Raw genomic sequence first — 111,109 nt, 5'->3', positions numbered from 1 at the left:
ACGCTGGTCGTCACCCTGGAGCCGTGCACGATGTGCGCGGGCGCCATCGTCCTCTCCCGCCTGGAGCGGGTCGTCTACGGCGCGGCCGACGAGAAGGCCGGCGCGGCCGGTTCCCTGTGGGACGTGATCCGCGACCGCCGGCTCAACCACCGCCCCGAGGTGATCGAGGGCGTGCTGGCCGAGGAGTGCGCGGACCTGCTCACACGCTTCTTCCGGGACACCGATTTCGGAGCACGGCCGACCATCCGCTAAGCTTCCTCTCGGTAGCGTGTCCGAGCGGCCGAAGGAGCTCGCCTCGAAAGCGAGTGTGGCGCAAGTCACCGAGGGTTCAAATCCCTCCGCTACCGCAGATAGATGAGGCGCCCAGTCCACTGGACTGGGCGCCTCATCTGCTTCCGTCTCAGTTTCCGTCTCAGTTGACCGGTACGAGGGCCCCCGCGGGCCCATCGTCGTCCTCCGGCCCTCCGTCCGGCTTCCAGATGAGTCCGTCGACCTGCCGGGCGACATCGGCCCGCACGGAGTCCACCATGTGCTGGTACCTGGCAGCCATGGCCGTGGTGGACCAGCCCATGAGCCCCATCACAGCCCGTTCGGGGACTCCGAGGATCAGCAGGACCGTGGCGGCAGTGTGCCGGGCGTCGTGAAGCCGGCCGTCTCGCACCTTCGCGTCATCCAGAAGTTCCTTCCAGTCGTCGTAGTCCGTGCGGGGCGATGTGCCCTGACCGGTCGGCGTCGCGAAGAGCCAGCCCTGTTCCGTCCAGTTGTCCCCGGCCGCCGCCCGTTCGGCTTCCTGCTTGGTCCGGTGCGTCCGCAGCAGGTCCACCAGCTGTGAGGGCAGTCCGACCGCGCGCCGTCCCGCACGGGACTTCGTGTCAGCCGTCTCCGGGTTGGTCCGCTGACGCTGCGGGCAGTAGCCAGCCTTCCTGCCGCAGGTGTCGCTACAGCCATGGGCGTAACGCGGCCGGCGACGGCTCCGGCGGACCATGAGCACGCCGCGTTCAAGGTCCACGTCCGACCACTTGAGCCCGAGCGCTTCGCCCTGCCGGAGCCCGAGCGCAAGCGCTACGGCCCAACGTGCGGAGTTCCGGCGGGCATCCGCCGCGCGCAATAGCCGCTGCACCTCCTCAACGGTGTAGGGCTCCACCTCCTCCTCGCGGACACGGGGGGCCTTGGCAAGCTGGACGGGATTCCGGGCAAGGTGGCCGCGCCGTACCGCCTCGTTCAGCGCGGTGCGGAAGGTCCGGTGAATCTGGTGAATCGTCCCAGCCTTACGACCGCCGGCCTGCATCCGCCCGTAGAAGTGCTCAATGTGCTCCGGCTTGAGCTTGTCGAGCCGGTGAGCACCGAGGGCAGGAATCAGGTGCTTCCGCACGGCGACGCCGTACCCCACCATCGTGTTCTCGTTGACGGCAAGCGGGGCGATGTTCTCAATCCAGTGGGTCAGCCACGTCTTTACCGTCCAGGGGCGCCCCGCCTTACGAATGGTCTTGGCGTCGCGCTCTCGCTCCAGTTCGCGAACTGCGGCCGTCACTTCTGCGCGGGTCTTGCGCTCGACGTGACGGCGGTCCGGATTGCCGTCGTCACGGATGCCAACGGTCACGCGACCGTGCCACTTCCCCTCCTTGCCCTGGTAGATGGATGAACGGCCGTTGGGCTGGCGGGTGCGCTTCGTGTTGTTCTTCTCTTCTGCCATGCATACTCCTAGGCAGCCGTGACGGCGGTGATGGTGGTGGGGTGCAGCCTCTTGCGGCGGCAGGCGACGTATTCGAGCACGGCGTCGGCGGGGACCCTGCGGAGGTGGCCGACAGTGATGGACTCCAGCTCTCCGGAGCGGATGAGCCGGTAACAGACGGTGCGGCCGATCTGGAGGCGGCGGGCGGCTTCTTCGACGGTCAGCAGAACGAGGGTGATGTCGATGGTTACGGCGGGTGGCACCACGTCCATGTGGGGATCTCCTCTCCGGCGTCAGCAGTTGGGGTGGGTGAGGCGGCCTGCTGTGGTCAGTTCGGGGTCCATGGGCTGTTCGCAGACCGCGCAGTGGAGTCCCGGAATAGAAGTGCGGTGCATCGCAGCGTCCGCAGCGTCCGCAGCGTCCGGAATCTTGTGGGAGTGCAGGTCAGGGCTAGTGCCGGGTGCGGACGCTAGGGCGGACGCTGGGGGGTCCGTAGCGTCCGCAGACGGGGTGACAGCGTCCGCATGATCGCCTTGCGGACGCTGTGCGGACGCTGCGACCGGGCCGGTGTCCGCGCTAGCGTCCGCAGGTTCGTGCAGGTCAGTCGGGGTTGCGGACGCTGCGGACACTGCGGACGCTGTCCCGCACCCAACTTCTGTTGGGGTGAGGCGGATGAGCCGCTGTCGGGCCCGGTCGGCGGTGCGCTCGGTGTCGTCGTAGGCGATGCCGATGGAGCGCAGCAGAGGGGCGATCCGCTTGAGCCGGCCGCTGGCCCGGGTACCGTCCTTGGGCCACTTGGGGTGATAGCCGTCCGGTGGCGGGAGCACATCGAGGAGTTGGGTTGCCGTGCCGCGCCAGGGGCCGTGGGTGTCCAGCCAGGCGACCAGGGCGGAGCCGAAGGGATCTCCTTCCAGGGCATCGGCGTTGACGCTTTCGGCGGCGTCGGTGAAGTCGGTGAAGGTGGACCAGCCTTTGACGCGGTCGACGGCGGCCAGCACGCGGGCGAAGTCCGCCATGCGCGGCTTGCTGTTCAAGGTCACGTCCGGCAGCTCCCGCAGAACGGCAGCGAGCAGGTCCAGCAGACTGCCGATGACCGCGGGACGGGCGGCGGCGTAGGCGGCGTCCATCTCCTCTTCCTCGCGGCGTTTGTCGTCGGGGATGGGCTGGAGGTCCAGCAGCATCATCCGTTCGGCCAGGTCTCCGGCCAGCGCGCCGGCGTCGATGGTGGTCATCGCCAGGACGCGGCGGAAGGTCAAGACGACGACGTCGTCGTCGCTGTAGAGGGCGCGGTCCACGATGCCGTCGCCGGTGACGCCCTTGCACAGGGTGTCGGACAGCCAGGGCGCGATATCGGAGACGTTGTCCAGGCACAGCGCCCAGGAGTTGAACGCCTGGACTGACCAGGTCTTGATGTCCTTGGGCTTGGACCGCTTGGCAGCCGGGGAGGGGTCGACCAGGTTCACCATCATCTGGGCGGTGTAGGACTTGCCGGTGCCCTGTTCGCCCTTGAAGGTGAGCACCGGGTGGGGGATGCCCGGGATCCAGGCAGCGGCCAGCCACGCGACCAGCCGGTGGAAGGACGAATCGTCCATGTTGACCAGGTCGCGCAGCAGCGCGATGCCGTCCGCGCCCTGGTCGGGGACGGGCAGGGGGACCATGGCGCCGGAGCGGCGGAAGAGGACCGGGGAGCGGTCTGCCACCGTCCAGCCGTCGGCCGAGACGATGACGGCCTTCCCGTCGGCGGTGCCCAGGTCCAGCACGATGCGCTCTTGGTCGCGGGCGACCCGGATGTGGACCTGCACGGGGTCGGTGGCATCCGCGATGCCTTCCAGGACGGTCATGGCGTCGGACAGGGCGCTGGCGGAGGGGACTTGGCCGCCGTTGTCCTCGGTGAACTGCTTTGCCAGGGCGGCACGGATGCCACCGCGGCCCCTGAAAGGGCGGACGACGTTGGGTCCGTTGCGGCGCACGCCGTAGGGGCGGCCGTCGGTGGACATCACGAACTTGTAGCCCGCTTTGGCCATGCTGACGAGCTGGGATGCCTGGCTGGGGCCCTTCTCGCTCACGGCGTGGCCTCCTTCCTGGTGCGGGCCGCGCCCTTGGCGGCGCTGGCGATGGTGCGGCGGGCCGGCGTCTCGGGGTGACCACGGTCGACGGCAGCGGCCAGCAGCTCGGCTGTGGCGGTGTCGGGGTCGATGTCGCCGGACTCGAATGCCTTGCGGGCGGCCCAATAGAGCCGATTGTTCAGGTCGTTGGGACCGCAATCCAGTACGAATCGCACCAGCGGCCCGAGATGGCCGCGTGAGCGCCTCACCCCCCCTCCCGGGCCGGTCGGTCCAGGAGGTTCCTGAACGGCCGCCTGGCGGGCTGTGAGAAGGTCGATGATCGCGGTGGGGGCTTCGGCGATGGCGGACTGGCTGAAAGTCGTTGCAAAGCGGTAGCGGCCCTTGGGCCCGAGGGATCCGGGTCCGACCAGGTAGCCGCCCGCGCCCCGGGTGTCGATGCCGGGAGCGAGCAGACCGGCCGTGTTGGGGATCTTCACGCCGCAGGGGGCCTTGAACCACAGATGCCAGCCGCCGGACTGAGTGGCCACCGTCACCGTGCGCGGGATACGGAAACCGTGCCGGGCCGCGAGCGCGCGCAGGCCGGCAACACCGTCCACACCGTTCTTGCGGTCCAGGTCCAGCCCGAAGAGGTAGTGCGGCGGGCGGCCGCAGGCGATCCCGTAGCCGGCCGCCCACGGGGCCGCGGCGAACAGCGCGCGCACCCGGGCCGGGTCGGCGCTGGCGTCATGGACCCCGTGGCCCAGGCAGCCGCACTGGCCGGTACAGGTCACGGACAGCTCCGGGTGGGCGGTGGCGATGGCGGGCAACTTGCTGCGGGAGAGAGGGAAGACGGCCAGGCCGTGCAGGGTTGCGGCGGACAGCGCGTGCGCGCGTGCGGCGGCCCACCACGGGCCGGGGCGCTGGGCACGCGGGCGCAGGTCGGGCATGCTGGAGACCTCCAGATCACTGAGGAGTGGGTTGGAGAGGGGCGCCCGCGGCTCGCCAAAGTCGCGCGGGCGCCCTCTTCCGCTCGTGCGGATGGGTCAGAACGGCGGGGTGATCGGGCCGTTGATGGGTGCGGGGTACACCACGCTGGCCACTTCGCCGGTTCCGGCGCACCGTTCGCCGCTGCTGAAGCCCGCTGCGGTCACGCCGTTGTGGCAGCCGAGCCGTCCGGCCTTCGAGATCCGGTAACTGAGGTGACAGACGGGGCATTCACCCCGCGGGTAGCGCTGCACGATTTCTCCCAGAAGTGGCGCGGTGCGGGTCAGAAAGGCGGCTTGTCGTCCCCGCCGACGGGGACCGCCCACGGGTCGGCCGTCGCGGGCTTGGCCTTGGCGCCCGCGCTGGACCCCGTGCTGTTGGTGCGGTGGACGGTGGCGGTGGCGTAGCGCAGGCTGACGGCGATGTCCTCGACGTCCAGGCCGAAGCCGGTGCGCTGGATGCCGTCGGCGGCGGTGTAGTCGTACTGGCGCAGGGCCCCGGTGACGATGACGCGGGTGCCCTTGCGGAGGCTGTCGGCGGCATTCTGGGCGAGCCAGCGCCAGGCGGTGCAGCGCAGGAACAGGGTCTTGCCTTCGCCCCATTCGGCGCGGTTCTTGTCCCAGTTCTTGCTGTTGGAGGCGACGTTGAAGGACACCCAGGGGGTGCCGTCGGTGGTGTGGCGCAGGTCGGGGTCGGCGGTGAGGTTGCCGACCAGGGTGATGACGGTTTCTCCGATGGGCATGGTGCGGGCCTCCTTCAGGCGGCGTTCAGTCGTTGAGCAGGGCATTGATGGCGGCGGACTGCGTGGCGGTCTCCTGCCGTGCGCGCAGGACAAGGGACGCGATGGCCAGGACGGTGGGGCTGTCCCACGTCGCGAGCCAGTCGAGGATCCGGCGGTCGTAGGCGCCGAGTTCCACATCGGCGAAGGCATGCTTGAGTGCTGCCCCGAACTCGGCGGTGGGCAGCTGCCACGGCGGCGATTCGATCGGTACCAGCGGGATGGACGTGCCGCCTTCGCCGTCGTGCGGCCGGGTGTTGTGGGTCATGGTTGGTTGCTCCCTTGTACGGGTGGGTCAGGGAGTCGGCCCCAGTGGGTGCCGAGGATCTCGGCGTCGGCGGCGATGGGCACGCCGCGGTAGGTAGTGGTCATGGCCGCGGACAGCTGCTCGCGCACGGTCTCGGCCCGGTCTTCGGGGACGTGGACGATGACTTCGTCGTGGACGAACAGCCACAGCGCATCCGCCAACTTGCCGTCGGTGGCGAGGTGGTAGACGGCGGCCACGAGCAGGTCACGGGCGGTGGACTGGATGGCGTAGTTGCTGTTGGCGTGTGGGCGGTCCGGGTTGGCGGGGATCCTGCGGCCGGAGCCAGTGATGACGGTGGTGGCGTGGGCGATGTCCTTGCCGAAGCGGATCACTTCGGGGTAGGTGCGCTGCCACCGCTGGATCACCCCGCGCGCCACCCGTACCGGTACTCCGGTCTGCGCAGCCAGGCCCTTGGCGCCGCCGCCGTAGATCGTGCCGAACGTGGCGCGCTTGCTGACGGTGCGCTGTTCCTTGGTGAAGCCCGGCCCGTACATCAGGGTTGCGGTCGCGTCGTGCAGGTCCACACCCGACGCGATGACCTGCATCAGCGTCGGGTCCCGGGACAGGGCTGCGGCCACGCGTACTTCGACCTGGGAGAAGTCGCAGGCCACCAGCACGTGCCCGGCATCGGCGCGGAAGCAGTGCCGCAACCTTGGGTCGTGCTTCTTCAGGGTCTGCAAGGCCGGGGCGGTGATGGACATCCGCCCCGTGCGGGCCCGCAGCGTGTTGATCTGCGGGTGCACCCGGCCGTCCGCGTCCACAGCCGCCAGGAAGGAGCGGAGGTTGGTGATCGTGTTGGAGCCGGCCGCCATGTCCCGCCGGGCGGCCACCATCTCCCGCCCCTGCTCCGTGATCAGCGCCGCGTCCTGGGAGACGGCCTGCTCCAGGGCATCCAGGCTCTCGCCGGTCACCTGGATCCGCCCGGAGTCCGTACGGGGCCAGGTGTAACCGGTGACCTGCTGCTCCAGCCAGGCCGCGAACCGCGGCGAGCGGCCCGAGAACCCCAGGACGTCACGGATCCGGGCATCGGCCGTCGTGAACCGCTGCTCGATTTGCCGCAGCAGGCCTTCGGTGTACGGGCGGTCGAGAAGGAGGCCGCGGATGGTGATGCCGGTGGACTGCGCGGCCAGCCACTGCTCCATGCGCACCAGGTGCGAGAACGGCGCGCAGCGGGCCAGCAGCAGCGGCAGCAGACGCCGCACGTAGACCGCGTCCAGCCCCGCGTACACCACATAGGACTCATCAATGGGCGGGAGGTGGTCCCAGCCCCAGTCGATGGGGTTGTTGCCGGCGCGGGAGCCGACCGGGGCCAGCTCCCGCATCCGCGCATGCAGCGCGGTCTCGGCCTGCTTCAGCCCGTCGTCCAGGTAGCGGCAGGTCAGCTCCTTCAACCCGTGACCGGCCCGCTCGTCCGGCACCAACAGCTTGGACAGCAGATGCGTGTCCACCACCCGCTGCCCGAGCGCGATCCCGAACGCCGACCACACCGCCAGCACGTCGTAGGAGGTGTGCGTGACGAAGTGCCGCCGCTCATCGGCGAGCACCTCACGGATGGCCTGCTGCTGCTCGGGGATCAGGGGGTTGAGGACCCATGCGGTGACCGGGGTGCCGAACTGCACCAGTCGGACCCCGGCGGCCGGGCCGAAGTGCCCCGGGCCGCCCTTGACGATGGCCCGGGTCTCCACATCCAGCCCCAGCACCGGATCCGACGCGACGAACGCCGCGAACGCCGCCGGGTCGAACTCAGCGGCGTTCGCGGGGGCGTTGACGGTCATGGCGTGGCCGCCGTGGGTGCGGGTGTAGGTCACCACAGCGGGTCCTCGGTGGTGTCCTTGCCGCAGTGCGGGCACTCGTCCTCACCGTCGACGTGCCACTTCGACCAGCAGCGCAGGCACACCCGCGCGGGTACCAGCTCGCCGGACTGCTCGAAGCGGTGCGTCTCCGGGGTGGCCTGGAACAGCGGGTTGCGCTGCTGCCGGCAGATCTCGCAACGTGCGTACCGACTGCCCTGCGGGTAGGTGAGCCGGGCGCCGGACGGCGGCATGGGCTGCTCATTCGTCTTCTTGCTGGTCACGTGCTGTCCCTCCCTTCGTCACGGGTGTCACACGGAGGGCACTCCCACAGCAGCGGGACCGTGCCCAGCAACATCGGACGACGGCAGCGCGGACAGACCAGCGGCATGGGCGGGGGCAGGACGCGGCCCAGCCAGCCGTAGCCGTCACCGGCCAGCACACGCCCGTACCCGCCCGTGTCAGCGGCCCGGTAGCCGATCGCCCCGGGCACCTGCTCCGGGGCGGTCGCGGCCTCGAACAGGGCCAGTTCGGCAGCCAATGCGGTCATGCCGCCACCTCCGGAGCAGGGACGGGACCTGCGGCTCCGGGTGCACCGACGGCGAGCAACGTGCCGTAGGCGAGGACGGCCTGGCGGATGACCACACCGTTGCCGAGAATCTTGAGCTGGTCCGGGCGGGACAGGCCCAGGTCCGTGCCGGTCACCCAGCCGGGATCGGCGCCCATCATCCACTCCACGAAGGCCGGGGACAGGCGGCGGTTGCCCCTCGTGCCCGGCTCGGTCGGCACGGGCGCAGGACGCCCCAGGACGTGTTCCCAGCGTCGGATGGCGGGCCCGTAGTCGGTGCCGTTGGTGGCCACCCACTGCCCGTCCGATGCCTCGGGCGCGGGCAGCAGATTCACCACCACCTCGTTCAGCGGGCGGGAGTTGGTGCCCAGCAGGTTGGAGGCGCCGGACTTCCAGTCCCGTGCCGCCGGGGTGGGCAGCAGCGTCACGGCGGTGCGCAGGTTCATCCCCCCCTTGCGCTTGGGCGAGGTGCCGGGGCCGCCGGTTCCGTCGGCTGCGGCGGGGGTGGGCAGCAGGCTCATGCGCCGGCCGGGGGCAGCAAGAAGACCACTTCGTCCTCCAGCGTCGGCCCGTGCCCGCCCGCCTTGCGCTTGTCCGGGTGCTGGGGTCCCCCGTTGCGGCCCAGCTGTGAGGTGGGGGTCTTCAGCAGCGGGATACGCGACGGCGAACCACCGGTCTCGCCGGTGGCAGGCGCCGACTTCGGGATCTCCAGCTCGTAGGCACATCCACCGCGCGTGATACCCGCACGCGGCCAGGTCGGCGGCGACGACGCCGAGTCCCCGGCTGCGGATGGCGGCGACGTTTTCCAGGAACACGAAGCGGGGTCGAAGAACGCGAATGGCGTGGATGATGGTTTTCCACAGTCCTGATCGGTCACCGGCGATCCCTCCCCGAGGTCCGGCGTTGGAAATGTCCTGGCAGGGAAAGCCGGCGGTCAGCGATGTCGGACGCGGCAGCGAGACGGACAGGCCCGCCCAGTCCACCGCCGTGATGTCACCCAGGTTGCAGGCACCGGGCAGCCGGGCGGCCAGCAGCCGGGACGCGGCCGGGTCCTTCTCGGCAACCACGACCGTGGACAGGCCCGTGACGGCTTCCACGGCCAGGTCCAGCGCACCAGACCCGGTGCACAGGCTGACGTTGCCGCCCTCCGGCGGCACGCCGGTCGGATGGGTCATGCTGGTGACCTCCACTGTTCAGTTGGATGGATGGAGCAGGGGCGGCCCGCTTCATTGGCGTGAGAGGGGCCGCCCCTGGCATAGCTAGAAGGGCGGTTCGTTGCTGTAGCTGCCGGGCAGGATGCGCCGGTCCCTGAGGCGCCGGGGCAGGGGCAGCAGGGGCATGCACCACGCCGTCCAGCTTCATGCCGCCTGGCGGCGGCGGGTGTCGAGGTCAATGACGGCAGCCAGTTGTGCGGGTGCTGCCTGCTGCGGGGTGAGGCGTTCGCGTGCGGGCGGCGGCCCGGTGGGTGGCTGGTTGGGGCGGCCGGGGTGGTAGGTGGCCAGGACGGCGGCGGCGATGGCGTCGTGGCGGGCTTGGCGGCGGTGTCCGGCGATGCAGATGGGGCCGAGGACGGCGGCGGGTGCGGTGAGGAAGGCTGCGGCGATCAGGTCGGGGCTCATCGGGTGGCCTTTTCTACGGCGGCCAGCAACTCGGGGAAGGTGCCGCCGAGTTCGGCGAGGCGGGAGCGGATGGCGTTCCAGGAGTCGGCGTCGATGCTCATCAGGGCGGCGATGGTGGTGGGGACGTCGCCGCGGCGGTGGGCGGTGAGGGCATCGCGGAGGTTTCCGGCGGCCATGAGGGTGGGCTGCTGGGTCACGGGGTTCTCCTCAGGTGAAGCTGCGGAGGGCATGGACGAGTGCCTGGCACAGGTTCTGGATGGGGCCGTAGGCGCCGGTGCCGGCGGTGAAGAAGCCGAAGAGGAAGAGCACGGCCGCGGTGCCTGGGCCGGCGTAGCGGCCGCGCACGAGCACGACGGCGACGATGCCGAAGAGGACGACGGCGGAGACGGAGAAGGTCATGGCAGGCTCCGATCACGCGAGGCGGAAGACGCGGGCCGGCCCCGCCCGATCGGAGGCCGGGCAGGGATGCGCGGAGCCCCGGCCGGGGTGGTTCGGCCGGGGCCCTGGCGGTGACTGTGTGTGGTTGCTGTCGCGTGGGCTACTGGGTAGTGGGTAGTGGGGTCCCCAGTAGAAACACCCCGGTAGAGGCGCCTGTGAGGGTCTAGTGGGGTGTTCTACTGGGTAGTGGGGCGTTCCCCAGTACCCAGTAGCTGTGCGTGATGGTTTCAGGCGTGGTCGGGGTGGATGTAGACCGAGTGCGGTCCGTTGTCCCGGTAGATCAGTTCGCCTCGGTCGGCGGCGGCGCGCAGGCTGCCGCGGACGGTCTTGCGGTCCTTGCCGACGGCGTCGGCGATGGCGGCGGGCTTCATGCCGTCGGGTCCGGCGTCGCGGATCATCGTGAGGGCTTCCGGCAGCCATGCGGGCCCGTCGGCTGCGGTGTTGTCGCGGAGGGCGGAGAGGTTCAGCCCCGGGCCGGCCGCGTCACGCTCCGGCGGATCGGTGGGTGCGGGTTCGGCGGTGGTGCCGAACTTCTGGTCGATCTCGCTCATCAACTCGCGGGCGAGCGCATCCGCATCCCCTTCTGTTTCCGGTGTGTTCTGTGTGCGGAGGGCGGACAGGTTCAGCCCCGGCCGGGCCGGGCTCTGTGTCCCCATGGGGCTGGAGTTTTCGCCGGTGCTGCTGACGATGGCGGCCGCGCGCATCCAGGCGGTGCGGGAGGGGTCCCAGCGCTCGGTGTAGGCGTTTCCGGCGACGCTGAGGGAGATCTCGTCGAGGGCGGGGTGGCGGCCGGAGGTGGCGGTGACGATGTCGCGGATCTGGCTGGGCAGGATCCGCCACGCCTTGAACAGCACGGCAGGGGTCTCGGGGGTGCCGAAGAACCCGGCGCCCTTGTAGGGGGCTTGCTCGACGCGCAGGCCGCGGCTGCCGGGGAAGAGTTTGCCCAGGTCCATGCCCTCGGTCGATCCGCCGGTCAGGGCGACGCGGACCTTGGCTTCCCGGCGGATCATCAGGTTGCCGAGCACGGAGCCGGTGGAGCCCAGCGCGGTGAGCACCGTGCGCGCCCCCATGGCCCGCAGCTGCCGGATCACCTCCAGGATCAATGTGGCGAGCTGCTTCATCTTCTGGTCGGTGCTGGCCAGGATCTCCGCGCCCTCGTCGACCACGATCATGATCTGCGGGAGTTGCGGCGTGATCGGCAGGATGTCCGTGTCGGCTGCGGCCATGAGGTCCTGGTAGGCGACCTTGCGGTGTTTGCCGATGGCCACGGCCGTCTCCAGCATGACCTTGGCTTCCTGGAAGGTGGAGGCCAGCCAGTCCACCCCCGGCTGCATGCCCTCGACGAACGCGCCGTCGGCGTCGAGAGCGGGACGCACCCAAGGGAGGCCGACCGACCCGGCGTTGAGGTCGATGACCCAGGTCAGGATGTCGTCGGCGCGCGCGAACCCGGCCAGGACGTCATGGAGGAGGTTGGTCTTGCCCGATCCGGCCGGGCCGACGGCCAGGGCGCACTGTTCCCGCAGGAACGCCAGTGCCGGCCGGCCGTTGGTGCGTACTCCCCAGGGGATGCCGGTGTGTACGGACAGCGGGCTGTAGTCGGTGGGGTAGGGCACGTCCTCGACGAGGACGTTGACGGTGGTGACGTCGACCAGGACGCGGCCCTGGTCGATGCCGGGGCCGGCGGCCACGGTGCAGCCGTGCGGCAGGCGGGCATCGGCGGCAAGGCGCGGGCCGTTGGTGGCGATGGTGTGGTAGGTCGCACCACCTGGGGGGAGTTCGGCATCCAGGGTGAAGCCGGTGCCGGTCGTCCACATCTCCACCGCCACCACACGGGCCAGGGCGATCCCGCACACGCGCTCGATGCGCTCGGCCCACTCGACGGCCACCGCCCGCCGGTCCGCACTCAGCTCCCGGGCAAGCTGCCGCGCAGCCGCGGCGCGGGTCTCTTCCTCCACTGCTTCCTCCCACAGACCGGCGGCCCGGGTGGCCGCGCCGAAGGTGACACCGAGAGTGGCCAGCGAACCCAACGCCGCCCACGAGAGCGGGCCGTTGGCGATCGCCCATGCGGTCCATCCGGCGCCCAGCAGCCAGGCGGTGGCGCGGGTGGCGATGGTGCGGCCCAGGGCGCGGGCGTGCAGTCCGGCGGCGGTGTGGCCGATGGCTCCGGCGGTGCCGGCGGCCAGGGCCCATGCGGGCGGCATGCCGGTGGCCGCCCCGGTGGTGGCGAGGGCGAGGGCGCCGGTGGTGGCGGACAGGGCACCGGTCACAGGTCCGTGACCGGCCGCCCAGTCCAGCACCGGACCACGCTTCGCGGTCTTGGTGCTGGTGTTCATCAGACGTTCCAGCCTTTCTCGGCCTCGGGGCCGTTGCGGGGGTCCTCGTGGCGGGCAATGTCCTGCTCGTGCACGCGACGGAAGGTCGGCCCCAGGTCCTCGGCGGTGGAGACGGCCATGAGCATGGCCTCGTGGATCTGCTGGAACCCTTCGGCGACTTCCTTCTCCAGCGGGAACTCGGAGTCGGCGCGCTCGGCGAGGATGCGCATGATGTTGGCGACGGACTGCAGGGCATCCGGCAGGTTCTCGACCATGGCCAGGATCTCCATGCAGCCCTCGGGCTCGTAGGAGGCGGCGGCCTGCTCCATCTCCGCCGCGTGCTCATCGAACTGGAACCCGGACAACGTTCCTCCCTGATCAGCAGTGGGTGCGGTGGTGGGGACGGGGTGCTCGGGACGGGCGGCGGTATCGCCGATCTCCTCCTGCTCCCCCTCACGGTCGATGGCGGCCTCTTCCTCCGCCAATGCCTTGCGGATCGCCTGGTCGCGCTGGGCCCGGCGGCGTGCGGCTTCCCCGGTGATGCGCCAGTACAGGCGCCGTCCCAGGTACATCAGCCACGGCAGACCGAGCCTGCGCCCGAGCGGGGTCAACACCAGGCCCAGCAGCCCGACGGGAAAGGCCAGCAGCGCGGCCAGCAGCCGGCGGCCGTGGAAGCGGGCCGCCGAACGCCGCAGCGCGGCGCGGGCCCGGCGCCGGGCGGGGGCCTTGCGCACCGCCATGCGCTTGGCCGACACCGCCGCATCCGTACGCCGGTCCCGCACCGCACGGCCCCGCGACACCGCGGCATCCCGCAGCCGCCCCGCCCGCGCCAGCAGACCCGAGGCCAGACGACCGGCTGTGCTCTTGGACGCGGTGCGGGCCGCGGTCCGGCGTGCGGCGTTGGCGCGGCGGGTATCGGATACCGCCCGGCGGTCCGCTGCGCCCTGGAGGCGGGCCTGCTGCCGGGTGGGAGCGGCCTTCCTGGCCGCCGCCCGCGCCGCTTGGACCTGACCCACCCGCGTACCCAGCCTGCCGCCGAGACGGCCACTGCGGGGTGCCGTGCGGCCGCCGGCCGTACGAGCTGCGCCGCCAGCAGCCCTGGCAGGGGTGTTCTTGCTCAGGGAGACCCGACCGGCCCGCGACGACGCACCGGAAGCGGCTGCACGCCTGGACGAGGATGCCCCCGCAGCACTGCGGCGCGAGCTGCCAGGGCGTGCGGTGCGGGTGAGCCCGGTGGAACCGAACGCCGACTTCACCGCGGAGCGGCCACGCCCCGCCCGGCCACCACCGAGCCCCTTGCCCGAGCGCGCCGACGAGGACGAGCCAGAGGAACGGGAACGGCGCTGGGCCGGAACCGCGCCCAGCACCCCCCGCCCGGCGGCCGCGGTCGTCGTACGCCCGGAGCGTACGGCGGTGGCCTTGGACTTCTTGGCGGCGGCGCGCTGGCCGCGGGTGGCGCGGGCCGCGGCGATACCGGCGGCCGCGGCGGTACCGGTCGCCGCCACCACAGCACCCAACGGCCCCGCGGCCAGGGCGGCGCCGCCGACGAGGGCAACCGTGGTGTTGGCGGCGGACAGCGCCAGCGGCACCACGGGAATCCCGCCGGGGGTGTGCCGCAACTGCGATTCCGGCTCACCCGTCGGCTCAGACGGAGTCGGTGGGTTGGGTGGGGGTGGCGGGATCGGGACGTCCGTCACGGCCTGGACCGTGGATTCCGACATGATGGAAGAACTCCCTTCGTGGGAGAAGGGGCCCGGCCGCGTGCTGTGGAAGGCTGGGCGGCCGGGGCCCGCACGGCGAAGTCGTGCCGGGTCAGATCTGGTTGGGTTCCAGCGAGAAGGAGATGACGCTGGAGTCGGTCAGCTGCGGCTTCTGCCTCTCCAGCTCGTCCTTGAGGAAGATGAGCAGGTCCAGGCGGGTCGCTCCGGCGGGCGGGGTCACCGTGCCGTGCCAACTGGCGGAAGCGACACCGGGCCTGTCCACGGCGAGCACGAACAGGTGCGTGCCCTGCGGTCCCGCAGACGGGACCGGCGCATGCTCGGTCTGGGTGGTCATGGGGTTTCCCTTCGAGTCGCGGTTCAGGGACGGTGCTCGGTGTGCGCGGGGTGGGCGGCAGCGATCTCCTGCCAGCGGCGGGACTCGCCCGCGTCCACCTCGGTAAGTCGGACGCGGAAGGTACAGCCGGGCGCCGCGCAGCGGTGCGTCTCGGCGCACATCCGTGCCACCAGCTCGCGGACGGCGGTGTAGACGGTGGCGAACACGGCCAGGCCACACGCCGCGATGAGGGGCAACGGGACGCCGTAGCTGATCAGTCGCTGGACGTTCTCGCCCCCCGTCATCGCTCCGGTCGTGACGGCCAGCGGAGCGGCGTAGCGGCGCAGCGTGGCCCGGGTGGTGAAGGTGTGCACAGGCGGTTTCCTTCCGCTAGGTGCAGTGGTTTTCGCGTTCGGAGCAGGCACGCACACGCCGACTGCGGCCGGGGTGGCGTGTCCGGTGTCCCGTGGGGAGTGCGGTGATCAGCGGCTGGCGATGGCCAGTTCGGCGCCGCCGGCGGCGGCCGGGTCGCGGTGTTCGGCGTAGCGGGCGGAGACCCAGCCGACGGACCAGCCGCACAGTTCCGCCGCGGACCGCACCGACAGCCCCGCACCGAAAGCGGCGGCCACGACGGCGCGGGCTTCACCCTCCGGCAGTTTGACGGCGGCCGGCCCGCGCGCCAGAAGCACAGCGCGTTCACGCTCGGCCCGCTCGGCACGCTCAGCCTGTTCACGGCGTTCACGCTCGGCCCGCTCACGACGCTCTCGCTCGCGACGCTCGGCCGCTCCCTGCTCGGCCCGTTCACGCTCGCGCTCGCGCTGTTCATGCTCGAGTTCACGGCGTTCACGCTCGGCCTGCTCGGCGCGTTCGCGGGCCTCTTCCCGATCTCGTTCCTCGCGCCGGTGCCGGTCCTCCCGCTCTGCCTGTTCGCGGGCCAGGCGGGCCTCGTGCTCGCGCTGTTCACGGGCCAGCATCGCGGCGTGATCCCGCTCCTCGCGGGCCTGCCGGCGAGCGGCCTCCTCACGCTCGCAGACGGCCTGTCCGGCCCGTTCACGCGCGGCACGCTGCCGCTCTTCCAGCGCGGTCACAGCGGCGGTGATGGCGCGGCGGTAGGCCAGACCCGTCTCGGCGGTGACGATCAGCAGCAGCGGCGCCACCGCATGCACGGCCACGCCGACCAGGTCTTTCTTCAGCGCGGAATCGCCGGTGTTCAGGGCCAGCGTCATGACACCGGTCATCCACCGCAGCACGACCGGCCACCGCCCGCCGTGCCCGCCCAAGCGGGCGAGCACCGAATCCAGACGGACCACGATCACCACCGCCGCATCGACCACCAGGGGCAGAATCGGCGCCGTCCAGGCCCACTTGGCGGGGGTGTGAGCGGCCATCAGCGGCGTGACGGTCAGGATCGAGTACAGCACTGCGCCGGACACGATCAGCCACATGCCCACCGACAACGCCCGCTCCGCTGAACGGATCTGAACACCGTTCACGCTGCGCCCTCCCGGCCCCCCGGGGAGCACACCGAAGCGTCGCGGAAGCCCTTCACGGCCTCATCGAAGGTGAACAGCACGGCCCGCCAGACCACTTGCGAGGCGGGCCGGTCGCTGCACGGACCCCAGGTGTTCACGGGCACGCCTCGGGTGGCGGCGTAGGCGTAGGCGGCATCGCGACTGCGGTGGATGCTGTGCGGCTCACCCCAATGGAGCAGCAGCACCAACGGGCCGTGCTGCTCCGCGGCCTCCAACTCCTCACACAGCAGCCGGATCTCCACCTCGCGCTCCGCCGCCCGCTCCCTGGCGGCCTCCAGGGCATCCTCCAGCCGCTCGGCCTCCTCACGCAGCCCCTTCACCGCGGCCTGCGCAAGGCCCCTGTCCCAGCCGGCCGCAGAAGCAGCACACTCGGCCCGCTCGGCACGGGCGGTCAACTCCCACACCTGCTTCAGGTGACGACTCAAGGCGGCATCCGCCTGCTCCTGCACCTCCCGTGCACGGATACGAGCCTGCTCAGCCGCCTCGCTCAGCCGCCGCAGCCGCGCCGCAGTGACGATGCGCATCACGCCACCTCCCCCGAGACACCACGGTTGGCCAGCGCCGCCCGCTCGCACAGCACCCGGTGCAGCGCCTTGCGCAGCCGCCGCTTGTCCAGCTCACTCGGCGTGCGGTCCATCAGCGCGATCCGCACATCCAACAGCTCGACATCCGCCGCGATCAGCGGCATCTCGGTCTCGATCGCATCCAGCTCCGCATCCGTCGGCTCACAGTCCTGCCCGGCGCGATCGATCACATCCAGTAGATGAAGAGAGAGAATCTTCATGGGTCGTTTGCTCCTCAGACGGTGGAACGGCCCGAACAGCGGCTCCCGGGAGGCACCCCGGGAGCCGCACGCCGTTGAAGTCGGTCCATCCAGCTCCCCACACCCCGCCCGTACGAGACGGGCGGAGGAGGCAACCGGCCGCAGCGGGAGCCGCGGAGGAGTTGGGTTGAGCTGTACATGGCGCGCTTGCCGACGCGCGGAACCGCCTACTTGGTCGAGGAGAGGCGGTGTGATCCCCATACGTTGGCCGGTTGCCTCGGGTCGTCGCGCCCGTCTGCCCTTGCGGGTACGGGTGGCATCGCTCGCCCGGCCGGACTGCCCCGGAGTCACCCTGAGACAGCCACCAGCCACGTTCCCGGAGGTGTTCCGGCCCCTCCGGCCGCCTTCCTGACCTGCTCCGCTCACCCCGGCCCTGACCTAGCAGGGCCGCCGGCTCAGCCGCTGTCACCTCCCGGATCACCTCCGGGGTCGTCACCAGCGAGACGCGCAGATCTCCAGTTGTTTTTCAGCGTTCTTGCAGGTCAAAGCCGTGCCACTCCGAATTACGGGCGGCTCATTCACTAGCTTGCACTAGTCTGCTGTGATGCACAAGCTCTGCGCGGTGATGCGCTCTAGTCCGCTGTGGTAGGTAGGCTCAGAGCATGACTGCCACAGGAGGACCCAAACCCAAAGCGGTGCAGGTCGCGGACGCGCTTCGGGAGGACATCAAGCGGATGAAGCCGGGAGACAAACTCCCTTCTCAGCGCGAACTGATGGACCGATTCGGGTACGCCAGCCAGACAGTCCAGAACGGGCTAGCCGCTCTCCGGACCGAGGGACTGATCGTGTCGGCCGGGAACCTCGGCAACTTCGTCAGCGACGGGTCTGCCCCCACCAGCGACGTTCGCGACGACATCAAGGAAATCCGCTCCCAGATTCAGGCATTGGCTGAACGGCTCGAAGCACTCGAAAGCCGCTCCGTGCCGGATGGTGCGTGATCTGCAACCAGCATGCGGAGAACGGAGGGTGTGGCGTAAGTGACAGCCGGGGGACGAACAGCCCAGCCAGGGGACATGTCCGGTGACACCCCTCTGTCCCCTTCCCTGTCCCCCCTGTGCACGGGAGAGACTCGGGGTATGCACTCAAAGGAGGGCGCATGACCGACGAGAGGCCGGCGTGGGCGCGGCGCATCGCTGCGGAGCGGATGGCGCGCGACTGGTCACAGCGGGACGCAGTCAGAGCTCTGCGGGCCCACGCTCCAACGGAACTTCCCGCAGAAGACAGCATGGTTCGCCAGTGGAAGCGCTGGGAGTCGGGCAAGACACCGAACGACTTCTACCAGCCCCTCATCGCAGCCACCTTCGGCACCGTAACTCACGCGCTCTTCCCAGCACCCTCGCGCCGTGACGGAGACAAGGAGATCCTGGCCGCGAGCGGCATGGAGACACTGGAAATAGTGAGCCGTCTGAACCGGTCTGACGTCGACCGCTCCACGCTCGATGCGCTCCGAATCACTACCGACCGGCTGTGCTCGGAGTACCCGTACGTGCCAAGTGAGCAGCTCCTGATTGAGGGACGGCAATGGCTGCGTCGCGTCGTCGACCTGCACACGAAGAGCCTCACCCTGGCCCAGCACCGCGAGGTACTGGCGATGTCCGGCTGGCTCGCGCTCCTGGTCGGCTGTGTCGAGTACGACAGCGGAGACCGGCATGCGGCGGAGTCGACACGGCGGGCTGCCCTCTCACTCGCGGTGGAGGCGGACCACGCAGAGGTAGCTGGGTGGGCCCATGAGATGCGGGCATGGTTCGCCCTCACGACCGGCGACTACCGAGGCGTCATTGCTGCAGCACAGGCTGGTGCAGAAGCTGCACCGCATCACGGCGTAGCGGTACAGCTCGCGGGGCAGGAAGCCAAGGCATGGGCGCGGCTAGGAGACCGCCGACAGGTGGAAGTGGCTCTCGACAAGGGCCGACGGTTGCTCGAAGGGATGCCGCACCCCGAGAATCTTGACCACCACTTCGTGGTGGACCCCGCCAAGTTCGACTTCTACTCGATGGACTGTTACCGGTTGGTCGGCGAAGACAAGCTCGCTCGGACGCTCGCAGAGGAAGTGCTGAGGGCCGGAACGGACTTCGATGGCACAGAGCGCAAGCCCATGCGCAATGCAGAGGCTCGCGTAACGCTTGGGGTCACCGCCGCTCGCGAGGGTGACCTAGAGCAAGCCCTGACGATGGGCGAACGCGCCCTCGAAGGCGATCGCCAATCAGTGCCCTCGCTCATCATGACCAGTCGGGAGCTGGCTGCCGAGATGAAACGTCGTTACAGCTCCGACCCAGCAGCCCAGGACTACCTGGCGCATCTGCACGCGCTCGGACGCGAGAAGCCTGGATTCTTGCCGCAGTAGGCAACTCGACTCCAGCCCGACGAGTCTGGTCGCCGAGACCAAAGTGAGCGTGCGCGTCCACAGCGGAACGACGTTCTTCAAGCTGTACGTGATCAACCAGGAAGACGCGTTCTTCGGGTACTACCCCATCCGCCCCAACAAGGTGGTCGCGGAGGGAGAAGCGATCGAGATCTACGACCTTGTAGGCACCGATGCCACGCTGTTCCACTACTCCGTGAACGAGGGCGAGTCGTCGAGCGGGGCACAGCAGGTCGAGCAGGCCCACATGTGGTTCGACAGTGTTTGGAACACCATCGGAAGGGACCTTGACCCTGATGGGAAATAGCAAGCTCTCCGAGATCGTCGGAGCCACCGACGGAGTTCTGTTCGACTTCGACGGGCCGATCTGCGACGTGTTCGCGGGGCGGCCCGCCCCCGGCGTCGCTCGGGAACTGTCGGAGGTCGTGACCCGGTACGACGCGACACTCGGCGGCAAGACACGCGGCGTCGACGACCCCATGGAGATCTTGCTTCTTGCCGGACAGGGCGGCGAACCGGTCATCCGAGCAATCGAGGAATCGCTGACCAAAGCCGAAGTGTCGGCCGTCAAGGTCGCGGGCCTGCCTGTCCTAGTACTACAGGGCTAGATCTGGATCATCTGGAGCCGTAGCCGCCTTCGGAAATGGTGTCGTCGCGCCTCCGCCTGATGCGCGCGCCGCCAGATCGACCAGTGAAGTCCCTGGTCGATGGCGATGCGGGGCGAGCCGATCAGGTTGAACAGCCGCCGGACCTCGGCGACGGTCAGGGCCGCGAGCCGCCGCTTTCGCGGCCCGCGGTCACCGCCCGGGTTCGAAGAGCCCCCTTTTGCGGGGTTCGGGCTATCGCGGCCAGGAATGCCAACGCCAGCATGGCCATGGTGATATGGCGATGCCAGGCGTCGTATTTGCGTACCTGGTAGTCGTCCAGCCCGGCCTGCTGCTTGGCCGCCTCGAAACACTCCTCGACCGGCCAGCGCAATCCGATGACCGCCACCAGTTCCGGCAGTGATTCCCCGCGCGGGTTGTAGCAGTGGAAGTAGGCGATCTCCCCGTCCGTGATGGTGCGGCGGACGATGTACTGATGTCCGTTCCGGCCGGCGATTACGGCCCAGTCGTAAGTGCGGAATCCTTTCGCTCCGATCCCGCAGGCGCGCCGGGAGAAGTCCCCTGGCCGCAGGTGTGATGCCAGGTTGTCCAACCGGGCTGGGGCGTCGGGGTTGGTGGTGGTGCCCGCGGTGTTCACATCGGTGGATTTCGGGACAGCCATGCAGTAGGCAATGCCCTCTGCTTCCAGGTACCTGCGCAGGATCCTGTTCTGGCCGAACTCCTCGTCCGCGGCGAACCACGAGAACGGCACCCCGGCCGCCACGGCGCGGCCGATCATGGCCCGGGCCTGCTGCGGACGGGTGCGGAAGACAACCTCGTCCGGGATCCCGGCCTCCCGGCGGCGTTCAAAGTCGACGGCCCAGGAATCCTTGGGCAGGTAGAGCTCCCGGTCGATCAGCACACGGTCGCCACGGCGGTTGGCATGGGCCAGGAACGTCCCGATCTGACAATTGTCGACACGTCCGAGGGTGCCGGAATACTGCCGCTGGACTCCGGCGGATTTGATGCCCTTCTTCGCGAACCCGGTGGGATCGGCGATCAGCACGCCCCGGGGATCCGCGAAGCGTTCCATGGCGTAGTCGCGGACCAGGTCCCGCATCAGAGCCGCACTCCACGGGGTGAGGTTCAAGAACCGCTGGAGTGCTTTGGGCTCCTTCTCGCCGGCGAACTCAGCAATGGTCCAGCCGTTCTTGCGCTGCAATGGGGAGAGGAGCCCGCGCAGGTACTGCAGGGCGTGCTCCTGGGATTCCGGGCGGTAGAACAGCGGGGTTACCCGCTCGCCCAGCACGGCGAACTCGCGGTCCCAGACGGCTAAATCGGCCGGGCTGACGGCGTCCGACGAACAATCTGAATCATGGGGCTGTGTCGTGGCCACAACCAGAGCCTCCCATCACCCCATGATCCAGATCTAGCCCTGTAGTACTAGGCGCTGTTGCTTCCCTGGAAGCCGCGCACGCGTCCGGGCGAAAGGTTGCCGTGGTCAGTAACAATTCCACGGCCTGCGTACGGGCATTCCTGATGCTGCACGGCCTGCGCCACCTGGTGCACGAGGTCATTGGCCGTGCCACCTGCAGACCGGACCTCATGAAGCCCGACCCCCACTCGCTGTTGCTAGCCGCCGCGCAACTTCGCGTGCACCCCCATCACTGCACGCTCATCGGGGACTCAGCGACAGACGTCGAAGCCGCTCGTGCTGCTGGAGCGATGTCCATCGGCTTCGCCAACAAGCCACACAAGGATCTTCTTCTAGCTGAAGCGGGAGCCGGTGCGGTAGTCACCGACATGGCCGCAGTGGCCGACGCGCTGGCAGCGAGCCCCAGGTAGCGAACTGTTCATCGGTGTGGGAGGGGAGTTGGGTGGAGGACTTCTGGAAATCTCACCGCTGGCCCCGCGCCGAATGCCGTGTTCACTGGCATGTGCTCTTTGACGATCAGCCGGTGGTTCACGCCTTCATCCGGGCTTACATGGGCCTTCTCAGCCGTCACCGTGAACTCTCCCGAGTACCCCCGGAGTGGTTGCACGCAACGGTCCAGTCCCTCGGCCCACTCACACCAGCCGATGCCGATGCGGTCGCCACTGCCGCGAAGTCGCCACTGCAGGACATTGCACCACTTGAGGTCGAAGTTGATCCTGCGCAAGCTGTTCGCCGCGGAGTCGCCGCCGCACTGAGCCCGGAGCAGGAGCTTTCCGGGCTCTTTCAGGTGCTGCGGGAGGTCACCGCGGACGTCCTCGGTGCCGAGCGACTATCACCGGCCTCTACGCGGTTCCGCCCGCACATGAGCCTTGCGTACAGCAATGCCGAGTGGGACGACGAAGGACTTGCCAGGGCCCTGGTGGAGCTCCGCCCGCCGCGGGCTCGCTTCCGGGTCTCGAAGGTCGTTCTCGTGGACCAACGGCAGCTCTGGCGGGACAAATACATCTGGACACCGATCGCCACCGTACCGCTCGGCCAGGGAGGCTGCTCATGAAGCGTTTTGTGCCGCAGTTCCAAGGGGCGCCGTGGGTCGACGGAACCCGCGTCCTGCACGCCTACTTGCTCCCGGACCTGGACGTGGACCGGGACTTGGCGCGGCTCGTCGCAGGCTGCCACGATGCGATGCGTCCCTTTCCGATCAGCCCACTGAGCGAGCGGCTGCACGTCACGGTTGAGATGGTCGCGGACACCGCCTCGGACGACATCACCACGGATGCGCGAACCGCGCTGATCAGCGCACTGCGTGAACACCTTGCCAGCGCTGGCGCCTTCCAGGTGGTGGCCGGCTCCCCGATCGCCAACAAGGCCGGCGTGCTGCTGGACCTCTCGCCTGACGGTCCCTTGGAGGAGCTTCGGGGACGTGTGCAGGCGGCGTTCCGGGAGGCCCGCGGTCCCGGGGTGATCCAGCACGACGGCGGCCGGCACCACATGTCTCTCGGGTACAGCTGGGGTACAGGCGACAGCGACGCACTCCAGAGCGCACTCCGTCGTCTCACCCCCAGCCACGCAGCTTTCCACGTCGACAGCGTGCACCTGCTGGACGTCCAGTTTCGAGAGCAGATCCTTGGCGCAGGAACCACGGCTTGGGAGATCGCATGGGCCCGCGTAGCGACCATTCCGCTACAAGGCTGCTCCCGGAACTGACCCGATCTCCGCTGAGGCGACCCAGACAGGGTCACTGCGGCCAGTCGTAATCCTGCGGACGCGCCTCCGTCTTCGGGCCGGTGCTGAAGGTGGTGCGCTCGACACCACTCAGGCGAACCCGGTAGGACTGCCAGGCTTCGACGATATCCAGAGTCGGGGGTGGCGCAGGGAGGTCGGCGACGGTTACGTGTCGGTCGTCGATCAGCTCGTCCGCTTGCCGCTGCCACCAGCGGAACCATCCGTACAGCGCCGACGGATAGAGGTCCACCGGCCCCGGGTTCTCGGGGTCCGCCGCGGTCAGGGTCACTGCGTACCCGGACGCGCCACGCAGACCGTCAGGGCTCTTGTTCCAGTGACCATCATGCGTTCGGATCCAGGCCAGGACCGTGTACCGGTTGATGTTGACGGCTGTCACCACGGCGCTGGGCCAACGGCGGCTCAGGTCGTCCAGGGCGAGAAGCGGGGGCTGGTCGCCTGCATGTCCGATGACGACGCTGGCAGACGAAGCCACGGAAGTCTGGTGGTAGCTCTTGATAGTTACAGGCCCTTCCCTGTCCCAGTAGGCGGGGACGGCAGCATCGATCGCGTCCCGGTACCGGGGATCCAGCGCCATCAGATGCAGCACCAGGGATTCAGGCTCCTGCCAGTACGGGTCAGACGGCCCCATGGGGTAGCGGGTCATGTGGATCCGAAGGACATCGTCTTCGCCGACGACGGAGTGTGTGTCGACGTTGGCCGCCGGCACCCGGACCCCCGGATACAGCGCCACCAATGGATGTACCGACCGCCTGCGGTCGTCGTCTGTTGCCTCGGCCACGTAGGCCCCCTCCCCGCACACGATCGGCGTCCAGCACGCTAGCACCCGGCGAGTTGGCGGCTCCCGTGCTGGCTCCGCTGCCGATCCCGCCCGTCTCAGTCTCCGTCTCATTCACCGCCGTTCAATGCCGTTCACGGCGGTTCACGCCGCGGGCGGGGGTACGGGGATGAACGGAGGTGAACGGCCGCGGATTGCACCCTGACCAGCAGGAGCAGACCTCGAAAGCGAGTGTGGCGCAAGTCACCGAGGGTTCAAATCCCTCCGCTACCGCTGACAACACCCCTCCGGGAGCCGAGCTCCCGGAGGGGTGTTCTGCATGTGCGGGGTTGTCCGTGGCTTGTCGCGCAGTTCCCCCGCGCCCCTTTCGGGGCGCGGGGAACCGCTGCTACACCGGCCACATCTGCAGCTGCAGTTCTGCGGCGGCGACCTCGCCCGCCCAGGTCACCACGGCGTCCGGGCGGACGACCGCGGCCGCCTCGCCCCTCAGGCGCAGTGCCCGGCGCGCGGCGGGTGAGGTCACCCGCACCACGCCCACGCCCGCGCGCTCCGCGGCCCGGGCGGCCAGCCGGGCCGCCGTCGGGGAGGCCGCGTCGGCGAAGAGCAGCAGGGTCCACTGCGCGGGGTCGAGCAGGCCGTGCAGCCAAGTGCCGTCGGACAGGCGGACGTCGGGGAGCCGGCGGCCCGCGCGCAGGCTGCCGTGGCGCTGCCGGAAGCCCGGGTAGCCGAGGGCGAGCTGGGCCTGACGGGGCGCCACGACGCGGTCGAGCAGGCCCGCCGACTGAGCGGCGCGCAGCGCGGTGTCGCGGACGGTGCGCCGCCAGCCCTGCAGCAGCCACATGCGGGTCTGCAGGTCGGTGTCGTCCACAACGCCCCTGGCCACGTGCTGCCGTTCGCGCTCCCAGTCGTCCAGGGCGGCCGGCCCGTGCGAGCCTTTGACGACGTTCGCCAGCCGCCAGCCCAGCGAAGAGGCGTCCTCCAGGCCGGTGTTCAGGCCCTGCCCGCCCGCAGGGCTGTGGATGTGGGCCGCGTCGCCGGCGAGCAGGACCCTGCCCGTCCGGAAGCGCTCCGCCGCCCGGCGGTGCACCCGGAAGACTCCCGTGCGGGGCTCGCCCAGCATCCGGAGGGGCACCGGGCAGCGCTCGTCCGCGGCCTCCTGGACGATGCGCAGGGGGTCGTCCACCGGGACGTCCGGGGACACGCTCACGAAGGCCCGGTACAGGCCGCCCGGGAGCCCGACGACGACCAGGACGCCGGAGGGCGTCATGAAGTAGTGCGCCTCGTCGTGCGGGAGCGACGTCTCGCACTCGCCGTCGGCCAGCAGGAACTGCTGCTCGTACGAGGCCCCGGTGAAGGGGACGCCCACGGCCTTGCGGACGGTGCTGTGGGCGCCGTCGCAGCCCACCAGCCAGGCGCACGACTCCGTCCACGTCGCATCGCCGCTCGACAGCCGCAGCTCGACGCCGTCCTCGTCCTGGCGCAGCCCCTCCAGCCGCACACCGAACTCGATCTTCCCGCCCAGCTCCGTGAAGCGTTCGCGCAGGACGGCCTCGGTCTCCTCCTGCGGCAGGGACAGGGCGAAGGGGTAGCGGGTCCCGGTGATCCGGTCGAAGTGGGTGCGGGCGAGCCTGCGGCCGCCGGAATGATGGTTCTGCGCACGGATGACGTGCCCGCGCGCGACGATCTCGTCCGCGACGCCGATCCGGCCGAGGGCCTCGATGCCCCGCGGCCACATGATGATGGCCTTGGCGTGCGGGTTCGGCCGGTCCGACTGCTCGATCAGGCGGACCGGGACGCCTCGTCCGAGCAGTTCCGAGCCGAGGGTCAGACCGACCGGTCCGGCACCGACGATCACCACTCCGGATGCCGCCGCCGTGTTCGTGTCACTCATGGTCGTGTGCCTTTCTCAGACCAGCGCCGGTGCGGGCTCGGCCTGCTCCGGCTCCGCGGCGGTACCGGACGCCTCGGACGCCTTGTGCCGCGCGCCCACGACGGCCACGAGGACGGTCACCGCGGCGCAGAAGGCCGCCATGACCCACAGCACGTCGTGCAGTCCGCCGGTGTAGGCGCTGCTCGCGACGGAACGGAAGGAATCGCGCATCCCGGCCGGCACGGTGCCGGCGGGCCCGTCGAGCTGTCCCTGGTTCACCGAGGCGGCCAGGGCGCCGGGGTCGTGCGCGTACGGGCCGGAGAAGGCGTCCAGGCGCGAGCCGAGGTGGGAGCGGGTGAAGGTGACCATCAGCGTGCCCGCGATGGCGATCGCCACGGTCTCGCCGCCGAGGCGCATGGTGTTGAACATGCCCGCCGCCATGCCGGCCCGCTCGGGCTCGACGCTGGAGACGGCCGCGCCGTCCTGCACGCCGAAGGCGATGCCGACGCCGATGCCGATGACCAGGTACGGGCCCAGAGCGGCCCAGTTGCTGATGCCGGGCTCCATCACCGTCAGCCATGCCACGCCGAGGGCCGGCAGGCCGACCGAGGCGGTCACCAGGTGGTTCAGGGGGATCCAGCGCTGCAGGTATCCGGCGATCATCGGGAAGAAGATGGTGGGCACGGTGAGCATCAGCAGGTCGGTGCCGGCGTGCATGGTGGTCTCGCCGTTGACCGCCGTCAGGTAGCTGGGCAGGTAGACGAGCAGCGGGGTGAAGCCGGCGACCATGGCCACCGCGGCGGCGCACAGCGAGGCGAACCGCGGCTGCCGGAAAAGGGTCAGGTCGGCCATCGGGCGCTCCTGACGGCGCTCGGCCACGACGAACGCGACGAACAGGACCGCGGAGACGACGAAGGCGGCGACCACCAGCCCGTGGCCCCAGCCCAGTTCGGGGCCTTCGAGCAGTGCGGTGATCAGGCTCGCCAGCGCGGCGGTGAGGGTCACCGTGCCGGCCCAGTCCACCCGGGTGGCCCCGGGGTCGCGCGACTCCGGCAGCAGGAAGGAGAGCAGGACGACCACACCACCCGCGACGGCGGGCACCAGGAAGATCGCCCGCCAGCCGAACGTGGTCGACAGTGCGCCGGAGACGAAGGGCCCGAAGGCCTGGCCGATGCCGACGACCGTGCCGAAGACGCCGAAGGCCTTGGCGCGGGCGGGACCGGTGAAGATCTGGGCGAGCAGCGCGCTTCCGGAGGTGAGGACCGCGGCCGCGCCCAGACCCGCGACCGCGCGGGCCGCGTCCAGGACGAGGATGTCGCCGGACAGTGCCGAGACCAGCGACGAGAGCGCGAAGACCGCACTGCCCGTCGCGAAGACCTTCCGGCGGCCGAACCGGTCCGCGAACGCACCGCTGGCCAGCATGAAGCTGGCGAAGGCCAGGTCGTATCCGTTCACGATCCACTGGCCTGCGGCAAGGCTGTTGTGGAAGTCGTCCGCCACGCCCGGCATGGCGACGGACGCCCCCGTCAGGGATATGGGCAGGAGGAACGAGGCCAGCACGACGGTCACCAGACTGATGACCGGGCGGCGGGCGTCGCGCTGCGGTGTGTCCTTCATCGTGATCGAAATCCTTGTCGGTAGGTGCGATGCGGGAGTTCGGGAATGCGCGCCTCGCAGATCAACCTAGGCCGGGGCCGGGGCCGGGTGAATTCCCCTTATGGCGCGGGCGATATCACTTTCGGAACACGGCGCCCGCGCATACCCCTTAGGGAGAGCCGGGGTGCCGCTCTCGGCGCACCGTGGCCCGAACCCGCCGTTCCGCAGGCTACGTTCGGCCCCCTGGAGGTAGCCATGAATACGAACTGCTCACTGTCGCAGCACCGCGTGATCGTCGTGGCCGACCCCTTTCCGGTTCCCCGCGCCGCGGTGGCCTCGCTGCTGCGGCATTCCGGGGTGGCCGATGCGACGGGCGAAGCGGAGTCGCGGGAAGGCGCGCTGGAGACGGTCCGGCGGCTGGGTGCGGACCTGCTCGTCACGGATGTCGACCTCGTGGAGCCGGGCGACGGCGTGCAGTTGGCCCGCCAGGCCAAGGGGCTCGCGCGGCCGCCGACCGTGCTGGTGTTCGCCGGTGCCGACGATCCGGCCGTGGTCGCGGCCTGTCTGGCGGCCGGGGCCGACGGCTTCGTGCACCGGTCGGCCATGCCCGAGCGGCTGGTGCAGGCCGTGGAGACGCTCGCGGCCGGGCGTCCCGTCTGGCACCTGCGCGAGCACGGCGCGGGCGGCACCCGTGCGCCGTCGGCCATTTCGGGCATGACCGCGCGCGAACAGCAGGTCCTCGGGCTGCTGCTCGGCCGCTATTCCAACGACGAAATCGCCGCCGAACTGCATCTGGCCCGGCAGACCGTCAAGAACCACGTGAGCAATGTGCTGCACAAGCTCGGCGTGGCCAACCGGCGGGAACTGCTGGCGCAGACCCGTGCGGCGTCCTGACTTTCCTAGGAGATCTTCCGTGAATCGATTCCAGGGCCGTGTCGCCCTCGTCACCGGTGCCAGCCGCGGCATCGGATTCGCCGTCGCCGAGCGGCTGGTCGCCGAAGGGGCGCGGGTGTGCATCACCGCGCGCTCGGCGGAACCGCTGGCCGAGGCCGTGAAGGCATTGGGCGGGCCCGAATTCGCCTTGGCCGTGGCCGGAAAGGCGGATGATGCCGCGCATCAGGCGGAGGCGGTGGAACGGACCGTCGGGGCATTCGGCCGGCTGGACGTCCTGGTCAACAACACCGGGATCAACCCGGTGTTCGGCCCGGTCCTCGACGTCCAGGAGTCCGCGATCCGCAAGGTCTTCGAGGTCAACGTGCTGGCCGCACTGGGCTGGCTGCGGCACGCGCGACGCGTGTGGATGGGTGAGCACGGCGGCAGCGTCGTCAACATGACGGCCGTCGCGGGCCTCCGCCCCGCGGAGGGGATCGGGGCGTACGGGGCCAGCAAGGCGGCCCTGATCCACCTGACCGAGCAGCTGGGCCGCGAACTCGGCCCGCGGATACGGGTGAACGCGGTGGCGCCGGCCGTGGTCCGGACGCGGTTCGCGGAGAAGCTCTACGAGGAGCGGGAGGCGGAAGTGGCGGCCGGGTACGCACTGGGGCGGCTCGGGGTGCCGGAGGACATTGCGGCGGCGGTGGCGTATTTGGCGTCGAGTGACGCCAGTTGGGTCACCGGGCAGACGCTTGCGGTGGACGGGGGGCTGATCACCGCGGGGGGCGGCATCTGAGGAGTTGCCCCGATCCTCAAACGCCGGACGGGCCGACTGTGTCGGCCCGTCCGGCGTTTGCTCCCTCACGCCCTCACCACGCGAAACGGCTCACCACCTCCGCCGCGCACACCGGCTTCTCCCCGCCCTCGCGTTCCACCGTCACCGACGTGGTCACCTGCACCCCGCCCCCGGCCTCCCCGACATCGACGATGCGCGCCCTGGCCCGCACCCGCGAACCCGCAGGCAGCGGGGACGGGAAACGTACCTTGTTCGCACCGTAGTTGACGCCCATCGTCGCCCCGACGACATCCATCAGCCGCGGCACCAGCACCGGCAGCAGCGACAGCGTCAGATACCCGTGGGCGATCGTCGTGCCGAAGGGGCCGGCCGCCGCGCGCTGCGGGTCCGTGTGGATCCACTGGTGGTCGCCCGTGGCCTCGGCGAAGAGGTCGATGCGGGCCTGGTCCACCTCCAGCCAGTCGCTCGGGCCCATCTCCCGGCCCACGGCCGCCCGGAGTTCGTCCGCCGACGTGAAGCTCAGCACAGCGGACCCCCGGCCACGTACACGACCTGGCCCGACACAAAGCCCGCGGCCTCGCTCGCGAAGAACGCGACGGCTTCCGCCACGTCGTCCGGTGTGCCGACGCGCCGTACCGGGATCTCCGCCGCGCAGGCCGTCTTGAACTCCTCGAAGGTGACGCCCATGCGCTCCGCCGTCGCGGCGGTCATGTCGGTGGCGATGAAGCCGGGCGCCACCGCGTTCGCCGTCACGCCGAACTTGCCGAGTTCGATGGCCAGCGTCTTGGTGAAGCCCTGCAGACCGGCCTTCGCGGCAGCGTAGTTGGCCTGGCCGCGGTTGCCGAGGGCCGAGGAGCTGGAGAGGTTGACGATGCGGCCGAAGCCCTCGTCGACCATGTGCTTCTGGACCGCGCGGGACATCAGGAAGGCGCCGCGCAGGTGCACGCCGAGCACGGTGTCCCAGTCGGGGACGGTCATCTTGAACAGGAGGTTGTCCCGCAGCACGCCCGCGTTGTTGACGAGGATCGTCGGGGCCCCGAGCCGCTCGGATATCTCGGCGACGGCGGCCGCGACCTGTGTCTCGTCGGAGACGTCCGCGCCGACGGCGAGCGCGCGGCCGCCGGCCTTCCCGATGCGCGCGACGGTCTCCGCCCCCGCGGCGGCGTGGAGGTCGAGGACGGCGACGGCATGGCCGTCGGCGGCCAGCCGCTCGGCGGTGGCCGCACCGATGCCGCGGGCCGCTCCGGTCACGATCGCGACACGTGCATGCGTAAATGTGGTGGTCATGAGGCGACGGTAGGCGGCACCGGGGCGGAACAGAGGCCCGTTGACGCCAACGACACCGGCCGGTGTTTCTTCCGGGACATGCAGGGTCCACCTGGGAGGCATTTCCCTTGAATCGCCTTCCCCGCGGCCCATAACGTCCGTGGTGCACCGCAATTGCAACGCCGCAATCGCAGTGGATCAGCGAATTCATTCAGGAGGAATCATGCCGGTCGTCACCGTTCTCCAGGGCCCCCGCGACGTCGAGCTGAAGCGCGACCTGGTCGCCAGGATCACCGACGCCTTCGTGGACGCCTACCAGATCCCGGCCGAGACCGTTCAGGTCTGGGTCACCGAGGTTCCCACCGACAGCTGGGGCACCGCCGGCAAGCTCACCGCCGACAAGTAACCCGCACACCCCCCACACCGACGGTCCCGGCCCCGCACCCCCGACGGCGGCCGGGACCGTGGCGTAGGCCTCCGGAGGAGACATGAACACCGCAGCGCTGGCGGCCTGGCTGGCCGCGCACCTGCCCGGCTGCCCCCCGCCCGCCGGCGCCCGGCTGCTGGCCGGCGGACGCTCCAACCTGACGTACCGGATCGACTGCGGGGACCGCAGCCTCGTGCTCCGCAGGCCCCCGCTGGGCCATGTCCTCGCCACCGCCCACGACATGGCGCGCGAGTACCGCGTGCTCACCGCGCTCGGGCCCACCGCCGTGCCCGTGCCGCGCACGTACGGGCTGTGCGAGGACCCCGCGGTGCTGGGCGCCCCGTTCTACGTGATGGAGCTGGCCGAGGGCGTCACCTTCCGCAGCGACGCCGAACTCGCCCCGCTCGGGCCCCCGGCGGCCGGGCGCACCGCCTTCGCGCTCGTCGACACCCTCGCCGCCCTGCACGCCGTGGACCCCGCGCAGGCCGGACTGGCGGACTTCGGGCGCCCCGAAGGCTTCATGGCCCGCCAGGTGCGGCGCTGGCGCCGGCAGTGGGAGGACTCCCGCACCCGTGACGTCCCCGGGGCCGGCGCCCTCAACGACCGCCTCGCCGCGAGCTGCCCGTCCGGCGGCGCGGCCTCCCTCGTCCACGGCGACTACAAGCTCGACAACGTGCTGCTGGACCGGGACGATCCGGGCCGGATCAACGCCGTGCTCGACTGGGAGATGTCCACCCTCGGCGACCCGCTCGCCGACCTCGGCATGCTCTGCATGTACTGGGACGGCTTCGCCGGATTCCCCCACTCCCCCGTCGCCACCCCCGGCGCGCTCCCCGGCTGGCCGTCGGCCGCGCAGCTCGTGGAGCGCTACGCCACGCGCAGCGCCGTGCCGCTCGACCGGCTCGGCTGGTACGTCGCCTTCTCCTTCTACAAGCTCGCCGCCATTCTCGAGGGCATCCACTGCCGCACCGTCCAGGGCCACACCGTCGGCGACGAGCCGGCGGCGCTCGCCGAGGCCGTGCCGCTGCTCGTCGAGCGCGGGCACGCCGCACTCGACGCGGCCGCCCGCTGATCCCGCTACGGAGACAGAGACCATGGAATTCGCGTACGACGCCCGGACCGAGGAACTGCGTGCCCGGATGCGGGCCTTCCTCGACGATCATGTGCTGCCCGCCGAGCCGGTGTTCGCGGCCCAGCACGCCGCCGGGCACCCGTGGGGGCGCCCCCCGGTCCTGGAGGAGCTGAAGGCCGAGGCCCGACGCCAGGGCCTTTGGAATCTATTCTTTGCAGACCAGCACAGCCTGCCGGGCGAGGAGTTCGGCGCGGGGCTGACGAACCTGCAGTACGCCGCGCTCGCCGAGATCACCGGCCGCAGCCCGCACATCGCACCCGAGGCCGTCAACTGCGCGGCGCCGGACACCGGGAACATGGAGGTCCTCGCGCTCTTCGGCACCCCGGAGCAGCAGGACCGCTGGCTCAAGCCGCTGCTGGACGGCACGATCCGGTCGGCGTTCTGCATGACCGAGCCGGAGGTGGCCTCCTCGGACGCCGCCAACATCGCCACCCGCATCGAGCGGGACGGCGACGAGTACGTGATCAACGGACGCAAGTGGTGGTCGTCCGGGGCGATGGCCCCGGAGTGCGAACTCCTCGTCGTCATGGGCAAGACCGACCCCGACGGGCCGCGGCACCGGCAGCAGTCGATGATCCTCGTCCCCCGCGACACCCCCGGCGTGCACGTCGAGCGCGGGGTGACGGTCTTCGGCTACACCGACGGACCGCACGGCGGCCACGCGGAGGTCGTCTTCGACAACGTCCGCGTGCCGGCGGAGAACATCATCGCCGGGGAGGGCGAGGGCTTCGCCATCGCCCAGGCCCGGCTCGGGCCCGGGCGCATCCACCACTGCATGCGGCTCATCGGCATGGCGGAACGCGCCTTCGACCTCATGTGCGAGCGGGTCGGCCGGCGCACCGCCTTCGGGAAGCCGCTCGCCGAACAGGGCGTCGTGCAGGAGTGGATCGCCGAGTCGCGCGTCCGCATCGAGCAGGCGCGGCTGCTGGTCCTGAAGACCGCCTGGCTGATGGACACCGTCGGCAACAAGGGCGCGCACACGGAGATCCAGGCCATCAAGATCGCGGTGCCGGAGATGGCGGAGTGGGTGCTGGACCGGGCCATCCAGGCCCACGGTGGCGGCGGGGTGTCCCAGGACTTCCCCCTGGCGCAGTTGTGGGCCCATGCCCGGACGCTGCGCTTGGCCGACGGTCCCGACGAGGTGCACCGCGCCTCCTTGGCGCGGCGGGAGTTGAAGCGGTACCGCTGAAAAGTGCGGGTCGTTCGTGGCTTTTCGCGCAGTTCCCCGCGCCCCTTCCGGGGCGCGGGGAACTTTTTTCGTGTCCGGCAACCAGTACTCCCGGTACCGGAATTCCCCGGAATTCGGTACCACGCGGTCCATGGAATCGAATTCCGCCCGCCATATCGTTTTTCCCATGAAGAACACGGAACGCATAGTCGTCACCGGGATAGGCGTCGTCCTTCCCCATACCCTGTCCGTGGACCGGTTCTGGGCGAACATATCCGGCGGGCTCTCGCAGGTCGGCCGGCTCACCCGGTTCGACGGCGCGGAGGCCGGGCTGCCGGTGCACGTCGCCGCCGAGATCAACGGCTTCGACCACCACCCCTTCCTCCCCGAACTGAGCGACGCCCACGCGGCCAAGTACTCCCGCGAGATCCTCATCGGCATGTCGGCGGTGGCCGAGGCCCGGCGGGACGCGGGGCTGGCCCCCGGTGACGTCGAGCCGCGCCGGCTGGGCATCGTGATGTCCTCCTCGCGCGGACCGTCCGCCTGGTGGCGCGACGTGCTGACCGGCGCCGACCCGACCGCCTTCGGCGACAAGGGCGCCATGTTCCGCGGCCTGCCCGGCTGCCCGGCCACCCTCTCCGCGATCTACACCGGCGCCCAGGGCCTCGTCACCACCATCGGCAACGCCTGCGTCGGCGGCCACCAGGCGATCGGCGTGGCCCTGCGCGAGCTGCAGTCCGGCGCCGCGGACGTGATGCTCGTCGGCGGCCACGAGTTCCCGATCCTGCCCGAAGTCGCCTCCTGCTATCGGGCGATGGGCAGCGGGGTGATGTCCACCGAGCGCGACGACCCCACACGCGCCGTCCGTCCCTACAGCAACGACCGCGAGGGCTTCGCGCTCGGCGAGGGCTCGGTCGTGCTCTGCCTGGAGCGCGAGTCGGCGGCCCGCGCCCGCGGCGCCCGGATCTACTCCGAGATCCTCTCCGCAGCCTCCCTCAACGAGGCCGCCCACCCGACCACCATGGACCTCACCGGCAAGGTCACCGCCGCCCTGATCGAGGACCTGCTGGCCGACGCCGGCCGCAGCGCCGAGGACGTCGACTACTTCTGCGCCCACGGCACCGCCACCCGCTACAACGACATCGCCGAGTCCCGCGCCCTGCGCGCCCTCTACCCCGAGCGGACCGTGGGCCAGCTCCCGCCCATCAGCTCCAACAAGCCCATCTACGGGCACACGTTCGGCCTCGCGGGCATCATCAACGTCGCCGCGACCAGCCTGATGATCCACCACCGCACCATCGCCCCGACGATCAACTTCACCACGCCCGACCCCGAGTGCGACCACGACCACGTCTTCGAGGGCGCCCGCCCGGCCGAGCTGGACCTCGCCGTGTCGATGTCCTTCGCCTTCGGCAGCCAGACCTCGGTGGTCGCGGTGGGAGCGCCGTCATGACCCGGCAGCCGCTGATCGCCTCCGACGTCGACGAGCTGGTCCGCCGGCTGGTCGAGCCCGGCGACCACGTCCACCTGGCCGGGACCCCGTCCCGCCCCAACGCCCTGACGTACGCGCTGTGCCGGGTGTTCGGCGCGGAGGGCCGGCTGACCGTGAGCACCACGGCCGTGCACTCCTCGGCCCACGCGCTCGCCCTCTCCGGCGTCGCCGAGAAGGTCGTCGCCGGGTTCGTCGGCGACACCTACCCGTCCCCGCGGCCCAACCCGCTCTACGCCCGGCTGGAGCAGGGCGAGCCGTTCGCCTTCGAGGCCTGGTCGCTGCTGAGCTACGTGCAGCGGCTGATCGCCGGCGCCCAGGGCGCCCCCTACGCCGTCACCGGCTCGCTGGCCGGCACCGACCTGGCCGAGGGCAAGCCGGGGGTGCTGCACCGGGTGCCCGACCCGGCCCGGCCCGGCGAACACGTGACGCTCATGGCCCCGTTGCGCCCGGACGTCACGCTCGTCCACGGCGCGGTCGCCGACGAGGACGGCAACATCGCCCTCGTACCGCCGCTCGGCGAAGGCGCCTGGGCCGCGTACGCCGCGCAGCGCGGGGTCGTCGCATCGGTCGAACGGATCGTCTCCCGAGAGGAGTTGCGGAAGATCAACGACCGGGTGGTCATCCCGGGCCAGCGGGTGCTGGGCCTGTGCGAGGCACCGATGGGGGCCCACCCCCAGTCGCTGCGCACAGGCGGACTGGCCGGCGTCGCGGGCTACTTGGACGACTACGCCTTCCTGGAGGAGATCGTCGCCTCCTGCCACGGCCCGCAGCGCGGCGACGACTGGTACCGCACCTGGGTCACCGGACCCGGCTCCCACGCGGGCTACGTCCAGCGGCTCGGCGCCGAACGCCGGGCGGCCCTCGCCGAACCGGGCACGGTGCCCGAGGAGCCGTACGCCGAGGAGACCGAGCTGTGGCAGGAGATCGCCCGCAGCGAGGCGGCGGCCCGGGCCCGGCTCACCGCCGGGGAGCGCAGCGCCGCACCGGCTCCTCCGGTGCCGACGGGGACGGAACCGCCCAGCCGCCAGGAGCAGTTGATCGTCCTCGGCGCCCGCGCCGTGGCCGACCAGGTGCGCGAGCACGGCTACGACACCCTGCTCGCCGGCATCGGCACCTCGCACATGGCGGCGTGGCTGGCCGCCGGGCTGCTGCGCGGCGGCGGGCACGACGTCAAGGTCGTGGCGGAGCTGGGGATGTACGGGTTCACGCCCGAGCCCGGTGACGTCTACCTGTTCAGCCTGCTGCACGCCGGACGCAGCGAAATGCTCGCCGGGATCCCGGAGATCCTCGGCGGCATGGTGGCCGCCAACCCGCGCGCCCTGGGCGTGCTGGCAGCCGCGGAGATCGACGGCACCGGCACGATCAACACCAGCCGGGGCGCGGACGGCCGCTGGCTGACCGGGTCCGGCGGGGCCAACGACATCGCCTCGTCCACCGACTGCGTGGTGATCGCCCCGTCCTCCCGCCGCCGCTACGTCGGCGAGGTCGGCTACCGCACCAGCCCCGGGCACCGGGTCCGCGAAGTGGTCAGCGACTTCGGCCGGTTCCGCCGCACGGACGGCGGGGACGGCTTCCGGCTCGCCACCTGGCTGGGCCCGGAGGGCGGCGACGGTCCCGGCGCCGTCGAGGAGCGGGCTGCGGCCGCCGTGGCCGAGCGGACCTCGTGGTCCGCGGACGTCACCGGGGTCGTGCCCGAGAAGCCGGTGACGGACGAGGAGTTGGCGTTGTTGCGGTCCCTCGACCCTGACGGTCGGTACCGCTAGCCGCTTCATCTGCGGGTCCGTTGTGGCTTGTCGCGCAGTTCCCCGCGCCCCTTCGGGGCGCCATTCATCCCCAACTTCATTCCTAGGAGCACCCTCATGCACGCACGTACCGAAGGCCGTACCTGGACCGGATCCGGGCTGAAGTTCGCCGGGCTCGGCCACTACTACCCCCGTCACCTGCGCCGCCACGACGGCGAGGTGACCGTCGGCGGGCGCACCTACCCGCCCGAGGCCGCCGCCGAACTGGGCGTGCGCAGCCTGCACGTCGCCGACGAGGACGAGACGCTGGAGTTCATGGCCGTCCAGGCCGCCCGGAACGCGCTGGAGAACGCGGGTTACGGCGCCGCCGACCTGGACCTCGTCGTCCTCGCCAACTGGACCGACCGGCAGTGGATCCCGGAGATCGCCCCCGGTGTGGCCGCCGCGCTCGGCGCCCACGGCGCCCTCGCCTTCGACGTGTGCGGCGCCTGCACCGGATTCGTCCACGGCATGCAGACCGCCGCCTCCCTGCTCACCGCACACCCCGGCTGGAAGCGCGCCGTGGTGGTGGCGGCCGACCGGTTCACCCGCCGCGCCCGGCCCGGCACCCGCGGGCAGCTGGTCTTCGGCGACGCGGCCGGCGCCGTCGTCCTGGAGAAGGGCGACCCGGACGACCCGAGCGGCCTGCTCGACTCCGTGCTCGACTGCGACGCCTCCGAGGCCGACACCGTGGCCGCCCGCGCCCCCGAGGGCTTCCTGCGGCCCAAGCCCGAACTGATCGACCTGGCCGTCCGCTCCAGCCTGCAGGTCGCGGACAACGTCCTGGACCGCAACGGGCTCAAGACCTCCGACATCGACTGGCTGGTGCCCCACCCGGGCAACAACGCCATCCACGCCGGGGTACGCGACGGACTGGACCTGCCCGTCGCCAAGTTCCTCACCAACTTCGCCGACCGCGGCAACACCGGCTGCGCGTCCATCCCCATCGCGCTCTCCGAGTTCATGCAGAGCGGCGTCCTCTCGTCCGGCGACCTGGTGCTGTCCACGGCGGTCGGCTCCGGCTGGTACTACGGCGGGCTGCTCTACCGCCTGTGAGCCCCGCACCTCACCCGCAGGCTTCCCCTCCCACCCGAAGGAACCGTCATGACTGCTCCCCTGGCCATCTGGACCGACTTCGGCGGCGTGCTCACCCCGCCCGTCGACGTCACCTTCAACGACTTCAGCGACCGGGTCGGCGTGCCGACGTACGCGCTCAAGGAGGCCATGCGCCTCGTGGGCGAGGCCCACGGCACCGACTCCATGGGCGTGATCGACATCCCGCTGCTCGACGAGCACTCCTGGTCCGCGGAGCTGGAGACCGAACTCGGCCGCACCTTCGGCCTGGTCGCCGACCTGGAGAACTTCGGCGACCGCTGGTTCGACGGCCGCCCCGCCAACGCCGACTGGGTCCGGCACCTGGAAGGCTTCCGCGCCCGGGGCGCCTTCGTGGGCCTGCTGTCCAACCTGCCGCCCTCCTGGGAGCGCCACCGCCGCTACATGGTCGACGACACCCACTTCGACGACATCGTCTGCTCCTACGCCGTGGGCAGCCGCAAGCCCGAGCCCGAGATGTTCCGCATCGCCGCCCTGCGCGCCGGGCGCGCCCCGCACGAGTGCGTGCTCGTCGACGACCTGGAGAAGAACTGCGCGGGCGCCGTCGCCGCCGGCTGGCAGGCCGTGCACTTCCGCACCGCCGAGCAGGCCGCACGCCGGATCGCCGACCTCATGGACGCCGCGAAGCCGCTCGCGACCGCGAACCTCTGATCCGAACCCGCCCGATTCCCTTTCCTGGAGCCCGAGATGACCGTCATCACCCTGCCCACCGACACCATCGACACCATGGCCGCACCCCTGAGCACGCAGCGCACGCTGTCCCGACGCCTGGTGCACCGCGCCGCGCTCGCCGAGGTGTTCCTGACCGACTTCCAGTCCGTCGACGACAAGACCTTCCGGGCCTCGGCCCAGCTCCCGCCCGCGCACTTCTACTACGGCGACCACACGGGCCGCCCGGCCATGCACGACCCGCTGGTGGTCTTCGAGAGCGTCCGCCAGATGCTGCTGTGCGCGATGCACCTGCAGCACGACGCCGGCCAGGACACCAAGTCGATCACCGCGACGGCCTCGATGGAGATCTCCGACCCGGGACCGCTGCGGGTGCGCGGCCCGCTCGACCTCGACCTGCGCGGCACCGTCGAGCTGGCCAAGGAGTACCGCGGCGCGATCTCCCGGGTCGTCCACAAGGTGCAGGTCATGGTGGACGGGCGGCGGGCCGGCACGGTCATCGTCGACACCGCGCAGCGCCCGAACGACGTCTACGAGAGCCTGCGCATGTCGCACCGCGAGACCCCACCGCCGCACTCCGACACCCTCCCCGGACACACCGGCGGCCTGCCGGTGGCCCCGTGGCGGGTGGGACGGGAGCGCGCCGAGAACGTGGTGCTGGAGGACGTACGCGCCGACGGGGACGGGTCGCTGGCGCGGCTGCGCGTCCCGGTCGACCACCCGAGCATGTTCGATCACGCGCAGGACCACGTCCCGGGACCGGTCATGATGGAGGCCGCGCGGCAGTCCTCGCTGCTGCTGGCCGGGGAGCAGCAGGGCCTCTCCCCCGACGGGCTCTTCCTGCAGTACGTGAGCGCCGAGTACCTGCGCTTCGCCGAACTCGACAGCGACATCACGGTCGTCACGCGCCCGCTGCCAGAGAGCGTGGACGGGGGCCGCTGGACCGAGGTGGCCTTCGAGCAGGACGGCGCGGCCGTCGCCCGCATGCGGGTCCGGCTGGGCAGCACGGTCGGGACGGAGGTGGCGGCGCGATGAGCGACCCGACCCGGATCTTCCGCACCGACGGCAAGGTGGCCGTGATCACCGGGGCGTCCAGCGGGATCGGCGCCCACTTCGCCCGGCTGCTCACCGCGGCCGGGGCCCGGGTGGCGCTGGCCGCCCGGCGCGAGGGCCCGCTGAAGGAGCTGTCCGACCAACTGCCCGGCAGCATCGCCGTGCCCTGCGACGTGACCCTCGCCGAGGACCGCGAGCGGCTGGTGCGCACGGTCACCGAGCAGCTAGGCCCGATCGACGTCCTGGTCAACAACGCGGGCCTGTCGGAGATCGTGCCGGCCGAGCGGCAGACCGTGGAGAGCTTCGACGGCATCGTGGGGGTCAACCTCACCGCGGTCTTCGCCCTCAGCGCGGCGGTCGGCACCGGGATGCTGGAGCGCGGCACCGGCAGCATCGTCAACATCGCGTCGGTGTACGGGCTGGTGGCCAGCGGCAGCCTGCCGCAGGCCGCGTACGCCGCGAGCAAGGGCGGGGTCGTCAACCTCACCCGCGAACTCGCCGCCCAGTGGGCCGCGCGCGGGGTGCGCGTGAACGCGCTCTGCCCGGGCTGGTTCTGGTCGGAGATGACCGAGGACATGCTCGGCAACGACAAGGGCCGCACCTGGGTGGAACGCCGCACCCCGATGCGCCGGGCCGGTGAACTGCACGAGCTGGACGGGGCGTTGCTCTTCCTCACGGCGGATGCCAGCTCGTACGTGACGGGTGCGAGCATCCCGGTGGACGGGGGGTACCTCACGGTGTGACGGTGACCACGGCGCCCCGCAAGGGGCGCGAGGAACTGCGCGAGCGGCCCCCACGGCCCGCAGTCGAATCTGCAGGCGCGTCGTGGCCGGTCGCGCAGTTCCCCGCGCCCCTGACGGGGCGCATCCGTACCGCTCAACTTGCCGCTCGCATCGGCCGATCCATTTGCGGCCGAATCAGCGACAGCGCCACCGCCTTGTTGACGGCGTCCAGCCGCGACACCGCGTCCAGCTTGTCGAAGATCTTCCGCAGGTGGCGCTTGACGGTCCCCTCGGTGATGCCCAGCCGGGCCCCCACCTGGCGGTTGCTGAGTGCGCCCGCCACCAGGGCGAGGACCTCCACCTCCCGCTCGGACAGCCGCTGGGCGCCCGGGGCACCCGGCCCCGGGGCGGACATGCCGCCCGGCAGCACCGAGACCGTCACCACGCGGCGCCCGGTGTCGACGCGTTCGCGAATGGCGGCGGCCAGCGTCTCGCGGCTCGCGCTCTTGTGCAGGTACCCGCGGACACCGAGTTCCAGCAACTGCCGTACGAGAACGGGGTGGTCGTCCATGCTCACGATGATGATCCGCAGGCCGGGCTGGTGGCGCAGCATCCTGCCGACGGTGGCCACCGGGTCCTCGTTGTGCGGCATCTGGACGTCGAGCAGGGCGACGTCGGGGCGCAGCTGCCCGGCCAGCCGGACGGCGGCCTCGGCGTCACCGGCCTGGGCGACGACCTCGAAGTCGGGCTCGGCGCCGAGCAGATCGCACAGCGCCTCGCGCAGCAGGGTGTGGTCGTCGGCGACCAGAATGCGGATCCGCTCAGTCATCGATGCTGCTCCCCTTGATCGGTATCCATACGGCGACGGTGGTGCCGCGGCCCGGGACGGACGTCACCGTGGTGGTGCCGTCGAGGGCACGGGCCCGCTCCTCCATGCCGAGCAGGCCGTTGGTGCGGCCCGCGGTGCGGGGCGTGGCGGTGTCGAAGCCCACGCCGTCGTCGGTGACCTCGGCGTACACCTCGTGCGGGGCGATGACGGCGTGAACCGTCACCTCATCCGCCCCCGCGTGGGCGAGGGCGTTGCGCAACGCCTCGCGCACGACGATGAAGACCTCGCTGACGACCAACGGCGGCACCCACGAGTCCTCGCCGTCGACCCGCAGCCGCACCCGCACTCCGAGCGGCTCCATGGACTGCAGGAAGCTGCGCAGCGCACCCTCCAGCGGGGGCGCAGAGGTGATGGCACCGGCCGCGGGGCAGCGCCGCAGGGCGGAGGTGACCTCCCGGGCCACGCCCAGGGTGTCCAGCAGGGCGGCGCGGGCATCGGCCAGCCGGCCCTTCTCGGCCGGGGTCAGCCCGGTCGCGGTGAGCTCCAGGAGTTCCAGTCGCCGCAGTGCCAGGGCGAGCCCGCTGCCGATCCGGTCGTGGATCTCACGCGCGAGCCTGCTGCACACGGCCGCATCGGGGGCGGCGTCGATGTACGTCACAGCGATCCTGCCTTCCTCTCCGTAACACCAGAGAGAATACAGAACGTTCGCTTTGTTTTCCAGCCCTCAGACACCGCTTGCCGCGACGCCGTTCAGCACCAACTCCCATATCGGCTCACGTCGGTTGGCATCGCCGCCGCAGCGCCGCTGCACCTCGGCTCCGGCCAGCAGATGCGCAACTAAGGCGGCCACCGTCACCGGCGGCGCCTCCGTACGCAATTCGCCCTGTTCACCGGCACTTTCGAGTAGCTCGCGGACGGCGGGGAGCCAGGACGCAGTCCAGTCGGCACCGGCCGCGGGACGCTCGCGGGCCAGGAGCGCGGCCGAGCGCACGGCCACGTCCTCCTCCAGCAGTCGCACGAGCCCCAGCGCCAGCATCCCCACGGAACGCAGCGCGCACCGCCCGTCCGCCGCCACCTTGTCGACCAGCTCGCGCGTGACCTCGCAGCCGCGCTCCACGACCGCGTCCACCAACTCGCCCTTACTGGCGAAATGAAAGGTCAGAGCCCCCATGGAGACCTCGGCGGACTTGCAGATGCCGGACAGGGTGGCGCCCGCGTAGCCCTTGCCGTCGATCTCCGCGGCCGCCGCCCTGATGAGAGCCTCGCGCGTCCGGACCGCCCTCTCCTGCATCGCCATTGCGCTCTCCCGATCCCGTGGCGAGCTCCCCCGCGGCCCCTTGCCGGCTCCGGTCAGCACGATATCCACAGGCGGCGCCAAAATCAAAGCGGTCGTTCTGTATTTTTGGAGCCACGACTTCCGCCAGAACGCAAAGTTCCCCGCGCCCCGAAGGGGGCGCGGGGAACTGCGCGAGCAACCAGGGACGACCCGCAGCCGAAGGACTACGTAGCCGTCCACCCGCCATCGACGGGCACCGCGGCACCGGTCACGAACGAAGACCGCTCACTGCACAACCAGGCGGCGGCCTGCGCCACCTCCTCCGCATCAGCCATCCGCTTCTGCACCGGTCGGGCGAGAAATGCCCGCTCCAACTCCGGGTCGAGGTCGTGCACTTGCTCTGTCATCTCGGTCATCGTGTTACCCACGACCAGGGCGTTCACCCGGACCCCCCACGGTCCGTACTCAGCGGCAGCCGCCTTCGTCATGCCGATGACCGCGTGCTTGGCGGCCACGTACGCCGCCGATGCCCCGGTCGCCACCGCCCCAGCCACGCTGGAGGTGTTCACCACGGCCCCGGGCATGCCGGAGGCGAGCATCGCGGGGAGCTCGTGGCGCATGCAATTCCACACGCCGCCCACGTTGACGTCCATGGTCCGCGCGTAGTCTGCGTCGTCGACCTCGTGCAAGAGGGCACCGGCCGTGCCGTAACCGGCGTTGTTGAAGGCGGCGTCCAGCCGGCCGAAGGTCTCGACCGCCGCAGCCACCGCACGCTCCGCGTCCTGAGGGTCGGTCACGTCGCCGGGCACCGCCAGCGCCCGGCCGCCCGCGGCGAGAATCCCGTCCGCAAGGGCGTGCAGCCGGTCCGCGCGGCGGGCCATCACGACCACGGCCGCCCCCTCAGCGGCGAACAGCCGCGCCGCGGCCGCGCCGATCCCGCTGGACGCGCCCGTGATGAGAGCGACCCGGCCGTCGAGCATCCCCCGTGCACCGTTCGTCATCGCGCTCACACCCGGCCCAGGGTCACGACAGAGGAGAAGACGGACGTGTCGTTCTGCAGAGCGGATATCAGGACCCGCCTGCGTCCGAATCGGTCCACGGGGAGCGCGTCGGCGTGGATCCAGCAGGGCACGTCGAGTTCGGGATAGGCAGTGAAGGTGGCGTCCATGGCGACCGGAATGCTCTCCTCCGGGTACGCAGCCGCTTGCGCCGCCTGGCGCGCAGCCTCCAGCAGCAGCATGCCGGGGGCGTGGTCGACGAGGTGGTCGAAGAGCACGGGGTGGGAGAGGTCCACGCGCAGCTGCGTGAGGTGCCGGGAGCCGGTGGGGGACAGCACGACGTCGGCGAACCGCTCGCGACCCACCCGCCGCGGGGCCATCGGCGGCGCGAGCGGGACCGTCCCGGCGACGGCCCCGGCGAGATCGGCGTAACGGCCGCGCAGGCGGCGGTAGATGGCGGGCGGGTAGCTGTGGAAGGAGGTCCGCGCCGCACCCAGACGCACGTCGCCGCGGTAGATCTCCACGGTCATGTCGGCCGAGGCCAGACACCCGGCGCGCCGGACGACGTCGGTGCACGTGATGCGCAGCTCCACCTCGGCGGGCGCCGCGCCGGCCACCAGGGCCGCGGGGGCGAGGGCGTACCGGAAACCGCTCCACGACTGGTGGTGCCCGAAGGGCACGTCGAAGACCGCGTGGCTGAGCAGCAGAGCGCCCTGACGCACGGACTCGGCCAAGAGCAGCGGGTCGTGGAGACCGCGCCGCGGGCCGTAGAAGCCGTGGGCGACCGGCCACCGCGCCGCGACGGAGAAGGTGTCGGGGCCGGTGGGCCGCCAGCCGGTGAGCAACACACCGGATTCGGACGTCTTGTGGACGAAGGCGCGGGGCACCGTGCTGGTAGCGGTGGTCGACATGATCAATTCCCCCTAGCGGTGTACAGGCCCGGCGGGATGCCGGGCCGGAAGCCGCAGCCACAAACATAAAGAGTGCTCGCTTTTTTAGCTTCATGAACATCTCAAGGAATCCCCACGCTTCCGCCAAAGCCCCTCTGATACCACCGACTTGGGACCGGTTCCGGGCAGGCTGGGCGGACCTGGCGCCCCCTGCTAAAATAGAGGTCGTTCTCATTTTTCAGGAGGCAAGATGGGGCGACCCAAGCAGGAACGCTCCATACAGACCCGCGAGGCGATCCTCCGTGCGGCTGCCGAGGTGTTCGACGAGTACGGCTACTCCGGCTCGAGCATCAACCGGATCCTCGAGCGCGCGGGCACCACGGCCGGCGCCATGTACTTCCACTTCAAGTCCAAGGAAGACCTGGCCCGTGCGGTGATGAACTCACAGCCGGAGACCATCGTCCCGCTGCTGGAGTCCGAAGGGTTGCAGCGACTGGTGGACACCACCATGGTCTGGTCCTTCCAGCTCCAGCGGGACCCGCTGCTGCGTGCGGGCGTGCGGCTGGCCACGGAGCAGAACGGGATCCAGGACGCCACGTCCTACGTGGAGTGGGCGCAGATCCTGACGGACATTCTGACCGTCGCCTGCGACAAGGGGGAACTGCAGGCCGGGGTGGATCCGCATGAGTTGGCCGAGTTCATCGTCCAGGCGTGCACGGGCATGCAGCTCTACTCGGCCTTGGTGAGCGGCCGGACGGACCTCCCGCAGCGGGTGGTGCAGATGTGGCGACTACTCCTGCCGGGAATCGCGATGCCGGCGGTGGTGGCCCGCACCGAGGTGAGCCCGTCCCGGGTGCGGCTGCCGGAGGCCTGACCGCAACCGCGCCCCCAACGGGGCGCGGGCCCCCACCCGGAACCCCCCGCTCCGCAGACCGGTTCCGGTCAACTCCCAGGCAGCGCACCCGTTCCCATGATCATCTTCACCCCATGGTCAGGGCCGTAAGCCCATTCACTGGTTACCGTGTCCACCATGCGGACGGCGCGCCAGCGGCCGATTCCCTCACCCTCCGTCTTGTGATCGTCACATGCCAACCGCACGATCGGTCCGCGTCCGGACGGACGCGACACCGCTCCGAGGGAGGCCCCATGAACGATCGGCTCAGTCTCGCACCCGATGCCGCACGGCAGTTGGCGACGACTCACAAGACCACCCCGCAGATGCGCGGGATCACCCCCCGCTACCTGCTGCGCGCCCTCCCCTGGGTCGACGTCGACTCCGGCGTCTACCGGGTCAACCGGCGCCGCACGTTCATCCTCGGCGACGACAGGATCAGCACCTACCAGGAGGGCGACGCCCACCGCGTCGTCCCCGAGGACCTGCGCGAACTGCCCTACCTCCGCGAGGCCGAGGAGGGCTTACTCGCCGAGCTGGCCGGCGCGTTCACCCAGGTGACCTTCGACGCCGGGCAGGTGCTGGCCGACGAGGGCGGCGCCGCCGACCGCCTCTGGGTGATCGTCCTCGGCCGCGCCGAGAAGCGCGTCACCGGCCGGTACGGCGAGGACGCCCTGCTGGAGGTCGTCGGCGACGGCCAGTTCTTCGACCTCGACTCCTGGACGCGCTGCGCCCCGCTGCCGTTCCGGGTCAAGGCGCTCACCTCCGGCGTGGCGCTCACCGTCGAGCGCAGCGTGCTGGACTCACTGGCCGGCCGGGACGCGGCGCTGCGCGCCGCCATCGACGCCCACCTCGCCGGCGCGCCCGCCCCCGGCTCCGAGGTACCGGTCGACCTGGCCGGCGGCCACGTCGGCGAGGTCGAACTGCCGGGCACGTACGTCGAGTACGAGGACGCCCCGCGCGAGTACCACATGACCCTCGCCCAGACCGTGCTGCGCGTCCACACCCGCGTCTCCGACCTGTACAACGAGCCCCACGACCAGACCCGGGTGCAGGCGGGTCTCACCATCCAGGCGCTGCGCGAGCGCCAGGAGGCCATGATCCTCAACCACTCCGAGTACGGCCTGCTCAACAACGTCGCCCCCGGCCAGCGCGTGCAGACCCGCACCGGCGCGCCGACCCCCGACGACCTCGACGAGCTGCTGACCCGGGTGTGGAAGCAGCCCGGCTACTTCCTCGCCCACCCGCGCGCCATCGCCGCGTTCGGCCGGGAGTGTACGCGGCGGGGTGTGCCCCCGGTGACCGACTCCAGGTTCGGCAGCCCGCTGCTGACCTGGCGCGGAGTACCGCTGCTGCCCTCCGACAAGATGCCCCTCACCGGCCCCTGCGGGACGTCGCAGATCCTGCTCATGCGCACCGGCGAGGCCGAACAGGGCGTCGTCGGACTGCGCCCCTCCGGCGTGCCCGACGAGGTCGAGCCCGGCCTGTCCATGCGCAACATGGGCACGGACCGCAAGGCGATCACCTCGTACCTGCTGACGGCGTACTTCAACGCCGCGGTGCTGGTCGAGGACGCACTCGCCGTCCTCGAGAACGTCGAGGTGTCGAACTACCATGACTACTCCTGACGTTATGGACGTCACGGGCGTCACGGATGTCCCGGCCGTCCCGGACGTCACCGCCGGGACCGCCACCGCGGACCGCCCGGACGTGCGCACCGGGAGCACCCGCGGCGGCGGCTTCGACCCCGAACTCGCCCGGCGCGACGTCCCGATCCTGCACCGCACGGTCAACGGCCGCCCGCTCGTGTGGCTCGACAACGGCGCCACGACCCAGAAGCCCCGCCAGGTGATCGAGGCCCTCGCGGGCTACTACAGCACCACCAACTCCAACATCCACCGCGGTGCGCACACCCTGGCCCGCGAGGCCACGGAGGCGTACGAGGGCGGCCGGGCGGCGGTGGCGGGCTTCCTGGGGGCCGCGTCCCCCGACAGCATCGTCTTCACGCGCGGCACGACCGAGGCCGTCAACCTGGTCGCGCAGAGCTGGGGGCGGGACAACCTCGGTCCCGGGGACGAGATCCTGGTCTCCACCCTGGAGCACCACTCGGACATCGTCCCCTGGCAGTTGATCGCCAAGGAGCGCAAGGCCCGGGTCGTGCCCATCCCGCTGCTCCCGGACGGGCAGATCGACCAGGCCGCCTTCGCGGACCTGCTGTCCTACCGCACCCAGCTGGTGGCCGTCAGCCACGCGTCGAACGTGCTGGGCACGGTGCCGCCCGTCAAGGAGATGACCGCACTCGCGCACCGCTACGGGGCCCGGGTGCTGATCGACGGCGCCCAGGCAGTGGCCCACTTCCCCGTGGACGTCCAGGACCTGGACGCGGACTTCTACGTCTTCTCGGGCCACAAGCTCTACGGCCCTACGGGGATCGGTGCGCTGTACGCCAAGCCGGAGGTCCTGGAGGGCCTGCGGCCCTGGCAGGGCGGCGGCAACATGATCGACCATGTCGACTTCACGGGCAGTACGTTCGCGCCCGTCCCGCACCGCCTCGAAGCGGGCACGGGCGACCTGTCCGGCCCGGTCGGGCTGCGGGCCGCCATGGAGTGGCTGACGTCCTTCGACCACCGCGCCGTCGCCGCGTACGAGACGGCCCTGACGCAGTACGCACAGCAGGTGCTCGCCACGGTGCCGGGCCTCGAAATCCTCGGGTCGGCGCCCGAGCGGGTGGCCGTGCTGACGTTCACGATGGCCGGGCAGGACCCGACGGCCATCGCGTCCTGGCTCGACCAGGACGGCATCGCGGTGCGGGCCGGACACCACTGCGCACAGCCTGCGCTGCGGTTCTACGGCCTGGAGAGCGCGGCACGGGCCTCGCTCGCGCTGTACAACACGGCAGAGGAGGTCGACCAGTTGGTGGACTCGCTGATGCGGCTGCAGGAGCAGGGCTGACGGAGAGGGGCGGGGGCGGTTCCCTGGGTGCCTGGGTGCCTTCAGGGCGCCGCCCCCGTCAGCGCAGCGCGCTCGCGAAGTGGAAGGCCGAGACCGTCATGCCGCGCGCGTGGTAGAAGCGGTGCGCACCGCCGTTCGTCACCCCCGAGTCCAGCTCCACGCGCTCACAACCGGCGTGCGCCGCGCGGGACTCCAGCTCCTCCCACAGGCGCGCCCCGACACCCTCGGAGCGACGCCCCGGATCCGTGACGAGATCGTCCACGAACAGCACCCGGCCCCGGCTCGTCACCAGCACCCGGTACGCGGCCAGCCCCGCGCAGCGTCCCTCCGCGTCGTACGCGGCGAGGAAGACGAGCCCTTGCGCATGCGCCTCCGCCACGAACGCGGCGCACGCCTCGGGCGTCAGCGCCGGGCGCAGGGCGTGCAGCAGCGGCTGCACGTCGGCGGCCATGCGGGGGTCGCCCGGTACGACCTCCGTCATGGTCAACTGCACGGGCATCAGTGGACGTCCAGCGATCCCGTACGGGTCCGCTTGAGCTCGAAGAAGTCCTGGTAGCCCGCGAGCAGACGGACGCCGTCGAAGACCTTCAGCGCATCCTCGCCGCGCGGGATCGAGCTGAGGACGGGGCCGAAGAACGCGACACCGTCGATGTGGATCGTCGGGGTGCCGACGTACGCCTCGGCCACCGGGTCCTTGCCCGCGTCGTGGCTCGCGCGCAGGGCCTCGTCGTAGTCGGCGCCGTGCGCGGCACCGGCCAGCTCGGCGGGCAGCCCGAGTTCGGCCAGGGACTCGCGGACGACGGCGTCGAAGTCGTCGTTCTTCTGCTGGTGGATGCGGGTGCCGAAGGCCGTGTAGAGGTCGTGCAGCCGCTCCTCGCCGTGGTGCTGTGCGACGGCCGCGGCCACACGGGCGGGGCCGATGGACTTGTCGACGAGCTCGCGGTACCACTCCGGCAGTTCGTTGCCGACGTTGTGCAGGAACAGGCTCATCGCGTGGAAGCGCACCTCGATGTCGCGCTGCGCCTCGACCTCCAGGATCCAGCGGGAGGCTATCCAGGCGAAGGGGCAGGCGGAGTCGAACCAGAAGTCGACGGTGGTGGTCTTGCCGGTCTCGGTCATGCGCCGAACCTAACCGGCCACTGGACCAGAGCCGCAGGCCACTTGGCGATCGGTTCCCTGGGCCAATCGGGTCCGGTCGACTTGACAGACCTCCCGGGAAAACCCGTACGGGCGCAGACGGCCGCTCGCGCGCGGTGCCACGATCGGGCCGTGATCATGCGCGCCGCTTACACAGAAGAGCTCGGGCCGCCGGAGGTCATCCGCTACGGCGAACTGCCCGTTCCGCAGCCGGGTCCCACCGACGTGGTGGTCGAGGTGACGGCGACGGCCGTCAACCACGTGGACACCTTCGTGCGTTCGGGTGCCTGGCGCACCCCGCTCGCGTTCCCGTTCGTCGTGGGCCGAGACCTCGTCGGCACGGTGGCCGAGGCCGGCCCCGGGGCCCCCGGGTTCCGCCCCGGGGACCGCGTGTGGTGCAACAGCATGGGCCACGACGGGCGGCAGGGCGCCGCGGCCGAACGCGTGGTCGTCCCGGCCGACCGCCTCTACCGCCTGCCCGACGGCGTCGACCCCGTGGAAACCGTGGCCCTCGCCCACCCGGCCGCCACGGCCTACCTGGCCCTGTTCACCCACGGCCGCCTCCGGGCCGGCGAAACGGTGCTCGTCGCCGGGGCGGCGGGCAACGTGGGCAGCGCCCTGGTGGTGATGGCGGCCCGGGCCGGGGCCCGGGTCATCGCCACGGCGCGGGCCGAAGACGCCGAGTACTGCCGCTCGTTGGGCGCGGCCGAGGTCGTCGACTACCGGGACCCGGAGGCGTCGCCTCCCGGCGGGATCGACGTATACGTGGACACGTCGGCACGGAACGACCTGCCGACGGCCGTGGAGCTGCTGGCCAAGCGGGGGCGGATCGTGGTGATGGCCGGGTTGCGCACGCGGCCGGTGCTGCCGGTGGGGGCGCTGTACCTGAAGGACTGTTCCGTGACGGGGTTTGCGATCTCGCAGGCGACGACGAGCGAGCTCGCCGAGGCGGCGGCTGCCGTCAATCGGCTGACGCCAGCCGGGCTGTTGCGGCCGAGGGCCGTCGAGGTGATGCCGCTGAGCGCAGCGGCGGAGGCGCACCGACGGGTCGAAAGCGGTGGCCTGCGGGGCAAGTTGGTGCTGAGCGTGGGCGCCCCGTAAGGGGCGCGGGGAACTGCGCGACCAGCCCCCACCGGCCCGCAGTCGACGCACCACCCCAGGGGTCCGGGGCGAAGCCCCTGGGGGCACCCCCAGCGGTAGCTGGGGGACCTCGACTGCAGGCGCGTCGTGGCTGAGCGCGCAGTTCCCCGCGCCCCTGACGGGGCGCTGTGGGCCCCGACTTGACAATAACCCACCCGCACCTTTGACCCGCCCCCAAAGCCACCGGCAAGGTCAATGCCATGAGCGAATCCATCATCGATTCCGTCCCCCTTTTCGAGGTCCGCGCAGAAACGCGTGTAAACGCGTCCCCCCTCGAAATCTATTCCGTCGTGAGCGACCTGCGCCGCAGTTCCGAATGGAGCCCCGAGTGCCGGGGCGGCGAGTGGATCGGGGAGCCGGCCACCGTGGGCGCCGTGTTCCGGGGCGAGAACCTGCGGAGCGAGGACGTCGTCGCCTGGGCCCCGCTCGTGCGGGGCACCTGGTACACCGAGGCCCGCGTGGTGGCGGCCGAGCCGGGCACGACGTTCCGGTGGGTGATGCTCACGCACGCCCGGGAGAACCAGGAAAGCCTCTGGGGATTCGACATCGAATCCGCCGGGGACGGCACCTCCCTCCTCACCCACCATTTCCGGATGGGCCACGCCACCGAGGGAATTCACAAGATAGTCGCCGGCCTGGACGAGGACGGCCGCCGCCGTTTCGTGCACGACTGGTCCGCGAAACTCGTCGACGACCTGGACGTCACGCTCGCCCGCATAAAGGCCGTCATCGAGAAGACCGGGAAGACCGAAAAGAGCAGCCGGTGATTCTCCAGCGCATCGGCAACAAAGGAATCCGGCTCGGCACGCTCTTCGACCGCGCCGCGGCCCGGCACCCGGCCGGCCCCGTGGTCCTGGACCACACGCTCGACATCGCCCCGCAGCTCGGCACGCGGCTCACCCTCACCGAAGTCGCCGAGCTGGTCGACGACTTCGCCTCCCGGCTATGGGCCGCCAGGGTGCGGCCCGGGGAGCACGTGGTCGTCCACAAGACCGACGGCTTCGACATCTCGCTCCTCGCCTGCGCCGTGGCGCGCATCGGCGCCGTCCCGGTGCTGCTCTCGTCGAAGCTCGACGGCGCGACCGTCGCCGAGCTGATCCGCCGCGTCGACCGCCCGCACCTGGTCACCGACGGGGCGAAGCTCGAACACGACCTCCCGGACACCGTGTTCGGCCTCGCCGAGCAGGTCCTCATCACCTCGGGCGGCCACACCGGCGCCACCGGACTGGCCTCGCTCGCCGGTTCCCCCCGCGTCGCGCCCGTCACCATGTCGCCGGACCACCCCACCCTCGTCACGCACACCTCCGGCACCACGGGCACGCCCAAGCTCGCCGTGCACACGGGCCGTACGTTCCAGGCCCGTTACCGGCCCCAGGCCTCCGTCGTGGCCTTCGTCAGCAAGCGCGAACCGCTGGCCGTGCACGTGTCGTTCGTGCACTCGCGGATGTTCACGGCCATGCCCATCGCCGTCCTCCAGGGGCATCCGCTCATCGTGCTCCGCGACGACGATCCGGCCGTCGTGGGCGAGATCTTCGCCCAGGCACCGCCCGGGTTCATCGAGGCGCACCCCAACTCGTTCATGCGCTGGGAAGAGCTCGTGGACGACCCGCGGAAGCCGCTCGCGAACGTGAAGTACTTCAGCAGCACCTTCGACGCCATCCACCCCCGCACCGTGCACCGGCTGCTCGGCGCCTCGCGGCGCGAACACCCGCTGTTCGCCCAGGCGTACGGACAGAGCGAGGTCGGCCCGATCGCAGCCCGCACGTACACCAAGGGCCGCGGCGCGGAGGCCGACGGGCGCTGCGTGGGCGTGCCGTTCCCCGGGATGACGGGCGTGCGCGTCGTCAGCCGCGACGGCAACCCGCCGTCGCGGACCAACCCCGGCACCATCGAGGTCCGCAGCGACGGCCGGATCATCACCTACCTCGGCGAGCACGAGCGCTGGGAGAAGCAGACCGCCGACGGCGGCTGGTGGCGCATGGGCGACGTCGGCTACCGCACCAGGCGCGGCTGCCTGCACCTGCTCGACCGCGAGATCGACGTGATCCCCGGCATCGAGAGCACCCTGGCCGTCGAGGACACGCTCTTCGCGCGGCTCCCCGAACTCGTCGAGGTCATCATCGTGCCGGGCGAGCACGGCGCGGCCGTCCCCGTCGTCTGCACCAAGAACGACAAGCCCCTCGACCAGGTCGCCTGGCAGGCCGCCGTCCGCGGTCTCGCCCCCATGGCGGACCCGGTGCAGTGGCGCCTGGAGGACCTGCCGCACACCGCCACCACCAAGATCAAGCGCGTGGAGCTCGCCAGGCTCCTCCAGGCCGGGAAGGGCGGTACTCAGTGAGCCGCACGAACCACGTGAGCCACATGAGCAATATGGGCAATATGAGCCACATCGAGGTCTGCATCGTCGGCGTCGGGCCGCGCGGACTGTCCGTCCTGGAGCGGCTGTGCGCCAACGAGCGCGCCGCGCCCTCGCACCGCTCCGTGACCGTCCACGTGGTCGACCCCGCGGCCCCGGGCGCCGGCACGGTCTGGCGGCCCGAGCAGTCCCGCCAGCTCCTGATGAACACCGTGGCCTCGCAGATCACGGTGTTCACGGACGACAGCGCGCGGATCGAGGGCCCGGTCGAGCCCGGCCCGAGCCTCTACGAGTGGGCGCAGAGCCCGGAGGCCGGGGAGCAGGACGCCGAGACCGCGGCCGAGGCCCGCCGGCTCGGCCCCGACACCTACCCCACGCGCGCGTTCTACGGCCGCTACCTGCACGACTGCTTCCGGCAGGTCGTGGACCGGGCGCCGCAGCACGTCGAGGTCGTCGTGCACCGCTCGCACGCGGTGGCCATGGCGGACACCGAGGGCGTCCCCGGCGGCCCGCAGGGCATCCGCCTGGAGGACGGCACCCGGCTGAACCGCCTCGACGCGATCGTCATGGCCCTGGGCCACGTCCCCGCCCACCTCTCGCCCCGCGAGGCCCGCACCGCCAGCCTCGCCCGCATCCACCACCTCGGCTACATCACGCCCGCCAACCCGGCCGACGTCGACCTGACGACGATCCGCCCCGGCGAGCCCGTCCTGCTGCGCGGGCTGGGCCTCAACTTCTTCGACCACATGGCCCTGTTCACGGCCGGCCGCGGCGGCACCTTCGACCACGACGCCGAGGGACGGCTGACGTACCGCCCCTCCGGCCGGGAGCCGAAGCTGTACGCCTTCTCCCGGCGCGGCATCCCGTACCACGCACGCGGCGAGAACGAGAAGGGCGCGTACGGGCGTTACTTCCCGCGCCTCCTCACGGCCGAGCACATCGCGACGCTGCGCGACCGCGCGGCGGTCGGCATCCCCGTCCGCTTCGGCACCGACCTGTGGCCGCTGATCGCCCGCGAGGTGGAGAGCGTCTACTACGGCACCCTGCTGGAGTCGTGGGGCCGCGCCGACGAACGCGAGCCGTTCACCACCCGCTTCCTCGCCCTCGCGGAAGAGGACGAGCGCGAGGCGCTGCTCGACGAGTACGCCATCCCGGCCGCCGCCCGCTGGAGCTGGGAGCGCCTCTCCAAGCCGTACGGGGAGCGGGAGTTCGCCTCGCGCGAGGACTTCCACGCCTGGCTCCTCTCCTACCTGGCCGAGGACGTACGGGCGGCCCGCGCCGGCAACGTCAGCGGCCCGCTCAAGGCCGCACTGGACGTGATGCGCGACCTGCGCAACGAGATCCGTCTCGCCGTCGACCACGGCGGCCTGGAGGGCACTTCGCACCGCGACGACCTCGACGGCTGGTACACGCCGCTCAACGCCTTCCTCTCCATCGGCCCGCCGGCCCGGCGCATCGAGGAGATGATCGCGCTGATCGAGGCGGGGGTGCTGGTGGTGACGGGGCCGGGCACGGTGGTCCGCATCGACACGGCGGAGGCGGCGGCGTTCACGGCGAGCTCGGACGTCGTGCCCGGCGAACCGATCCGCTCCAAGGTCCTGATCGAGGCGCGGCTGCCGGAACCCGATCTGCGCCGCACCGCCGACCCGTTGCTGCGGCACCTGCTCAACACCGACCAGATCACGACCTTCCGCATCGACGCCGCCACCGGCAGCAGCTACGAGACCGGCGGCCTCGCGGTCACCGAACGCCCGTACCACGTCATCGACGGCCGCGGTCACGCCCACCCGCGCCGCTTCGCCTACGGCGTCCCGACCGAGGCCGTGCACTGGGTGACCGCCGCGGGCATCCGCCCCGGCGTCGACTCCGTGACGCTCGGCGACTCCGACGCGATGGCCCGCGCGGTACTGGCCCTGCCGCCGGTGGCCCATGTGCCGGCCGCGCTGCGCCCGGTGCGCCCGGAGTCGGAGCCGACGGGCGTGATCGTGTGAGCGACACACTCGACGCGCTCGACGCGCTCATGGACGCGGGCCTGCTCTCACCGGTCCGGGCGGGCACCCCCGCCGAGGCGGCCGTCTGCGACCGGGCATGGCTGCAGGCCATGCTCGACGCGGAGGCCGCCCTGGCCCGCACCCAGGCCCGTCTGGGCACCCTGCCGGCGCAGGCCGCGTCCGCCATCACGGCCGCGGCCCGCGCCGACCGCCTGGACGTACGGGAGTTGGCGCTGGCGTCGCGGGAGACGGCGAACCCGGTCGTGGGCCTGGTCCAGGCCCTCACCCGGGTCGTCGCGGAGACGGACCCGGCGGCTGCGGAATACGTGCACCGCGGTTCGACGAGCCAGGACATCCTGGACACGGGCGCGATGCTGGTGGCGCGCCGGACGCTGGGTCCGGTGCGGGCGGACCTGGCGCGAACGGCGGCTGCGCTGGCGGCACTTGCGGGGACGCACCGGGACACGCCGATGCCCGGCCGCACCCTGGCCCTGCACGCAGTACCCACCACCTTCGGCCTGAAGGCGGCGGGCTGGCGGCAGTTGGTGCTGGATGCGGACGCGCGGCTGGCGGAGGTGCAGGAGCGCCTCCCGGTCTCGCTCGGCGGAGCGGCGGGCACGCTGGCGGGGTACGTGGAGTACGCCCGCCTGGAGGGCGTCCTGGACGGCGCAGCCTACGCGAACCGGCTGCTGACGGCGTTCGCGGAGGAGACGGGGCTGGCGGCACCGGCCCTCCCCTGGCACGCGCTGCGCACCCCCCCGGCCGACCTGGGCGCGGCCCTGGCCTTCACGGCCGGGGCACTGGGGAAGATCGCCGTGGACGTACTGGCCCTGACCCGCACGGAGACGGGCGAGGTCACGGAGGCACCGGTCGCGGGACGGGGAAGCTCGTCGGCCATGCCGCAGAAGCAGAACCCGGTACTGGCGACGCTGGTCCGGAGCGCGGCACTGCAAGTGCCGGTGATGGCAGTCGGGTTGACTCAATCACTGCTCACCGAGGACGAACGCTCGGCGGGCGTCTGGCATGCGGAGTGGCAGCTGTTGCGCGAGTGCCTCCGCCTGACGGGCGGCGCGGCCCACACCGCAGCAGAACTGGCGGAGGGCCTGACCGTGCACCCGGACCGCATGCGGGAGAACCTCGCGCTGACCGGCGCGCAGGTGGTGACGGAACGGATCGCCGCGGTGCTGGCACCGCGACTGGGCAAGGCGGAGGCGAAACGGGTCCTGACGCAGGCGGCGGCGGAGGCACGGAGCGGTGGCCGGCCACTGCGGGAGCTGCTTGCGCAGCACTTCACTCCGGCCGAACTGGCGGACCTGTGCGACCCCGCGGGGTACACGGGGGTGGCGGGGGCGCTGACGGACCGGGCGCTGGGGTGTTCGTAGGGGTGGTGCCGGCGCAAATCCTCACTTCGGACGGCGTGTCGTGAGGATTTGCGCCGGCATGTGATCCCTCTACTGCGGAGGCCGGTCCTCGTCGCTGCCGAGCTGCTCCTTGAGCTTGTCCTGAGCGGTATCGACCTGGCTGCTGTACTTGCCCTGGGTCTTCTCGTCGACGAAGTCACCCGCCTTGTCGATGCCCTTCCCGGCCGTGTCCTCGTGCCCCTTCAGCATCTGCTTCAGCTTGTCCATCACGCTCATGGCGGTCTCCTTGCGGCGAGGCGATCGGGTGAACCCCACTCCTCCCCAGGAAAGCCGCTCGGCACCCGGCCGTCCTGGCCGGTTAGCCCAAATGAGCGAATAGAGGGAGTCGGCCTACCGTCCGGTACGTACGAGCAAGGCCCTCAACCCGTCGACGCGGGCATGGACATAGGGGTCGCCCGGTGCTTCCCGGCCGGCCGGACCGTCGTCGTGACGGCACGCCCGGCACAGCCCGCCGGGCAGGGCCTCGGGCCGCCCGGGCACACCACACCCGGTGCACTCCATGATGCGGATGCGGATGGGCTCGGGTTCCGGCTCGGGCGGCATCCTGTCGGTGAGCCGCTTGCGGGCGAAGGGGCCCGGGACATGGACGGTGGCGGGAAGCCCGCTGGTGAGGGCCTGTACGAACTGCGGCACGGACACCCCGCGGGCGAGCCACTCGGCGGCCGACAGCGTCATACGGGGGTCGGCACGGCCGAGCCCGGCGAGGGCGGCATAGGCGGCGGTGCGCTCGGGCGGGTGAACGGGCCGCGGCGCCTCGGCCGCCGCCCCTGCGGGCGAACCGCCGAGGTGCCGCGCCCACCAGGCGTCGCTGCGCGGGGTGCGGGAGAAGTACGTGCGCTGGACCCACTGCGTGCGGTCGCCGTCGAGACGCTCACGGACGCGGCGCAGGTGCCCGGCTGCCGAGATCGCCTTGAGGGCGGAGGCCACGGCCTGCTGCCCGTAGGCGGCGATCTCCTTGGCCAGGGTCTTGATGTCCATGGCGGCACCGTCGGGAAGCCGGTCGATGTGGGCGGCGACGGAGGCTTCGCGGGCCGGGAGGTGCGCGAACGCGTTGCCGCTGCGCGGGGCTTCGTCGGGTACGGAACGCTTCCCGTACCCGGGTCGGGCCATGGGCGGGGCAGGGCTAAGCTGGGCGGCAGCCATGAGATCGGGTCCTGTTCGATCTTGGTGGTCAGACCCCCGTTCCGGTGTTCCAGCACCGAGCGGGGGTTGTTTGTTGCTGCGCACGCTACACGGCGGCGGAGGGCCGAAACGCCATGCACCGGAAATGTCATCCGGACGTGTAAGCGCGGGAGTTGGGAGGGTGGGTGGGTCTTACGACCCACCATTCCTTGGACAGAGCGCTCGGGTCCCGGGACCCGAAGCTCGGGTGCTCTATGAACGCCGTCCAGGCGGCCGACGAGAGCCCTGTCTGCGGGCTGTTGCCGAGCTTCGAGTCTCGGATGCGGACGGTGGACGGGTTACGCTCCCAGCTCCTCCGTCAATCTCTCAATGAGCTCCGTCGATTCCGTGGGCCCGAGCGCCCGCCCAGCAATCGCCGCATAGCGTTGAGACAGGAGATTCACCTGTTCAGGTGCGCCGTAAAGTACTTGTACCGTCTGCCCCTCCACGTAGGCGAGGCGGTCGTGATCCGGCAAGTCCAGGAGGGCGAAAGGCCCGCTGAGTCCGGAGTGCCAGCCCCTCGTTTCCATCACCTGCACGTTCACGTTCCGCTGACTACCCACCTTCAACAAGTGACGCAGCTGTCGCCGGTGTGCCTCGGAACCCCCCGAACTGGTGGTGGAACACGGCCTCTTGGATGATGAAGCTGAACGATGTCGTCAACTTCTGCAAGAGCGGCTGTCGACCCAGCCGGGCCGCCACGAGTTCCTCGACCGATTCGTCGTCCACGGGCGGTCAGCGAGCGTCAAACATAGCGCGCATCGTCTCCTCGGTCTGGAGCAGCCCTGGAAACGACACCGGTTGATATTCGCTGACGGCGACCGTCTCGGCCTCGTATCGCCGATAGTCCCATGGCCGCACCGGAACCACGGATTCAGGCTGCAAATAATCCAGCCCCGCCAGCAACTTCCCCCGCGCCCCGAACATCCCGTCCGCGATCTGCAGCACCCGCTCGGTCGGCCGTCGCCGCCCGAGCTCCATCGACTCGATGGTCGCGTGCCCGTACCCCGCCTCCTTGGCGAGCTCGTCCCGCGTGAAGCCGGCACCCGTCCGCCACAGCTTCAACTGGTTCCCGCAGTACCGTCAGCCGAGCGGCGGCTGGCAAGCCTCGTCCGTCACCGTGCCCTGCCTCCCCGGTGCACTCACCTCGTTACCGCGGATCCTGCTCGGCAACCAGCCCGGTTTCAGCCCGAACGCCGAAACTCACCGCTCGCGGGGGAACGAAGCCGCTGGAGGGCCTCCTGAATGGTGCGGATGAAGCGTTGAGGCCGCCGGGACACGAGTCCATCGCCGGGCGGACCTCGACCGACAGGCCCTTGATCCGGGTGTCCGGAATGAGTTGGGCGAGCTCGATCGCGCGCTTCTTGCTCTCGCAGTCGACCAGGTAGAAGCCGCCCACGAACTCCTTGGCCTCGACGAACGGCCCGTCGGTGACAGCGGGCACGCCACCGGTACCGCTGACGACGGTCGAGTTCGCCGGGTGGGCGAGCGCCTGGGTGAAAACGAACTCCCCGGAGTCCTGGACGGTCTTCAGGAACGCGCCGTGGCCGTCCATCACGAGCTTCCGCTCGTCCTCCGAGAGGGCCTCCAGAACGTCCTGATTGACCTGCATGATCAGGAGGTACTTCATGTCTTTGCTCCTCGCTTCTTGTGTCCGGGTGGGTACTTCGGCAGGAAGTCGGAGCCGTGCGGCGGATCTCGACATCACGACCGCAGCAACTGCACCCCGGTCAGCCGTTCGCCCACCGCCTCGCGCACCCGGCGCCATGCCCCCCGCGCCGCCTCCGCGCTCTCCTCCTCCAGGGTCCGGCACACCGCCCCGTAGCCCACCCCCAGCCGGCCCAGCGCACCCCACACCGCTCGGCCCGCCGCCTCGCGGCCGCTCAGGGTGTCGCCCTGCAGGGACAGCGGGCACGGCCCGGAACCCAGCGGCAGCGGCAACGCCACCGCCGTGCCCCAGGCCACGAAGCGTTCCGCGCAGCGGACTTCCGACCACATCACCGTCTGGGGGCGGGCGCCGGAGGCGGCGAGGGAGGCCCAGCGGTCGCCGCCCAGCCGGTCCTCGTACGCGTCGTACACCATGCGCGCCGCCGCGCGGCCCGCCTCGCCGTGCAGGGCGCGGGCCTGCGCGGTGCCCAACAGGGCCAGTCGGCGGTTCACTTCGGCGTCGATGCGGCCCACGGGCAGCTCGGCCACCGAGGCGATGCCGGAGAGGTCATGGCCCGCGGCGCGGGCGCGCTCCAGGCCGGACGCGTAGGCGTCCGCCACCTCCCCGTAGCGGCGCAGCGAGAAGATCTCCGTGACGTGGACGCCGATCCTGCGCGCGATGCAGGTGCGGACGGTCTCCAGTGCACCGTCCGCCGTGGCCGGGATCTTCACCAGCACGTTGGGTCTGTTGACCGCGCGGATCAGGGGCTCCACGCCGGCCGGGCCGGCGTCCACCGAGACGTGGCCCTCCCGGCCCCGCGTGGCCTCGTACACCGGCAGGAGGTCGTCGCAGGCCCAGCGCGCGTCGCATGCGATCAGGGCCCGTAACGCCTCGTCGCGCGGCACGTCGCGGTGGGAGAGGAAGCGGAGTTGCTCCGCATGGCCGGCATCCACACCGCTCAGCGCCGCCGCGTTCAGCCGCGCGCCCCGCACCCCCCGGTGCCGGACGAGGTCCGCGAAGCCGCCCGTCGCGAGGAGCTCCCTGCCGACGCCGTCGAGCCACGGCGACACCCCCTCCGCCGCCAGGCGGTGCAAGTCCCGTTCTGTCATGGAATGGTCCGGCTCCCGTGGGCTGGTGGCTGACGAAGCTGAAGACTGGGGGGCGGGAATCAGGATAAAGAACGTCCAGGATTCGAACCAGGGGTTCCCGGACGGTCGTACACCGTCCGTCACCATCCGCCCGCCGACTTGATGGATCACCCGGCTTTTGACGGAGTCCGGTGAACTCACCCTGCCGGCCTGGCAGTTTCCGCTGCGTCCTTGCAGCATCGGGGGCGGAACAGATTGTTTCAGTCCGGTCCGGTTCATCCCGTCCGTCACCCGGCTAGGGGCATCACCTTCATGATCAAGCTTGCCGTCATCTACTCCTCCTCGACCGGAAATGTGCACCGGCTCGCCGAGGCCGCAGCGGAATCCGCGGAAAAGGCCGGCGCGGAGGTCCGGCTCCGCAAGGTCGCCGACCGCGTGGAGACGATCGTGCCGGGCAACGACGCCTGGAATGCTGCGTGGACCGGGCACGTGGCGGCCACCCGTGACATTCCGGAGGCCACGCTCGACGACCTCGACTGGGCCGACGCCGTGCTGTGGGGAACGCCCGGCCGCTACGGGCTTCCCTCGGGCCCGTTGAAGCAGTTCATCGACACCACGCTGCCGTTGCACAGCCGCCGCGGGCTGGTGAACAAGGTGATGTCCTCCTTCACCTCCACCGCGACCCTGCACGGCGGGCAGGAAAGCACGATTCTCGCGCTGAACAATGCGTTCTACCACTGGGGCGCCATTGTCGTTCCGCCGGGCGTGGCCGACCCGATCCAGCTGGCGCCGGCCAATGGCAACCCGTATGGCGTCAGCAGCGTTTCGCGCAACGAGCCGGGCAATGTGGACGAGGACAATCTCGCCGCCATCGCCTACCAGTCGCGCCGGGTCGTCGAGATCACGACCGCGCTCCGCCGGGGCTTCGAGGCCGCGGCCGTCTGACGCCCCACCGGATTCACCGGCTTCATCGGTTCACCGGCTTCATCGGCTTCATCGGTTCACCGGCTCTGGAGACTTCCCGTGAACAATGCACTGCTCGACGCCCGACTCAGACCCGCCCTGCAGCAGCCCGACTGGGGCGACGCCGCACCGCAGGTCCGGCAGGTGCGCGAGGAACTGGCCGCGCTGCCCGCGCTGGTGCGGCCCTCCGACATCCGGACCCTGCGCGCCCACCTGGCCCGGGTGGCCGGCGGCGAGGCGCAGGTCGTGCAGGCCGGCGACTGTGCGGAGGACCCGGCGGAGTGCACGGCCGGCTACGTGGCCCGCAAGGCCGGGCTACTGGACGTGCTGGCCGGCGTCCTGAAGATGGTCACGCACCGGCCGGTGGTCCGCGCGGGGCGCATCGCCGGCCAGTACGCCAAACCGCGGTCCAGTCCGTTCGAGGAGGTACGGGGCGCTCGACTGCCCGTATATCGCGGCCATTTGGTCAACGATCCCGAGCCGGATCCCGAGCGGCGGCGTCCCGACCCGCAACGGCTGCTCACCGGCTACCTGGCCGCCCAGGAGGCCATGACCCACCTGGGCTGGTACCGGCCCGCCCGCCGCTCGGACATCTGCCCGCCGGTGTGGACGAGCCACGAGGCGCTGCTGCTGGACTACGAACTGCCGCTCGTCCGGCGGGACGAGGAGGGGCGGGCCTGGCTGACGTCCACGCACTGGCCCTGGATCGGCGAACGGACCCGCCGCACCGACGGCGCGCACGTGGCGCTGCTGGCCGAGGTCGCCAACCCGGTGGCCTGCAAGGTCGGTCCGGCCATGCGCACGGACGAACTGCTGGAGCTGTGCGCGCTGCTCGACCCGGACCGGGAGCCGGGCCGGCTGACCCTCATCGCCCGTATGGGCGCCGACACCGTGGCCGACCGGCTGCCGCCGCTGGTGGCGGCGGTCCGGGACGCCGGGCACCCGGTCGTCTGGCTCACCGACCCGATGCACGGCAACACCGTGGCCGGGCCGGACGGGCTCAAGACCCGGCTCGTGGACACGGTCGTCCGCGAGGTCCGCGGCTTCCAGCACGCGGTGGGCACGGCGGGCGGCGTCGCGGGCGGCCTGCATCTGGAGACCACGCCGGACGACGTGACCGAGTGCGCGACGGACGCCTCGGCGCTCGGGCGCGTGGGCGACAAGTACACCAGCTTCTGCGATCCGCGGCTCAACCCGCGGCAGGCCGTCACGGTGGTCTCCGCGTGGCAGGGCTGAGGGGAGGAAGGATGCACGTGGAGGGGACGAGAACCGCCCTCGTGACCGGTGCCGCCAGTGGTATCGGGGCCGCGGTGGCGCTGGCGCTCGGCCGGGCCGGGGACGACGTGGTGATCGCGGCCGTCGACCGCGACGCGGACGCCCTGCGGGGTGCCGTGGCCCGGCTGGACGCCGCCGGGGTGCGGGCCGAGGGGTTCGTGTGCGACGTCGCCGACGCGGCGCGCGTCGCGGCGGTCGTCGACGAGGTGGAACACCGGCTCGGGCCGGTGGAGAGCCTGGTCAACGCGGCCGGCGTGCTGCGGACGGGCGCGGTCGCGGACTTCGGGGACGAGGACTGGGACGCGCTGTTCGACGTCAACGTCAAGGGCGTCTTCCACGTCTCGCAGGCCGTGGTGCGGCACATGACCGCACGGCGGCGCGGGGCGGTCGTGACGGTGGCGTCGAACGCGGCCGGCACGCCGCGCCAGGGGATGGCGGCGTACGCGGCCTCGAAGGCGGCGGCCGCGATGTTCACCAAGTCGCTGGGGCTGGAGGTGGCCCGGTACGGGATCCGGTGCAACGTGGTGGCACCGGGGTCGACCGATACACCGATGCTGAGCTCCATGTGGACGGAGCGGGTCACGGTGCAGAGCACCATTGACGGTTCTCCGGAGACGTTCAAACTCGGCATACCGCTGGGGAAGTTGGGGCGTCCCGAGGATGTCGCCGATGCCGTGGTCTTTCTGCTATCCGAGCAGGCGTCGCACATCACGCTGCACGAACTGACCGTGGACGGCGGGGCGACCCTGGGGCGCTGAGCGCAGTACGTCTGCTGCCGGCTCGTTGTGGCCGGTCGCGCCCACGCGGCGGAGCCGCTGGGGGTACCTCCCAGCGGTAGCTGGGGGAGTAGCAGCCCCGCGCCCCTGACGGGGCGCGACTACCGCATAAGGAATCGTCATGCCCGGCATCCCTCCCATCACCCCCTATCCCCTCCCCACCGCCGACCAGTTGCCCCGCAACACCGCCCGGTGGGTCCCCGATCCCTCGCGTGCCGTTCTGCTCCTGCACGACATGCAGCGGTACTTCCTCCGCCCCCTCCCCGAGGGGCTCCGCAGCGAACTGGTCCGTAATGCCACCCGGCTCCGCCGGGCCGCGCAGGCGCTCGGGATGCCCGTCGCGTACACGACGCAGCCCGGCGGCATGACGGACGAACAGCGCGGGCTGCTCAAGGACTTCTGGGGGCCCGGCATGCGTGTCGACCCCGCCGACCGGCAGGTCGTCGAGCCGCTCGCGCCCGCGCCGGGCGACTGGGTGTTCACCAAGTGGCGCTACAGCGCCTTCTTCAGGTCCGAACTGCTCGACCGCATGCGCGCCGCCGGCCGCGACCAGCTGATCATCGCCGGTGTCTATGCGCACGTCGGCGTCCTGATGACCGCCGTCGAGGCCTACACCAACGACATCCAGGCCTTCCTCGCCGCCGACGCCGTCGCCGACTTCTCCGAGGAGTACCACCGCATGGCCCTAACGTACGCCGCCGAGTGCTGCGCCGTCGTGGCCACCACGGAAACGCTGGTGACCGCACCATGAACGACGGCCTGCTCGACCGCATCCTCGGCCCCCGGCCGCCCGCCGCCTTCGCTCTTCTCCACCGGCCCGAGACCGCCGGGCCGGGCACGCTCGACGTGCTCGCCGGGCGCATCACCACCCCGGAGACCCTCGCCGATCTTCCGGTGGACGACAGCGAGGACGTGCTCGTCCTCGTTCCCTACCGCCAGATCGCCGAGCGCGGGTTCACGGGTGCCGACGACGGTTCGCCGCTGCTCGCCATGTCGGTCACCGACAAGGCGGTGCTGCCCGTCGCCGAGGTGCTCGCCCGGATACCCGACACCCCGATCGCCCTGACCGGCAAGCACTTCGACATGGACGACGACGCGTACGCGGAGACCGTCCGGCGGGTGATCGCGGAGGAGATCGGCGAGGGCGAGGGCGCCAACTTCGTCATCAAGCGGTCCTTCACCGCCGACATCACCGGCTACGGCACCGCGCACGCGCTGACCCTCTTCCGGCGGCTCATGGAGCGCGAGTCCGGCGCGTACTGGACGTTCCTCGTGCACACCGGTGAGCGCACGTTCGTCGGGGCGACGCCGGAGCGGCACATCAGCGTGCACGGCGGGCGGGCCGTGATGAACCCGATCAGCGGCACCTACCGCTACCCCGCCGCCGGGCCGAGCCTGCCCGAGGTCATGGACTTCCTCGCCGACAGGAAGGAAGCCGACGAGCTGTACATGGTCGTCGACGAAGAACTCAAGATGATGGCCCGCATCTGCGCCACGGGCGGGCGTGTGACCGGCCCGTACCTCAAGGAGATGGCGCGGCTGGCACACACCGAGTACTTCATCGAGGGCACCACCGACCGGGACGTCCGGGAGATCCTGCGCGAGACGATGTTCGCGCCCACGGTCACCGGCAGCCCGCTGGAGAGCGCCTGCCGCGTCATCGGCCGGCACGAGCCGCAGGGCCGCGGCTACTACAGCGGTGTGGCCGCCCTCATCGGCCGTGACGGGCAGGGCGAACGGACCCTGGACTCCGCGATCCTCATCCGTACCGCGGACATCGACCGCACCGGGCGGCTGCGCATCGGCGTCGGGGCCACGCTCGTCCGGCACTCGGACCCGGCGTCCGAGGTCGCCGAGACGCGGGCCAAGGCGGCGGGGCTGCTCGCGGCCCTGGAGGCCGGGCCGTCCGCCCGCTTCGGCGCGCACCCGAGCGTCCGGGAGGCGCTCGCCCGCCGCAACGACTCCATCGCCGGCTTCTGGCTGGCGCCGGACGCCGGGCGGCGGCAGACGCATCCGGCCCTGGAGGGGCGGCGGGTGCTGGTCGTCGACGCCGAGGACACGTTCACTTCGATGATCGACCACCAGCTGCGGGCCATGGGGCTGGACGTGACCGTGCGGCGGTTCGACGAGCCGTACGCCTTCGACGGGTACGACCTGGTCGTCTTGGGCCCCGGGCCCGGCGATCCGCGCGAGGCGGCCCACCCGAAGATCGCACATCTTCGGGGGGCCGTGCGGACTCTCCTCGCGGAGCGCCGGCCGTTCCTGGCCGTGTGTCTGAGCCATCAAGTGCTCGCCCTGGAGCTGGGGTTCCGGCTGCACCGGCGGGCCGTGCCCAATCAGGGGGTGCAGCGGCGCATCGACCTGTTCGGGCGCGCCGAGCGCGTCGGGTTCTACAACACGTTTGCCGCTCATTGCGGCGAGGAGCGGGCGGACTGCGCGGGCGTCGGCGTGGTCGAGGTCAGCCGGGACCCCGACACCGGGGAGGTGCACGCCCTGCGGGGGCCGCACTTCGCGTCGATGCAGTTCCACGCGGAGTCCGTCCTTACGCAGGACGGGCCGCGCATTACCGGTGCCCTCTTGGCCGGGCTCGCCGAGGGCGTGCCGGTCGCTTGACGACTGCGGGTCCGCGGTGGTTACTCGCGCCCGAAGAACAAGCTGCGCCCCCGAAGGGGCGCGGGGAACTGCGCGAGCAACCACGGACAACCCGCACCCGATACCTAAGGAGCAACCCACATGCTGCCCATCACGGCAAGTGACACCGGCATTCGGATGGGGCTCGTCGCCGAGCGTGCCGCGGCCGCATACGGCGACACCCTCATCACCCTCGACCACGACATGCCGCTTCTGCCGGGCGCCGGACGGCAATTCACCTTCGCCGCCTTCGCCGATCACATCGACGACATCGCGGCCCGCCTGTGGGCCGCGGGCGTGCGGCCCACAGAACGGGTCGCCATCCACAAGTCGCCCGGCTTCGACATCAACATCCTGTCCTGCGCAGCCGCCAGGATCGGCGCCGTCCCCGTGCAGCTCTCGCCCGGTCTGGACGGGGCGAGCGTGCTGGCGTTGCTGGACCGGCTGGAGCAGCCGTACCTGGTGACCGATCTGGCCAAGCTCGACGGGCCGCTCGGCGACCCGCAACTGCCCAACGTGGCCAAGGGCGTGATCGTCGTGGCCGGGTCCCGTCCCGGTACCGTCTCGCTCGCCGGCCTGGCCGGCGCGCCCCGCGTGGCACCCGTCGTCCAGGAGCTGGACGAGCCCGCCCTCATCACGCACACCTCGGGCACCACGGGCCTGCCCAAGCTGCTGGTGCACACGCCCCGCACGCTGCACGGCCGTTACCGGCCGCAGGCGAAGCTCTTCGACCTGGTCCGGCGCCACGAGACGGTCGCGCTGCACGTGTCCTACGTGCACTCGCGGATGCCGCTCGCGCTGGCGGTGCTGCTGCCGCGCGGCGTCCCGTTCCTGGTGATGGACGACGCCGGGCCGGACCACGTGGCCGCGTTCTTCGCCGAGCACCGCCCCGCGTTCGTGGAGTCGGCGCCCAACTCCTTCATGGAGTGGGAGGACTTGGCGGACGACCCGCGCAAGCCGTTCGCGAACGTGAAGTACTTCAGCAGCACTTTCGACGCCATCCACCCGAGCACCATGCACCGTCTGCTGCACGCCTCGGAGCGGCACCACCCGGTCTTCTACCAGATCTACGGGCAGAGCGAGACGGGCCCGCTCGTCGGCCGCGCCTTCACCCGGGAGACGGCGCTGGGCGCCGACGGGCGCTGCCAGGGGTACGCCTTCCCCGGCGACACGAAGTTCCGGCTCGTCGCCCGGGGCGGCGAGGCCCCCTCGCGTGAGCACCCCGGCTACATCGAGGTGCAGGCCGCGGGCCGGGTGCTCACCTACTACGGCGAGGGCGAGCGCTACGCGGGCCAGGTCCAGGAGGGCGGCTGGTGGCGCGGCATGGACGTCGGCTACCGGACCGAGGAGGGCTGCCTGCACCTGCTCGACCGCGAGGTGGACGTCGTCCCCACGATCCACAGCACCCTGGAGGCCGAGGACACCCTGCTGGACCGGCTGGACGAGCTGACCGAGCTGGTGGTGCTGCGCGGGCCGCAGGACGAGCCGCTCCCGGTCGTGTGCACCCGCAAGGACCTTCCGCTGGACCCGGCGCGCTGGCGCGAGGCCGTGGCGGACTTCCCGCCCATGGCCGACCCCGTCCACCTCACGCTGGACGAGCTGCCGCGCACGGCCACCATGAAGGTGCAGCGCATCGAGCTCACCCGGCGCCTGCACGAGCAGCTGCGAAGGGGCGAGGGCTCGTGAACGACGTGGACGTCCTCGTCGTCGGTGCCGGGCCGACCGGGCTGCTCGCCGCCTGCGAGCTGCTGCGGCGCGGCGTGCGCGTCCGCGTCGTCGACCGGGCCGCCGAGCCGATGCGGGTGCCCAAGGCGCTGTCGCTGTGGCCGCGGGTGCTGGACATCCTGGAGGACCTGGGCGTCGCCGACGAGATCCGCCGGGCCTCCGTGCCGATCCGGGCGTTCAGCTACTTCTCCGACCGGCGCCCGCTGGCCTCGTTCACGTTCGCCGAGGACCTGCGGGCGCGCCAGCTGCCGCAGCCGGAGACCGAGCGGATCCTCACCCGGCGGCTGCGGTCGCTGGGCGGCAAGATCGAGCGGGGTGTGCGGCTGCTGGCCCTGGACGACGTGGACTTCTCCGGCCGCATCGAGGCGACGGACGGCGTCACGGCCGTGCTGGAGCACGCCGGCGGGGTGCTGGAGCGGGTCCGGGTGCCGTTCGTGATCGGTGCGGACGGGGCGGGCAGTTCGGTGCGCGGGCAGCTGGGCATCGGCTTCCAGGGGACGACGTACGAGATGGCGTTCGCGCTCGTCGACTCGCGCATCGCGGGCCGGCTGCCGCGGGACGAGATCCTCTACTACCAGGCGCCGGCGGGCACGTTGGTGATCGTGCCGCAGCCGGACGGCGTCCACCGCTTCCTGTCCGTCATGCCCGAGGGCGGCGGCGAGGTGGGCGTGCCGATGATGCAGGCGCTGGTCGACGAGCGCGGGCCGCGCGGGGTGCGGCTGACCGAGCCGGTGTGGCAGACGGAGTTCCGGGTGCACGCGCGGCGGGCGACGGAGTTCCGGCGGGGCCGGGTCTTCCTCATGGGCGACGCGGCGCACGTGCACAGCCCGGCGGGCGGGCAGGGGATGAACAACGGCCTGCAGGACGCCCACAACCTGGGCTGGAAGCTGGCCGCCGTGATCCGCGGCGAGTCGCCGGCCGCGCTGCTCGACACCTACGGGCCGGAGCGCTCCGAGGCCACCCGGAAGATCGTCCGGGACACGGACGTCCAGACCCGGGCCTGGATGGCGGGCGGCCCGGGCCGGGTGCTGGCCCGGGACGCGGCCTTCCGGCTGCTGGACCGCACGGGTGCCGTCTCCCGCTTCTACACCCCGGTCATGGCCGGGCGGCGGCTGGCCTACGCGCCGGAGCGGGACACGCAGCTGCCCGGCGGCCGTGCGGCGTGCCGGCTGCGCGGACGGCTGTCCGGCGGGGCCCGGGTCGGCGGCACGTTTCCGCGGCAGGCCGCGCTCGCGTCCGGCATCGCGGGGCCGCAGGACGGTCCGCCGGGCTGGACGCTCGTACTCCACGCGCCTGCGGCCGACAGTGCGTGGCTGACGGAAATCGGCCATATCGCGGCACGTTGGCCGCAAACAGCCGTCGTGCGGCTTCCCGAGTCGGCGGTTGCGGCGACGGGTTGCGGCAAACAGGGCTATTACCTCGTCCGCCCGGACGGACATATCGCAGCACACGGCCACAAGAACGACCTGAACCGGCTGGAGACGGAGCTCGGCGTCGTCCTCGGGCGGTGAACTGCAGCCCGACATTTCCCACTACCTCAGGGGCCTTCCTCCCATGTGGGGGTTGCCTCTGAGGTAGAAGCATGTACAAGTATTTTGCATGACCAATTACCCGTCTATAGCATCCAGTTCATGCGAATGAGCGAGGGCGTGGAATGGGCCTTGCACACCTGCCTCAACCTGGCCTGGGTCGGCCCGGAGCGGCCGGTGACCGCGGCGCGGCTCGCCGCGTTCTACGAGCTTCCCCCGGCCTACCTCGGGAAACAGCTGCAGGCGCTGGCCCGGGCCGGGGTGGTCAGCTCCAGTCCCGGCCCGCAGGGCGGCTTCCGGCTGGCGCGCGAGCCGGGGGCGATCACGCTGATGGACATCGTGAGCGCCATCGAGGGCCCGGAGAAGGCGTTCCGCTGCTCCGAGATCCGGCACCGCGGGCCGCAGAGCCAGATCTCCCAGGCCACCGGCCACCCCTGTCACATCTCCCGGTACATGCGGGAGGCCGAACTGGCCTGGCGGCGGCAGCTCGCCGCCAGGACCCTCACCGACCTCCAGCACACCGTGATCCGCAGCTCGCCCGGCATACCGGAGCGGACGCGCGAATGGTTCATGGCCCAATGATCGCCAATTGCGTTCATTGTGGTCGCACGGGGGCGGACGCGCTGTCCTTACGGGGGCGGGGGCAGTGCCTCGCAGAGCGCTTCCAGGGCCCCCGCGAAGGCGTGTTCCGGCGGCGTGCCGTAGCCCACGACCAGCCCGTCGGAGGGGCCCGTTCCGCCCGCGTCGTGCCGGTACAGGCCGAGCCCCTCCAGGGCCAGGCCCTGCCAGGCGGCCGCCTGCACCACGGACTGCTCGGTGCCGGGCGGCAGTTCGAGCACCGCGTGCAGCCCGGCCGCGATGCCGGTGACCCGGACGTGCGGGGCGCGCTCGGCGAGGACGGCGATCAGCTGGTCGCGGCGGCGCCGGTAGTGCCGGCGCATCCGGCGCACGTGCCGGTCGTACGAGCCCGACTCGACGAAGTCCGCGAGGGTCAGCTGCTCCAGCGCGCTCGCGAACATCTCCCGTTCGCCCTTGGCCGCGACCACGTCGTCCACGAGGTGCCCGGGCAGCACCATCCAGCCCAGCCGCAGCGCGGGCGAGAGGCTCTTGCTGACGGAGCCGATGTAGACCACGCGCTCCGGGTCGAGGCCCTGCACGGCGCCCACCGGCTGGCGGTCGTAGCGGAACTCCCCGTCGTAGTCGTCCTCCAGCACCAGGCCGCCGCCCGCCCGCGCCCAGTCCACGACCGCCGCCCGCCGCTCCGGGTGCAGCGGGCCACCCGTGGGGAACTGGTGGGCCGGGGTCAGCAGCACGGTCCGGGCGCGCGTCCCGCCGAGCTTCTCCACGCAGGCGCCGTGATCGTCCACCGGCAGCGAGACGGTGCGCAGCCCGGCGTCCGCGAGCAGGGAGCGGTAGTAGCCCAGGCCGTACGCCTCCACGGCGACGGTGCCGCTGCGCACCGCGCCGAGCAGGCGCAACGCCCCGGCGAAGCCCGAGCAGACGACGATCCGGGCGGGGTCGGCGCGGACGCCGCGGGCGCGGGCGAGGTACTCGGCGACGGCGCGCCGCAGTTCGATGCGCCCGCACGGATCGCCGGGCCCGAAGGCGTCGTTGGGGGCCGCGGTCAGGGCGCGGCGCGCGGAGGCGAGCCAGGCGGTGCGCGGAAAGGCGGAGGCGTCCGGGGTGCCCTGCACCAGGTTGTGGGCGGGGCGGGACGGGCGGTTGGGGGTGGTGGGGCGGCGCGGGGTGGTGTTCTTCGGTGGCTGCGCGCGCCGGGCGACCTGCGTGCCCGATCCCTGACGCGCCGTCAGCCACCCTTCGGCGACGAGCTCGGCGTAGGCCTCGGCCACGGTGTTGCGGGCGAGGCCGAGGTCGGCGGCGAGCGAACGGTACGGCGGCAGCCGGGTGCCGGGGGCGAGCCGGCCGGTGCGTATCGCCTCGCGCAGCGCGGCCATCAGCGCACCGCGCCGGCTGCCGGGCCCTGCGGGCAGTTCCAGATGGAGGTCACTGCCCGGCGCGTCACCGGGGTCACCTTGCGGATTGACCATCGATTTCACCCCGGAATTGCACCACAGACACGATCGATTGTCGTCCTAGGGTCTTCGACATGACTGCTGCTCAGCGAATGAACTTCACCAAGGCCGCCCCGAAGGTCTTCAAGGCGATGATCGCCCTGGACGCGGCCGCCCGCGCCGACCTCGACCCCACGCTCGTCGAGCTCGTCCAGATCCGCGCCTCCCAGGTCAACCACTGTGCGTACTGCCTCGACATGCACACCAAGGACGCCCGCAAGGCGGGCGAGAGCGAGGAGCGCATCTACCAGCTGAACGCGTGGCGCGAGGCCGGGCTCTACACGGAGAAGGAGCAGGCCGCCCTCGCCCTCACCGAGGCGGTCACCGTCCTGACGGACGGCTTCGTCCCGGACGCGGTGTACGAGGAGGCGGCGCGGCACTTCGAGGAGTCGGAGCTGGCCCAGCTGATCGCGCTGATCTTCACGATCAACGCGTGGAACCGGATCGCGGTGTCGACCCGGAAGATCCCCGGCACCGAGTGACGACCACCCGGGTTTCCCCGCCCGCCCACCCGATTACCGGAAACGCACAGCGAACCGATCAGGTTCGGGGTAATCGGGTGGGAGGGCGGGCGAAGACCGGGGTCTGGGGCGGAGCCCCAGGACAGCAACCCAAGGGAGCCCGCACATGACCACCACGGATACCCCGATAACCACCGGGGAGCCCCGAAGAGCCCCGCTCAAGGGCTGGCTTGCCGTCGCCGCGGTGACGCTCGGCATCTTCAGCCTGATGACCTCCGAGCTCCTCCCCGTCGGCCTCCTCACCCCGGTCGGCGAAGCCCTGCACGTCTCGGACGGCACCGCCGGCCTCATGGTCACGGTGCCCGGCCTGGTCGCCGCGCTCTCCGCGCCGATCGTGACCGTCGCGACCGGCCGCATCGACCGCCGCATCGTCCTCGGCGTCCTCGTCGGCCTGGTCGGCGTCGCCAACCTCGCCTCCGCCTTCGCCGACGACTTCGCGATCGTCCTCGTCGCCCGTTTCCTCATCGGCATAGCCGTCGGCGGCTTCTGGGCCATCGCGGGCGGCATCGCCCTGCGGCTGGTGCCCGAGGAGCACGTCGGCCGGGCCATGGCGATCATCTTCGGCGGTGTCGAGACCGCCTCCGTCCTGGGCGTGCCGACCGGCACCCTGATCGGCGACCTCAGCGACTGGCGCACGGCCTTCGCGGCCGTCGGCGCCCTCGGCCTGACCTCGCTGTGCTGCATGGTCCTGCTGCTGCCGCCGCTGCCCGCCGACGAGTCCCTCACCTTCGCCGAACTGCCGCGCGTCTTCCGGCGGAACCGCGGCGTGCGGGTCGGGATCGCGATCACCTTCCTGCTGGTGACGGGCCACTTCGTGGCGTACACGTTCGTCCGCCCGATCCTGCAGGACGCGGGCGTGGACGGCAGCAAGGTCAGCATGATGCTGCTGATCTTCGGAGCCGCCGGCATCACGGGCAACTTCCTTGCCGGAGCGCGTGTTTCGCAGCACGTGCGGCGGATCGTGCTGGTGATCTCCGTCGTGCTGACGGCCGCGATGGTGCTGTTCGCCCTGGTAGGCGGCGGCGGCATGGCCGTGGGTATCGTCCTGCTGATCCTGTGGGGCCTCGGCTACGGGGCCGTCCCCGTGAGCCTCCAGACGTGGATCCTCCAGGCCGCCCCCGAGGCCACGGAGGCCGCCTCCTCGCTCTACGTGTCGATGTTCAACTTCTCCATCGCACTGGGGGCGTTGGCGGGCGGCCTCGCCTTCGACAACGTCGCCATGACGAGCGTGCTGTGGATCGGAGCGGTGCTCGCTGCGCTCACGCTGGCGGTTGCCGTGCCCCGCAAGACCCCCTGAACCCCGCCCCCGTGCTCACTCCCCCGGAGCGCGGGGGCGGTTGACCTGCCCGCCGTTTCCTGGGGGCTCCGCCCCCAGACCCCCGTTCCCCGCCCGCCCACCCGATTGCCCGGCAACGCGGGCGGTCGACGCCCCGAAAGGCATCCCCCATGCCCCTCATCGGACCCGCCGATCCCGGCTACGCCGCCCTCACCACCCGCGGCAACAACAAGCGGTTCACGTCCACCCCCGAGGCGTTCCACATCGCCACGTCGACGGCCGACGTCGTCGAGGCCGTCACCGAGGCCCTGCGCAGCCGCAAGCGCCTGGCCGTCCGCAGCGGCGGCCACGGGTACGAGAACTTCAGCGGTGCGCCCGGCACCCAACTGGTCGTCGACCTCGGCGAGATGACCGCCGTCGCCTTCGACGCCGAGCGCAACGCCTTCATGGTCGAGGGGGGCGCCCCCCTCGACGACGTGTACCGCACGCTGTACGAGGGCTGGGGCGTCGCCGTCCCGGCCGGCAACAGCGCCACCGTCGGCCTCGGCGGGCACGTCCAGGGCGGCGGCTACGGGTCCCTCAACCGCCGGCACGGGCTGATCGTCGACCACCTGCTCGCCGTCGAGGTGGTCGTGGCGGACGCGGCCACCGGCGGAGCCAGGGCCGTCGTCGCCACGCGTGACGCGGACGACCCCCACCACGACCTGTGGTGGGCCCACACCGGCGGGGGCGGCGGCGGCTTCGGCATCGTCACCCGGTACTGGTTCCGCAGCCCGGACGCCACCGGCACCGACCCGGAGCAGCTGCTCCCGCGCCCGTCCGCCGACATGCTCACCAGCACCGTGCTGTTCCCGCGCGCCACGCTCGACAAGCCCGCGTTCCGCACGCTCGTCGGCGCCTACGGCCGCTGGCACGAGCGCAACAGCGCACCCGACTCGCCGTACACCCACCTCTTCGCCAGCCTCGTGCTGCTCGGCCGGCAGCGGCCACGGCCGGAGGAGGGCCAGGACATGGGCGCCGTCCTCGTCACCCACGTCGAGGCCGACCGCCCGGACGCCGCGCAGCTGCTGCAGGACTTCCTGGACGAGGTGACCGGGGACGGCGCCCTCTCCCCCGTCGTCCTGCCGGCCGAGACCGTGCCGTGGCCGGCCTCCAAGAAGGCACTGTCCGACGCGCAGGACGCCGAGATCGGCCGCCAGAAGGTCAAGTCGGCCAATCTGCTGGGGGCGTTCACGGACGACCAGGCCGATGCGCTGTACGACTTCCTCGACGACGCGGACGCCGTCCACGACAGCAGCCTCGTGGCCCTGGACTCCTTCGGCGGCCGCACCGCCGCCGTCGCGCCGGACGCCACGGCCGCGGCCCAGCGCGACACCGTCCTGAAGGTCCTCTTCATGAGCACCTGGCAGGAGCCGGCGCTCGACGAGGCCGCCCTCGCGTGGATGCAGCGCTGTTACGGCGCGGTCTTCGCCAAGACCGGCGGCGTCCCCGCCGCCGTCCCGGGCGGGAACGCGGACGGCTGCTTCATCAACTTCGCCGACGTCGACACCGCCGACCCCGCCCTGAACACGTCCGGCGTGCCGTGGCACGCGCTGTACTTCAAGGACAACTACCGCCGTCTGCAGGGCGTGAAGGCGGCGTACGACCCCACGGAGGTGTTCCGCCACCCGCTCTCCGTGCGGCCGTCCTGACCCGCCACCGCGCCGACCGCGCCCGGACGGAACCACTCCGTTCCGGGCGCGGTCACCCATGCTTGCTTCCTCTGCAACTGTGCTTTACGCCAAGAGACTTGAGTGCCCGTTGACTCGGACATTACTCGATGCGTAGCTTCCGACAGGTACGCCGATCATTCTTTGCGCTGCACCACAGGGGGCCACATGGGAAGCATTGTGTCGCAGGGGACGAAGGCCGGTGCCGGTGCGCTCACCGTCCTGGAATTACTGGCCGCCGAGGCGCCGATAAGCCACTTCGAGTCACTGGTCGACGACGCCCGCCGGCAGGGCATGGGCGAAGCCGACCTCGCATTACTGGAGACGGCGAAACGGCTCGGACTCGCCGTCTACGCACAGGCGGAGCGAAGAGAGCGCAAGGAGGCCCGGCTCACCGCGTTCATCGAGGCGGGAAAGGGCATCTCCACCGTCCACGACGTGCCCTCCCTGCTTTCCGTGCTGGCCCGCAAGGCCCGCCAGCTCTTCGATCTCGACGTCGCCTGGATCACCGCCTTCGGCCGCGAGGCGGGCACCGTCGCCGTCGGCGCCTGCGACGGCCACACCACGGCGCTCCGCACCGGTCTCCGCATTCCGGACGACCCCGCGATGAGCGGCGGCAACGCCCCTTTCTGGACCCCCGATTTCGCCACCGACGAAAGGCTCGCGCACCGTCACGCACTCGATTCCCTGATGAAATCCGAGGGAATTCACGCCGTCGCCGCGATCCCCCTCGCCGACGGCACCCGCCCGTTCGGCACGCTGTACGTGGCGGGCCGCAGCGCGCGCTGGTTCACGTCCGCCGAAGTGTCGCTCATGGCCTCCCTCGCCGAACTCGCCGACGTCACCATCGAGAAGACCCGCATGCTGGAGCGCGCCGCCGACTGCCTCTCCGGCCCCGAGCGGCCATCGGACGGGGCTGCCGCCGTGCACGGCAGGCTGATGTCCATCGTGCTGGACGGGGGCGGCCTGGACGCCCTGCTGCACGAGGCGGGCGTCCACCTGCGCGGTGCCCTGCGCGTCCATGCTCCCGACGGCGAGATCCTGGCCGGCGCGGACGGGATGCCCGCCGAGTCCGAGGCCGACACCCTGCGCGCCATGGTCGACGCCCACGCGCTGCGCGAGCCGATCCTGCTGGACTGCGGTCTGTGGGCCGCGCCCCTCCTCGCGGGCGACCGGGACCTGGGCACGCTCCTGCTGCACCCCGCCCGGCCGCTCGCCGACGGGGACGACCGGCTGCTCTCCCTGACCGCCCAGACCGTCTCCGCCCTGCTGCTCATGCGGCACACCACCGCGCCGTCGGCCACCGGCCACGACCGCGACTGGCTGCTGGACGACCTGCTGACCGGCCCGCAGCGCCCGGCGGGCCGGTTCGAGGAACGCGCCGCCCGGCTGGGCATCGACCTGGCCCGGCCGCACGTGGTCGTCGTCGCCCGCCCCGAGGGCGAGGCCCAGGACAACGACAACCGGACGGCCATCTGGGCGTCCTCGTACGCACGCCGCATGAACGGCCTGAAGAGCATGCACGCCGGCTGCGCCGTCCTCCTGCTCCCCGGCACCGACGCGACGGCCGCCGCGGAACAGGTCTCGCGCGGCCTGACCCCGCTCCTGGAACGCCCGGTGACGGTCTGCGCCTCCGGCCCCGTCACCTCGCCGTCCGGCGTCTCCGCCGCCTGCCAGGAGGCGCTGCGCTGCCTGGAGGCGATGATCGCGCTGGGCGCGACGGGTGGCTTCACCTCGTCCGGCGAACACGGCTTTCTGAGCGTGCTGTTGTCCGACACGCACGACGTCGAGGGTTTCATCGGCTCGATGATCGGGCCGCTGGTCGCCTACGACACGCAGCGCTACACCGAGTTCACGCGCACGCTGGACGCGTACTTCGACGCGGGCGGCAGCATCAACCGCACGGCGGAACGCCTGCACGTCCACCCGAACACGGTGGGACGCCGCCTGGAGCGCATCGGCGACCTCCTCGGCCCGGAGTGGCAGCGGCCGGAGCGCGCCTTCGAGATCCAACTGGCGCTGCGGCTGTCACGCATCCAGCACGTCTTGCGGCAACGCCGGCCGGGCTGACACTCCACTGCCTGCGCCCCGTAAGGGGCGCGGGGAACTGCGCGAGCAACCACCGACAACCCGCACCCGAAGAACAGCCGGCGCGCCCCGAAAGGGGCGCGGGGAACTGCGCGACCAGCCACCGACAACCCGCACCCGAAGAACAGCCGCAGCCAACGGAGCGCACGAGCTCAGCCGCAGGCAACCCGCAGCCGAAGTACCGCCTCACCCCCGGAACCGGTCCGCCCCTGCGCGGCAACCGCATGGGCCGCCGACGCCAACGTCACATGCCGATGCCACCCCTTGAACGACCGCCCGGTGTAGTCCCGCATCCCCACCTGATCCGCGATCTCCGCAAAGTCCCGCTCCACCAACCGCGTCACCTTGCTCAGCTGCATCAGGGCAGCCGGATGCAGCGAGGTCATGTCCGTGAGCCACAACTCCCCCGGCGACGACTGCCCCTGTTCCCACTCACCGAGCAGCCGCAGATCACCGACCCCCGGCCTCCGGACGGGCGGCGCCGTCCGAACCCCACGCGCCGGCACCCGCACCCGGACCCCGGCCGCCAGGCTGGTCCGCAGCGTCTCGGCGCGGTCGTGGTCCGACCACAGGACGGGCCGCCGCATCCCGGCGGCCGCCGTCATGATCTGGTGCGCGGTCACCCCCTCCGTCCGGCACCCCGGCAGCGCCGGATCCGCGGCCGTGAGCCGGAACGTGCTGCCGATCCTGACCAGCCACGGCACCCCGGCCGCCCGCAGCCGCCGCACCACCGCCCACGTGTCGGCCTCCAGCGCGTCCAGCACCACGGGCCGCACCGGCACCCCCCAGCCCGCCGTCTCCAGGAAGGCCGCGGCCGCGCAGTCGCCCAGCGACTCGGGCCGGGCGCAGTCCGGGATGGCGGCCCGGGCGCGGCGCGCGTCGTCGCGCAGCCAGTCCTCCGAGAGGTGCAGCCGCCAGTTGACGGGCGCGGCCATCTCCTCGGACACGGCCCACACACCCATCGCCTGCTGGGCGTTGAGCACCTGCCCCAGTGCGGGGAAGAATTTCCGGTCCACGCCGACGGAATGCTGTCCGCCCTTGGGAATCACCATCGGCCGCACCACCCACGCCTGCGGCGGTGCGCTGCGCAGCAGTTGCCGGACGAGTGCCCGGCGCACCGGGTTCCAGTCCCAGATGGAACTGGAGATGAAATGGTGCATGCCCTGTTCGGTGGCCTGGCCACCGATGATCGCGGCGATATTGCGGATCGACTTCCGCCCGTGCCCGCCGAGCAGTCCCCGCAGATATTCCATTCCCTTCCGGCGCTGGTCGCTTCTCGGCAGGGAGGCGAACAACTCGGAACACCATTCGGCGAGTACGGCGTCGTGGGTGCCGGCGTACTTCGGTGCTATGACATCGTCGGGATACAGGGCAACACTGCTCATTGCAATTCCTGTCTCGGCTGATCGGCAAGCGGCTCGAAGCTGACCCTGTACACACTGCCCGCCATGACCGCCCGGTGACCAGGTGCACGGGCCACCTTCCCGCCGGGCCCGGTGGTGGATCTCCCACCACCGGGCCCGTTGCCCGGCAATTGGCCGGAGTCTCTTGTTCCGCGGCCGACTTGACTGACTACGGTCCGCACCGGCATTGCATCTGGAGTTCCGCGGAACCACTGCATAGCTTCCTCCCGGAAACGGCCGGAACACGGCCGCCATGTGGCCGGAAATGGCATGGACGACGGGAAAGTTGTCAGTGATCAGCAGACGTTCGATCGTCAAGGCCGGCGTCGCCGGCAGCCTGGCGGCGGGTGCCGCGGCACTCGGCGCCGCCGCCTTCGCGGGCACCCCCGCCGCGCCGTGGGCCCGGCTCCGCGAGCAGTTGGGCGGCCGCCTGGTGCTGCCGGCCGACCGCGGGTACGACGTGGCCAGACAGCTCCAACTGGCCCAGTACGACACGGTGAACCCGCAGGCCGTCGCGTACTGCACGACGAACACCGAGGTCGAGGCGTGCATCCGCTTCGCGCAGGAGCACGGCCTGGCCACCGCCGCCCGCAGCGGCGGCCACAGCTTCGCGGGCTACTCGACGACCCCGGGCCTGGTCGTCGACGTGTCCCGGCTGAACTCCGTGCGCGTGGACCGCTCCACGGTCCGGCTGGGTCCGGGCTGCCAGGGCGTGGACGTGGTGACGACGCTGGACCGGCACGGCATCCAGGTCGCGGGCGGCACCTGCCCGACCGTGGCCGCCGGGGGCTGGCTGCTGGGCGGCGGACTCGGGCCGCACGCACGGAAGTTCGGCATGGGCTGCGACCGCCTGGTCTCGGCACAGGTCGTCCTGGCGGACGGCCGCACGGTGTACGCCTCGGAGCGCGAGAACGCGGACCTGTTCTGGGCGCTGCGCGGCGGGGGCGGCGGGAACTTCGGGATCGTCACGGAGTACGAGGTGAGGCCGACCCAGCTGCCCTCGATGGTGGTCTTCAGCCTCGTCCTGCCGTGGCGGGCCGCGCCCGAGGCGGTCGAGGCGTGGCAGCAGTGGATCGCGGCGGCGCCGGCGGAGCTGGCGTCGGAGCTCACGGTCCAGCTGGACACCGGTTCCGGCGCGGAGCCGTCGGTGCAGGTGAGCGGCACGTACGCGGGCCCGCAGGCGGCGGCCGACGCCCTGCTGGACCGCCTGGTCTCCGCGATCGGCGTGCAGCCGGCGGGCCGGGAGGCGGCCGAACTCCCCTACCGCACCGGGATGATGCGGGTCTTCGGCTGTGCCGACCGGACCGCGGACCAGTGCCACCGGGTCGGCTACTCGCCCCGGGCGCAGCTGCCGCGCGACCACTTCGTCACCGGCCGGAACCTCTTCTTCACCCGCCCGTGGGCCCGGCGGGCCACCACGGAGGCGCTGGCCGCCTTCACGGCGGACGTCCGGCCGGGCCAGTTCCGCTTCCTGGGCTTCTTCGCGTACGGCGGGGAGACCGGCGCGGTGGCGCCGGAGGCGACCGCGTTCGTCCACCGGGACGTGCTCTTCGAGACGGACTTCCAGCTGGGCCTGACGGCCCCGGACGGCGCCCGGGACGCCGCGCAGGCCTGGGTGGACCGCGGCTACGGGACGATCGCCCCGTACTCGAACGGCGGCTCGTACCAGAACTACATGGACCCGGCGCTGCGCAACTGGCGGGAGGCGTACTACGGCCGGAACTACCCGCGCCTCCAGGCGGTGAAGCGGGCGTACGACCCGTACAGCTTCTTCCGCTTCGCGCAGTCCGTGGACTGACGGTAAGGTGCATTTCGGGTGATCGCGCCCCAAAGGGGCGCGGGGCTGTCACATCATGCGGCTCCGCCGCGTGGGCGCGAGCAACCGAAGCCGACCCGCACCCGACGCACCACCCCGGCACCGGACACCCCAAGGGCAAGGGCACCATGAACCCGCACGACGGCCTCCGCTTCCACGTGCTCGGCCCCGTACGCGCCGAGCACAACGGCCACCCCCTCCCCCTCGGCTCCCCCGTCCAGCGCGCCGTCCTCGTCGTGCTCCTCCTCGGCGGCCGGCCCGCGACCACCCGCGAACTCGCCGCCGCCCTCTGGGGCGACGCCCCTCCCGAGGGAGCCGGCCGGACCCTGCGCGACTGCATCTCCCGGCTCCGCGCCGCCCTCGGCACGGAGACCCTGCGCTCCGAGGGCGGCGCCTGGTCCCTGCGGGCGGGCCCGGAGACCGTCGACGCCACCGCCTTCGCCGCGCACTGCGCCGCGGCCTCCGCCGCCCGCGAGGCCGGCGACCTCGACGGCGCCCGGGACCGGCTCGGCGCCGCCCTCGCCCTGTGGGAGGGCACCACCGCCCTGGCCGGCCTCACCGGCCCGTACGCCGAGCAGGAGCGCGCCCGGCTCGACGACCTGCACGCCACCGCCCGCGAGGACCTGTTCGACTGCGCCATCGCCGCGGGCGGGCACGCCGACACCGTCGCCGACCTGCGCGCGCTGGTCGCCGTCCACCCCCTGCGCGAACGCCCGCGCGCCCTGCTCATGCTCGCCCTGCACCGCAGCGGACGGCAGGCCGAGGCCCTGACCGTCTTCGACGCGGCCCCGGAACCGGGCCCCGGCCTCACCCGCCTGCGCGACCGCATCCTCACCGGCGACGGCACGCTCGCGGCCCCGGCGCACCCGCCCGCAGGCGACGTCCCCGACGGACTCCCGCCAGACATACGGGACTTCACCGGCCGCGAGGAACTCCTCGCACGCATCACGGACGCATCGGTACACGCGCCCGTCGTCCTCACCGGCCCCGCGGGCGTCGGCAAGACCACCCTGGCCGTCCACGCCGCCCACACCCTCCGGCACGCGTACCCCGACGGCCGCCTCCACCTGGACCTGCGCGGCGCCGACCCCTCGCCCGTCGACACGGCCACCGCCCTGGCCCGACTGCTGCACGCGCTCGGCGTCGACGAACAGGCCGTACCGGAGAGCGAGGAGGACCGCACGGCCCTCTACCGCTCCCTGCTCCACGGCCGCCGCGTCCTCGTCCTCCTGGACAACGCCCGCGACGAGGACCAGCTGCGCCCCCTCCTCCCCAACTCCCCCGGCTGCACCGCCCTGATCACCAGCAGCGCCCCTTTCGACGGGTCCGTCCCCGTACCGCCGCTGACCGACGCGGAAGCCCTCCACATGCTGGAGACGATCGCGGGCCGCCCGCGCCCCGACGCCCTCGCCGTCGTGGAGTCCTGCGCAGGCCTCCCGCTGGCCGTGCGCATCGCGGCCGGCCTCGTGCCGCAGCCGGCCGGGGGCGGGGACGTCCTGCACGCCGCGTACGACGCCCTCGACCCCGAACAGGCCCGCGCCTTCCGGCTGCTGGCGCTGGCCGATGCGCCGTCCTTCGACACGGCGACGGCGGCCGCCGTCCTGGACACCGACGCCGGGGCGGCAGCCGCACTCGCGAACTCCCTTGCTTCGACAGGCCTGTTGCAGCCCCTGGGCCCGGACCGGCACCGCCACCACGACCTGGTGAAGCTCTTCGCCCGCCGGCAGAGCGAGCACACCGACAGCCCGCCCGTCCGCGACGTCGCCCTGCTGCGCCTGCTGGACCACCACCTGGCCACCGCCGCGAACGCGCTGCTGCACCACCGCCCCGACAGCCCCGTCCCCCGGCACATGCGCCGCCCCTCCGTCGCGGGGCAGCCCCTCCACGACAGGGCCGCCGCAGCCGCCTGGCTGCGCGACGCCCACCCCCACCTGCTCGCCACCGTCGACCAGGTGCTGCGCCTGGACCTTCCCGGCGGCATCCGCGCGGCGACGGACCTCCTGACGGCCTGGGGGCAGCTCCTCTCCGGCACCGGCCTCCACCCGGACCTGGAGCCCTCCGCCCGGCAGGCCCTCGAACGCGCCCGCAAGGACGGCGACGACATCAGCGCGGCCCGCGCCCTGCGGCTGCTCGGCGCACCCCGCTCCGGGCCGGACACGTACGAGCGCGCCGAGACCGAACTGCGCGAGAGCCTGCGCCTGGCGGAGACGGACCCCCTGATCCGCACCCTGGCCGCGCACGAACACGGCGCCCTGCTCCTGGCCATGGGCCGCCCCGAGGAGGCCGTGCCGCTGCTGGCCCGGGCCGAGGACGCGTTCCGCACGGAGGGCTCGCCGACGCACGCGGCCGAGGCGCTGGCCGACCGGGCGGGCGCCCTGTCGGCACTGGGCCGGACCGACGAGGCGGTGGAGGCGGTCGGCAGGGCGACGGAGGAGGCCCGTGCACTGGGCCACGTGCCGGCGCTGGTGCACGCCCTCACCGAATCCGGCCGCACCCTCCTGCGGGCCGGCCGCACGGCCACCGCCACGGACCGCCTCCGCGAGGCGCTGGCACTGCCGCTGCCCCCGCGCGAGGAGGCCCTCCTGTGGGCCCGCCTGGCCCACTGCCGCCTGGACCAGCACCTGAACCGCGACGCGGTGACGGACGCGGGGCGCGCCCTCACGCTGGAAGCGGGGCCGGGGGCGACGTACTGCCGCGCCCTCGCCCTCTGGGCGAGGGGCCGAGCACTACTGGCTCTGGGCGAGCCACGCCCGGCCCAGGGACATCTGCGCGAGGCACAGGAACTGTTCGCACGGCGGGGTGCGGCGGAAGCAGCGCTGCTGCAAGAGCTGCTGAACGAGGAGTTCGGGAACCGGGGCTAGGCGGGGGCGCGCCCCGTCAGGGGCGCGGGGAACTGCGCGATCAGCCACAACGGACCCGCAGCCGAAGAACCGGCAGACTCAAGGGGCACCCGAAATGGCGCCGCCCCCTGGGCGGGGGAAGCGGTATCGGGGGGACAAACCGCTTCCCCCGACGGGGATGCGGCCTACAAGCCCGGGCCGCAGTCGGGGGGACGCGTCCCGGACCCCGCAGTGAGGCCCGCACCCGCGTGCCGGCGAATTCCTGCCAGATCCGCACAGGCACACCCCCATCCTCCCTCCCGCCCCGCACGCAAACGGCAGGCAAAGGACCCCACCCCCCAGGGCCATAGGTCCCTAAAAGTCATGTGAGCGCCATTACGTCCCACCACGCCCGCCACGCCCACCACACCCACTCATTTCGCGCACACGTGCGGATAGACTCACCCGACCGCCCGCGCGAGCGGTACGGCAGGGGAGGCAAGTGCGTCATGGTGCAGACAAAGAAGGTGGCCCTCTGGGCCCTCGCCGTCTTCGTTGCGTACACGGTGATCCACTCCCCGGCCAGGGCCGCCGAACTGGTCCAGATAGGTTTCCAGGGGATCTCGGACGCGGCCGACAGCATCGGCCAGTTCATGACCCAGCTGATCAAGTGACCCGCACCGGCACGGAAGGCACGGTCCCACGGTGATCCGTCATCTCGTCCTGTTCAAGCTCAACGAGGGCGTCCGCCGCGACGACCCGCGCGTGATCGCCGGCGTCGAGGCCTTCGAGGAGCTGGAGAAGGCCATCCCGGAGCTGCGCTCCTGGGAGTGCGCCTGGAACATCTCGGACCGCCCGATCGCCTACGACTTCGCCATCAACAGCTCCGTCGAGGACACCGCGGCGCTGCAGCGGTACCTGGAGCACCCGGCCCACCAAGCGGGCGTCGCCCAGTGGCGGGAATTCGCCACGTGGGTGATCGCGGACTACCCGTTCTGAGGCCTCCGCAGGACCCTTTCGCGCCAAGCCCCTCACCGCCACGGTGAGGGGCTTCTCCAGTGCAACACCACGTATTGCGGTGCTTGCACACTCTGGACATGTCTTGTGATGCTATGACCGCTTTTGCCGGAGAGTTGACCGCATTGTCAAGGTTCCTGAAGGGGTGTGACCGTGCCGGCCCGTACCGCCTCCGACACAGAACCCCCTGCCTCCGCACCGGACGACGACCCGGCGCCGGACACGGACCCCGGAACCGGTCACTCCGGCGAGGCCACCGCGACCGGCCCGGCCGACCCGGAAGCCGCCCCCCGCACCCGTGAGAGCCGGGGCGCCGACGCCCGGGCGCTGACCCAGGTGCTCTTCAAGGAGTTCGCCGGCCTGGAGCCGGGCACGCCGGAGCACGCCCGCGTACGAGCCGCCCTGATCGAAGCCAACCTCCCCCTCGTGCGGTACGCCGCAGCGCGCTTTCGCAGTCGCAACGAGCCGATGGAGGACGTGATCCAGGTCGGCACCATCGGCCTCATCAACGCCATCGACCGCTTCGACCCCGACCGCGGGGTGCAGTTCCCGACCTTCGCCATGCCGACCGTCGTCGGGGAGATCAAGCGCTACTTCCGCGACAACGTCCGAACCGTGCACGTCCCGCGCCGTCTCCACGAGCTGTGGGTGCAGGTGAACGGCGCCACCGAGGACCTGACGGTGCTGCACGGGCGCTCCCCGACCACGGCCGAGATCGCCGAGCGGCTGAAGATCGGCGAGGACGAGGTGCTGGCCTGCATCGAAGCGGGCCGCTCGTACCACGCGACCTCGCTGGAGGCCGCCCAGGAGGGCGACGGCCTGCCCGGCCTGCTGGACCGGCTCGGCTACGAGGACCCGGCGCTGGCCGGGGTGGAGCATCGCGACCTCGTACGGCATCTGCTCGTACAGCTGCCGGAGCGCGAACAGCGCATCCTCCTACTGCGCTACTACAGCAATTTGACGCAGTCGCAGATCAGCGCGGAGCTGGGGGTGTCCCAGATGCATGTGTCCCGGCTGCTGTCGCGGAGCTTCGCCAGGCTGCGCTCCGCAAATCGAATCGACGCCTAACCCCCGCGGGTGACAGCATCCCCGGTGTCATGGGGAAGATAAGTCGACTTGACGCTACAGCGTGTTGCCGACATGTGACATTCTGCAGGAACTGCGTTTGCCGCAGCGCAGCCTCCGGTATTCAGGTGGAGGCTGTAACCCTCGTACGAGGGAGCTGCTGTGACCCGTCCGCGACCTCAAGGGGGTGGCATGTCCGTAGACCTGGGCAGCGCAAAGGTGCTCGCCAACGACGCACCGCCCGCAGTGCTCGACGCCTGCGAACCCATCGACACCCGCACCCTCTCCCGCTCCCTCTTCCTGCGGCTCGCGACGCTCGAGCGGGACAGTGCCGAGCGGACGTACGTCCGCGACACCCTCATCGAACTCAACCTGCCCCTCGTGCGCTACGCGGCCGCCCGCTTCCGCAGCCGCAACGAGCCGATGGAGGACATCGTCCAGGTCGGGACGATCGGCCTGATCAAGGCCATCGACCGTTTCGACTGTGAACGGGGCGTCGAGTTCCCGACGTTCGCGATGCCCACCGTGGTCGGTGAGATCAAACGCTTCTTCCGGGACACCAGCTGGTCCGTGCGCGTGCCGCGGCGCCTCCAGGAGCTGCGTCTCGCCCTCACCAAGGCCAGCGACGAACTGGCGCAGAAGCTCGACCGCTCGCCCACCGTCCCGGAGTTGGCGCTCTGCCTGGGCGTCTCCGAGGAGGACGTGGTCGACGGCCTGGCCGTGGGCAACGCCTACACGGCGAGCTCGCTGGACTCCCCCTCCCCCGAGGACGACGGCGGCGAGGGCTCCCTCGCGGACCGGCTGGGATACGAGGACACGGCCCTGGAGGGCGTGGAGTACCGCGAGTCCCTCAAGCCCCTGCTGGCCAAACTGCCCCCGCGGGAACGCCAGATCATCATGCTGCGGTTCTTCGCCAACATGACGCAGTCGCAGATCGGCGAGGAGGTCGGCATCTCGCAGATGCACGTCTCCCGCCTCCTGACCCGCACGCTGGCCCAGCTGCGGGAGGGCCTGATCGCGGACTGAGCGCCCCGTCAGGGGCGCGGGGCTGTGTCGATATGCGGCTCCGCCGCGTGGGCGCGACCAGCCACAGCCGGCCCGCAGCCGACCCCTGGCGCAACCGACGTACTGTCAGCAAAAATAGGCCGATGCGACGGAAGACGCTGGCTTCCGCTTCGGCCACAGCCTTATGCCTGGGCGCACTGATAACGGGCTGCGGCGGCAGCGACCGAGAAGGCTATGTCGCCACGGGGGCCGCCGGGCCCGACGCGTCCCAGGCCGTACCACCCACGGGCGGCGTGGAGTTCGTCCCGCTGGACCCCTCGCCCACGCCGAGTCCCGCCCCTTCCAGATCGCCCTCGCCCAAGCCCGAGCCCTCGCAGTCACCGACACCAACGCCGAAGGCGACGCCGTCACCGCCCCCCTCGCCGACGCCGACCCCCTCACCGAGGGTCGTCATCGGGGAACCGCAACGCAAACCGGGCAAGCAACCCTGGTGCGAGGACGTCACGTTGGACTTCACCAACCCCGGCAGCGCCCCGGTCACGCAGGGCACGGTCACCCTCGGCACGCACGTCGTCGACGCACTCGGCCACGACTGGGCGACGGTCGCGTCCACCCGCCCGCTCCCGGTACCGATCGCCCCGCGGCGAACGGCCCGGCAGGCGTGGACGGTGTGCGTGGACGCCTGGCGGGTCCTGCCGGGCATGCACATGGAGACGCGGGACATCACGGTGACGGACACGCCGTACCGCGCCCCGTCACCCGCCCCGGACCCGGGCCCGTCGGGGACCCGTCTCAGCTGAGGGCGAGCCAGGCGGCTCCGGCGACGACGACGATCGCCACGATCACACCGAGGATCACGCCGGCACGAGGCCCCGACGAGCTCCTCGCCGCACGGGCGGCGGCCCGGCCACCGACCGCCGGCGCGGCCGGCGCACCGGCGCTCTCGTCGACGAAGGCACGGAACATCTGAGTGCTGCCCGCAGGGTCGTGGTCACCGTGGGGGCTCTGCTGATGGGGGTTGGCCATAGGCCAGGACCCTAGCGAAGCCGGACCACCCAGCACACCCGGGCCTGCACCTTTACCGTGGCCCCAGCAATCCTTGAGGGTTCCTTTACCCGACAATCACCCTTTTTCATTTGCCTTGAGCAATCAATTGCCCATACGGTTGCCCCGAGCAACCGATATCCGGGACAGGACCTCAGGGGAGCCGACGAACCGATGGCCGCACAGGAGCACTACGAAGAGCTGGCCCGCCAGCTCGGCGCCCTCGGCGCGGTCCGGCGCGGCATCGGCCGGGTCCTCCCCGAGGGCTGCTCCCCCGCCACGGCGATCATGCTGACCCTGCTGGCGCGGTGCGGCGAGATGCGGATGAGCAGGCTGGCCGAGCTGCTCGCCATCGACATGTCGGTGACCAGCCGGCACGTCTCCTACGCCGCCGCGCACGGCTGGCTCGACCGCACGCCGGACCCGCTCGACAAGCGCTCCCGGCTGGTCCGCCTCACCCCCAGCGGGGAGGCCCTGCTGGACGAGGTCTCCCGGCGGCACGCCGCCGCGCTGGCCGGCTGCCTGAGCGACTGGTCCGACTCCGATGTCGCCGTCCTCGCCGGCCTGCTGGCGCGGCTCCGCGAAAGCTTCGGCCAGTGCCCGCCGCCCACGCGCGAGCCGGCACCGGACCGGACGTCCCCTGCACCCGCACACATCACCGTCTGGAAGCGCCCCGTCGCTTCGTAGAACCCCGATCAAGAACAGGAAGTCCATGACCACGACCACACCTTCCGGTGTGCGGGGCGGCCAGGCCGAACAGGGAGCCGCACCCGGCTCCGGCGCCCCCATGACGCACCGTCAGATAATGGAAGCGCTGTCCGGACTGCTGCTCGGCATGTTCGTGGCCATTCTGTCGTCGACGATCGTCTCCAACGCCCTGCCGGAGATCATCCACGACCTGCACGGCAGCCAGTCCTCCTACACCTGGGTCGTGACGGCCTCGCTGCTCGCGATGACCGCCTCCACCCCGCTGTGGGGCAAGCTGTCCGACCTCTTCAGCAAGAAGCTGCTCGTCCAGATATCCCTGGTGATCTACGTCGCCGGTTCGGCGGCGGCCGGTCTGTCGCAGAACACCGGCATGCTGATCGCCTGCCGGGCGATCCAGGGCATCGGTGTGGGCGGCCTGTCGGCCCTCGCCCAGATCGTCATGGCGGCGATGATCTCCCCGCGCGAGCGCGGCCGGTACAGCGGCTACCTCGGTGCGACCTTCGCCGTCGCGACCGTCGGCGGCCCGCTGCTGGGCGGCGTCATCACCGACACCTCCTGGCTCGGCTGGCGCTGGTGCTTCTACGTGGGCGTGCCCTTCGCGATCCTCGCGCTGATCGTGCTGCAGAAGACGCTCAAGCTCCCCGTGGTGAAGCGGAACGTGAAGGTCGACTGGGCCGGTGCCTTCTTCATCACCGCCGCGGTGACCCTGCTGCTGGTCTGGGTGACCCGGGCCGGATCCGACTACGCCTGGATCTCCGGGACGACCTTCGCGATGGTCGGCGGCGCGGTCGCGCTCGCCGCGCTCTTCCTGTTCGTCGAGTCCAAGGCGTCCGAACCGATCATTCCGCTGCGGCTGTTCCGCAACAAGACGATCGCCCTCGCCTCCGTCGCGAGCCTCTTCGTCGGTGTGTCGATGTTCGTCGGCACGGTCTTCTTCTCGCAGTACTTCCAGCTGGCGCGCGGCAAGACGCCGACCATGTCCGGTGTGATGACGATCCCGATGATCGGCGGCCTGTTCATCTCGTCCACCGTCTCGGGCCAGATCATCACCAAGACCGGCCGCTGGAAGGTCTGGCTGGTCTCCGGCGGTCTGCTCCTCACGGCCGGCCTCGGCCTGCTGGGCACGATGCGCTACGACACCCCGTACTGGCACCTCGCCATCTACATGGCGCTGATGGGCCTCGGCATCGGCATGATGATGCAGAACCTGGTGCTCGCCACGCAGAACCAGGTCGCGCCGAAGGACCTCGGCGCCGCCAGCTCCGTGGTGACCTTCTTCCGCTCCCTCGGCGGTGCGGTCGGCGTCTCCGCGCTCGGTGCGGTGCTCGCCACGCGGGTCACGAACTACATCAAGGACGGCCTCATGGCCCTCGGCCCCAAGGGCGCGGCCCTGGCGCAGCAGGGCTCCGGCGGGGACATCCCCAAGCCGTCCGCACTGCCCGCCCCGATCCGCACGGTGATCGAGAGCGCCTACGGGCACGGCGTCGGCGACGTGTTCCTCTACGCGGCCCCGTGCGCGCTGATCGCCTTCATCGTGACGCTCTTCATCAAGGAGGTCGCGCTGAAGAGCCGGGTCGCCACCGGCGAGACGGCCGGCGCGACGGCGAAGGCGGAGGAGCCGGCCCGGCAGGCCGGCTGATCGGACCCCGCTGCGGGGCGCGCCTTTGAGCGGAGGGCGCGTCCCGCGGCGGAGCCGGGAACAGAACGGCAAGCAACGTTCCCGGCGCACGGCCCCGGAGCGGCGGTGTGCGTTGTCGACAGGCAGGGGACGGCCTGTCGGCGCACCGCCCCCGGGGCCCTTATGCGTTCTGCTGCTCCTGCTGTTCCTGCCGGGAGAGGACGCGGTCGCGCATGACCTCGATGCCGGCGACGACCGTCTCCAGCCCGAACTCGAAGTCCCGCGTGAACATCTGCTCGACCGTGTCGGTGTCGCGGGACCGGAGCAGCGCGGCCGACTCCTTGTACGTCTCCATGAGGTCGGGGCGGTTCGTGAACCCGTCCATGACGTCCTGGTAGTACTCCTGCTCACCGAGGCCCGCCGCCCTGCAGCGCTCCCGGTAGAGGCCCCAGGCCGTGCTGTAGCCGAAGACGAACTGGAACAGCGCGGAGATCGCCCCCGACATGGACTCCGGCGGCACCCCGCAGCGGCGCATCACGGCCAGCGCGGTGTCGGCGAACTTCATCGCGTGCGGCCCGATGTTCTGGTACCGGCCCACGAGCTGGGGCATCCAGGGGTGGGCGAGCAGCATCGCGCGGTACTCGCAGGCGAGCAGGCGCAGCTGGTCGCGCCAGTCCTCGGACCCGTCGGCCGGGTCGGGGACGCGCATCTCGGCGCTGACCTCGTCCATGACGTACTCGAGGAGGTCGTCCTTGTTGTCGACGTACCAGTAGACCGACATGGCGGTCACACCGAGCTCGGAAGCGAGCTTCCGCATCGAGAACTTGGCCAGGCCCTCCGCGTCCAGCAGGCGGATGGAGGCAGCGACGATCCGGTCCCGGTCGAGCCCTTCGCCTGCGGCGCTGCTCCGGTGTTTCTGGGCGCCGGCTTTTCCGCTCAGCCAGACGCTGGTGTGCGGGGCCTTGCTCATGGAGCGCTCTTCCTCTCGATGATGGTGCGAGCCCGATGCTAGGCGCTTCGCTGGGGGGCGGTGTGTCGGCTGCGGGTCGTCCGTGGCTGGTCGCGCAGTTCCCCGCGCCCCTTCGGGGCGCCTGCCTACCGCGCCCCAGCCCGCTCCGCCCTGCGCAGCAGCACGGCCGCCACCACGCCGCCGGCGAGCACGGCCGCCGCACCCACCAGCTGGCTGGTGTGCACGCCAGTGGCGAACGCGTCCGCGATCGCCGCCCGCTGCGCAGGCGTGTGTGCCCTCTCCAGGGCGGCCGGCAACGAACCGGCCCCCGCGGCAACTGCGGGAAGCAGCGCCGCAAAGCGCGAGTTGAGCACCGCGCCCAGCACCGCCACGCCCAGCCCGTTGCCGCACTCCTGCAGCGTGCCGTTGACGCCGGCGCCGACGCCGGCCTTCTCCGGCGGTATCGCCGACATGATGGCGTTGGCCATGGCCGGCATGGACAGGGCGATGCCGGTGCCCATCAGGACCAGGCCCAGCAGCATGCCCCCGTACCCGTGCGCACCGAGCGTCGCGATGGCCGCGAGGCCGACCGCCAGCAGGCCCATGCCGCCCGCGATGGCCATCGGGGTGCCCACCTTCGGCAGCAGCCGGGCGCCCACGCCCGTCAGGTTGAGGACGACGATGACGAGGGCGAGCGGGGTCATGCGCAGGCCCGTCGCCAGCGGCCCGTAGCCCAGGACGAGTTGCAGGTGCTGGGTGAGCAGGAAGAACGAGCCGCCCATGCCGAAGGCGACGAGGATGCCGCCCGCGACCGCGCCGACGAACCGGCTGTTGCGGAAGAAGTGCATGTCCAGCATCGGGTACGGGATGCGGCGCTCCCAGAGCGCGAAGGCCGCCAGCGCGACGGCGCCGACCGCGGCCGACAGCAGCACGCGCGGGGACGTCCAGCCGTGCCCGGGGCCGGAGATGATCGCGAAGGTGACGCCGGTCATGCCGATGGTCGAGAGGAGGGCGCCCAGCAGGTCGGGCCGGTCGCCGGTCGGGTTCTTCGACTCGGGGACGAGCTTGAGCACCGCGATCAGACCGATCAGGGCCACCGGCAGGTTGATCAGGAAGATCGAGCCCCACCAGAAGTGGTCGAGCAGGGCGCCGCCGATGAGCGGCCCGGCGGCGAAGCCGAGCGAACTCACCGCGCCCCACACGCCGATGGCCTTCGGGCGCTCCTCGTCGTCGAAGGTCTGGACGACGACGGCCAGCGTGGTGGTCATCAGCAGCGCTCCGCCGACGCCCATGCCGGCGCGGGCGGCTATCAGTTCACCGGTGGTCGTGGAGAGGGACGCCAGCAGCGAACCGACGCCGAAGAGGGCGAGGCCCGTGACGAGCATCTTCTTGCGCCCGTAGCGGTCGGCGGCGTTGCCCGCGGTCAGCAGCAGTCCGGCCTGCACCAGCGAGTAGGCGTTCATCATCCACTGGACGTCGGACGTGGTGGCTCCCATCTCCTCGGTGAGGGACGGGATGGCCACGTTGAGCACGGTGTTGTCCAGCAGCACCGTGAGCTGTGCGAGGCAGATGACGCCAAGGATCATCCAGCGGGCCGGGTTGCGTGGTGGCCGCACTGCGGCCTCGGTGCCGGGTGAGCCGGCGGTCGTCGCCGTCATGCGTGTTCCCCCTTGTACGGTGTACGACTGACGTGCGTCGTACACCGTACAAGGGCCGCTCTACGCCGTACAAACGGTTTTTCATGCGGTCCGCGTCACACGCTCCGCGTCAGGTCGTAGAAGGTCGCACCCCCCACCGTGACCTTGGCGAAGTGCGCCTCCACCCACGTCGTGATCTCCGTGGCCGTACCGCGGCCACCCTTGCCGCCCTTGCCGCCCCATCCGCCCCGTTCACCGCCGGAGGCGATGAACCAGTGAATGCGTCCGTCCTTCACCAGCTGCTGGAAGTGCGCGAGCGTCGGCGAGGGGTCGCTGCCGTTGAATCCGCCGACGGGCATCACGGGCCGCTGCGTGGCGAGTTGGTAGCCCGCCGCGCTCTGCGAGCCGACGGCCGCCGCGGCCCAGGTGTACTTCCCGGCATCCTTCGCCACCGCGGCAGCGGCCGCGGGGCTCACCCGCTGCCCGCCGAGCAGTCCGGCCATGCCGCCGAACGCGCCCGGACCGCCCGGCCGTTCACCCGTGCGCGGCCCGGAGTCCCCCGTGGGGAAGCCCGCCGGGAAGCCGTGCATCCGACCGCCCCGGCCACCGGGCCCGCCGTGTCCGCCGCGGCCGAACCCGCCGAAGCCGCCCCGGACCGCCGGGCCCGCCGTCACGATCGAGCCGCCGTGCGCGGAGTTCACCGTGTTCAACGTGTACGCGAACGGCCCCGCCAGCGCACTGCCCACCGCGAGCGCCGCGGCCCAGCGCACCCCGCGGCCCTCGCCGCGGCGCACGAGGAGCAGGGCGACGCCCGCCGCCACACCTGCGGCCAGGACGGCCCACTTCAGCCACGGCAGCCAGTGCGGGGTACGGCCCAGCAGGACGTACGCCCACCCCGCCGACCCCGTCGTCACCAGCGCGAGCACCGACACCGCCCGGCGCTCCCACAGCACCGCGGCGCCCATGGCGACGAGCGCCGCCACGTACGGGGCCAGGGCCACCGTGTAGTACTGGTGGAAGATCCCCGACATGAAGCTGAAGACCACCGCGGTCATCAGCAGCGCACCGCCCCACACGAGGAACGCCGCCCGGCGGATGTCCGTACGCCCCGCGCGCCGCAGCAGCCACAGCACCGTCACCAGCAGCACCAGGGCGGCCGGCAGCAGCCAGGCGATCTGGCCGCCCGTGTCCGGCGCGAACAGCCGCCCGATGCCGGGCTGTCCCCAGCCCCCGCCGTGACCGCCGCCATGACCGCCGCCTCCGTGGCCGCCGCCGACGCTGCCGGTCTCGTCGCCGTTGATGCGGCCGAGGCCGTTGTAGCCGAAGGTCAGTTCCAGGAAGCTGTTGTGCTGCGAACCGCCGATGTACGGACGCGACGCGGCCGGCATGAGCTCGACGACCGCGACCCACCAGCCGCCGGCCACGACCAGCACCAGCCCGGCGAGGAGGAGCTGGCCCACCCGGCGCAGCGGCCGCGTCGGCGCGCACACCAGGTACACCAGGGCGAGCGCCGGGAGGATCAGCCAGGCCTGCAGGGTCTTGGCCAGGAAGCCCAGCCCGAAGCAGAACCCGGCAAGCATCAGCCACTTGGTGCTCGCGTGCTCCAGCGCCCGCAGCACGCACGCGACGGCGCACACCATGAGCAGGCACAGCAGCGCGTCGGGGTTGTCGAAGCGGAACATCAGCGCGGCGACCGGGGTGAGCGCGAGCACCCCGCCCGCCAGCAGCCCCGCGGCCGCGCCGAAGTGCCGCCGCACGGCGGCGTACAGCACGCCGACCGCGGCGACGCCGATGATCACCTCGGGCACCAGGACCGACCACGAGCTGAGCCCGAAGAGCCGGACGGACAGGCCCATGGGCCACATCGCGGCGGGCGGCTTGTCGACGGTGATGGAGTTCGCGGCGTCGGACGAGCCGAAGAAGAAGGCCTTCCAACTGGCGCTGCCCGCCTGCGCGGCGGCGGCGTAGAACTGGTTGGCGTAGCCCGAGGCGCTGAGGTCCCACAGGTAGAGCGCGGCGGTGGCCGCGAGGAGCACGAGCAGTGCGGGGTTGATGCGGGGGGTGATACGGCGCATGATCAACGGGGGCTCCCGGGAGTGTCGTTCTGCGTATGCACAGCCTGTGGAAACACCCAGGCCCGCAGCAGCAGGAAGCGCAGCGCCGTCGCCGCGAGGTTGGCCGCGATCAGGACGGAGAGCTCGGCGCCGTGCGAAGCGCTGCCGCCCGCCGCGCCGAGGGCGGCCAGGGAGCCGCTGGTGAGGGCGAGGCCGATGGCGAACACCACCAGGCCCTGGGCCTGTTGGCGCATCGCCCGCTCACGGCCCCGCACGCCGAAGGTCAGCCGCCGGTTGGCGGCGGTGTTGGCCACGGCCGAGAGCAGCAGCGCCAGCGCATTGGCGGGCTGCGGGCCCATGCCCATGCGGAACAGCGTGTACAGGCCCAGATAGGCGAGCGTGCTCAGCGCGCCGACGGTGCAGAAGCCCACCAACTGCCCGGCCAGGCCGCGCGGTACGCCCGGCACGGCACGGTCGCGCGGGTCGTCGCCGAACGGCCTGCGCAGCCGCTCCAGCGGCAGCGCCCCGGTGGCCAGCGCCCGGCCGACCCGCCAGACGCCGCGCAGGTCCTCGGTGGCGGTGCGCACGATGTGCACCGAGCTGTCCGGGTCGTCGACCCAGTCCACCGGCACCTCGTGGATGCGCATCCCCGCCCGCTCCGCCAGCACGAGCAGTTCGGTGTCGAAGAACCAGCCCGTGTCCTCGACCAGCGGCAGCAGCGCCTCGGCCGCGTCCTTGCGGATCGCCTTGAAGCCGCACTGCGCGTCGGAGAAGCGCGCCGCGAGCCCGGTGCGCAGCACGAGGTTGTAGGCGCGGGAGATGAACTCCCGCTTGGGGCCCCGCACCACGCGCGACCCACCGGCCAGCCGGGTCCCGATGGCGAGGTCGGAGTGGCCTGAGATCAGCGGGGCGACCAGCGGCAGCAGGGCGTTGAGGTCGGTCGACAGGTCGACGTCCATGTAGGCCAGGACGGGCGCGTCGGAGAGCGACCAGACGGTGCGCAACGCCCGCCCGCGGCCCTTCTGTTCCAGCCGTACGGCGCTGACCTCCTCGACCGTGTCGTCGAGCTTGGCCGCGACCTCGGGCGTGCCGTCCGTGCTGGCGTTGTCGGCGATGGTGATACGGAAGCCGTACGGGAAGGTGTCCGTCAGGTGCGCGTGGAGACGCCGGACGCAGGCTTCGAGGTCGTCCTCCTCGTTGTACACCGGGATGACGACGTCGAGCACGGTCGCCGTCGGCCGGACGCGCAGCGGTGAACGGGCCGGAAGCGTTGGGCAGTCGGTCATGCGCCGACCCTGTCGGCCGGCGCTGTCGCGAGGGTGTGATCAGCCTGTGGGTGGGCTGTGAGAGAGAGCCGTACCGCGCCCCGAAGGGGCGCGGGGCCGTGCTTGAGGTGTGGCTCCGCCGCGCGGGCGCGAGCAACTCAACCCGCAGGCAACCGCACAGCGAAAACGGTGCCCCGCCCCGGCGTACTGCTGACAGAAACGGTGCCCCCGTGCGCGTCCACAACGGCCCGAACGATGGCCAGGCCAAGGCCCGTACCACCCCCCGCACGGGAGCGGCTCGCGTCCCCCCGGGCGAACCGCTCGAAGACGTGCGGCAGCAGATCCGGCGGGATGCCAGGCCCGTCATCCTGCACCTCCAGGACGGCGCAAGCGCCGTCACCCCGCACCCGTGCGGTGACGGTGGTACCGACCGGCGTGTGCGTCCGGGCGTTGGCCAGAAGGTTGACCAACACCTGCTGCAGCCGGGCCGGGTCGCCGCGGACGCAGACGGGCGCGTCGGGCAGGTCCAGCCGCCAGGTGTGGCCGGGGCCGGCCGCCCGCGCGTCGCTCACGGCGTCGACCACGAGCGGAGAGAGGTCGACATCGTCGGACGACAAGGGACTGGGGGCACCTCCCAGCGGTAGCTGGGGGACGGCGTCGAGGCGGGCGAGCAGCAGGAGATCCTCCACCAGATCGGTCATCCGGCGGGCCTCCGACTCGATGCGCCCGAGGGCGTGCCGGGTGTCGGGGCCGGTCTCCTCGGCTCCCCTGCGGGTGAGTTCGGCGTAGCCGCGGATGGAGGCGAGGGGGGTGCGCAGCTCGTGACTGGCGTCGGCGACGAACTGCCGTACCCGTGTCTCGCTCTCCTGCCGCGCCGTCAGCGCCGAACCGACGTGCCCCAGCATACGGTTGAGCGCCGCGCCCACCTGCCCGGCCTCGGTGCGCGGGTCGGCCTCGGCGTCGGGCACCCGCTCGTGCAGGGCCACCTCTCCGCTGTGCAGGGGCAGTTGGGCGACGCGGGTGGCGGTCGCGGCGACGCGGCGCAGCGGCCGCAGGGCGAGGCGCACGGTGGCGGCGGCCGCGATCCCGGCCGCGGCGAGCGCGGCGCCGGAGACGCACAGCTCGACGACGACCAGCGTGCCCAGGGTGTCCTGGGCGGCGGTGGTCGGGATGCCGACGAGGAAGACGGTGCCGTCGGGGGCGGCGACGGACCGGGCCCGGTAGTGCCCGCGCCCGGGCAGGTCGACGCCGTGCGGCCGGCCGTCGCGGGCGACCCGGCCGAGGGCGTCGCTCTGGGCGTCGGTGAGCGGTTCGAGGGCGTCGTCACCGGGCCAGGAGGAGGAGTCCGGCGGGGTGCTCACTGCCGACTGCCGCACCCGGCCGTCGGCGCCGACGAGTGCGCCGACGGTGCCCAGCGGCTGGCCGCCGCCCCGCACGAAGCGCAGCGGGCTGCCCTCGTGCGGCTCCGGCGGCCTGCGCCCCGCGGCCCGTACGGCCACCTCGTGCAGCTGGGAGTCGAGCTGCCCGTAGAGGTAGCTGCGCAGCACGATGGTGGTGACCGTGCCGATCACCGCGCAGACGACGGCGACGAGGGCGACCGTGGAGACGACGAGCCGGGTGCGCAGGGGACGGGAGCGACGGATCACGCGGGGACGGCCGGCTTGATCAGGTAGCCGGCGCCGCGCCGGGTGTGGATCATGGGGTCGCGTCCGGCGTCGATCTTTCTGCGCAGGTAGGAGATGTAGAGCTCGACGACGTTGGCCTGGCCGCCGAAGTCGTAGGACCACACCCGGTCCAGGATCTGCGGCTTGCTGAGCACCCGGCGCGGGTTGCGCATCAGGAAGCGCAGCAGCTCGAACTCGGTGGCGGTCAGGTGGATGTCGGTGCCACCGCGGGAGACCTCGTGGCTGTCCTCGTCCAGGACCAGGTCGCCGACCTGCAGCACGGACTCGTTGCGCGGCGCCACGGCGCGGGACCTGCGCAGCAGGCCGCGCAGCCGGGCGACGACCTCCTCCAGGCTGAAGGGCTTGGTGACGTAGTCGTCGCCGCCGGCCGTGAGCCCGGCGATCCGGTCCTCCACGGAGTCCTTGGCGGTGAGGAAGAGCACCGGCACGTCCGGCAGCTCGCGCCGCAGCCGGGCGAGCACGGCCAGACCGTCCATGTCGGGCAGCATCACGTCGAGGACGACCGCGTCCGGGCGGAACTCCCGCGCGCGGCGCACCGCTTCGGCCCCGTCGGCCGCGGTGTGCACGTCCCAGCCCTCGTAGCGGAGGGCGAGCCGCAGGAGGTCGGCCAGCGAGGCTTCGTCGTCGACGACCAGGACACGTACGGGACTTCCGTCGTCGTGCAGCAGCTGGGTGCGCCCGCCGGAGTGCGGGCCGGGGCTCGGCGTCATGACATCCGATGCTGCCGGGGGCGGGTGAGAGGGTCCTTTCGGCTTTCTGTGAAACCTCTGAGAATCCGGCCGGGAAACCCCGGGAATAACCGGATGGAGCCTCCAGTTTTCCCGGTCATGGCACTGGACACAGCACTGGGAACCATCGGCATCTGGAGCGGCGGGCTCCGCGTGGACGGACCCGAGCGGCTCGGCGAAGTCCGCGAGGCGGCACGGGAGTTGGAGGAGCTCGGCTACGGCGCGCTCTGGATCGGCGGCAGCCCCGGCGTCCACCAGGCGGCACACCTCCTGGAGGCGACGGAGCGGGTGGCCGTGGGCACCAGCATCCTCAGCATCTGGAACCACGAGGCCGCCGACGTCGCCGCACAGTACGCGGCACTCGCCCCCGCCCTGCGGGAACGGTTCGTCCTCGGACTCGGCGTGAGCCACGGGAAGCTCGCGGAGCGCTACGCCCGCCCGTACTCCGCGATGAAGGCGTACCTGGACGGGCTGGACGGCGCGCCCGTGCCGCTGCCCGCCTCGCGGCGGCTGCTGGCCGCACTCGGCCCGAAGATGCTGGAGCTCGCGCGGGACCGGGCGGCGGGAGCCGTGCCGTACCTCGTCACGCCGGAGCACACGGCGCAGGCCCGGGAGCGGCTGGGTGCCTGGGCGGTGCTCGCACCGGAGCTGAAGGTCGTCCTGGACACCGACCCCGCCCGGGCCCGCGCCACGGCCCGCAACTTCCTCTCCCTGTACCTGGCGCTGCCGAACTACACCAACAACCTGCTGCGGCTCGGCTTCGAGGAGGCGGACTTCGCCGACGGCGGCAGCGACCGCCTCGTCGACGCGCTCTTCGCGCTGGGCGACGGGGACACCGTCCGCAAGCGGGTGGAGGAGTTCCTGGCGGCCGGGGCCGACCACCTCGCGGTGCAGGCCGTGGTGCCGGACCAGCGGAACGCGCCCTTGCCGCGGGCGCAGTGGCGGGAGCTGGCGGACGTGCTGCCGCTGAAGCGATAGCGGAAACGCCGCAGGCCCGGTACCTGAGTACCGGGCCTGCGGTCTTAGTAGCGGGGACAGGATTTGAACCTGCGACCTCTGGGTTATGAGCCCAGCGAGCTACCGAGCTGCTCCACCCCGCGACGGTCGAGAAGAACCGGAAACCGGCTTCTCGGCTGTGCGCTCGGCAGGATTCGAACCTGCAACCTCTTGATCCGTAGTCAAGTGCTCTATCCGTTAAGCTACGAGCGCTCGGCTTCCCGGCTTGTTTCCTTGCCGGTCGGCGTTGCGGGAACAACATTACATGAACTGCGCCGGGAGGCGAAATCCGTTCCGTCCACCCCGCCTGACCTGCGGAAACGGCAAATCGGCGGCCCAAACGGCAACGCAAAGGGCCCCGGTCGTCGTGATCGACGACCGGGGCCTTGGCTGCGGAGGCGGAGGGATTTGAACCCTCGATGGGCTTTAAGACCCAAACCGCATTAGCAGTGCGGCGCCATAGACCGGACTAGGCGACGCCTCCAGCACACCCGCGCGGGCGCGGACGTTGGTGCAGATGATGACACAGCTTCGTGCGTCATCACCAATCGCACCCTACGGTACCGGGCTTCCTGGACTCGGGGCAAAGGCGTTCCGGGTGCGCAACGCGCGGCGCACTGGCGCGTTAGACGGGCCGGGGGCGGATCCCCTCCCCCGTGCCGGAGCCCGGCACGCACCGGCCTCCGTCCCTTCCCCGTCCCTGGAGTCCCGATGTCGCTCCACCGTCTGGCCCTCGCAGCCGCCGCCCTGGCCGCACCGGCCCTGCTCGCCGCGGGCCCCACCGCCGGCGCAGCCCCGATCCCGCTGCCCGAGCAGCGGACCGCCGATCACCTCGTCGTCACGATCAGCCACAGCGGAGATCTCGAAGGCACCTTCCATCTCTACTGTCACCCGGTGACCGGGAGCACCCACCCGCGCGCCGCGGACGCCTGCAAGCAGCTCGACGGCGGGACCACCTGGGGCAAGGACCCCTTCGCGCCCGTGTCCAAGGACCGGATCTGTCCGATGATCTACGGCGGCCCGCAGCAGGCCCACGTCACCGGACGCTGGGCGGGACGACCGGTGGATGCGCAGTTCAACAGGACGAACGGGTGCGAAACAGCCCGCTGGGACCAGTTCTCCATTCTGTTCGGCGAGCCGAAAGCACGTGCCATGACCTGACACGGGAGGCATGTCCGCACGGTTCGCCACACCCGTCCACCGCCGTCGCGCCCGCCTCCGCAGCCCGTAGACTTCCCCACAGTGACCCGGCGCCGGAGCGGCCCGTTCCCCATCCGGCGCGGTCGGCAAGACGGCGGTAACAGGGAGGAAGCGTCTCGTGAGCAGCAGGCCATCCCGAGGCGCTGCTCGCCTCGCAGCCATACTCGACGCCCTCCCCGACGCCCTGCTGCTCGTCAACTGCAACGGCACCGTCGTCAACGCCAACCACATCGCGCTGGAGACCTTCGAGGTCCCCGGCACCGGTCTCGTCGGGCGCGGGCTGCTCGACCTGCTGCCGGACTTCGACTCCCGGCGCATCCCCGGCTCCATGCGGCTCCCGCAGGACGACGGCGGGCGCACCCGGCCCACCCGCATGGTCGCGCGGCGCACCGACGGCACCCGCTTCCCGGTCGAGGTGACCAGCGCCAACGTGGAGGACGGCCGCACCCCCTACGCCGACCCGCAGCCCTACACGGGCGACGAACTGCTGATGATCGTCGTCCGCGACCTCACCGGCACCCTCGACACCGAGGCCGAACTCGCCCGCCAGCAGCGCCAGACCGAGATGATCCTGCGCGCGGCCGCCGAGGGCGTCGTCGGCGTCGACACCGCGGGCAAGGTCGTCCTCGTCAACCCCTCCGCCGCGCAGATCCTCGGCTACCGCGCGAGCGACCTCGGCGGCCGCGAGCTCCACCCGCTGATCCACCACTCGCGTGCGGACGGCTCCCCGTTCCCCTATGACGAGTCGCCCATCGCCGACACGCTGCGCTCCGGGCGCAAGCACCGGGTGCGCGGACAGGTGCTGTGGGCCAAGGACGGGCGCCCGGTGGCCGTCGACCTGACGACCGCGCCCGTGCGCGACGGGGAACAGCTGGTCGGCGCCGTGATGACCTTCACCGACCGGCGCCCGTACGACGCGCTTGCCGCGCGCCACGCCCAGCTGCTCGCCGTCCTGGACGACGCGCTGCGCGGGCCCCTCGCCCGGCTCCGCGCCGAACTCGGCACGCTGGCCGACGACCCCGCGGGCCAGCTGTGGCCCGAGGCCAACCAGATCCTGCACCACCTCGCCGCCGGGTACGGGCGGATGACCGCCCTCGTCGACAACGTGCTGTCCTACCAGCAGCTGGACTCCGGCGCCGCGAAACTGGAGCGCACGAAGACCGGGCTCGACGAGGTCGTCGCCGCGGGCGTCGAGGGCGCCGTCGAGCTGATCGGCCCCGGGCGCGCACAGTTCGCGGTGCACGCCCCCGCCATCGAGGCCGAGGTCGACGCGGAACAGTTCGCCCGGGCCCTCGCGCACCTCGTCGCGGACGTGGCCGGCGTCGACGCGACCGGCAAGACGGCCGCGGGCGACTCGACGATCGTCGTGGCGGCCGCCCAGCGCGGCGAGGTCGTCCGCATCGAGGTGCGCGGCCCGCACCCCGGCGGCAGCCCGGTGCACCAGCCGATCGTGCGCGGCATCGTCCAGCAGCACGGCGGCGTGCTGCAGAAGCACGACCGGGCGTACGTGCTGGAGGTGCCGGTCGCCGTGGACGGCGCCCCCGTCACCGCCTCCGACCTGCGGCCGGACCAGGCCAACGCCAGCATCGGCAGCGGTACGACCGTGATGCCGATGCCCGCGCAGCGGGCGCGGGGGACGGCCGACGAGCCGACCGGGCGGCGGCGCGGCCCCGCCCGCGCCGAGGAGGAGGCCCCGCAGCCGGCCGGCGCGCCGACGGGCCGACGGGCGCGCCGCGAGCCGGTGCCGGCGGAGGCGCCGCGCACCGCCTTCGCCCTGCCTCCCGCGGAGGCCGACCGCCCGGCACAGCCGGCGGGCCGGCGCGCCCGCCGCGCCGCGGTCCCCGCCCCCGGCCGGCAGGCCCCGGAACCGACCGCGCCCCGCACCGCGTTCGCCCTGCCCCCCGCCGAGGCGGACCGCCCGGCGAAGCCGGCCACCCCCGCACCGCGCAAGCCGGCCGACGACGGGTTCGCCCCCGGCTCCGGCGAGGACAGGCCGATGCCGACGGCGCCGCCCGCGCCGGAGAAGCCGGCTGCGGCGCAGCCGCTCCCGCAGGGCGGTGGCACGGCCGCGTTCCTCCAGGAGCCGACGAGCGGTGGTACCGCCGCGTTCCTGCACGACCACCCGGCCGCGCCGGCCCCGTTCCCGCCTGCGGCACCCGAGAAGAGCCCCGAACCCCGGGACGGCAAGCCCGAGTCGACGCCTGCGGCGCAGAGCGACCACGGCGAGGCTGCGCAGCCGTTCCCACCTGTCGCGGGCGACAGCGGCCGCCAAGCGCACGCGCTGGGCGGCGGCACGGCGGCGTTCCTGCAGGAGCCGGCACCCGCACCGCGCGGCAGCGACCATGCGCAGGGCGGCGGCACGGCCGCATTCCTGCAGGAGCCGTCGGCAGCTGCCGGGCCGCGGAACGGCGACGCAGCGTTTCCGCCTGCGGCGGGCCGGAGCGGTGGCACGGCGGCGTTCCTCCAGGAACCGCCTGCGACTCCCGGGCCGCGGAACGGCGACCCCGCTGCAGGCGCCGGCAGCGGCGCCTCCGCAGCCGGGCCCCGCGGCACCCACGCATTCGCGCCCGGCGCAGCCGACGGCGGTGCCCCCGGGTTCCCCCAGGCGCCGGCGGCCCCTGCGCCGCAGGCCGGCGGCACGGCCGCGTTCCCGAACGCCCGGGCCGCACAGGGGCCGACGCCCGCTGCAGGCGACGGCGCACCCGTGTCTCCGGGCGGTCCCGGCGCGCTCCCGCAGGAGCAGCCGGGCCGGGTGGCCGCGCCGGAGGCGGTCGCGTCCTCGGCCCACGCGCGGCCCGAGCAGGCCGTCGCCACGCCGGACGGGCCCGCGCGGCCCGAGGGCGGGCGGCCCCGGCACGGGCAGTCCGCGGACGAACCGGACCCGGCGCCCTCCGCGCAGGAGGCCCCGCGCGACCGGGCCGAACCTCTTCCGCTCCCGGCGCCGGACGGCGAGGGCGCGCCGCAGCCCGCCGACTCCCCCGCGGCGAGCGGGGGTTCCCCCGGCACCGGGCGCCGCCGGGCCCGGCGCGCTCTCGCCGAGGAGCCGGGCGGCGGCACCCCGCAGGACGGGACCCCCGCCCCGCGGCCCATCAGCGTGCGCACCCTCGGCCAGGGCCCCGGCGCCGGGGAGACCCCGGCCGGCGGGACCGCCGTCGGTTCGGGACGGCGCCGCAAGCTCGCGAACCCCGCCGACACCCCGCGCGAGGCCGCGGCGCAGGCCGCTCCGGCCACCCCGGCCGCGCCCGCCCGCCCGCACCCGCTCTGCACCCCCGAAGGCCGCCCGGAGGGCCGCGCGTTCGCGGTCGGCGCCCCGGACGAGGGTTCCGAGGGACCCGAACCGCTGGACGGCCCCAACGGCGCCGTCGAGGTCGAGCCGGTGCGTCCGCCGGTGGACGACGAGCTGCCCCCGGAGCCGCTGGACAACCCGCGGCGGCTGCTGGTCTGGCCGGCCCCGGACGCGTCCACGGAGTCCGCGCTGACCGAGCGCGGCTACCGTCCGGTGATCGTGCACTCGCGCGAGGAGGTCGACGCCCAGAAGGCGGCGTACCCGGCGGCGCTGTTCATCGACCCGCTGACCGGCCCGATCACCCGCACCGCGCTGCAGTCGCTGCGCGAGGCGGCGGTCGCGGCCGAGGTGCCGGTGCTGGTGACGGCCGGCCTCGGGCAGGCCACGCGGGAGGCGGCGTACGGCGCCGACCCGGCCGTCCTGCTCAAGGCGCTGGCCCCGCGCGACAGCGAGATGCACCCGCCGCGGGTGCTGCTGATCGAGGAGCAGGAGCCGGTCGCCAACGCGCTCCGGGCCACGCTGGAGCGCCGCGGCATGCACGTGGTGTGCGCGGCGACGGACGCCGAGGCCGTGCAGCTCGCGCAGCAGACGCACCCGAACCTGGTGGTGATGGACCTGATGCAGGTGCGCCGCCGCCGGGCCGGCATCGTCGACTGGCTGCGCGGCAACGGCCTGCTGAACCGCACCCCGCTCGTCGTCTACACGTCCGCGGACATGGACCCCTCACAACTCCCGCGCCTGGCCTCGGGCGAGACGGTCCTGTTCCTGGCGGAACGCTCGACGAGCGCGGAGGTACAGGGCAGGATCGTGGACCTGCTGGCGAAGATCGGTACGAACTGACGCGCCCCGTGAGGGGCGGCCCGCACCCGAAGGTCAGTTGCCGGTCAGGCGCCGCGCAGCGGCCCGCACGGACGCCCGCAGCCGCGCCACGTCGTCCTCCGTCTCCCCGACGAGAACCCGCCGCATCTGCGGCTGCACCGTGGACCACGAGGCCAGCGCGATCATCATGAAGAGCAGATCCTGCGCCGGAATGGCGTCGGAGACGACCCCCTTCTCCTGGGCCTCGGCGAAAGCCGCCACCTTGCGCGCGTAGTTGTCCTTGCGCTCCTGCTCGTGCGGGATGCCGCCGGTGCCGTACTCCAGGCCCTCCCAGAAGACGAGCCGGATCAGCTCGGGGTGGGCGGCGTGGTAGTCCATGAGGCGGTCGATCCAGCCGTCGGGGTCCTCCGCGTCGACGGGGACAGCGACGGCGAGCTCCATCAGCCGCTTCTCCAGGACCTGGGAGAAGAGTTCGGCCTTGTTGCCGAAGTAGGCGTAGATCAGCTGCTTGTTGGCCTTGGCCTCGCGCGCGATCCGGTCCACGCGCGCCCCGGCGATGCCGTGCGCGGCGAACTCGGCGGTGGCCGCGGCGAAGATGCGGGCCCTGGTCGCCTCGGGGTCCCTGGTTGCTCCCATGCCGGCCAGCGTAACCAACTATTCGGTTGACAGCGCGCGGACCGCTCTGCGAAATTCGCAACCAACCAGTTGGTTACACGTACACGGGGGAACCTCCACCGCTCATGACCGTCACCACGACCTCCACCGCACCCGCACCCCGCGCAACCGCCGCCGGCAAGGCGAACGGCCTCCTGCTGGCCGTCATCGCGCTGTGCACCGCCGTCACCGCCGCCAACATCTACCTGGCCGCCCCTCTGCTCGGGCTCATCGCCCGCAGCTTCGGCGCCTCGCCCTCCTCCGCCGGCTGGATCGCCTCCGTCGCCCAACTCGGCTACGCCGTCGGCCTGCTGCTCTTCGCCCCCCTCGGGGACACGGCGGACCGCCGCCGTCTCGTCGCCGCGCTGTCCGGTCTCGCGGGCGCGGCCCTCGTCGCCGCCGGGCTCGCGCCGGGCCTGCCCGCGCTGGCGGCCGCGGTGCTGGTGGCCTGCGCCGGCACGGTCGTCCCGCAGCTGCTCGTCCCGCTCGTGGCCGAGCGCGCTCCCGCGGACCGGCGCGGCCGGCACGTCGCGGCGGTGGTGGCGGGCCTGTTCACCGGCATCGTCGCGGCCCGGGTGCTGGGCGGCCTGGCCGGCCAGGCCTTCGGCTGGCGCCCGGTGTTCTTCGGCGCCGCGGCGCTCACGGTGGCGGTCGGCCTGCTGACGGCACTGGTCCTGCCGCGGGAGACGCGCCCGCGGCGCGCGTCCAACCCGCTGAAGAACATCGCCGGCCTCCCCCGCCTGCTGCGCTCCTCGGCCGACCTCCGGGCGGCGTGCCTGCGCCAGGCCGGCCTGTTCGGCGCGTGGAGCTCGCTGTGGACGACGCTGTCGCTGCTGCTGACGGCACCGCAGCCGTTCCACCTGTCGACGGGCACGGCGGGCCTTTTCGGCCTGTTCGGCCTGACCTCGACCGCCGTCGCCCCGGTCTCGGGCACTCTGATCGACCGCTTCGGCCCGCGCCGGGTGGTGACGGCCGGCTACGTACTGGCGGCGCTCTCCCTCCCGCTGTTCTGGCTCGGCGGGCACCGGCTCTGGGCCCTGTGTGCGGCGGCGGTGCTGATCCACGCCGGTCTGATGGCCGGTCAGGTCGCCAACCAGACGCGGGCGTTGGGGGCCACCTCGATGCCGTCGACGGCGAACACGGCGTACGTGGTGTCGGCCTTCATCGGCGGCGCGGGCGCCTCGGCCCTGGCGGGTCCGGCCTTCGCCGCGTGGGGCTGGAACGGGGTGTGCGCGATCGCGGTGGCGGCCGTCGTCGCGGGGTGGCTCGGGGGCCGGGGGAACGCATCGGTCCGGAACTAGTGACTTACCGGCGGATACGGCAGCAGAATCGCCCCTGACGCAGTCACGCAAGGGCAAAGGGGAGGCTCCGGTGCTGAGCACGATGCAGGATGTACCGCTGACCGTCGCACGCATCCTGGCCCACGGCTCCAGAGTGCACGGCCGGACGCAGGTCACCACGTGGACCGGCACCGGCGAGCCGCAGCGCCGCAGCTTCGCGGACGTCGGGGCGCGCGCCGCACGGCTCGCCCACGCCCTGCACGGGCTCGGCGTCCGCGAGGGGGAGCCCACGGCGACCCTGATGTGGAACAACGCCGAGCACCTGGAGGCGTACCTGGCCGTGCCCTCCATGGGCGCGGTCCTGCACACCCTCAACCTGCGGCTGCCTCCCGAGCAGCTCGCCTGGATCGTGCGGCACGCCGGCGACCGCGTCGTGCTCGTCAACGGCTCGCTGCTGCCGCTCCTCGCGCCGCTCCTGCCCTACCTGGAGGACGTGGAGCACGTGATCGTCTCCGGGCCGGGCGACCGGTCCGCGCTGGCGGACGTGCGCCCGCAGGTGCACGACTACGAGGAGCTGCTCGCGGCGCAGCCCGCGGACGACTACCCGTGGCCCGAGCTCGACGAGCGCCAGGCCGCCGCCCTCTGCTACACCTCGGGCACCACCGGCGAGCCCAAGGGCGTGGCCTACAGCCACCGTTCGGTCTACCTGCACGCGATGGAGGTCAACGCCGCGGCCTCGTTCGGGCTGACCCCGGCGCAGATCTGCCTGCCGGTCGTGCCGATGTTCCACGTCAACGCCTGGGGCCTGCCGCACGCCGCGTTCATGGCGGGCTCGTCCCTGCTGATGCCGGACCGCTTCCTGCAGCCCGCACCGCTCGCGGAGATGATCGAGGCCGAGCGGCCGACCGTCACCGCGGGCGTGCCGACCATCTGGCAGGGCCTGCTGGCCGAGCTGGACGCCCGCCCGCGGGACGTCTCCTCGCTGCACACGGTCGTCAGCGGCGGCTCCGCCTGCCCGCCCTCGCTGATGAAGGACTTCGAGGAGCGGCACGGGCTGCGCATCGTCCAGGCCTGGGGCATGACGGAGACCTCCCCGCTGGGCTCGGTGGCCTACCCGCCGCCCGGCCTGAGCCCGGAGGAGGCCTGGCCCTACCGGATCACCCAGGGCCTGCTGCCCGCCTCGGTGGAGTTCCGGCTGGCCGGTCCGGACGGGCGGTTCCTGCCGTGGGACGGCACGTCGGCCGGCGAGCTGGAGGTGCGCGGCCCGTGGATCGCGGGCGCGTACTTCGGCGGCAGGGACGGCGAACCCTTCCGTCCCGCGGACAAGTTCAGCGAGGACGGCTGGCTGCGCACGGGCGACATCGGCACGATGTCCGCCGACGGCTACCTGACCCTCACCGACCGGGCCAAGGACGTCATCAAGTCCGGCGGCGAGTGGATCTCCTCGTGCGAGCTGGAGAACCACCTGATGGCCCACCCGGACGTCGCGGAGGCGGCCGTCATCGCCGTCCCGGACGAGAAGTGGGGCGAGCGCCCGCTGGCCACGGTCGTCCTGCGCGACGGCGCGACCACCGGCTGGCCGGAGCTGCGCAGCTTCCTCGGCGAGCGCGTGGCCCGCTGGCAGCTCCCGGAACGCTGGGCACCGGTCCCGTCCGTGCCGAAGACGTCGGTGGGCAAGTTCGACAAGAAGGTCCTGCGCAGGCAGTACGCGGAAGGGGAACTGAAGGTGACGGTGATCAGCGCCCCGTAGGGGCGCGGGGCTGTTGCATCATGCGGCTCCGCCGCGTGGGCGCGAGCAACCACAGCGCCCCGTCAGGGGCACGGGGAACTGCGCGACCGGCCCCCACCGGCCTCAAGCGGCACAGGAAAGCTCAGGGTCCTCCCGCAACTTACCGAGCGCACGCGAAACCGCACTCTTCACCGTGCCGACCGACACCCCCATGAGCTCCGCGGTCTGTACCTCGGTCAGATCCTCGTAATACCTGAGAACGACCATCGCCCGCTGCCGGTCCGGCAGCCGGTGCACGGCCCGCCACATCGCATCACGCAGAGCCACCGGCTCTGCGTGATCGCCGGCGCCCTGCGGCGCCTCCGGCAGCTCCTCGCAGGGGAACTCGTCGACCCTGCGCTTGCGCCACTGCGACGTGCGCGTGTTGACCAGCGCCCGGCGCACGTAGCCGTCGAGCGCCCGGTGGTCCTCGATGCGGTCCCACGCCAGATAGGTCTTGGTGAGCGCCGTCTGCAGCAGATCCTCGGCATCGCAGGGGTTCGAGGTCAGCGAACGGGCGGTGCGCTGCAGCACCGGGCCGCGTGCCCGTACGTACGAGGAGAACGACGGGTACACGGCCGCGGTCGAGGCACCGGCACACACGGACGTCGAGGTCACTGTCATGCTTCAACGCTAGGAGCGCACCCGTCCCCGGCGGATCGGCCGGAGGTGCCGAAGCACGCTCCCCCTCAGGTCGTACGAACCGGGGCGGCCACACCTCCTGGAGGGGGAGCCCGGAGCAGCCGCGTCAGTCGATCACCGCGACCGGGGCGTCGACGAGGTTGCGGTCGATGGTCAGCTTGCGGCCGCCGTGGGTCTCGGTCACGTTGCCCGCGTACTGGTGGATCCGGCGGTGCGGCGCCCAGGACGTAGAGGACAGCGACGGCTCCTTGGCCGTGTTCGGCGAGGACTTCCAGCGGGCGAACCAGACGGCCTCGGGGAGGTCGTCCATCCCGGCCCGGCGGGCGCGCTCCAGGTGGCGGACACCCGATTCGGCGCTGCTGTAGAAGCCGGGCAGATATCCCTTGCGGCTGACCGCAGCGCTCCAGGAGCGGATGAAGGTGAGGGTGGTGTCCGCGCAGTCGTCGTTCTTGTCGTTGTACGCCTCCATGTCGAGGTAGAGCGCGCTGCGCGGCGCGATGCCGAGCTCGCTCGCGTCGTGCACCGCGTCCATGCCCTCGTCCCAGCCCTGGTCGTAGGGGTCGTCCCCGATGGGGTAGCCCTTCTTGCTGGAGGCGCGGACGCAGGGCGACTGCGAGCCGACGAAGATCGGCAGGACCTTCCAGCCGAGGTCGCGGGCGCCGGTGAGCCAGCGTGCGCTGAGGTAGGTCTGGCGCGGGCAGGCCCGGGCGCGGCCGCTGTAGTAGACGCCCACGGCGCGGTACTCGGACGCGGCCCAGGCGCTGAGGGTGGTCAGCGGCGGGGCCTGGCAGGTGTCGAACGCCTGCCCCCGGAAAACGGAGGCGCCGCCCAGCAGGCCCAGGAGTGCCGGGGCGGCGGTGACGGGCGCTGCTGCCTGGGTGACCACCTGGGTCAGCGCCGCCAACAGGGCGACGATGTATCCGATGATCTTCCTTCGTCGGTCCATAAGGGCGAGTCAAGGGGGCCGGACGGGGCCGTCCGGCGGTGACACGCCCTCGATTCATCCGTCTGCGCCGAGAAGCAGCCCGGACGTGGGAACTCCCGTCCCGGCGGTGACGAGCACATGCGCGACGTCCGCAACTTGGTTGGCCGCGCTGCCCCGCAACTGCCGCACGGCTTCGGCGATGCCGTTCATGCCGTGCAGGTACGCCTCGCCCAGCTGGCCGCCGTGGGTGTTGAGCGGCAGCCGGTCCGCGGCGACGAACTCGCCTGCCTCGCCCGGGGCGCAGAAGCCGAACTCCTCCAACTGCATGAGGACGTGCGGGGTGAAGTGGTCGTAGAGGATGCCGACGTCGATGTCGGAGGGCCGCAGCCCGCTGTCGCGCCACAGCCGCCGCGCGACGGCTCCGGCCTCGGGGAGGCGGCCCGGTTCGCCCCGGTAGAAGTTCGTCATCTGCTCCTGGCCCGCGGCGGCGCCCTGGGCCGCCGCGGTGATCACGGCGGGCGGGTGCCGGAGCGTGCGGGCCCGGTCGGTGCTCGTGACGACGAAGGCCTGTCCGCCGTCGGTCTCCTGGCAGCAGTCGAGCAGCCGCAGCGGTTCGGCGATCCAGCGGGAGGCGGCGTGCTCGGCGAGGGTGATGGGACGGCCGCGGAAGTACGCGGCCGGGTTGGTGGCGGCGTACCGGCGGTCGGTGACGGCGACGTGGCCGAAGACCTCCGGTTCCAGGCCGTGGAGATGGAGGTAGCGGCTCGCCTGCATCGCCACCCAGGAGGCCGGGGTGAGCAGTCCGAACGGCAGTGTCCAGCCGAGGGCGACGCCCTCGGCGGAGGGTTCCCGGTGCCGTACGCCCGCGCCGAAGCGGCGGCCGGAGCGCTCGTTGAAGGCGCGGTAGCAGACGACGGCCCCGGCGACGCCGGCCGCGACGGCGAGGGCGGCCTGCAGGACGGTGGCGCAGGCGGCGCCGCCGCCGTAGTGGACGCGGGAGAAGAAGGACAGCTCCCCGATGCCGGCGGCCCGGGCCACGGCGGTCTCGGGGCTGGTGTCCATGGTGAAGGTGACCATGCCGTCGACGTCGCCGGGCACGAGCCCCGCGTCGTCCAGCGCGGCCCGTACCGCCTCGGCGGCCAGGGCGAGTTCGCTGCGGCCGGAGTTCTTGGAGAACTCGGTGGCGCCGATGCCGGCGATGGCGGCCCTGCCGCCGAACGTGCCCTTCACGGCGTGCTCCCGGGCAGGTCCAGGGTCACGGTGCCGGTGACGTGCCGGCCGAGGCTGTTGGTGCCGACGACGTCGACGACGACCGTCTCCCCGTCGACGGACCCGACCGTGCCGGTGAGGACGAGCTCGTCCCCCGGGTGGCTGGGGACGCCGAGCCGGATGGCGACCTTGCGCAGGACGGCGCCGGGGCCGAAGTGGTCGGTGAGGTAACGGCCCACGAGGCCGTTGGTGGTGAGGATGTTCATGAAGATGTCGGGGGCGCCCTTGGCCCGTGCGGCCTCGGGATCGTGGTGCACGTCCTGGTAGTCGCGGGAGGCGAGGGCGCCCGCGATGACGAGCGTGCGGGTGACGGGAAGGGTGAGCGGGGGCAGGACGTCCCCCTTCTTCGGCGTCATGCGCTCCCCTCCCGGGGCCGGAACACCGGCAACTCCCGTCCCTCACCCACCTGCAGGAACTCCAGCTCCACCGGCATGCCGATGTGCACCGCGCCCGGTTCCGCGCCGGTGATGTTGCTGACCATCCGTACTCCTTCGGCGAGTTCGACCAGCGCGACGGCGTAGGGCGGTTCGAATCCGGGGGCGGGCGGGTGGTGCACGACCACGCACGCGTGCACCGTGCCGGCTCCGGAGGCGTCCACGGCCGTCCACCGGGGGGACCCGCAGTGCGCGCAGCCGGGCAGCCAGGGGAAGCGCGGTTCCGCGCAGTCCTCGCACTGCTGGATCAGCAGGCGGTGGGCGGTGACGCCCTCCCAGAACCCGGCGTTGTCGCGGTTGACGACGGGCTGCGGGCGTTCGGCACGGTGCTCGTCGGGGCGCTCGGCAGGGCGTGAAATGCGCGATGCGGGCGCGTACTTGAAGATGCGGAAGCGCTGGGTGCCGACGAGCTCGTCGGCCACGCGGATCTCGGTGCGCCGGGTGAGGAAGTGGCCTGCGCCGAGCCTGGTCGTCTTGCGCGGCGAGACCGACTCGATCACGGAGTCGAAGGTGATCTCGTCGCCGAGGCGCAGGGGCCGCAGGTACTCCTGTTCGCAGTCGGTCGCGACGACGGCGGTGAAGCCCGCGCCGTCGAGGAGTGCCAGCACCTCGGCGAGGGCGGGTGACCGGGCGGCGGGGCCACCGAGCCCCGGCATGGTCCAGACCTGGAGCATGGTGGCCGGGGCGACGGCGTCCTCGCCGCGGTAGGCGGGGCCGGTGTCGCCCAGGGCTTCGCACCAGTGCCTGATCATAGGACGGTTGACGGGATCCGGACCGCGGCCCGCAACGGCGGCGGGGCGCCCTTCGTACAGCTTGAGGAGCCGGTGGAGGTCGCTCACGATTTCTGACTGTCCGTCAGATCTCCGGGGGCTGTCAAGGTCCCCGCAGCAACGCCGCGGGGGGGGGGGGGGGGGGGGGGG

106 protein-coding genes, 4 tRNA genes and 3 pseudogenes (1 of these 113 running past the window's edge) are annotated in these 111,109 nt (G+C 71.9%); 54 read left to right on the top strand and 59 right to left on the bottom strand.

Annotation, left to right across the window (positions count from 1 at the left end):
• Positions 1–252, top strand: the 3' portion of a protein-coding gene (gene tadA, locus ACLHRZ_RS20220) for a tRNA adenosine(34) deaminase TadA (RefSeq protein ID WP_490419881.1). It extends 264 nt beyond the left edge of the window; 252 of the gene's 516 nt are visible here — the last part of the coding sequence; the start codon falls outside the window, past its left edge; it ends in the stop codon at positions 250–252.
• 10 nt (positions 253–262) lie between these two features.
• Positions 263–347 (top strand) — tRNA-Ser (locus ACLHRZ_RS20215).
• A gap of 65 nt (positions 348–412) precedes the next feature.
• On the opposite strand, the gene ACLHRZ_RS20210 is transcribed toward ACLHRZ_RS20215, so the two are convergent.
• The 21 genes from ACLHRZ_RS20210 to ACLHRZ_RS20110 form a co-directional block, all read right to left on the bottom strand.
• A complete protein-coding gene (locus ACLHRZ_RS20210) occupies positions 413–1,693 on the bottom strand; it encodes a tyrosine-type recombinase/integrase (RefSeq protein ID WP_490419880.1) in 1,281 nt (426 codons plus the stop codon).
• Between the two features lie 8 nt (positions 1,694–1,701).
• Positions 1,702–1,944, bottom strand: a complete 243-nt coding sequence (locus ACLHRZ_RS20205) for a helix-turn-helix domain-containing protein (protein WP_490419879.1) — start codon at positions 1,942–1,944, stop codon at positions 1,702–1,704.
• A 21-nt stretch (positions 1,945–1,965) separates the two neighbouring features.
• A complete protein-coding gene (locus ACLHRZ_RS20200) occupies positions 1,966–3,738 on the bottom strand; it encodes an AICE element replication initiation protein (protein ID WP_490419878.1) in 1,773 nt (590 codons plus the stop codon).
• Positions 3,735–4,664, bottom strand: a complete 930-nt coding sequence (locus tag ACLHRZ_RS20195) for a bifunctional DNA primase/polymerase (protein ID WP_490419877.1) — start codon at positions 4,662–4,664, stop codon at positions 3,735–3,737. The genes ACLHRZ_RS20200 and ACLHRZ_RS20195 overlap by 4 nt, the downstream gene beginning before the upstream one ends.
• A gap of 96 nt (positions 4,665–4,760) precedes the next feature.
• Positions 4,761–4,955 carry a hypothetical protein gene (locus ACLHRZ_RS20190; RefSeq protein ID WP_490419876.1) on the bottom strand — a complete coding sequence of 65 codons (195 nt, stop codon included), beginning with the start codon at positions 4,953–4,955 and terminating at the stop codon, positions 4,761–4,763.
• 29 nt (positions 4,956–4,984) lie between these two features.
• Positions 4,985–5,443 (bottom strand): single-stranded DNA-binding protein, encoded by a 459-nt coding sequence (gene ssb / locus ACLHRZ_RS20185; protein ID WP_490419875.1) that lies wholly within the window; start codon positions 5,441–5,443, stop codon positions 4,985–4,987.
• 25 nt (positions 5,444–5,468) lie between these two features.
• The gene (locus ACLHRZ_RS20180) at positions 5,469–5,747 is read right to left on the bottom strand and encodes a hypothetical protein (RefSeq protein WP_490419874.1); all 279 of its coding nucleotides are present in this window, start codon (positions 5,745–5,747) and stop codon (positions 5,469–5,471) included.
• On the bottom strand, positions 5,744–7,594 hold the full coding sequence (locus ACLHRZ_RS20175) for a DNA polymerase (protein ID WP_490419873.1): 1,851 nt from the start codon (positions 7,592–7,594) through the stop codon (positions 5,744–5,746). Before ACLHRZ_RS20175 ends, ACLHRZ_RS20180 begins: the two co-directional genes overlap by 4 nt.
• Positions 7,591–7,860: a hypothetical protein gene (locus ACLHRZ_RS20170; protein WP_490419872.1), complete on the bottom strand. Its 270-nt coding sequence runs from the start codon at positions 7,858–7,860 to the stop codon at positions 7,591–7,593. Before ACLHRZ_RS20170 ends, ACLHRZ_RS20175 begins: the two co-directional genes overlap by 4 nt.
• Positions 7,857–8,126 (bottom strand): hypothetical protein, encoded by a 270-nt coding sequence (locus ACLHRZ_RS20165; RefSeq protein WP_490419871.1) that lies wholly within the window; start codon positions 8,124–8,126, stop codon positions 7,857–7,859. Before ACLHRZ_RS20165 ends, ACLHRZ_RS20170 begins: the two co-directional genes overlap by 4 nt.
• Positions 8,123–9,319, bottom strand: coding sequence for a DNA cytosine methyltransferase (locus ACLHRZ_RS20160; protein WP_490419870.1), 1,197 nt, complete (start codon positions 9,317–9,319; stop codon positions 8,123–8,125). The genes ACLHRZ_RS20165 and ACLHRZ_RS20160 overlap by 4 nt, the downstream gene beginning before the upstream one ends.
• 183 nt (positions 9,320–9,502) lie before the next feature.
• Positions 9,503–9,763, bottom strand: coding sequence for a hypothetical protein (locus ACLHRZ_RS20155; RefSeq protein WP_490419869.1), 261 nt, complete (start codon positions 9,761–9,763; stop codon positions 9,503–9,505).
• A complete protein-coding gene (locus ACLHRZ_RS20150; RefSeq protein WP_490419868.1) occupies positions 9,760–9,960 on the bottom strand; it encodes a hypothetical protein in 201 nt (66 codons plus the stop codon). The genes ACLHRZ_RS20155 and ACLHRZ_RS20150 overlap by 4 nt, the downstream gene beginning before the upstream one ends.
• Before the next feature lie 10 nt (positions 9,961–9,970).
• A complete protein-coding gene (locus tag ACLHRZ_RS20145) occupies positions 9,971–10,162 on the bottom strand; it encodes a hypothetical protein (RefSeq protein ID WP_490419867.1) in 192 nt (63 codons plus the stop codon).
• Positions 10,163–10,428: 266 nt separating this feature from the next.
• Entirely contained in the window at positions 10,429–12,534 is a 2,106-nt protein-coding gene (locus tag ACLHRZ_RS20140) for a hypothetical protein (protein ID WP_490419866.1), read from the bottom strand.
• Positions 12,534–14,234: a hypothetical protein gene (locus tag ACLHRZ_RS20135; protein ID WP_490419865.1), complete on the bottom strand. Its 1,701-nt coding sequence runs from the start codon at positions 14,232–14,234 to the stop codon at positions 12,534–12,536. Before ACLHRZ_RS20135 ends, ACLHRZ_RS20140 begins: the two co-directional genes overlap by 1 nt.
• A 91-nt stretch (positions 14,235–14,325) precedes the next feature.
• Positions 14,326–14,568, bottom strand: a complete 243-nt coding sequence (locus ACLHRZ_RS20130; RefSeq protein WP_490419864.1) for a hypothetical protein — start codon at positions 14,566–14,568, stop codon at positions 14,326–14,328.
• Between the two features lie 23 nt (positions 14,569–14,591).
• Positions 14,592–14,921: a hypothetical protein gene (locus ACLHRZ_RS20125; RefSeq protein WP_490419863.1), complete on the bottom strand. Its 330-nt coding sequence runs from the start codon at positions 14,919–14,921 to the stop codon at positions 14,592–14,594.
• Between the two features lie 108 nt (positions 14,922–15,029).
• Positions 15,030–16,040, bottom strand: coding sequence for a DUF2637 domain-containing protein (locus ACLHRZ_RS20120; RefSeq protein ID WP_490419862.1), 1,011 nt, complete (start codon positions 16,038–16,040; stop codon positions 15,030–15,032).
• Complete coding sequence (locus ACLHRZ_RS20115; protein WP_490419861.1) at positions 16,037–16,603, bottom strand: hypothetical protein; 567 nt, start codon at positions 16,601–16,603, stop codon at positions 16,037–16,039. Before ACLHRZ_RS20115 ends, ACLHRZ_RS20120 begins: the two co-directional genes overlap by 4 nt.
• The gene (locus ACLHRZ_RS20110) at positions 16,603–16,863 is read right to left on the bottom strand and encodes a DUF6284 family protein (protein ID WP_490419860.1); all 261 of its coding nucleotides are present in this window, start codon (positions 16,861–16,863) and stop codon (positions 16,603–16,605) included. The genes ACLHRZ_RS20115 and ACLHRZ_RS20110 overlap by 1 nt, the downstream gene beginning before the upstream one ends.
• Before the next feature lie 641 nt (positions 16,864–17,504).
• On the opposite strand from ACLHRZ_RS20110, the gene ACLHRZ_RS20105 reads away from it, so the two are divergent.
• The 4 genes from ACLHRZ_RS20105 to ACLHRZ_RS20090 all read left to right on the top strand — a co-directional run bounded on the left by ACLHRZ_RS20105 (position 17,505) and on the right by ACLHRZ_RS20090 (position 19,872).
• Complete coding sequence (locus tag ACLHRZ_RS20105) at positions 17,505–17,840, top strand: winged helix-turn-helix domain-containing protein (RefSeq protein WP_490419859.1); 336 nt, start codon at positions 17,505–17,507, stop codon at positions 17,838–17,840.
• Between the two features lie 158 nt (positions 17,841–17,998).
• Positions 17,999–19,246 carry an NsdA family TPR-like regulatory protein gene (locus ACLHRZ_RS20100; RefSeq protein WP_490419858.1) on the top strand — a complete coding sequence of 416 codons (1,248 nt, stop codon included), beginning with the start codon at positions 17,999–18,001 and terminating at the stop codon, positions 19,244–19,246.
• A 49-nt stretch (positions 19,247–19,295) separates the two neighbouring features.
• The gene (locus tag ACLHRZ_RS20095) at positions 19,296–19,571 is read left to right on the top strand and encodes a hypothetical protein (protein ID WP_490419857.1); all 276 of its coding nucleotides are present in this window, start codon (positions 19,296–19,298) and stop codon (positions 19,569–19,571) included.
• A complete protein-coding gene (locus ACLHRZ_RS20090) occupies positions 19,561–19,872 on the top strand; it encodes a hypothetical protein (protein WP_490419856.1) in 312 nt (103 codons plus the stop codon). The genes ACLHRZ_RS20095 and ACLHRZ_RS20090 overlap by 11 nt, the downstream gene beginning before the upstream one ends.
• A gap of 154 nt (positions 19,873–20,026) precedes the next feature.
• Here the strand turns inward: ACLHRZ_RS20090 and ACLHRZ_RS20085 are convergent, their stop codons facing one another.
• The gene (locus tag ACLHRZ_RS20085; protein WP_490419960.1) at positions 20,027–21,157 is read right to left on the bottom strand and encodes an IS701 family transposase; all 1,131 of its coding nucleotides are present in this window, start codon (positions 21,155–21,157) and stop codon (positions 20,027–20,029) included.
• A gap of 140 nt (positions 21,158–21,297) precedes the next feature.
• Here ACLHRZ_RS20085 and ACLHRZ_RS20080 point away from each other — a divergent pair.
• The 3 genes and pseudogenes from ACLHRZ_RS20080 to ACLHRZ_RS20070 form a co-directional block, all read left to right on the top strand.
• Positions 21,298–21,693 (top strand): annotated as a pseudogene (locus tag ACLHRZ_RS20080) (HAD family hydrolase); the annotation flags it as partial.
• A gap of 32 nt (positions 21,694–21,725) precedes the next feature.
• Positions 21,726–22,337: a 2'-5' RNA ligase family protein gene (locus ACLHRZ_RS20075; RefSeq protein WP_490419855.1), complete on the top strand. Its 612-nt coding sequence runs from the start codon at positions 21,726–21,728 to the stop codon at positions 22,335–22,337.
• Positions 22,334–22,987, top strand: coding sequence for a 2'-5' RNA ligase family protein (locus ACLHRZ_RS20070; protein ID WP_490419854.1), 654 nt, complete (start codon positions 22,334–22,336; stop codon positions 22,985–22,987). Before ACLHRZ_RS20075 ends, ACLHRZ_RS20070 begins: the two co-directional genes overlap by 4 nt.
• 31 nt (positions 22,988–23,018) lie before the next feature.
• On the opposite strand, the gene ACLHRZ_RS20065 is transcribed toward ACLHRZ_RS20070, so the two are convergent.
• The 3 genes from ACLHRZ_RS20065 to ACLHRZ_RS20055 form a co-directional block, all read right to left on the bottom strand.
• Positions 23,019–23,804 (bottom strand): hypothetical protein, encoded by a 786-nt coding sequence (locus tag ACLHRZ_RS20065; RefSeq protein WP_490419853.1) that lies wholly within the window; start codon positions 23,802–23,804, stop codon positions 23,019–23,021.
• A 385-nt stretch (positions 23,805–24,189) separates the two neighbouring features.
• Positions 24,190–25,692 carry an FAD-dependent monooxygenase gene (locus ACLHRZ_RS20060; protein ID WP_490419852.1) on the bottom strand — a complete coding sequence of 501 codons (1,503 nt, stop codon included), beginning with the start codon at positions 25,690–25,692 and terminating at the stop codon, positions 24,190–24,192.
• Between the two features lie 15 nt (positions 25,693–25,707).
• A complete protein-coding gene (locus ACLHRZ_RS20055; RefSeq protein ID WP_490419851.1) occupies positions 25,708–27,288 on the bottom strand; it encodes an MFS transporter in 1,581 nt (526 codons plus the stop codon).
• 234 nt (positions 27,289–27,522) lie between these two features.
• Here ACLHRZ_RS20055 and ACLHRZ_RS20050 point away from each other — a divergent pair, with 234 nt between their 5' ends.
• Positions 27,523–28,161 (top strand): LuxR C-terminal-related transcriptional regulator, encoded by a 639-nt coding sequence (locus tag ACLHRZ_RS20050; RefSeq protein WP_490419850.1) that lies wholly within the window; start codon positions 27,523–27,525, stop codon positions 28,159–28,161.
• 19 nt (positions 28,162–28,180) lie between these two features.
• The gene (locus tag ACLHRZ_RS20045; RefSeq protein WP_490419849.1) at positions 28,181–28,936 is read left to right on the top strand and encodes an SDR family oxidoreductase; all 756 of its coding nucleotides are present in this window, start codon (positions 28,181–28,183) and stop codon (positions 28,934–28,936) included.
• A 73-nt stretch (positions 28,937–29,009) separates the two neighbouring features.
• Here ACLHRZ_RS20045 and ACLHRZ_RS20040 read toward each other — a convergent pair whose 3' ends face one another.
• Positions 29,010–29,462, bottom strand: coding sequence for a MaoC family dehydratase (locus tag ACLHRZ_RS20040; RefSeq protein WP_490419848.1), 453 nt, complete (start codon positions 29,460–29,462; stop codon positions 29,010–29,012).
• Positions 29,456–30,223 (bottom strand): 3-oxoacyl-ACP reductase FabG, encoded by a 768-nt coding sequence (gene fabG / locus ACLHRZ_RS20035; protein ID WP_490419847.1) that lies wholly within the window; start codon positions 30,221–30,223, stop codon positions 29,456–29,458. The genes ACLHRZ_RS20040 and fabG overlap by 7 nt, the downstream gene beginning before the upstream one ends.
• A gap of 202 nt (positions 30,224–30,425) precedes the next feature.
• On the opposite strand from fabG, the gene dmpI reads away from it, so the two are divergent.
• From dmpI to ACLHRZ_RS19990, 9 genes are all read left to right on the top strand, one after another.
• Positions 30,426–30,608: a 4-oxalocrotonate tautomerase DmpI gene (dmpI, locus tag ACLHRZ_RS20030; RefSeq protein WP_490419846.1), complete on the top strand. Its 183-nt coding sequence runs from the start codon at positions 30,426–30,428 to the stop codon at positions 30,606–30,608.
• An 82-nt stretch (positions 30,609–30,690) separates the two neighbouring features.
• The gene (locus ACLHRZ_RS20025; RefSeq protein ID WP_490419845.1) at positions 30,691–31,701 is read left to right on the top strand and encodes a phosphotransferase family protein; all 1,011 of its coding nucleotides are present in this window, start codon (positions 30,691–30,693) and stop codon (positions 31,699–31,701) included.
• A gap of 22 nt (positions 31,702–31,723) precedes the next feature.
• Positions 31,724–32,950, top strand: coding sequence for an acyl-CoA dehydrogenase family protein (locus tag ACLHRZ_RS20020; RefSeq protein WP_490419844.1), 1,227 nt, complete (start codon positions 31,724–31,726; stop codon positions 32,948–32,950).
• Between the two features lie 166 nt (positions 32,951–33,116).
• Positions 33,117–34,382: a beta-ketoacyl-[acyl-carrier-protein] synthase family protein gene (locus tag ACLHRZ_RS20015; RefSeq protein WP_490419843.1), complete on the top strand. Its 1,266-nt coding sequence runs from the start codon at positions 33,117–33,119 to the stop codon at positions 34,380–34,382.
• A complete protein-coding gene (locus ACLHRZ_RS20010) occupies positions 34,379–36,184 on the top strand; it encodes a CoA-transferase (RefSeq protein WP_490419842.1) in 1,806 nt (601 codons plus the stop codon). The genes ACLHRZ_RS20015 and ACLHRZ_RS20010 overlap by 4 nt, the downstream gene beginning before the upstream one ends.
• 96 nt (positions 36,185–36,280) lie before the next feature.
• Positions 36,281–37,258, top strand: a complete 978-nt coding sequence (locus ACLHRZ_RS20005; RefSeq protein ID WP_490419841.1) for a ketoacyl-ACP synthase III — start codon at positions 36,281–36,283, stop codon at positions 37,256–37,258.
• Positions 37,259–37,306: 48 nt separating this feature from the next.
• Entirely contained in the window at positions 37,307–37,966 is a 660-nt protein-coding gene (locus ACLHRZ_RS20000; RefSeq protein WP_490419840.1) for an HAD-IA family hydrolase, read from the top strand.
• A 36-nt stretch (positions 37,967–38,002) separates the two neighbouring features.
• On the top strand, positions 38,003–39,019 hold the full coding sequence (locus ACLHRZ_RS19995; RefSeq protein WP_490419839.1) for an AfsA-related hotdog domain-containing protein: 1,017 nt from the start codon (positions 38,003–38,005) through the stop codon (positions 39,017–39,019).
• The gene (locus ACLHRZ_RS19990; RefSeq protein WP_490419838.1) at positions 39,016–39,780 is read left to right on the top strand and encodes an SDR family NAD(P)-dependent oxidoreductase; all 765 of its coding nucleotides are present in this window, start codon (positions 39,016–39,018) and stop codon (positions 39,778–39,780) included. Before ACLHRZ_RS19995 ends, ACLHRZ_RS19990 begins: the two co-directional genes overlap by 4 nt.
• 133 nt (positions 39,781–39,913) lie before the next feature.
• Here ACLHRZ_RS19990 and ACLHRZ_RS19985 read toward each other — a convergent pair whose 3' ends face one another.
• The 5 genes from ACLHRZ_RS19985 to ACLHRZ_RS19965 form a co-directional block, all read right to left on the bottom strand.
• Entirely contained in the window at positions 39,914–40,588 is a 675-nt protein-coding gene (locus ACLHRZ_RS19985; protein ID WP_490419837.1) for a response regulator transcription factor, read from the bottom strand.
• Complete coding sequence (locus tag ACLHRZ_RS19980; protein WP_490419836.1) at positions 40,581–41,246, bottom strand: sensor histidine kinase; 666 nt, start codon at positions 41,244–41,246, stop codon at positions 40,581–40,583. Before ACLHRZ_RS19980 ends, ACLHRZ_RS19985 begins: the two co-directional genes overlap by 8 nt.
• Before the next feature lie 66 nt (positions 41,247–41,312).
• Positions 41,313–41,885 carry a TetR family transcriptional regulator gene (locus ACLHRZ_RS19975; RefSeq protein WP_490419835.1) on the bottom strand — a complete coding sequence of 191 codons (573 nt, stop codon included), beginning with the start codon at positions 41,883–41,885 and terminating at the stop codon, positions 41,313–41,315.
• Positions 41,886–42,088: 203 nt separating this feature from the next.
• On the bottom strand, positions 42,089–42,865 hold the full coding sequence (locus ACLHRZ_RS19970; protein ID WP_490419834.1) for an SDR family NAD(P)-dependent oxidoreductase: 777 nt from the start codon (positions 42,863–42,865) through the stop codon (positions 42,089–42,091).
• 5 nt (positions 42,866–42,870) lie between these two features.
• Complete coding sequence (locus ACLHRZ_RS19965; protein WP_490419833.1) at positions 42,871–43,773, bottom strand: ScbA/BarX family gamma-butyrolactone biosynthesis protein; 903 nt, start codon at positions 43,771–43,773, stop codon at positions 42,871–42,873.
• Between the two features lie 229 nt (positions 43,774–44,002).
• Between ACLHRZ_RS19965 and ACLHRZ_RS19960 the strand changes: the two genes are divergently transcribed.
• The 3 genes from ACLHRZ_RS19960 (at position 44,003) to ACLHRZ_RS19950 (ending at position 47,596) form a co-directional block, all read left to right on the top strand.
• Positions 44,003–44,626, top strand: coding sequence for a ScbR family autoregulator-binding transcription factor (locus ACLHRZ_RS19960; RefSeq protein WP_490419832.1), 624 nt, complete (start codon positions 44,003–44,005; stop codon positions 44,624–44,626).
• Between the two features lie 272 nt (positions 44,627–44,898).
• Complete coding sequence (locus ACLHRZ_RS19955) at positions 44,899–46,272, top strand: family 2B encapsulin nanocompartment shell protein (protein WP_490419831.1); 1,374 nt, start codon at positions 44,899–44,901, stop codon at positions 46,270–46,272.
• A complete protein-coding gene (locus tag ACLHRZ_RS19950; RefSeq protein WP_490419830.1) occupies positions 46,259–47,596 on the top strand; it encodes a SufS family cysteine desulfurase in 1,338 nt (445 codons plus the stop codon). The genes ACLHRZ_RS19955 and ACLHRZ_RS19950 overlap by 14 nt, the downstream gene beginning before the upstream one ends.
• A gap of 58 nt (positions 47,597–47,654) precedes the next feature.
• On the opposite strand, the gene ACLHRZ_RS19945 is transcribed toward ACLHRZ_RS19950, so the two are convergent.
• Positions 47,655–48,095: a GNAT family N-acetyltransferase gene (locus ACLHRZ_RS19945; RefSeq protein ID WP_490419829.1), complete on the bottom strand. Its 441-nt coding sequence runs from the start codon at positions 48,093–48,095 to the stop codon at positions 47,655–47,657.
• On the bottom strand, positions 48,095–48,715 hold the full coding sequence (locus ACLHRZ_RS19940; RefSeq protein ID WP_490419828.1) for a mycothiol-dependent nitroreductase Rv2466c family protein: 621 nt from the start codon (positions 48,713–48,715) through the stop codon (positions 48,095–48,097). Before ACLHRZ_RS19940 ends, ACLHRZ_RS19945 begins: the two co-directional genes overlap by 1 nt.
• A gap of 156 nt (positions 48,716–48,871) precedes the next feature.
• Here ACLHRZ_RS19940 and ACLHRZ_RS19935 point away from each other — a divergent pair, with 156 nt between their 5' ends.
• The 5 genes from ACLHRZ_RS19935 to ACLHRZ_RS19915 all read left to right on the top strand — a co-directional run bounded on the left by ACLHRZ_RS19935 (position 48,872) and on the right by ACLHRZ_RS19915 (position 55,602).
• Positions 48,872–49,834 carry an NADPH:quinone reductase gene (locus ACLHRZ_RS19935; RefSeq protein ID WP_490419959.1) on the top strand — a complete coding sequence of 321 codons (963 nt, stop codon included), beginning with the start codon at positions 48,872–48,874 and terminating at the stop codon, positions 49,832–49,834.
• A gap of 239 nt (positions 49,835–50,073) precedes the next feature.
• Entirely contained in the window at positions 50,074–50,640 is a 567-nt protein-coding gene (locus ACLHRZ_RS19930; RefSeq protein ID WP_490419827.1) for an SRPBCC family protein, read from the top strand.
• Positions 50,637–52,211, top strand: a complete 1,575-nt coding sequence (locus ACLHRZ_RS19925; RefSeq protein ID WP_490419826.1) for a class I adenylate-forming enzyme family protein — start codon at positions 50,637–50,639, stop codon at positions 52,209–52,211. The genes ACLHRZ_RS19930 and ACLHRZ_RS19925 overlap by 4 nt, the downstream gene beginning before the upstream one ends.
• A gap of 41 nt (positions 52,212–52,252) precedes the next feature.
• Positions 52,253–54,220, top strand: coding sequence for an FAD/NAD(P)-binding protein (locus tag ACLHRZ_RS19920; RefSeq protein WP_490419825.1), 1,968 nt, complete (start codon positions 52,253–52,255; stop codon positions 54,218–54,220).
• 29 nt (positions 54,221–54,249) lie between these two features.
• The gene (locus ACLHRZ_RS19915; protein ID WP_490419958.1) at positions 54,250–55,602 is read left to right on the top strand and encodes a nitrosuccinate lyase; all 1,353 of its coding nucleotides are present in this window, start codon (positions 54,250–54,252) and stop codon (positions 55,600–55,602) included.
• A 69-nt stretch (positions 55,603–55,671) separates the two neighbouring features.
• On the opposite strand, the gene ACLHRZ_RS19910 is transcribed toward ACLHRZ_RS19915, so the two are convergent.
• From ACLHRZ_RS19910 to ACLHRZ_RS19885, 6 genes and pseudogenes are all read right to left on the bottom strand, one after another.
• Entirely contained in the window at positions 55,672–55,857 is a 186-nt protein-coding gene (locus ACLHRZ_RS19910) for an antitoxin (RefSeq protein WP_490419824.1), read from the bottom strand.
• A gap of 114 nt (positions 55,858–55,971) precedes the next feature.
• The gene (locus tag ACLHRZ_RS19905; protein WP_490419823.1) at positions 55,972–56,751 is read right to left on the bottom strand and encodes a hypothetical protein; all 780 of its coding nucleotides are present in this window, start codon (positions 56,749–56,751) and stop codon (positions 55,972–55,974) included.
• A 350-nt stretch (positions 56,752–57,101) separates the two neighbouring features.
• Positions 57,102–57,365, bottom strand: coding sequence for a Scr1 family TA system antitoxin-like transcriptional regulator (locus tag ACLHRZ_RS19900; RefSeq protein WP_490419957.1), 264 nt, complete (start codon positions 57,363–57,365; stop codon positions 57,102–57,104).
• Positions 57,358–57,867: pseudogene (locus ACLHRZ_RS19895) on the bottom strand (Scr1 family TA system antitoxin-like transcriptional regulator). The gene ACLHRZ_RS19900 and the pseudogene ACLHRZ_RS19895 overlap by 8 nt, the downstream one beginning before the upstream one ends.
• 85 nt (positions 57,868–57,952) lie before the next feature.
• Positions 57,953–58,432, bottom strand: coding sequence for a YciI family protein (locus tag ACLHRZ_RS19890; RefSeq protein ID WP_490419822.1), 480 nt, complete (start codon positions 58,430–58,432; stop codon positions 57,953–57,955).
• A gap of 74 nt (positions 58,433–58,506) precedes the next feature.
• Complete coding sequence (locus ACLHRZ_RS19885; protein ID WP_490419821.1) at positions 58,507–59,559, bottom strand: transaldolase family protein; 1,053 nt, start codon at positions 59,557–59,559, stop codon at positions 58,507–58,509.
• Positions 59,560–59,850: 291 nt separating this feature from the next.
• On the opposite strand from ACLHRZ_RS19885, the gene ACLHRZ_RS19880 reads away from it, so the two are divergent.
• The 8 genes from ACLHRZ_RS19880 to ACLHRZ_RS19845 all read left to right on the top strand — a co-directional run bounded on the left by ACLHRZ_RS19880 (position 59,851) and on the right by ACLHRZ_RS19845 (position 69,019).
• Positions 59,851–60,483, top strand: a complete 633-nt coding sequence (locus ACLHRZ_RS19880) for a flavodoxin family protein (RefSeq protein ID WP_490419820.1) — start codon at positions 59,851–59,853, stop codon at positions 60,481–60,483.
• 78 nt (positions 60,484–60,561) lie between these two features.
• Complete coding sequence (locus tag ACLHRZ_RS19875; protein ID WP_490419819.1) at positions 60,562–61,737, top strand: 3-deoxy-7-phosphoheptulonate synthase; 1,176 nt, start codon at positions 60,562–60,564, stop codon at positions 61,735–61,737.
• Between the two features lie 11 nt (positions 61,738–61,748).
• Entirely contained in the window at positions 61,749–62,534 is a 786-nt protein-coding gene (locus tag ACLHRZ_RS19870) for a 2,3-dihydro-2,3-dihydroxybenzoate dehydrogenase (protein ID WP_490419818.1), read from the top strand.
• Between the two features lie 139 nt (positions 62,535–62,673).
• Positions 62,674–63,303 carry an isochorismatase family protein gene (locus tag ACLHRZ_RS19865; protein ID WP_490419817.1) on the top strand — a complete coding sequence of 210 codons (630 nt, stop codon included), beginning with the start codon at positions 62,674–62,676 and terminating at the stop codon, positions 63,301–63,303.
• Complete coding sequence (locus ACLHRZ_RS19860) at positions 63,300–65,165, top strand: anthranilate synthase family protein (RefSeq protein ID WP_490419816.1); 1,866 nt, start codon at positions 63,300–63,302, stop codon at positions 65,163–65,165. Before ACLHRZ_RS19865 ends, ACLHRZ_RS19860 begins: the two co-directional genes overlap by 4 nt.
• Before the next feature lie 120 nt (positions 65,166–65,285).
• Entirely contained in the window at positions 65,286–66,869 is a 1,584-nt protein-coding gene (locus ACLHRZ_RS19855) for a class I adenylate-forming enzyme family protein (RefSeq protein ID WP_490419815.1), read from the top strand.
• A complete protein-coding gene (locus ACLHRZ_RS19850) occupies positions 66,866–68,419 on the top strand; it encodes an FAD-dependent monooxygenase (protein ID WP_490419814.1) in 1,554 nt (517 codons plus the stop codon). Before ACLHRZ_RS19855 ends, ACLHRZ_RS19850 begins: the two co-directional genes overlap by 4 nt.
• Positions 68,420–68,545: 126 nt before the next feature.
• Positions 68,546–69,019, top strand: coding sequence for an RrF2 family transcriptional regulator (locus ACLHRZ_RS19845; RefSeq protein ID WP_490419956.1), 474 nt, complete (start codon positions 68,546–68,548; stop codon positions 69,017–69,019).
• Positions 69,020–69,066: 47 nt separating this feature from the next.
• Here the strand turns inward: ACLHRZ_RS19845 and pdxR are convergent, their stop codons facing one another.
• Positions 69,067–70,485: a MocR-like pyridoxine biosynthesis transcription factor PdxR gene (gene pdxR, locus ACLHRZ_RS19840; RefSeq protein ID WP_490419813.1), complete on the bottom strand. Its 1,419-nt coding sequence runs from the start codon at positions 70,483–70,485 to the stop codon at positions 69,067–69,069.
• Between the two features lie 59 nt (positions 70,486–70,544).
• Here pdxR and ACLHRZ_RS19835 point away from each other — a divergent pair, with 59 nt between their 5' ends.
• From ACLHRZ_RS19835 to ACLHRZ_RS19820, 4 genes are all read left to right on the top strand, one after another.
• Positions 70,545–70,991, top strand: a complete 447-nt coding sequence (locus ACLHRZ_RS19835) for a carboxymuconolactone decarboxylase family protein (RefSeq protein WP_171082059.1) — start codon at positions 70,545–70,547, stop codon at positions 70,989–70,991.
• 145 nt (positions 70,992–71,136) lie between these two features.
• Positions 71,137–72,327, top strand: a complete 1,191-nt coding sequence (locus ACLHRZ_RS19830) for an MFS transporter (protein WP_490419812.1) — start codon at positions 71,137–71,139, stop codon at positions 72,325–72,327.
• A 149-nt stretch (positions 72,328–72,476) separates the two neighbouring features.
• A complete protein-coding gene (locus ACLHRZ_RS19825) occupies positions 72,477–73,997 on the top strand; it encodes an FAD-binding oxidoreductase (protein WP_490419811.1) in 1,521 nt (506 codons plus the stop codon).
• Between the two features lie 186 nt (positions 73,998–74,183).
• A complete protein-coding gene (locus ACLHRZ_RS19820; RefSeq protein ID WP_490419810.1) occupies positions 74,184–76,085 on the top strand; it encodes a helix-turn-helix domain-containing protein in 1,902 nt (633 codons plus the stop codon).
• Positions 76,086–76,255: 170 nt separating this feature from the next.
• Here ACLHRZ_RS19820 and ACLHRZ_RS19815 read toward each other — a convergent pair whose 3' ends face one another.
• Positions 76,256–77,488: an IS701 family transposase gene (locus tag ACLHRZ_RS19815; RefSeq protein ID WP_490419809.1), complete on the bottom strand. Its 1,233-nt coding sequence runs from the start codon at positions 77,486–77,488 to the stop codon at positions 76,256–76,258.
• 310 nt (positions 77,489–77,798) lie between these two features.
• Between ACLHRZ_RS19815 and ACLHRZ_RS19810 the strand changes: the two genes are divergently transcribed.
• The 6 genes from ACLHRZ_RS19810 to ACLHRZ_RS19785 all read left to right on the top strand — a co-directional run bounded on the left by ACLHRZ_RS19810 (position 77,799) and on the right by ACLHRZ_RS19785 (position 85,249).
• A complete protein-coding gene (locus ACLHRZ_RS19810) occupies positions 77,799–79,304 on the top strand; it encodes an FAD-binding oxidoreductase (protein WP_490419808.1) in 1,506 nt (501 codons plus the stop codon).
• 146 nt (positions 79,305–79,450) lie between these two features.
• Positions 79,451–82,183, top strand: coding sequence for an AfsR/SARP family transcriptional regulator (locus ACLHRZ_RS19805; protein WP_490419807.1), 2,733 nt, complete (start codon positions 79,451–79,453; stop codon positions 82,181–82,183).
• Between the two features lie 467 nt (positions 82,184–82,650).
• Positions 82,651–82,815: a hypothetical protein gene (locus ACLHRZ_RS19800; RefSeq protein WP_490419806.1), complete on the top strand. Its 165-nt coding sequence runs from the start codon at positions 82,651–82,653 to the stop codon at positions 82,813–82,815.
• Positions 82,816–82,846: 31 nt separating this feature from the next.
• Positions 82,847–83,140 carry a Dabb family protein gene (locus ACLHRZ_RS19795; protein WP_490419805.1) on the top strand — a complete coding sequence of 98 codons (294 nt, stop codon included), beginning with the start codon at positions 82,847–82,849 and terminating at the stop codon, positions 83,138–83,140.
• A 171-nt stretch (positions 83,141–83,311) separates the two neighbouring features.
• Positions 83,312–84,226, top strand: coding sequence for an RNA polymerase sigma factor SigF (locus tag ACLHRZ_RS19790; RefSeq protein ID WP_490419804.1), 915 nt, complete (start codon positions 83,312–83,314; stop codon positions 84,224–84,226).
• 189 nt (positions 84,227–84,415) lie between these two features.
• Positions 84,416–85,249, top strand: coding sequence for an RNA polymerase sigma factor SigF (locus ACLHRZ_RS19785; RefSeq protein ID WP_171082071.1), 834 nt, complete (start codon positions 84,416–84,418; stop codon positions 85,247–85,249).
• Positions 85,250–85,460: 211 nt separating this feature from the next.
• Here ACLHRZ_RS19785 and ACLHRZ_RS19780 read toward each other — a convergent pair whose 3' ends face one another.
• Entirely contained in the window at positions 85,461–85,682 is a 222-nt protein-coding gene (locus tag ACLHRZ_RS19780) for a hypothetical protein (protein WP_490419803.1), read from the bottom strand.
• 52 nt (positions 85,683–85,734) lie between these two features.
• Here ACLHRZ_RS19780 and ACLHRZ_RS19775 point away from each other — a divergent pair, with 52 nt between their 5' ends.
• Complete coding sequence (locus ACLHRZ_RS19775; RefSeq protein WP_490419802.1) at positions 85,735–86,028, top strand: hypothetical protein; 294 nt, start codon at positions 85,735–85,737, stop codon at positions 86,026–86,028.
• Here the strand turns inward: ACLHRZ_RS19775 and ACLHRZ_RS19770 are convergent.
• Positions 86,021–86,254 carry a hypothetical protein gene (locus ACLHRZ_RS19770; RefSeq protein ID WP_490419801.1) on the bottom strand — a complete coding sequence of 78 codons (234 nt, stop codon included), beginning with the start codon at positions 86,252–86,254 and terminating at the stop codon, positions 86,021–86,023. The genes ACLHRZ_RS19775 and ACLHRZ_RS19770 overlap by 8 nt on opposite strands.
• A gap of 192 nt (positions 86,255–86,446) precedes the next feature.
• Between ACLHRZ_RS19770 and ACLHRZ_RS19765 the strand changes: the two genes are divergently transcribed.
• Both ACLHRZ_RS19765 and ACLHRZ_RS19760 read left to right on the top strand, forming a co-directional pair.
• On the top strand, positions 86,447–86,959 hold the full coding sequence (locus tag ACLHRZ_RS19765; protein WP_490419800.1) for a MarR family winged helix-turn-helix transcriptional regulator: 513 nt from the start codon (positions 86,447–86,449) through the stop codon (positions 86,957–86,959).
• Positions 86,960–87,059: 100 nt separating this feature from the next.
• A pseudogene (locus ACLHRZ_RS19760) lies at positions 87,060–88,598 on the top strand (MDR family MFS transporter); the annotation flags it as partial.
• A 181-nt stretch (positions 88,599–88,779) separates the two neighbouring features.
• Here ACLHRZ_RS19760 and ACLHRZ_RS19755 read toward each other — a convergent pair.
• From ACLHRZ_RS19755 to ACLHRZ_RS19730, 6 genes are all read right to left on the bottom strand, one after another.
• Positions 88,780–89,568 carry a TetR/AcrR family transcriptional regulator gene (locus ACLHRZ_RS19755; RefSeq protein ID WP_490419799.1) on the bottom strand — a complete coding sequence of 263 codons (789 nt, stop codon included), beginning with the start codon at positions 89,566–89,568 and terminating at the stop codon, positions 88,780–88,782.
• A gap of 125 nt (positions 89,569–89,693) precedes the next feature.
• Positions 89,694–91,205: an MFS transporter gene (locus ACLHRZ_RS19750; RefSeq protein WP_490419798.1), complete on the bottom strand. Its 1,512-nt coding sequence runs from the start codon at positions 91,203–91,205 to the stop codon at positions 89,694–89,696.
• A 95-nt stretch (positions 91,206–91,300) separates the two neighbouring features.
• Positions 91,301–93,259: an ArnT family glycosyltransferase gene (locus tag ACLHRZ_RS19745; RefSeq protein WP_490419797.1), complete on the bottom strand. Its 1,959-nt coding sequence runs from the start codon at positions 93,257–93,259 to the stop codon at positions 91,301–91,303.
• Positions 93,260–93,261: 2 nt separating this feature from the next.
• Positions 93,262–94,524 carry a bifunctional glycosyltransferase family 2/GtrA family protein gene (locus tag ACLHRZ_RS19740; protein ID WP_490419796.1) on the bottom strand — a complete coding sequence of 421 codons (1,263 nt, stop codon included), beginning with the start codon at positions 94,522–94,524 and terminating at the stop codon, positions 93,262–93,264.
• Between the two features lie 137 nt (positions 94,525–94,661).
• The gene (locus ACLHRZ_RS19735; protein ID WP_490419955.1) at positions 94,662–96,146 is read right to left on the bottom strand and encodes a HAMP domain-containing sensor histidine kinase; all 1,485 of its coding nucleotides are present in this window, start codon (positions 96,144–96,146) and stop codon (positions 94,662–94,664) included.
• Complete coding sequence (locus ACLHRZ_RS19730) at positions 96,146–96,898, bottom strand: response regulator transcription factor (RefSeq protein ID WP_490419795.1); 753 nt, start codon at positions 96,896–96,898, stop codon at positions 96,146–96,148. The genes ACLHRZ_RS19735 and ACLHRZ_RS19730 overlap by 1 nt, the downstream gene beginning before the upstream one ends.
• Before the next feature lie 117 nt (positions 96,899–97,015).
• Between ACLHRZ_RS19730 and ACLHRZ_RS19725 the strand changes: the two genes are divergently transcribed.
• A complete protein-coding gene (locus ACLHRZ_RS19725; RefSeq protein WP_490419794.1) occupies positions 97,016–97,894 on the top strand; it encodes an LLM class F420-dependent oxidoreductase in 879 nt (292 codons plus the stop codon).
• 48 nt (positions 97,895–97,942) lie between these two features.
• On the opposite strand, the gene ACLHRZ_RS19720 is transcribed toward ACLHRZ_RS19725, so the two are convergent.
• From ACLHRZ_RS19720 to ACLHRZ_RS19710, 3 genes are all read right to left on the bottom strand, one after another.
• Positions 97,943–98,016, bottom strand: a tRNA-Met gene (locus ACLHRZ_RS19720).
• Positions 98,017–98,052: 36 nt separating this feature from the next.
• Positions 98,053–98,125, bottom strand: a tRNA-Arg gene (locus ACLHRZ_RS19715).
• 180 nt (positions 98,126–98,305) lie between these two features.
• Positions 98,306–98,396, bottom strand: a tRNA-Ser gene (locus ACLHRZ_RS19710).
• Positions 98,397–98,623: 227 nt separating this feature from the next.
• Between ACLHRZ_RS19710 and ACLHRZ_RS19705 the strand changes: the two genes are divergently transcribed.
• Both ACLHRZ_RS19705 and ACLHRZ_RS19700 read left to right on the top strand, forming a co-directional pair.
• On the top strand, positions 98,624–99,073 hold the full coding sequence (locus ACLHRZ_RS19705; RefSeq protein WP_490419793.1) for an SSI family serine proteinase inhibitor: 450 nt from the start codon (positions 98,624–98,626) through the stop codon (positions 99,071–99,073).
• 157 nt (positions 99,074–99,230) lie between these two features.
• Positions 99,231–103,238 (top strand): hybrid sensor histidine kinase/response regulator, encoded by a 4,008-nt coding sequence (locus ACLHRZ_RS19700; RefSeq protein WP_490419792.1) that lies wholly within the window; start codon positions 99,231–99,233, stop codon positions 103,236–103,238.
• 33 nt (positions 103,239–103,271) lie between these two features.
• On the opposite strand, the gene ACLHRZ_RS19695 is transcribed toward ACLHRZ_RS19700, so the two are convergent.
• Complete coding sequence (locus ACLHRZ_RS19695) at positions 103,272–103,853, bottom strand: TetR/AcrR family transcriptional regulator (protein WP_490419791.1); 582 nt, start codon at positions 103,851–103,853, stop codon at positions 103,272–103,274.
• A gap of 104 nt (positions 103,854–103,957) precedes the next feature.
• Between ACLHRZ_RS19695 and ACLHRZ_RS19690 the strand changes: the two genes are divergently transcribed.
• Both ACLHRZ_RS19690 and ACLHRZ_RS19685 read left to right on the top strand, forming a co-directional pair.
• The gene (locus ACLHRZ_RS19690) at positions 103,958–105,172 is read left to right on the top strand and encodes an MFS transporter (RefSeq protein WP_490419790.1); all 1,215 of its coding nucleotides are present in this window, start codon (positions 103,958–103,960) and stop codon (positions 105,170–105,172) included.
• 70 nt (positions 105,173–105,242) lie between these two features.
• Complete coding sequence (locus tag ACLHRZ_RS19685) at positions 105,243–106,901, top strand: long-chain fatty acid--CoA ligase (RefSeq protein WP_490419789.1); 1,659 nt, start codon at positions 105,243–105,245, stop codon at positions 106,899–106,901.
• 102 nt (positions 106,902–107,003) lie between these two features.
• Here ACLHRZ_RS19685 and ACLHRZ_RS19680 read toward each other — a convergent pair whose 3' ends face one another.
• The 5 genes from ACLHRZ_RS19680 to ACLHRZ_RS19660 form a co-directional block, all read right to left on the bottom strand.
• Complete coding sequence (locus tag ACLHRZ_RS19680; RefSeq protein ID WP_336410402.1) at positions 107,004–107,543, bottom strand: SigE family RNA polymerase sigma factor; 540 nt, start codon at positions 107,541–107,543, stop codon at positions 107,004–107,006.
• Between the two features lie 124 nt (positions 107,544–107,667).
• Positions 107,668–108,507, bottom strand: a complete 840-nt coding sequence (locus tag ACLHRZ_RS19675; RefSeq protein WP_490419788.1) for a DUF1906 domain-containing protein — start codon at positions 108,505–108,507, stop codon at positions 107,668–107,670.
• Positions 108,508–108,561: 54 nt separating this feature from the next.
• On the bottom strand, positions 108,562–109,716 hold the full coding sequence (locus ACLHRZ_RS19670; protein WP_490419787.1) for a lipid-transfer protein: 1,155 nt from the start codon (positions 109,714–109,716) through the stop codon (positions 108,562–108,564).
• Complete coding sequence (locus ACLHRZ_RS19665; RefSeq protein WP_490419786.1) at positions 109,713–110,111, bottom strand: MaoC family dehydratase; 399 nt, start codon at positions 110,109–110,111, stop codon at positions 109,713–109,715. The genes ACLHRZ_RS19670 and ACLHRZ_RS19665 overlap by 4 nt, the downstream gene beginning before the upstream one ends.
• A complete protein-coding gene (locus tag ACLHRZ_RS19660) occupies positions 110,108–111,031 on the bottom strand; it encodes a bifunctional MaoC family dehydratase N-terminal/OB-fold nucleic acid binding domain-containing protein (protein ID WP_490419954.1) in 924 nt (307 codons plus the stop codon). Before ACLHRZ_RS19660 ends, ACLHRZ_RS19665 begins: the two co-directional genes overlap by 4 nt.
• Positions 111,032–111,109: the final 78 nt, after the last annotated feature.

It is taken from the genome of Streptomyces sp. AM25 (assembly GCF_058146165.1).
This window is presented reverse-complemented; position numbering and strand designations above follow the sequence as displayed.

Bases quoted from the DNA above. Each gene is read 5' to 3' on its own strand.
- ACLHRZ_RS20210 (WP_490419880.1), bottom strand. From the start codon at position 1,693: ATGGCAGAAGAGAAGAACAACACGAAGCGCACCCGCCAGCCCAACGGC.
- ACLHRZ_RS20205 (WP_490419879.1), bottom strand. From the start codon at position 1,944: ATGGACGTGGTGCCACCCGCCGTAACCATCGACATCACCCTCGTTCTG.
- ACLHRZ_RS20195 (WP_490419877.1), bottom strand. From the start codon at position 4,664: ATGCCCGACCTGCGCCCGCGTGCCCAGCGCCCCGGCCCGTGGTGGGCC.
- ssb (WP_490419875.1), bottom strand. From the start codon at position 5,443: ATGCCCATCGGAGAAACCGTCATCACCCTGGTCGGCAACCTCACCGCC.
- ACLHRZ_RS20180 (WP_490419874.1), bottom strand. From the start codon at position 5,747: ATGACCCACAACACCCGGCCGCACGACGGCGAAGGCGGCACGTCCATC.
- ACLHRZ_RS20165 (WP_490419871.1), bottom strand. From the start codon at position 8,126: ATGACCGCATTGGCTGCCGAACTGGCCCTGTTCGAGGCCGCGACCGCC.
- ACLHRZ_RS20160 (WP_490419870.1), bottom strand. From the start codon at position 9,319: ATGACCCATCCGACCGGCGTGCCGCCGGAGGGCGGCAACGTCAGCCTG.
- ACLHRZ_RS20155 (WP_490419869.1), bottom strand. From the start codon at position 9,763: ATGAGCCCCGACCTGATCGCCGCAGCCTTCCTCACCGCACCCGCCGCC.
- ACLHRZ_RS20145 (WP_490419867.1), bottom strand. From the start codon at position 10,162: ATGACCTTCTCCGTCTCCGCCGTCGTCCTCTTCGGCATCGTCGCCGTC.
- ACLHRZ_RS20140 (WP_490419866.1), bottom strand. From the start codon at position 12,534: ATGAACACCAGCACCAAGACCGCGAAGCGTGGTCCGGTGCTGGACTGG.
- ACLHRZ_RS20135 (WP_490419865.1), bottom strand. From the start codon at position 14,234: ATGTCGGAATCCACGGTCCAGGCCGTGACGGACGTCCCGATCCCGCCA.
- ACLHRZ_RS20130 (WP_490419864.1), bottom strand. From the start codon at position 14,568: ATGACCACCCAGACCGAGCATGCGCCGGTCCCGTCTGCGGGACCGCAG.
- ACLHRZ_RS20115 (WP_490419861.1), bottom strand. From the start codon at position 16,603: ATGCGCATCGTCACTGCGGCGCGGCTGCGGCGGCTGAGCGAGGCGGCT.
- ACLHRZ_RS20110 (WP_490419860.1), bottom strand. From the start codon at position 16,863: ATGAAGATTCTCTCTCTTCATCTACTGGATGTGATCGATCGCGCCGGG.
- ACLHRZ_RS20105 (WP_490419859.1), top strand. From the start codon at position 17,505: ATGACTGCCACAGGAGGACCCAAACCCAAAGCGGTGCAGGTCGCGGAC.
- ACLHRZ_RS20100 (WP_490419858.1), top strand. From the start codon at position 17,999: ATGACCGACGAGAGGCCGGCGTGGGCGCGGCGCATCGCTGCGGAGCGG.
- ACLHRZ_RS20090 (WP_490419856.1), top strand. From the start codon at position 19,561: ATGGGAAATAGCAAGCTCTCCGAGATCGTCGGAGCCACCGACGGAGTT.
- ACLHRZ_RS20070 (WP_490419854.1), top strand. From the start codon at position 22,334: ATGAAGCGTTTTGTGCCGCAGTTCCAAGGGGCGCCGTGGGTCGACGGA.
- ACLHRZ_RS20060 (WP_490419852.1), bottom strand. From the start codon at position 25,692: ATGAGTGACACGAACACGGCGGCGGCATCCGGAGTGGTGATCGTCGGT.
- ACLHRZ_RS20055 (WP_490419851.1), bottom strand. From the start codon at position 27,288: ATGAAGGACACACCGCAGCGCGACGCCCGCCGCCCGGTCATCAGTCTG.
- ACLHRZ_RS20050 (WP_490419850.1), top strand. From the start codon at position 27,523: ATGAATACGAACTGCTCACTGTCGCAGCACCGCGTGATCGTCGTGGCC.
- fabG (WP_490419847.1), bottom strand. From the start codon at position 30,223: ATGACCACCACATTTACGCATGCACGTGTCGCGATCGTGACCGGAGCG.
- dmpI (WP_490419846.1), top strand. From the start codon at position 30,426: ATGCCGGTCGTCACCGTTCTCCAGGGCCCCCGCGACGTCGAGCTGAAG.
- ACLHRZ_RS20025 (WP_490419845.1), top strand. From the start codon at position 30,691: ATGAACACCGCAGCGCTGGCGGCCTGGCTGGCCGCGCACCTGCCCGGC.
- ACLHRZ_RS20020 (WP_490419844.1), top strand. From the start codon at position 31,724: ATGGAATTCGCGTACGACGCCCGGACCGAGGAACTGCGTGCCCGGATG.
- ACLHRZ_RS20015 (WP_490419843.1), top strand. From the start codon at position 33,117: ATGAAGAACACGGAACGCATAGTCGTCACCGGGATAGGCGTCGTCCTT.
- ACLHRZ_RS20010 (WP_490419842.1), top strand. From the start codon at position 34,379: ATGACCCGGCAGCCGCTGATCGCCTCCGACGTCGACGAGCTGGTCCGC.
- ACLHRZ_RS20005 (WP_490419841.1), top strand. From the start codon at position 36,281: ATGCACGCACGTACCGAAGGCCGTACCTGGACCGGATCCGGGCTGAAG.
- ACLHRZ_RS20000 (WP_490419840.1), top strand. From the start codon at position 37,307: ATGACTGCTCCCCTGGCCATCTGGACCGACTTCGGCGGCGTGCTCACC.
- ACLHRZ_RS19995 (WP_490419839.1), top strand. From the start codon at position 38,003: ATGACCGTCATCACCCTGCCCACCGACACCATCGACACCATGGCCGCA.
- ACLHRZ_RS19990 (WP_490419838.1), top strand. From the start codon at position 39,016: ATGAGCGACCCGACCCGGATCTTCCGCACCGACGGCAAGGTGGCCGTG.
- ACLHRZ_RS19985 (WP_490419837.1), bottom strand. From the start codon at position 40,588: ATGACTGAGCGGATCCGCATTCTGGTCGCCGACGACCACACCCTGCTG.
- ACLHRZ_RS19975 (WP_490419835.1), bottom strand. From the start codon at position 41,885: ATGGCGATGCAGGAGAGGGCGGTCCGGACGCGCGAGGCTCTCATCAGG.
- ACLHRZ_RS19970 (WP_490419834.1), bottom strand. From the start codon at position 42,865: ATGACGAACGGTGCACGGGGGATGCTCGACGGCCGGGTCGCTCTCATC.
- ACLHRZ_RS19965 (WP_490419833.1), bottom strand. From the start codon at position 43,773: ATGTCGACCACCGCTACCAGCACGGTGCCCCGCGCCTTCGTCCACAAG.
- ACLHRZ_RS19960 (WP_490419832.1), top strand. From the start codon at position 44,003: ATGGGGCGACCCAAGCAGGAACGCTCCATACAGACCCGCGAGGCGATC.
- ACLHRZ_RS19955 (WP_490419831.1), top strand. From the start codon at position 44,899: ATGAACGATCGGCTCAGTCTCGCACCCGATGCCGCACGGCAGTTGGCG.
- ACLHRZ_RS19950 (WP_490419830.1), top strand. From the start codon at position 46,259: ATGACTACTCCTGACGTTATGGACGTCACGGGCGTCACGGATGTCCCG.
- ACLHRZ_RS19945 (WP_490419829.1), bottom strand. From the start codon at position 48,095: ATGCCCGTGCAGTTGACCATGACGGAGGTCGTACCGGGCGACCCCCGC.
- ACLHRZ_RS19940 (WP_490419828.1), bottom strand. From the start codon at position 48,715: ATGACCGAGACCGGCAAGACCACCACCGTCGACTTCTGGTTCGACTCC.
- ACLHRZ_RS19935 (WP_490419959.1), top strand. From the start codon at position 48,872: ATGCGCGCCGCTTACACAGAAGAGCTCGGGCCGCCGGAGGTCATCCGC.
- ACLHRZ_RS19930 (WP_490419827.1), top strand. From the start codon at position 50,074: ATGAGCGAATCCATCATCGATTCCGTCCCCCTTTTCGAGGTCCGCGCA.
- ACLHRZ_RS19920 (WP_490419825.1), top strand. From the start codon at position 52,253: ATGAGCCACATCGAGGTCTGCATCGTCGGCGTCGGGCCGCGCGGACTG.
- ACLHRZ_RS19915 (WP_490419958.1), top strand. From the start codon at position 54,250: ATGGACGCGGGCCTGCTCTCACCGGTCCGGGCGGGCACCCCCGCCGAG.
- ACLHRZ_RS19910 (WP_490419824.1), bottom strand. From the start codon at position 55,857: ATGAGCGTGATGGACAAGCTGAAGCAGATGCTGAAGGGGCACGAGGAC.
- ACLHRZ_RS19905 (WP_490419823.1), bottom strand. From the start codon at position 56,751: ATGGCCCGACCCGGGTACGGGAAGCGTTCCGTACCCGACGAAGCCCCG.
- ACLHRZ_RS19890 (WP_490419822.1), bottom strand. From the start codon at position 58,432: ATGAAGTACCTCCTGATCATGCAGGTCAATCAGGACGTTCTGGAGGCC.
- ACLHRZ_RS19885 (WP_490419821.1), bottom strand. From the start codon at position 59,559: ATGACAGAACGGGACTTGCACCGCCTGGCGGCGGAGGGGGTGTCGCCG.
- ACLHRZ_RS19880 (WP_490419820.1), top strand. From the start codon at position 59,851: ATGATCAAGCTTGCCGTCATCTACTCCTCCTCGACCGGAAATGTGCAC.
- ACLHRZ_RS19870 (WP_490419818.1), top strand. From the start codon at position 61,749: ATGCACGTGGAGGGGACGAGAACCGCCCTCGTGACCGGTGCCGCCAGT.
- ACLHRZ_RS19865 (WP_490419817.1), top strand. From the start codon at position 62,674: ATGCCCGGCATCCCTCCCATCACCCCCTATCCCCTCCCCACCGCCGAC.
- ACLHRZ_RS19860 (WP_490419816.1), top strand. From the start codon at position 63,300: ATGAACGACGGCCTGCTCGACCGCATCCTCGGCCCCCGGCCGCCCGCC.
- ACLHRZ_RS19855 (WP_490419815.1), top strand. From the start codon at position 65,286: ATGCTGCCCATCACGGCAAGTGACACCGGCATTCGGATGGGGCTCGTC.
- ACLHRZ_RS19845 (WP_490419956.1), top strand. From the start codon at position 68,546: ATGAGCGAGGGCGTGGAATGGGCCTTGCACACCTGCCTCAACCTGGCC.
- pdxR (WP_490419813.1), bottom strand. From the start codon at position 70,485: ATGGTCAATCCGCAAGGTGACCCCGGTGACGCGCCGGGCAGTGACCTC.
- ACLHRZ_RS19835 (WP_171082059.1), top strand. From the start codon at position 70,545: ATGACTGCTGCTCAGCGAATGAACTTCACCAAGGCCGCCCCGAAGGTC.
- ACLHRZ_RS19830 (WP_490419812.1), top strand. From the start codon at position 71,137: ATGACCACCACGGATACCCCGATAACCACCGGGGAGCCCCGAAGAGCC.
- ACLHRZ_RS19825 (WP_490419811.1), top strand. From the start codon at position 72,477: ATGCCCCTCATCGGACCCGCCGATCCCGGCTACGCCGCCCTCACCACC.
- ACLHRZ_RS19820 (WP_490419810.1), top strand. From the start codon at position 74,184: ATGGGAAGCATTGTGTCGCAGGGGACGAAGGCCGGTGCCGGTGCGCTC.
- ACLHRZ_RS19815 (WP_490419809.1), bottom strand. From the start codon at position 77,488: ATGAGCAGTGTTGCCCTGTATCCCGACGATGTCATAGCACCGAAGTAC.
- ACLHRZ_RS19805 (WP_490419807.1), top strand. From the start codon at position 79,451: ATGAACCCGCACGACGGCCTCCGCTTCCACGTGCTCGGCCCCGTACGC.
- ACLHRZ_RS19800 (WP_490419806.1), top strand. From the start codon at position 82,651: ATGGTGCAGACAAAGAAGGTGGCCCTCTGGGCCCTCGCCGTCTTCGTT.
- ACLHRZ_RS19785 (WP_171082071.1), top strand. From the start codon at position 84,416: ATGTCCGTAGACCTGGGCAGCGCAAAGGTGCTCGCCAACGACGCACCG.
- ACLHRZ_RS19780 (WP_490419803.1), bottom strand. From the start codon at position 85,682: ATGACGACCCTCGGTGAGGGGGTCGGCGTCGGCGAGGGGGGCGGTGAC.
- ACLHRZ_RS19770 (WP_490419801.1), bottom strand. From the start codon at position 86,254: ATGGCCAACCCCCATCAGCAGAGCCCCCACGGTGACCACGACCCTGCG.
- ACLHRZ_RS19765 (WP_490419800.1), top strand. From the start codon at position 86,447: ATGGCCGCACAGGAGCACTACGAAGAGCTGGCCCGCCAGCTCGGCGCC.
- ACLHRZ_RS19755 (WP_490419799.1), bottom strand. From the start codon at position 89,568: ATGAGCAAGGCCCCGCACACCAGCGTCTGGCTGAGCGGAAAAGCCGGC.
- ACLHRZ_RS19750 (WP_490419798.1), bottom strand. From the start codon at position 91,205: ATGACGGCGACGACCGCCGGCTCACCCGGCACCGAGGCCGCAGTGCGG.
- ACLHRZ_RS19745 (WP_490419797.1), bottom strand. From the start codon at position 93,259: ATGCGCCGTATCACCCCCCGCATCAACCCCGCACTGCTCGTGCTCCTC.
- ACLHRZ_RS19740 (WP_490419796.1), bottom strand. From the start codon at position 94,524: ATGACCGACTGCCCAACGCTTCCGGCCCGTTCACCGCTGCGCGTCCGG.
- ACLHRZ_RS19730 (WP_490419795.1), bottom strand. From the start codon at position 96,898: ATGACGCCGAGCCCCGGCCCGCACTCCGGCGGGCGCACCCAGCTGCTG.
- ACLHRZ_RS19725 (WP_490419794.1), top strand. From the start codon at position 97,016: ATGGCACTGGACACAGCACTGGGAACCATCGGCATCTGGAGCGGCGGG.
- ACLHRZ_RS19705 (WP_490419793.1), top strand. From the start codon at position 98,624: ATGTCGCTCCACCGTCTGGCCCTCGCAGCCGCCGCCCTGGCCGCACCG.
- ACLHRZ_RS19695 (WP_490419791.1), bottom strand. From the start codon at position 103,853: ATGGGAGCAACCAGGGACCCCGAGGCGACCAGGGCCCGCATCTTCGCC.
- ACLHRZ_RS19690 (WP_490419790.1), top strand. From the start codon at position 103,958: ATGACCGTCACCACGACCTCCACCGCACCCGCACCCCGCGCAACCGCC.
- ACLHRZ_RS19680 (WP_336410402.1), bottom strand. From the start codon at position 107,543: ATGACAGTGACCTCGACGTCCGTGTGTGCCGGTGCCTCGACCGCGGCC.
- ACLHRZ_RS19675 (WP_490419788.1), bottom strand. From the start codon at position 108,507: ATGGACCGACGAAGGAAGATCATCGGATACATCGTCGCCCTGTTGGCG.
- ACLHRZ_RS19665 (WP_490419786.1), bottom strand. From the start codon at position 110,111: ATGACGCCGAAGAAGGGGGACGTCCTGCCCCCGCTCACCCTTCCCGTC.